Origin of the sequence: Kocuria sp. CPCC 205231 (assembly GCF_040980965.1) — a bacterium.
Classification (GTDB): domain Bacteria; phylum Actinomycetota; class Actinomycetes; order Actinomycetales; family Micrococcaceae; genus Kocuria; species Kocuria rosea.
Genome location: NZ_JAVKPP010000007.1, coordinates 113,456 through 226,290 on the forward strand (window position 1 = coordinate 113,456; position 112,835 = coordinate 226,290).

General features: G+C 72.1%; 107 protein-coding genes, 1 tRNA gene and 1 other RNA gene (2 of these 109 running past the window's edge). 26 read left to right on the plus strand and 83 right to left on the minus strand.

All coding sequences use genetic code 11. From position 1 onward, the window contains the following. The 8 genes from RF640_RS09270 to clpS form a co-directional block, all read right to left on the minus strand. Positions 1-135: the start of a 3'-5' exonuclease gene (locus RF640_RS09270; protein ID WP_020380579.1), read on the minus strand. The gene continues 513 nt to the left of window position 1, outside the view; only the first 135 of its 648 coding nucleotides appear in the window; the start codon lies at positions 133-135; its stop codon lies off the left edge, out of view. Positions 136-157: 22 nt separating this feature from the next. Further along, positions 158-1,030 (minus strand): phosphotransferase family protein, encoded by an 873-nt coding sequence (locus RF640_RS09275; protein ID WP_035928873.1) that lies wholly within the window; start codon positions 1,028-1,030, stop codon positions 158-160. A gap of 27 nt (positions 1,031-1,057) precedes the next feature. Then, complete coding sequence (rdgB, locus tag RF640_RS09280; protein WP_035928872.1) at positions 1,058-1,702, minus strand: RdgB/HAM1 family non-canonical purine NTP pyrophosphatase; 645 nt, start codon at positions 1,700-1,702, stop codon at positions 1,058-1,060. Next, complete coding sequence (gene rph, locus RF640_RS09285; protein ID WP_368827570.1) at positions 1,695-2,480, minus strand: ribonuclease PH; 786 nt, start codon at positions 2,478-2,480, stop codon at positions 1,695-1,697. Before rph ends, rdgB begins: the two co-directional genes overlap by 8 nt. Positions 2,481-2,536: 56 nt before the next feature. Further along, entirely contained in the window at positions 2,537-3,364 is an 828-nt protein-coding gene (locus RF640_RS09290) for an MBL fold metallo-hydrolase (protein WP_109243477.1), read from the minus strand. Between the two features lie 59 nt (positions 3,365-3,423). Next, entirely contained in the window at positions 3,424-4,368 is a 945-nt protein-coding gene (gene murI, locus RF640_RS09295; protein WP_035928866.1) for a glutamate racemase, read from the minus strand. Between the two features lie 115 nt (positions 4,369-4,483). Further along, a complete protein-coding gene (locus RF640_RS09300; protein ID WP_017833242.1) occupies positions 4,484-5,044 on the minus strand; it encodes a DUF2017 domain-containing protein in 561 nt (186 codons plus the stop codon). After that, positions 5,044-5,382, minus strand: coding sequence for an ATP-dependent Clp protease adapter ClpS (clpS, locus tag RF640_RS09305; RefSeq protein ID WP_017833243.1), 339 nt, complete (start codon positions 5,380-5,382; stop codon positions 5,044-5,046). Before clpS ends, RF640_RS09300 begins: the two co-directional genes overlap by 1 nt. Before the next feature lie 64 nt (positions 5,383-5,446). Between clpS and RF640_RS09310 the strand changes: the two genes are divergently transcribed. Both RF640_RS09310 and RF640_RS09315 read left to right on the plus strand, forming a co-directional pair. After that, entirely contained in the window at positions 5,447-6,787 is a 1,341-nt protein-coding gene (locus RF640_RS09310) for a nicotinate phosphoribosyltransferase (RefSeq protein WP_035928961.1), read from the plus strand. 112 nt (positions 6,788-6,899) lie between these two features. Then, positions 6,900-7,511 (plus strand): isochorismatase family protein, encoded by a 612-nt coding sequence (locus RF640_RS09315; protein WP_109222125.1) that lies wholly within the window; start codon positions 6,900-6,902, stop codon positions 7,509-7,511. 55 nt (positions 7,512-7,566) lie between these two features. Here the strand turns inward: RF640_RS09315 and RF640_RS09320 are convergent, their stop codons facing one another. The 6 genes from RF640_RS09320 to RF640_RS09345 all read right to left on the minus strand — a co-directional run bounded on the left by RF640_RS09320 (position 7,567) and on the right by RF640_RS09345 (position 14,089). Beyond that, a complete protein-coding gene (locus tag RF640_RS09320; RefSeq protein WP_017833246.1) occupies positions 7,567-9,369 on the minus strand; it encodes a DEAD/DEAH box helicase in 1,803 nt (600 codons plus the stop codon). 121 nt (positions 9,370-9,490) lie between these two features. Further along, the gene (locus tag RF640_RS09325) at positions 9,491-9,826 is read right to left on the minus strand and encodes a DUF3039 domain-containing protein (RefSeq protein ID WP_035928859.1); all 336 of its coding nucleotides are present in this window, start codon (positions 9,824-9,826) and stop codon (positions 9,491-9,493) included. A gap of 57 nt (positions 9,827-9,883) precedes the next feature. After that, positions 9,884-11,539 carry a hypothetical protein gene (locus RF640_RS09330; protein ID WP_277619388.1) on the minus strand — a complete coding sequence of 552 codons (1,656 nt, stop codon included), beginning with the start codon at positions 11,537-11,539 and terminating at the stop codon, positions 9,884-9,886. Continuing rightward, positions 11,521-12,378, minus strand: coding sequence for an ABC transporter ATP-binding protein (locus tag RF640_RS09335; protein ID WP_035928856.1), 858 nt, complete (start codon positions 12,376-12,378; stop codon positions 11,521-11,523). The genes RF640_RS09330 and RF640_RS09335 overlap by 19 nt, the downstream gene beginning before the upstream one ends. A 167-nt stretch (positions 12,379-12,545) precedes the next feature. After that, positions 12,546-13,508, minus strand: coding sequence for a tetratricopeptide repeat protein (locus RF640_RS09340; RefSeq protein WP_017833250.1), 963 nt, complete (start codon positions 13,506-13,508; stop codon positions 12,546-12,548). Between the two features lie 239 nt (positions 13,509-13,747). Continuing rightward, positions 13,748-14,089 (minus strand): ATP/GTP-binding protein, encoded by a 342-nt coding sequence (locus RF640_RS09345; RefSeq protein WP_368827576.1) that lies wholly within the window; start codon positions 14,087-14,089, stop codon positions 13,748-13,750. Positions 14,090-14,158: 69 nt separating this feature from the next. On the opposite strand from RF640_RS09345, the gene nucS reads away from it, so the two are divergent. Together nucS and RF640_RS09355 are read left to right on the plus strand one after the other, a co-directional pair. After that, positions 14,159-14,854, plus strand: coding sequence for an endonuclease NucS (gene nucS, locus RF640_RS09350; RefSeq protein WP_031282930.1), 696 nt, complete (start codon positions 14,159-14,161; stop codon positions 14,852-14,854). A gap of 324 nt (positions 14,855-15,178) precedes the next feature. Further along, positions 15,179-15,382 carry a cold-shock protein gene (locus RF640_RS09355; protein ID WP_017833253.1) on the plus strand — a complete coding sequence of 68 codons (204 nt, stop codon included), beginning with the start codon at positions 15,179-15,181 and terminating at the stop codon, positions 15,380-15,382. A gap of 75 nt (positions 15,383-15,457) precedes the next feature. On the opposite strand, the gene murA is transcribed toward RF640_RS09355, so the two are convergent. The 15 genes from murA to RF640_RS09430 all read right to left on the minus strand — a co-directional run bounded on the left by murA (position 15,458) and on the right by RF640_RS09430 (position 29,656). Then, positions 15,458-16,735 (minus strand): UDP-N-acetylglucosamine 1-carboxyvinyltransferase, encoded by a 1,278-nt coding sequence (gene murA / locus RF640_RS09360; RefSeq protein WP_017833254.1) that lies wholly within the window; start codon positions 16,733-16,735, stop codon positions 15,458-15,460. A gap of 128 nt (positions 16,736-16,863) precedes the next feature. Further along, on the minus strand, positions 16,864-17,139 hold the full coding sequence (locus RF640_RS09365) for a F0F1 ATP synthase subunit epsilon (protein ID WP_031282932.1): 276 nt from the start codon (positions 17,137-17,139) through the stop codon (positions 16,864-16,866). 2 nt (positions 17,140-17,141) lie between these two features. Then, a complete protein-coding gene (atpD, locus tag RF640_RS09370) occupies positions 17,142-18,608 on the minus strand; it encodes a F0F1 ATP synthase subunit beta (protein ID WP_017833256.1) in 1,467 nt (488 codons plus the stop codon). A gap of 55 nt (positions 18,609-18,663) precedes the next feature. After that, positions 18,664-19,575, minus strand: coding sequence for a F0F1 ATP synthase subunit gamma (locus RF640_RS09375; RefSeq protein ID WP_017833257.1), 912 nt, complete (start codon positions 19,573-19,575; stop codon positions 18,664-18,666). A gap of 60 nt (positions 19,576-19,635) precedes the next feature. After that, entirely contained in the window at positions 19,636-21,261 is a 1,626-nt protein-coding gene (atpA, locus tag RF640_RS09380) for a F0F1 ATP synthase subunit alpha (protein ID WP_017833258.1), read from the minus strand. 151 nt (positions 21,262-21,412) lie between these two features. After that, positions 21,413-22,225, minus strand: a complete 813-nt coding sequence (locus RF640_RS09385) for a F0F1 ATP synthase subunit delta (RefSeq protein ID WP_095651711.1) — start codon at positions 22,223-22,225, stop codon at positions 21,413-21,415. Then, positions 22,225-22,776 (minus strand): F0F1 ATP synthase subunit B, encoded by a 552-nt coding sequence (locus RF640_RS09390; RefSeq protein WP_031282934.1) that lies wholly within the window; start codon positions 22,774-22,776, stop codon positions 22,225-22,227. Before RF640_RS09390 ends, RF640_RS09385 begins: the two co-directional genes overlap by 1 nt. Before the next feature lie 47 nt (positions 22,777-22,823). Beyond that, positions 22,824-23,027, minus strand: a complete 204-nt coding sequence (atpE, locus tag RF640_RS09395) for an ATP synthase F0 subunit C (RefSeq protein WP_017833261.1) — start codon at positions 23,025-23,027, stop codon at positions 22,824-22,826. Between the two features lie 114 nt (positions 23,028-23,141). Continuing rightward, positions 23,142-23,936 (minus strand): F0F1 ATP synthase subunit A, encoded by a 795-nt coding sequence (gene atpB, locus RF640_RS09400; protein WP_017833262.1) that lies wholly within the window; start codon positions 23,934-23,936, stop codon positions 23,142-23,144. A gap of 33 nt (positions 23,937-23,969) precedes the next feature. Continuing rightward, on the minus strand, positions 23,970-24,359 hold the full coding sequence (locus RF640_RS09405; protein WP_017833263.1) for an AtpZ/AtpI family protein: 390 nt from the start codon (positions 24,357-24,359) through the stop codon (positions 23,970-23,972). Continuing rightward, positions 24,356-24,790: a hypothetical protein gene (locus RF640_RS09410; protein WP_017833264.1), complete on the minus strand. Its 435-nt coding sequence runs from the start codon at positions 24,788-24,790 to the stop codon at positions 24,356-24,358. The genes RF640_RS09405 and RF640_RS09410 overlap by 4 nt, the downstream gene beginning before the upstream one ends. Further along, complete coding sequence (locus RF640_RS09415; RefSeq protein ID WP_241975586.1) at positions 24,787-25,899, minus strand: glycosyltransferase family 4 protein; 1,113 nt, start codon at positions 25,897-25,899, stop codon at positions 24,787-24,789. The genes RF640_RS09410 and RF640_RS09415 overlap by 4 nt, the downstream gene beginning before the upstream one ends. Continuing rightward, positions 25,896-27,707 (minus strand): nucleoside-diphosphate sugar epimerase/dehydratase, encoded by a 1,812-nt coding sequence (locus RF640_RS09420; RefSeq protein WP_229588638.1) that lies wholly within the window; start codon positions 27,705-27,707, stop codon positions 25,896-25,898. The genes RF640_RS09415 and RF640_RS09420 overlap by 4 nt, the downstream gene beginning before the upstream one ends. A gap of 187 nt (positions 27,708-27,894) precedes the next feature. Further along, on the minus strand, positions 27,895-28,734 hold the full coding sequence (locus RF640_RS09425) for a glycosyltransferase (protein WP_368827581.1): 840 nt from the start codon (positions 28,732-28,734) through the stop codon (positions 27,895-27,897). 4 nt (positions 28,735-28,738) lie between these two features. Beyond that, entirely contained in the window at positions 28,739-29,656 is a 918-nt protein-coding gene (locus RF640_RS09430; RefSeq protein ID WP_368827583.1) for a glycosyltransferase, read from the minus strand. A gap of 253 nt (positions 29,657-29,909) precedes the next feature. Between RF640_RS09430 and RF640_RS09435 the strand changes: the two genes are divergently transcribed. Further along, entirely contained in the window at positions 29,910-30,881 is a 972-nt protein-coding gene (locus RF640_RS09435) for an NAD(P)-dependent oxidoreductase (RefSeq protein WP_031283606.1), read from the plus strand. 49 nt (positions 30,882-30,930) lie between these two features. On the opposite strand, the gene RF640_RS09440 is transcribed toward RF640_RS09435, so the two are convergent. The 9 genes from RF640_RS09440 to argS form a co-directional block, all read right to left on the minus strand. Next, positions 30,931-31,974 carry an L-threonylcarbamoyladenylate synthase gene (locus RF640_RS09440; RefSeq protein ID WP_306460802.1) on the minus strand — a complete coding sequence of 348 codons (1,044 nt, stop codon included), beginning with the start codon at positions 31,972-31,974 and terminating at the stop codon, positions 30,931-30,933. Next, positions 31,971-32,870: a peptide chain release factor N(5)-glutamine methyltransferase gene (gene prmC, locus RF640_RS09445; RefSeq protein WP_109222119.1), complete on the minus strand. Its 900-nt coding sequence runs from the start codon at positions 32,868-32,870 to the stop codon at positions 31,971-31,973. The genes RF640_RS09440 and prmC overlap by 4 nt, the downstream gene beginning before the upstream one ends. A gap of 14 nt (positions 32,871-32,884) precedes the next feature. Next, positions 32,885-33,967, minus strand: a complete 1,083-nt coding sequence (gene prfA, locus RF640_RS09450) for a peptide chain release factor 1 (RefSeq protein WP_095651910.1) — start codon at positions 33,965-33,967, stop codon at positions 32,885-32,887. A gap of 108 nt (positions 33,968-34,075) precedes the next feature. Then, positions 34,076-36,274 carry a transcription termination factor Rho gene (rho, locus tag RF640_RS09455; protein ID WP_368827588.1) on the minus strand — a complete coding sequence of 733 codons (2,199 nt, stop codon included), beginning with the start codon at positions 36,272-36,274 and terminating at the stop codon, positions 34,076-34,078. A gap of 325 nt (positions 36,275-36,599) precedes the next feature. Continuing rightward, positions 36,600-37,550: a homoserine kinase gene (gene thrB / locus RF640_RS09460; RefSeq protein ID WP_035927273.1), complete on the minus strand. Its 951-nt coding sequence runs from the start codon at positions 37,548-37,550 to the stop codon at positions 36,600-36,602. A gap of 6 nt (positions 37,551-37,556) precedes the next feature. Next, positions 37,557-38,666 carry a threonine synthase gene (gene thrC / locus RF640_RS09465; RefSeq protein WP_017834411.1) on the minus strand — a complete coding sequence of 370 codons (1,110 nt, stop codon included), beginning with the start codon at positions 38,664-38,666 and terminating at the stop codon, positions 37,557-37,559. Between the two features lie 122 nt (positions 38,667-38,788). After that, positions 38,789-40,111, minus strand: a complete 1,323-nt coding sequence (locus tag RF640_RS09470) for a homoserine dehydrogenase (protein WP_368827590.1) — start codon at positions 40,109-40,111, stop codon at positions 38,789-38,791. Continuing rightward, the gene (gene lysA / locus RF640_RS09475; RefSeq protein WP_095650604.1) at positions 40,112-41,560 is read right to left on the minus strand and encodes a diaminopimelate decarboxylase; all 1,449 of its coding nucleotides are present in this window, start codon (positions 41,558-41,560) and stop codon (positions 40,112-40,114) included. Positions 41,561-41,564: 4 nt separating this feature from the next. After that, the gene (argS, locus tag RF640_RS09480) at positions 41,565-43,235 is read right to left on the minus strand and encodes an arginine--tRNA ligase (protein ID WP_031283503.1); all 1,671 of its coding nucleotides are present in this window, start codon (positions 43,233-43,235) and stop codon (positions 41,565-41,567) included. 105 nt (positions 43,236-43,340) lie between these two features. Here argS and RF640_RS09485 point away from each other — a divergent pair. Further along, positions 43,341-43,416, plus strand: a tRNA-Arg gene (locus RF640_RS09485). A 61-nt stretch (positions 43,417-43,477) separates the two neighbouring features. Here the strand turns inward: RF640_RS09485 and RF640_RS09490 are convergent. The 5 genes from RF640_RS09490 to RF640_RS09510 all read right to left on the minus strand — a co-directional run bounded on the left by RF640_RS09490 (position 43,478) and on the right by RF640_RS09510 (position 48,353). Further along, complete coding sequence (locus RF640_RS09490; RefSeq protein WP_368827593.1) at positions 43,478-44,857, minus strand: APC family permease; 1,380 nt, start codon at positions 44,855-44,857, stop codon at positions 43,478-43,480. Between the two features lie 58 nt (positions 44,858-44,915). Further along, on the minus strand, positions 44,916-45,287 hold the full coding sequence (locus RF640_RS09495) for a hypothetical protein (protein WP_017834406.1): 372 nt from the start codon (positions 45,285-45,287) through the stop codon (positions 44,916-44,918). A gap of 140 nt (positions 45,288-45,427) precedes the next feature. After that, complete coding sequence (locus tag RF640_RS09500; RefSeq protein ID WP_017834405.1) at positions 45,428-46,255, minus strand: ABC transporter ATP-binding protein; 828 nt, start codon at positions 46,253-46,255, stop codon at positions 45,428-45,430. A 3-nt stretch (positions 46,256-46,258) separates the two neighbouring features. Next, on the minus strand, positions 46,259-47,197 hold the full coding sequence (locus RF640_RS09505; RefSeq protein WP_031283500.1) for an ABC transporter permease: 939 nt from the start codon (positions 47,195-47,197) through the stop codon (positions 46,259-46,261). A 151-nt stretch (positions 47,198-47,348) separates the two neighbouring features. Further along, positions 47,349-48,353, minus strand: a complete 1,005-nt coding sequence (locus RF640_RS09510) for an ABC transporter substrate-binding protein (RefSeq protein WP_368827596.1) — start codon at positions 48,351-48,353, stop codon at positions 47,349-47,351. A gap of 174 nt (positions 48,354-48,527) precedes the next feature. Here RF640_RS09510 and hrpA point away from each other — a divergent pair, with 174 nt between their 5' ends. Continuing rightward, positions 48,528-52,565 (plus strand): ATP-dependent RNA helicase HrpA, encoded by a 4,038-nt coding sequence (gene hrpA / locus RF640_RS09515; RefSeq protein ID WP_368827598.1) that lies wholly within the window; start codon positions 48,528-48,530, stop codon positions 52,563-52,565. A gap of 12 nt (positions 52,566-52,577) precedes the next feature. On the opposite strand, the gene RF640_RS09520 is transcribed toward hrpA, so the two are convergent. Together RF640_RS09520 and RF640_RS09525 are read right to left on the minus strand one after the other, a co-directional pair. Next, the gene (locus tag RF640_RS09520; protein WP_017834401.1) at positions 52,578-53,006 is read right to left on the minus strand and encodes an HIT family protein; all 429 of its coding nucleotides are present in this window, start codon (positions 53,004-53,006) and stop codon (positions 52,578-52,580) included. Positions 53,007-53,063: 57 nt separating this feature from the next. Then, positions 53,064-53,726 (minus strand): MBL fold metallo-hydrolase, encoded by a 663-nt coding sequence (locus RF640_RS09525; RefSeq protein ID WP_176337605.1) that lies wholly within the window; start codon positions 53,724-53,726, stop codon positions 53,064-53,066. Between the two features lie 113 nt (positions 53,727-53,839). Here RF640_RS09525 and RF640_RS09530 point away from each other — a divergent pair, with 113 nt between their 5' ends. Together RF640_RS09530 and RF640_RS09535 are read left to right on the plus strand one after the other, a co-directional pair. Further along, the gene (locus RF640_RS09530) at positions 53,840-54,271 is read left to right on the plus strand and encodes a Fur family transcriptional regulator (RefSeq protein WP_017834399.1); all 432 of its coding nucleotides are present in this window, start codon (positions 53,840-53,842) and stop codon (positions 54,269-54,271) included. Beyond that, positions 54,264-55,220 (plus strand): diacylglycerol kinase family protein, encoded by a 957-nt coding sequence (locus RF640_RS09535; protein WP_126346251.1) that lies wholly within the window; start codon positions 54,264-54,266, stop codon positions 55,218-55,220. The genes RF640_RS09530 and RF640_RS09535 overlap by 8 nt, the downstream gene beginning before the upstream one ends. Positions 55,221-55,293: 73 nt before the next feature. Here RF640_RS09535 and RF640_RS09540 read toward each other — a convergent pair whose 3' ends face one another. The 3 genes from RF640_RS09540 to RF640_RS09550 form a co-directional block, all read right to left on the minus strand. Continuing rightward, positions 55,294-56,376 carry a hemolysin family protein gene (locus tag RF640_RS09540; RefSeq protein WP_035927290.1) on the minus strand — a complete coding sequence of 361 codons (1,083 nt, stop codon included), beginning with the start codon at positions 56,374-56,376 and terminating at the stop codon, positions 55,294-55,296. Beyond that, positions 56,373-57,734 (minus strand): hemolysin family protein, encoded by a 1,362-nt coding sequence (locus RF640_RS09545; protein WP_017833671.1) that lies wholly within the window; start codon positions 57,732-57,734, stop codon positions 56,373-56,375. The genes RF640_RS09540 and RF640_RS09545 overlap by 4 nt, the downstream gene beginning before the upstream one ends. Before the next feature lie 194 nt (positions 57,735-57,928). Then, positions 57,929-59,386, minus strand: coding sequence for a GuaB1 family IMP dehydrogenase-related protein (locus tag RF640_RS09550; RefSeq protein WP_017833670.1), 1,458 nt, complete (start codon positions 59,384-59,386; stop codon positions 57,929-57,931). A gap of 271 nt (positions 59,387-59,657) precedes the next feature. On the opposite strand from RF640_RS09550, the gene RF640_RS09555 reads away from it, so the two are divergent. Together RF640_RS09555 and RF640_RS09560 are read left to right on the plus strand one after the other, a co-directional pair. Then, positions 59,658-63,503: a multifunctional oxoglutarate decarboxylase/oxoglutarate dehydrogenase thiamine pyrophosphate-binding subunit/dihydrolipoyllysine-residue succinyltransferase subunit gene (locus RF640_RS09555; protein WP_368827602.1), complete on the plus strand. Its 3,846-nt coding sequence runs from the start codon at positions 59,658-59,660 to the stop codon at positions 63,501-63,503. Positions 63,504-63,636: 133 nt separating this feature from the next. Next, a complete protein-coding gene (locus RF640_RS09560) occupies positions 63,637-64,236 on the plus strand; it encodes a GDSL-type esterase/lipase family protein (RefSeq protein ID WP_031283102.1) in 600 nt (199 codons plus the stop codon). Positions 64,237-64,561: 325 nt separating this feature from the next. Here the strand turns inward: RF640_RS09560 and rsrA are convergent, their stop codons facing one another. Both rsrA and RF640_RS09570 read right to left on the minus strand, forming a co-directional pair. Then, complete coding sequence (rsrA, locus tag RF640_RS09565; protein WP_017833667.1) at positions 64,562-64,828, minus strand: mycothiol system anti-sigma-R factor; 267 nt, start codon at positions 64,826-64,828, stop codon at positions 64,562-64,564. Between the two features lie 2 nt (positions 64,829-64,830). Continuing rightward, a complete protein-coding gene (locus RF640_RS09570) occupies positions 64,831-65,499 on the minus strand; it encodes a sigma-70 family RNA polymerase sigma factor (RefSeq protein ID WP_035927301.1) in 669 nt (222 codons plus the stop codon). A 309-nt stretch (positions 65,500-65,808) separates the two neighbouring features. On the opposite strand from RF640_RS09570, the gene RF640_RS09575 reads away from it, so the two are divergent. The 4 genes from RF640_RS09575 (at position 65,809) to hisN (ending at position 69,718) form a co-directional block, all read left to right on the plus strand. Beyond that, on the plus strand, positions 65,809-66,348 hold the full coding sequence (locus RF640_RS09575; RefSeq protein WP_368827605.1) for a DoxX family membrane protein: 540 nt from the start codon (positions 65,809-65,811) through the stop codon (positions 66,346-66,348). A 17-nt stretch (positions 66,349-66,365) separates the two neighbouring features. Beyond that, a complete protein-coding gene (gene aroA, locus RF640_RS09580; RefSeq protein ID WP_368827607.1) occupies positions 66,366-67,748 on the plus strand; it encodes a 3-phosphoshikimate 1-carboxyvinyltransferase in 1,383 nt (460 codons plus the stop codon). Continuing rightward, a complete protein-coding gene (locus RF640_RS09585; protein WP_368827609.1) occupies positions 67,738-68,847 on the plus strand; it encodes a ribosome small subunit-dependent GTPase A in 1,110 nt (369 codons plus the stop codon). The genes aroA and RF640_RS09585 overlap by 11 nt, the downstream gene beginning before the upstream one ends. Positions 68,848-68,920: 73 nt before the next feature. Beyond that, positions 68,921-69,718, plus strand: a complete 798-nt coding sequence (gene hisN / locus RF640_RS09590; protein ID WP_017833662.1) for a histidinol-phosphatase — start codon at positions 68,921-68,923, stop codon at positions 69,716-69,718. A gap of 71 nt (positions 69,719-69,789) precedes the next feature. Here the strand turns inward: hisN and RF640_RS09595 are convergent, their stop codons facing one another. From RF640_RS09595 to smpB, 3 genes are all read right to left on the minus strand, one after another. Continuing rightward, positions 69,790-70,587: a DUF4190 domain-containing protein gene (locus tag RF640_RS09595; RefSeq protein WP_052132952.1), complete on the minus strand. Its 798-nt coding sequence runs from the start codon at positions 70,585-70,587 to the stop codon at positions 69,790-69,792. A 162-nt stretch (positions 70,588-70,749) separates the two neighbouring features. Beyond that, positions 70,750-71,144, minus strand: a transfer-messenger RNA (tmRNA) gene (gene ssrA, locus RF640_RS09600). A gap of 87 nt (positions 71,145-71,231) precedes the next feature. After that, positions 71,232-71,708, minus strand: a complete 477-nt coding sequence (smpB, locus tag RF640_RS09605) for an SsrA-binding protein SmpB (RefSeq protein WP_017833660.1) — start codon at positions 71,706-71,708, stop codon at positions 71,232-71,234. A gap of 177 nt (positions 71,709-71,885) precedes the next feature. On the opposite strand from smpB, the gene RF640_RS09610 reads away from it, so the two are divergent. Next, complete coding sequence (locus RF640_RS09610; protein ID WP_368827613.1) at positions 71,886-73,121, plus strand: polysaccharide pyruvyl transferase family protein; 1,236 nt, start codon at positions 71,886-71,888, stop codon at positions 73,119-73,121. 77 nt (positions 73,122-73,198) lie between these two features. Here RF640_RS09610 and prfB read toward each other — a convergent pair whose 3' ends face one another. Further along, positions 73,199-74,320, minus strand: a complete 1,122-nt coding sequence (gene prfB, locus RF640_RS09615; RefSeq protein WP_017833658.1) for a peptide chain release factor 2 — start codon at positions 74,318-74,320, stop codon at positions 73,199-73,201. A gap of 88 nt (positions 74,321-74,408) precedes the next feature. Between prfB and RF640_RS09620 the strand changes: the two genes are divergently transcribed. Continuing rightward, positions 74,409-75,569: a glucose-1-phosphate adenylyltransferase family protein gene (locus RF640_RS09620; protein WP_109268042.1), complete on the plus strand. Its 1,161-nt coding sequence runs from the start codon at positions 74,409-74,411 to the stop codon at positions 75,567-75,569. A gap of 79 nt (positions 75,570-75,648) precedes the next feature. Here RF640_RS09620 and RF640_RS09625 read toward each other — a convergent pair whose 3' ends face one another. From RF640_RS09625 to RF640_RS09665, 9 genes are all read right to left on the minus strand, one after another. Beyond that, positions 75,649-76,872 (minus strand): glycerol dehydrogenase, encoded by a 1,224-nt coding sequence (locus RF640_RS09625; RefSeq protein WP_017833656.1) that lies wholly within the window; start codon positions 76,870-76,872, stop codon positions 75,649-75,651. A gap of 104 nt (positions 76,873-76,976) precedes the next feature. After that, positions 76,977-77,870: a LamG-like jellyroll fold domain-containing protein gene (locus RF640_RS09630; protein ID WP_031283094.1), complete on the minus strand. Its 894-nt coding sequence runs from the start codon at positions 77,868-77,870 to the stop codon at positions 76,977-76,979. Between the two features lie 354 nt (positions 77,871-78,224). Beyond that, on the minus strand, positions 78,225-78,734 hold the full coding sequence (locus RF640_RS09635) for a pilus assembly protein TadG-related protein (RefSeq protein WP_017833654.1): 510 nt from the start codon (positions 78,732-78,734) through the stop codon (positions 78,225-78,227). Beyond that, positions 78,731-79,156 carry a hypothetical protein gene (locus RF640_RS09640; RefSeq protein WP_237740443.1) on the minus strand — a complete coding sequence of 142 codons (426 nt, stop codon included), beginning with the start codon at positions 79,154-79,156 and terminating at the stop codon, positions 78,731-78,733. The genes RF640_RS09635 and RF640_RS09640 overlap by 4 nt, the downstream gene beginning before the upstream one ends. Positions 79,157-79,283: 127 nt before the next feature. Further along, entirely contained in the window at positions 79,284-79,691 is a 408-nt protein-coding gene (locus RF640_RS09645) for a TadE/TadG family type IV pilus assembly protein (RefSeq protein ID WP_052132955.1), read from the minus strand. Positions 79,692-79,693: 2 nt separating this feature from the next. Next, complete coding sequence (locus tag RF640_RS09650; RefSeq protein WP_368827618.1) at positions 79,694-79,918, minus strand: hypothetical protein; 225 nt, start codon at positions 79,916-79,918, stop codon at positions 79,694-79,696. 53 nt (positions 79,919-79,971) lie between these two features. Further along, positions 79,972-80,916, minus strand: coding sequence for a type II secretion system F family protein (locus RF640_RS09655; protein ID WP_017833650.1), 945 nt, complete (start codon positions 80,914-80,916; stop codon positions 79,972-79,974). Further along, a complete protein-coding gene (locus RF640_RS09660) occupies positions 80,913-81,770 on the minus strand; it encodes a type II secretion system F family protein (RefSeq protein WP_017833649.1) in 858 nt (285 codons plus the stop codon). The genes RF640_RS09655 and RF640_RS09660 overlap by 4 nt, the downstream gene beginning before the upstream one ends. Beyond that, on the minus strand, positions 81,767-82,771 hold the full coding sequence (locus RF640_RS09665; protein WP_368827620.1) for a CpaF family protein: 1,005 nt from the start codon (positions 82,769-82,771) through the stop codon (positions 81,767-81,769). Before RF640_RS09665 ends, RF640_RS09660 begins: the two co-directional genes overlap by 4 nt. Positions 82,772-83,896: 1,125 nt before the next feature. On the opposite strand from RF640_RS09665, the gene RF640_RS09670 reads away from it, so the two are divergent. Beyond that, positions 83,897-84,433 carry a hypothetical protein gene (locus RF640_RS09670; protein ID WP_368827622.1) on the plus strand — a complete coding sequence of 179 codons (537 nt, stop codon included), beginning with the start codon at positions 83,897-83,899 and terminating at the stop codon, positions 84,431-84,433. Between the two features lie 58 nt (positions 84,434-84,491). Here RF640_RS09670 and RF640_RS09675 read toward each other — a convergent pair whose 3' ends face one another. The 6 genes from RF640_RS09675 to RF640_RS09700 form a co-directional block, all read right to left on the minus strand. Further along, the gene (locus RF640_RS09675; protein WP_368827624.1) at positions 84,492-85,964 is read right to left on the minus strand and encodes a pentapeptide repeat-containing protein; all 1,473 of its coding nucleotides are present in this window, start codon (positions 85,962-85,964) and stop codon (positions 84,492-84,494) included. A gap of 208 nt (positions 85,965-86,172) precedes the next feature. Then, on the minus strand, positions 86,173-86,817 hold the full coding sequence (locus tag RF640_RS09680) for a hypothetical protein (protein WP_368827627.1): 645 nt from the start codon (positions 86,815-86,817) through the stop codon (positions 86,173-86,175). Positions 86,818-87,170: 353 nt separating this feature from the next. Continuing rightward, a complete protein-coding gene (locus RF640_RS09685; RefSeq protein ID WP_368827629.1) occupies positions 87,171-88,016 on the minus strand; it encodes a hypothetical protein in 846 nt (281 codons plus the stop codon). Positions 88,017-88,034: 18 nt separating this feature from the next. Continuing rightward, on the minus strand, positions 88,035-88,193 hold the full coding sequence (locus RF640_RS09690) for a hypothetical protein (RefSeq protein ID WP_368827631.1): 159 nt from the start codon (positions 88,191-88,193) through the stop codon (positions 88,035-88,037). 329 nt (positions 88,194-88,522) lie between these two features. Next, positions 88,523-89,710, minus strand: a complete 1,188-nt coding sequence (locus RF640_RS09695) for a DUF3631 domain-containing protein (RefSeq protein WP_368827633.1) — start codon at positions 89,708-89,710, stop codon at positions 88,523-88,525. A 586-nt stretch (positions 89,711-90,296) separates the two neighbouring features. Next, on the minus strand, positions 90,297-90,470 hold the full coding sequence (locus RF640_RS09700; protein WP_368827635.1) for a helix-turn-helix domain-containing protein: 174 nt from the start codon (positions 90,468-90,470) through the stop codon (positions 90,297-90,299). A gap of 121 nt (positions 90,471-90,591) precedes the next feature. Between RF640_RS09700 and RF640_RS09705 the strand changes: the two genes are divergently transcribed. After that, positions 90,592-91,068, plus strand: coding sequence for a helix-turn-helix domain-containing protein (locus tag RF640_RS09705; protein ID WP_368827637.1), 477 nt, complete (start codon positions 90,592-90,594; stop codon positions 91,066-91,068). A gap of 451 nt (positions 91,069-91,519) precedes the next feature. Continuing rightward, positions 91,520-92,161: a tyrosine-type recombinase/integrase gene (locus tag RF640_RS09710; RefSeq protein ID WP_368827665.1), complete on the plus strand. Its 642-nt coding sequence runs from the start codon at positions 91,520-91,522 to the stop codon at positions 92,159-92,161. Here the strand turns inward: RF640_RS09710 and RF640_RS09715 are convergent. Beyond that, positions 92,045-92,461: a hypothetical protein gene (locus tag RF640_RS09715; RefSeq protein WP_368827639.1), complete on the minus strand. Its 417-nt coding sequence runs from the start codon at positions 92,459-92,461 to the stop codon at positions 92,045-92,047. The two genes, RF640_RS09710 and RF640_RS09715, sit on opposite strands and share 117 nt — an antisense overlap. Positions 92,462-92,793: 332 nt before the next feature. Here RF640_RS09715 and RF640_RS09720 point away from each other — a divergent pair, with 332 nt between their 5' ends. Further along, positions 92,794-93,750: a glycerophosphodiester phosphodiesterase gene (locus tag RF640_RS09720; RefSeq protein WP_368827641.1), complete on the plus strand. Its 957-nt coding sequence runs from the start codon at positions 92,794-92,796 to the stop codon at positions 93,748-93,750. A 16-nt stretch (positions 93,751-93,766) separates the two neighbouring features. On the opposite strand, the gene RF640_RS09725 is transcribed toward RF640_RS09720, so the two are convergent. Further along, positions 93,767-94,183, minus strand: coding sequence for a DUF2304 domain-containing protein (locus RF640_RS09725; RefSeq protein ID WP_136341343.1), 417 nt, complete (start codon positions 94,181-94,183; stop codon positions 93,767-93,769). A 51-nt stretch (positions 94,184-94,234) separates the two neighbouring features. After that, positions 94,235-94,900, minus strand: a complete 666-nt coding sequence (locus RF640_RS09730; RefSeq protein ID WP_368827667.1) for a glycosyltransferase family 2 protein — start codon at positions 94,898-94,900, stop codon at positions 94,235-94,237. Positions 94,901-95,054: 154 nt separating this feature from the next. Here RF640_RS09730 and RF640_RS09735 point away from each other — a divergent pair, with 154 nt between their 5' ends. Next, complete coding sequence (locus tag RF640_RS09735; RefSeq protein ID WP_368827643.1) at positions 95,055-97,100, plus strand: DUF6541 family protein; 2,046 nt, start codon at positions 95,055-95,057, stop codon at positions 97,098-97,100. An 87-nt stretch (positions 97,101-97,187) separates the two neighbouring features. On the opposite strand, the gene RF640_RS09740 is transcribed toward RF640_RS09735, so the two are convergent. The 6 genes from RF640_RS09740 to RF640_RS09765 all read right to left on the minus strand — a co-directional run bounded on the left by RF640_RS09740 (position 97,188) and on the right by RF640_RS09765 (position 103,850). Next, entirely contained in the window at positions 97,188-97,904 is a 717-nt protein-coding gene (locus RF640_RS09740; protein WP_136341533.1) for an ABC transporter ATP-binding protein, read from the minus strand. 59 nt (positions 97,905-97,963) lie between these two features. Next, positions 97,964-98,824, minus strand: a complete 861-nt coding sequence (locus tag RF640_RS09745) for an ABC transporter permease (protein WP_136341530.1) — start codon at positions 98,822-98,824, stop codon at positions 97,964-97,966. Continuing rightward, positions 98,824-100,827 carry a glycosyltransferase gene (locus tag RF640_RS09750; RefSeq protein ID WP_242630472.1) on the minus strand — a complete coding sequence of 668 codons (2,004 nt, stop codon included), beginning with the start codon at positions 100,825-100,827 and terminating at the stop codon, positions 98,824-98,826. The genes RF640_RS09745 and RF640_RS09750 overlap by 1 nt, the downstream gene beginning before the upstream one ends. Next, positions 100,824-102,011 (minus strand): UDP-galactopyranose mutase, encoded by a 1,188-nt coding sequence (gene glf, locus RF640_RS09755; RefSeq protein ID WP_017833639.1) that lies wholly within the window; start codon positions 102,009-102,011, stop codon positions 100,824-100,826. Before glf ends, RF640_RS09750 begins: the two co-directional genes overlap by 4 nt. Positions 102,012-102,115: 104 nt before the next feature. Continuing rightward, positions 102,116-103,294, minus strand: coding sequence for a glycosyltransferase family 4 protein (locus RF640_RS09760; RefSeq protein WP_017833638.1), 1,179 nt, complete (start codon positions 103,292-103,294; stop codon positions 102,116-102,118). 157 nt (positions 103,295-103,451) lie between these two features. After that, on the minus strand, positions 103,452-103,850 hold the full coding sequence (locus tag RF640_RS09765; protein WP_017833637.1) for a hypothetical protein: 399 nt from the start codon (positions 103,848-103,850) through the stop codon (positions 103,452-103,454). A 312-nt stretch (positions 103,851-104,162) separates the two neighbouring features. Between RF640_RS09765 and RF640_RS09770 the strand changes: the two genes are divergently transcribed. After that, positions 104,163-104,411, plus strand: coding sequence for a WhiB family transcriptional regulator (locus RF640_RS09770; protein ID WP_017833636.1), 249 nt, complete (start codon positions 104,163-104,165; stop codon positions 104,409-104,411). 73 nt (positions 104,412-104,484) lie between these two features. On the opposite strand, the gene RF640_RS09775 is transcribed toward RF640_RS09770, so the two are convergent. From RF640_RS09775 to RF640_RS09785, 3 genes are read right to left on the minus strand one after another with little or no spacing between them, the layout of a single operon-like run. After that, on the minus strand, positions 104,485-106,038 hold the full coding sequence (locus tag RF640_RS09775) for a sensor histidine kinase (protein ID WP_229588145.1): 1,554 nt from the start codon (positions 106,036-106,038) through the stop codon (positions 104,485-104,487). A 50-nt stretch (positions 106,039-106,088) separates the two neighbouring features. Further along, the gene (locus tag RF640_RS09780) at positions 106,089-107,474 is read right to left on the minus strand and encodes a CpaE family protein (RefSeq protein ID WP_368827669.1); all 1,386 of its coding nucleotides are present in this window, start codon (positions 107,472-107,474) and stop codon (positions 106,089-106,091) included. Beyond that, complete coding sequence (locus RF640_RS09785) at positions 107,474-108,127, minus strand: SAF domain-containing protein (protein ID WP_017833633.1); 654 nt, start codon at positions 108,125-108,127, stop codon at positions 107,474-107,476. The genes RF640_RS09780 and RF640_RS09785 overlap by 1 nt, the downstream gene beginning before the upstream one ends. A gap of 240 nt (positions 108,128-108,367) precedes the next feature. On the opposite strand from RF640_RS09785, the gene RF640_RS09790 reads away from it, so the two are divergent. Beyond that, entirely contained in the window at positions 108,368-108,583 is a 216-nt protein-coding gene (locus RF640_RS09790) for a helix-turn-helix domain-containing protein (protein ID WP_017833632.1), read from the plus strand. Positions 108,584-108,610: 27 nt separating this feature from the next. Here RF640_RS09790 and RF640_RS09795 read toward each other — a convergent pair whose 3' ends face one another. Then, positions 108,611-109,174: a hypothetical protein gene (locus RF640_RS09795; RefSeq protein WP_017833631.1), complete on the minus strand. Its 564-nt coding sequence runs from the start codon at positions 109,172-109,174 to the stop codon at positions 108,611-108,613. A gap of 210 nt (positions 109,175-109,384) precedes the next feature. On the opposite strand from RF640_RS09795, the gene RF640_RS09800 reads away from it, so the two are divergent. Further along, entirely contained in the window at positions 109,385-110,203 is an 819-nt protein-coding gene (locus RF640_RS09800) for a LysM peptidoglycan-binding domain-containing protein (RefSeq protein ID WP_158279205.1), read from the plus strand. A gap of 64 nt (positions 110,204-110,267) precedes the next feature. Further along, a complete protein-coding gene (locus tag RF640_RS09805) occupies positions 110,268-110,789 on the plus strand; it encodes an Rv3235 family protein (protein ID WP_017833629.1) in 522 nt (173 codons plus the stop codon). 103 nt (positions 110,790-110,892) lie between these two features. Here the strand turns inward: RF640_RS09805 and secA are convergent, their stop codons facing one another. After that, positions 110,893-112,835 carry the 3' portion of a preprotein translocase subunit SecA gene (gene secA, locus RF640_RS09810; protein ID WP_109222181.1) on the minus strand. The gene runs 772 nt beyond the window's last position, so only the last 1,943 of its 2,715 coding nucleotides appear in the window; its start codon lies off the right edge, out of view; it ends in the stop codon at positions 110,893-110,895.

The following is a 112,835-nucleotide window of genomic DNA, read 5'->3' on the forward strand; positions in this document are numbered from 1 at the left end:
CCGCACGAGGCCCACGGCGCACGGCGAGCCGATGAAGCGGTTCGCGGTCTCGAAGTCGATGGCGGTGAAGGAGAGGGACGACGGATCCGCGGCGGGCCGGTCGGTGGTCGTGTCGGGGGAAGCGGGACGAGGCACCGGAACAGCCTACTGCGCTCGCTCAGGCGGAGACACCGCGCAGGTTGGTCTCGATCCAGTCGTCGGCCCGGGCGATGGACTGGTTGACCTGGGCGGTGTCGAGGTCGTGGTGCAGCGCGTAGGCGACCGCCTGCAGCGGGAACGTGCGCGCGTGCAGCCGGGCCCGCTCGTAGACGGTCTCCGAGACGGCGGCGCGCAGGGTGTCCCAGCCGTACCACAGCCCGAGGGACGCGGCGTCGTGCGCGGGGTCGGACAGACAGGCGTGGTCCCAGTCGATGATGCCCGTGAGCTCGTCCCCGTCACCGTCCCACAGCATGTTGTGCCCCATGAGGTCCCCGTGCACCAGGGTCGGCACCACGGTCGGCAGCGCCGCGAGCTCGGCGACGGCCCGCCGCGCGGCCTCCTGGTTGCGGGGCAGCAGCCGCGGGATGACCTCGTCGAGCAGCACGTGCCGCCGCCGGTGGCCGCCCCAGTGCTGGCCGGGACGGTCGAGGTACCGCGCGAAGCCGGAGGTGTCGACCTCGGCCAGCTCGGTCAGCACCCGGTGCAGCACGGCCGGGTCGCCGTGCCCGGGCGGGTGCGGGTGCCCGGGCAGCCACGTCAGGCCCACCCCGGTGTAGCCGTGGGAGACCACCACGCCGGTGAGCGGCCGCGGGGTCGCGAACGAGAAGCGGGGCAGCCTCCGCAGCACCTCCGTGCGGCGCTGGACGTGCTCGCAGACCGTGGCGTTCTTGGCGATCCGCACGGAGATCACGTGGCCCACGTTCACCACCACGTGGGCGGACCCGCCGGCGTGGACCTCCCACTGGCCGGGGTCGGCGCTCATGCCGGCTTCGCGCAGCACGGCCTCGACGGCGCCGGCGAACGGCAGGTGGTGGAGCTGCGACCAGGGCATGGTCAACTTCCTCGGTTCGGACGTGGGTCAGTCGGGGACGGCGGCGGGGTCGAGGGCGGTCAGCAGGTGCGGGAGCAGGGCCCGCATCGCGCGCCCGCGGTGGCTGATGGCGTTCTTCTCCGCGCGCGTGAGCTCGGCGCAGGTCCGGTCGGACCCGTCGGGGCGCAGCACGGGGTCGTAGCCGAAGCCGCCGTCCCCCACGGGCTCCCGCAGCAGGGCGCCGCGCAGCGTCCCGGTCTCCACGTGCTCGCGGCCGTCCGGGGTGACGAGCGCGGCGGCGCACACGAACTGCGCGCCGCGATGGGCGTCGGGGACGTCGGAGAGCTGGGCGAGCAGCAGCCGCAGGTTCGCGGCGTCGTCGCCGTGCCGGCCGGACCAGCGCGCGGAGAAGATCCCGGGGGCCCCGCCCAGCACGTCGACGGCCAGGCCGGAGTCGTCGGCCACGGCGATCAGCCCGGTCGCGGCGGTGGCGGCGCGGGCCTTGAGCAGGGCGTTGGCCTCGAAGGTGGTGCCGTCCTCGACGACGTCGGGGGCCCCGGCCGCGGCGGCGTCCACGACCAGCCGCTCGACGTCGGCTCCGGGCAGCGCGGGCGCGAGCAGGTCCCGCAGCTCGGCGAGCTTGCCCCGGTTGTGCGTGGCGAGCACCACCCGGGCGCCGTGGTGGTCACCCATCGCCGGCCTCGCGCAGGGTCTTGACCTGGATCTGGGTGAGCTGGGCGCAGCCGGCCAGCGCGAGGTCGAGCAGGGCGTCCAGCTCGGCGCGGTCGAAGGGGGCGCCCTCGGCGGTGCCCTGCACCTCCACGAAGTCGCCGGACCCGGTGACCACCACGTTCATGTCGGTCTCGGCCCGCACGTCCTCGACGTACGGGAGGTCCAGCATCGGCACGCCGTCGATGATGCCCACGGACACGGCGGCCACCGTGTCGGTGAGCGGCTGCGCGCGACGGGCGACGAGCCCCTCGGCCCGGGCCCACCCGATCGCCTCGGCGAGGGCCACGTAGGCGCCGGTGATGGCCGCGGTGCGGGTGCCGCCGTCGGCCTGGAGGACGTCGCAGTCGAGGACCACGGTGTTCTCGCCGAGGGCGGAGAGGTCGATGACCGAGCGCAGGGAGCGGCCGATGAGCCGGGAGATCTCGTGGGTGCGCCCGCCGATCTTGCCCTTCACGGACTCGCGGGCGGACCGGGTGGACGTGGCCCGCGGGAGCATCGCGTACTCGGCGGTCACCCAGCCGCGGCCCTCCCCCTTGAGCCAGCGCGGGACGCCCTCGGTCACGGACGCGGTGCACAGCACCCGGGTGCTGCCGAACTCGATGAGGGCGGAGCCCTCCGCCTGCTGGGACCAGCCGCGGGTGATCGTGATGGGTCGCAGCTCACCGGGCGAACGGCCGTCCGACCGGGTCACCCCCGAGGTCGAGAGGGCCGGTGCGGTCTGGTCGACGGGGGAATCCATGTGGTCCACCTTACCCCGCGGCACCGACCGCCCGGCCCGGCCGCCGGCGGCGGGGCTCACGGCCCGACGGCGGCCGCGGGACGGCCGCTCCCCCGCCGGACGATCCGGTAGGTGTAGGCGGGATCGGCCACCCCGATGGGTCCCGCGAAGACCTCCTGCGCCTCCTCCACGGCCCGCGTCGGGGAGTTCCACACCGGCAGGTGCGTCAGCAGCAGCTGGCGGGCCCCGGCGTCCCGGGCGGCCTCCGCCGCGCGCCGGCCGGTCAGGTGGATGCCGCGCAGCGCGTCGTCGCGGCCCTCGTGGTAGGCGGCCTCGCACAGGAAGACGTCGGCGTCCCGCGCGGCGCGCACGAGCCCCTCGCACGCGTCGGTGTCCCCCGAGTAGGCCAGGGTGCTGGGGCCCATGACGCCGTCGTAGTCGATGCGCAGGGCGTAGGGCTCGGGGGTGGGGTGCTCCACCCGGAAGGGCGTGATCGCGAACGGCCCCACCCGCACGGGCTCCTCCGGGACCCAGGTGTGGAAGTCGAACTCCCCGTGCATCCCGGGCTCCGTGGGGAGCCCGTGGGTGCTGCTGAGGTACTCGTGGAGGCCGGTGGGCGCCCACAGCGGGATCGGGGGTCGGCCCCAGCCGCGCGGGTCCCACTTGATGGCCACGTGCAGCCCGGCCAGGTCGATGCAGTGGTCGGGGTGCAGGTGGCTGACGAGCACGGCGTCGATGTCGTGCAGGTCGATGTGGCGCTGCAGCACCCCGAGGGCGCCGTTGCCCATGTCCAGCAGGATGCGCCAGGTCCGTCCCTCGGCGTCCTCACCGCTGACGAGGTAGCAGGAGGCCGGGGAGTTCGGCCCCGCGAAGGAGCCGGTGCATCCGATGATGGTGAGTTTCATGGGCGAGAGCCTTCCAGGAGGTGCCGGTGGGACGGCGGCCGCACCGGCCGCGGAGCTGCTCAGGGCGCGGACGGGCCCGCTCCCCCGATCATCTCCGGGGTGATCCGCGCGAGCGAGCCCGTGGGGTACTGCTCCGCCACGGAGCTGGTGTGCCGGACGCGGGCGACCTCCGGCCCCAGGAACCGCCGGGCGAGGACCTCGAAGGACGCGGCGTCCCCGGTGGCGAGGAACTCGTGCCGGGCGGGCCCGCCCGGCACCCCCGGCTCGCGCTCGAGCCCGTGGCTGACGAGCGCCCGGTAGACGTCCTTGGCGGTCTCCTCCGCGCTGGAAACCAGCGTGACGGCGTCGCCCATGACGTAGGAGATCACGCCGGTGAGCAGGGGGTAGTGGGTGCAGCCCAGCACCAGCGTGTCCACGTCGGCCTCGCGCAGCGGGTCCAGGTAGGCCTGGGCCGTGGCCAGCAGGCCGGGCCCCGTGGTGACGCCCGCCTCCACGTAGTCGACGAACGCGGGGCAGGCCACCGAGTCGATCCGCAGGTGGGGGGCGGCGGCGAACGTGTCGTCGTAGGCGCGGGAACCGACCGTCGCCTCCGTGCCGATGACGCCGATCCGGCCGTTGCGGGTCGAGGCGACCGCCCGGCGCACCGCCGGCTGGATGACCTCGACCACCGGGATCCCGTAGACCCGGGTGTAGCGCTCCCGGGCGTCGCGCAGCACCGCCGCGGACGCCGTGTTGCAGGCGATCACGAGCAGCTTGACGCCGGAGTCGACGAGCTCGTCCATGATCCGCAGGGCGTGCGCCCTGACCTCGGCGATCGGCAGCGGCCCGTAGGGCCCGTGGGCGGTGTCCCCCACGTACACGATCTCCTCGTGGGGCAGCTGGTCGATGATGGCGCGGGCCACGGTGAGACCGCCCACCCCGGAGTCGAACACGCCGATGGGTGAACCGGGGTTGGGGCGCCGGGCGGCCCGGCCGCCGGCCCCGAAGACGTCGTCATCCTGCATATCGTCAAGAGCGTAGTCCCGGGCGTGCCGCCGTCCCAAACCGCGCCGCGGCCGTGCCGCCGTGAGCCGCGTCACCCCCGGCCGGGGCGGGGGCCGCCCGGGGTGTCGTGCCCGGTCAGTCCCGGGGCAGGTCGTGGAGGAGGGCCTCCATGAGGGTCTCCTGCAACCACGAGACGAAGTTGTACAGGAGCGACATGTACGTCTCGACGTCCTCGATCGCGGACCAGTCGTCGTAGCGACCCACGCGCTCGGCGTCGGCCTCGCTGCGGATCCCGAGCCGGTCCGCCAGCACCAGCCGCACGTCGTTGAGGGCCTGCCCGAAGGCCTGCGCCTGGGCGGGGTCCAGCCGCACGGGCTGGGCCTCCAGCGCGAGGGCCGCCTGCTGCAGCACGCCGCGCTTGGTCTCCCGCAGCCCCCGCTCCGTGTACCGGCGGAACTCGGCGGCGCGCTCGGGGTCCAGGCTCCCGTCGGGCAGCAGCCGCCGCAGCGCGGAGTCGTCGGGGACGGTGGCGTCCCCGGACACGCCGAGCATCCGCTCGAGCGAGTCCTCCGAGGCCGGCTGCTCGGGGGCGAGCGCCTGGGCGACGTCCGCGAACAGCTTCTGGAGCAGCTCCTTCTCGGGCTCCTCGAAGCGGGCGGTGATGCCCCGGCGGGTGGACCGGAAGCCCTGCGCCATCAGTGGCCCCCCGCCTGCTCGAAGGTGGCCCACAGTCCGAAGCCGTGCATCGCCGCGGTGTGGGTCTCGGCCTCCTCGAGGGAGCCGCTGGCCACCACGGAGCGCCCGTGGTGGTGGACCTCCAGCATCAGGGAGCGGGCCTTCTCCTCCGGGTAGCCGAAGTAGGAGCGGAACACGTAGGTGACGTAGCTCATGAGGTTGACGGGGTCGTCCCACACGACCACGTTCCACGGGGTCTCGGTCTCAGTGGCCACGGACGTCGCGCCGGTGGGCCGGGTGCCGGTCTCCGGGGTGGCGGTGGCCGCGGGGCGGGCGGCGGCGGGAGTAGCGCAGTGCATGGTCCGTCCATCGTAGCGAGTGCCGGAGACGGGGCGCACCGGCGGCGTCGCTAGAGTGGTGCCCGTGAACCAGCGCAGCCACCGGTGGGCCCCGCCGCCCACGTCCCTGATGACCGACCACTACGAGCTGACCATGCTGCAGGCCGCCCTGCACGCCGGCACCGCGCAGCGGCGCAGCGTGTTCGAGGTCTTCGCCCGGCGGCTCCCCGCTGGGCGGCGCTACGGCGTGGTGGCGGGCACGGGGCGCCTCCTCGAGGGGCTCGGGAGCTTCCGCTTCGGCGACGAGCAGCTGCGCTTCCTGTCGGACACCGGCGTGGTCAACCGAGCCACCCTGGACTACCTCGCCGACTTCCGCTTCACCGGCTCGATCTCCGGCTACGCCGAGGGCGAGGCGTACTTCCCCTCGTCGCCGCTGCTCGTGGTCGAGGCCACCTTCGCCGAGGCGTGCGTGCTCGAGACGTACTTCCTGTCGGTGCTCAACTACGACAGCGCCGTGGCCTCGGCCGCCTCCCGCATGGTGGGTGCCGCGGCGGGGCGCCCGTGCATCGAGATGGGCTCCCGGCGCGCCCACGAGGAGGCCGCCGTCGCGGCCGCGCGGGCGGCGGTCATCGGCGGCTTCGACTCGACGTCGAACCTCGAGGCCGGGCACCGCTACGGGATCCGGACGGTCGGGACGGCCGCCCACTCCTTCACGCTCCTGCACGACACGGAGGAGGACGCCTTCCGCGCCCAGCTCCAGTCCATGGGCCGGGACACGACCCTGCTGGTCGACACCTACGACGTCGAGACCGCGGTGCGCAAGGCCGTGGAGCTCGCGGGTCCCGGTCTGGGCGGCGTGCGCCTGGACTCGGGCGACCTCGTGACCCAGGCCGCCTGGGTGCGCGGGCTCCTCGACGAGCTCGGCAACCCGGACACCCGCATCACCGTCACCTCGGACCTGGACGAGTACGCGATCGCGGCCCTGAACGCCGCGCCCGTCGACGCGTTCGGCGTGGGCACCCGAGTGGTCACCGGCTCCGGCGCGCCGACGTCGTCGATGGTCTACAAGCTGGTGGCCCGCGAGGACTCCTCCGGCGAGCTGCGGCCCGTGGCGAAGGCCGCGAAGGGCAAGGTGTCCGTGGGCGGGCGCAAGCACGCCCTGCGGCGCCGGGACGAGCGGGGCACGGCGACCCACGAGATGGTCGGCATCGGCCGGCTGCCCGACGACGACGGCGACGACCGGCCGCTGCTGGAGGACTTCGTCCGCCGCGGCGAGCTGCTGGACGGCTGGACGGGCCCGGAGGGGGTCCGCCGGGCCCGGGAGCGGCACGCGGCGTCCGTGGCGGAGCTGCCCCGCTCGGCCCGGCGGCTCAGCGAGGGCGACCCCGTGATCCCGACCGTCCTGGGGCCCGAGGCCCCGGCCTGAGCGCCCGTCCGGGCGGCGCGCGCCGGGCGGGATCCGCCCAGCGGCACCCGCCGGAGGAGCACCACCGGGCGAGAAGCACGAGCGTGAAGCACCGAACAGAGGGAGGAACACCATGAGGACCGCACTGATCGTCGTCGACGTGCAGAACGACTTCTGCGAGGGCGGCTCGCTGCCCGTCGCCGGAGGCGCGGCGGTGGCCGCCGCCGTGTCGGAGCACCTGGAGGACCACCACGGGGACTACGCGGCCGTCGCGGCCACCCAGGACTGGCACGTCGACCCCGGGGCGCACTTCTCCGACGAGCCGGACTACGTGGACTCCTGGCCCGTGCACTGCGTCGCCGAGTCCCGCGGGGCCCGCTCCCACCCGGACCTGGACACGGACTGGATCCAGGCGTGGTTCCGCAAGGGCGAGCACGACGCCGCCTACTCCGGCTTCGAGGGGCTGCTCGCCCCGGACGCGGACGTGCCGATGGGCGACGACGAGGACGTCGACGACGAGCCGGACGTGAGCCTCGACGACTGGCTGCGGGAGCACGAGATCGAGGCCGTGGACATCGTGGGCCTGGCGACCGACCACTGCGTGCGGGCGACCGCCCTGGACGCCGTCGAGGCCGGCTACGACACCCGGGTGCTGGTGGAGCTCACCGCGGGCGTCGCCGCGGAGTCCACGGAGCGCGCCCTGCGGGAGATGGCCGAGGCGGGGGTCGAGGTCGTCCGGTCCTGACCCGTGCCCGGCAGCGGACCGCCTCGTCCCGGGCGGTTCGCGTCCCGGGCGCGACTCACTTGCGCCCGATGAACCAGTCCTGCAGCTTCTTGACCCGCGCCTGGAGCTGCGCCTCGTTCGCCTGCGCCACCGCGGGTCCGCCGCACACCCGGCGCAGCTCGTTGTGGACCATGCCGTGCGGGGTGCCGGTGCGGGACGCCCAGGCCGAGACGTTCTTGGACAGGGTGGCGCGCAGCTCCTTGAGCCGCCGGTGGTCGGGCACCGCCGGCTGCTCCGGGGTGCGGGCGGCGCCGGGGCGCCGCCGGGCGTGCTGGGACTGCCGCTCCCGCAGCAGCGCCGAGACCTGGTCGGCCTCGAGCAGGCCCGGGATGCCGAGGAAGTCCGCCTCCTCCTCCGAGCCCACCGCCACGCCGCCGCCGAAGGCGCCGCCGTCGAAGAGGACCCCGTGGAAGGACGCGTCCGAGCCGATGGCCTCGAACCGGCCCTGGGCGAGGGCCGCGGACGCCTTCTCCTCCCGGTTGGCCTCCTCGAGCAGGTCGTCGTCCCAGCCCTCCTCGAGCGGGTCGGCCGGCAGGCCGGTCTCCTCCGCGGCGGGCTTGTCGAGGGCGTGGTCCCGCTCGGCCTCCATCTCGTTGGCGAGCTGCATCAGCGCCGGCACGGACGGCAGGAACACGGAGGCCGTCTCCCCGCGCTTGCGGGCGCGCACGAAGCGGCCGACCGCCTGGGCGAAGAACAGCGGCGTGGACGTGGACGTCGCGTAGACGCCCACGGCGAGCCGGGGGACGTCGACGCCCTCGGAGACCATCCGCACGGCCACCATCCAGCGGCTGTCCCCGACGGAGAACTCGTCGATCCGGTCCGAGGCGCCCTTGTCGTCGGAGAGGACCACGGTGGGGTTCTCTCCCGTGATCCGGCGCAGCTGCGCGGCGTAGGCCTTCGCGTCCTGGTGGTCGGTCGCGATGACCATCGCCCCGGCGTCCGGCACGGTGCGCCGCACCTCCGTGAGCCGCTGGTCCGCGGCCTGGAGCACCGACGGGATCCACTGCCCGTTCGGGTCGAGCGCCGTGCGCCACGCGTGGGCGGTGATGTCCTTCGTGAAGCCCTCGCCGAGCTCCGCGGCCATCTCCTCCCCCGCGCTGGTGCGCCAGCGCATCTGCCCCGAGTAGGCGAGGAAGATCACGGGCCGGACCACGTGGTCCTTGAGCGCGTCGCCGTAGCCGTAGGTGTAGTCGGCGCTCGAGCGGCGGATGCCGTCCCCGTCCTCCAGGTAGCGCACGAACGGGATCGGCGCGGTGTCCGAGCGGAAGGGGGTGCCGGTCAGGGCGAGCCGGCGGGCGGCGGGGTCGAAGGCCTCCTGGAGCCCGTCGCCCCACGTGAGGGAGTCCCCGGCGTGGTGGATCTCGTCCATGATCACCAGGGTCCGGCCCGCCTCGGTGCGGGCCCGGTGCAGGAGCGGCTTCATGGCCACCTGCGAGTAGGTCACGGCGGCGCCCAGGTAGTCCCGGCCGTGGGAGCCGTCCGCGTTCTTGAAGTTCGGGTCGATCGCCAGGCCCACGCGGGCGGCGGCGTCCGCCCACTGCCGCTTGAGGTGGTCCGTGGGCGTCACCACCGTGATCCGGTTGACGGTCCCGCGGTCGAAGAGCTCCTTGGCCACGCGCAGCGCGAAGGTCGTCTTGCCGGCCCCGGGGGTCGCGACGGCCATGTAGTCCCGGGGCTGTGCCTCGAAGTAGCGCTGCAGCGCCTCCGCCTGCCAGGCGCGCAGCTTGGGGGCCGTGCCCCACGCGGCGCGGTCCGGATAGGCCGGGGGGAGGTCGGCGGCGGCTGCGCCGAACAGGGAGAGCTGGTCGTCCTGGGACACTCTGGCGACGTCCTTTCGCTCGTGGTGCCGCGGCCTCGTGGCCGCGGTGGATGACGGGGGCGCGGCGGCGGGCCACGCAAAAGCGCCCGCCGGCGGCGGGCGCTTGCTCGGCCGGGGGTGCTCAGCCCTGGTCGTCGCCCTGGTCGTTCGGGGGGCGGAGTCCGTCGTAGATCTCCTTGCAGGTCGGGCACACCGGGAACCGCTGCGGGTCGCGGCCGGGGACCCAGACCTTGCCGCACAGGGCGATCACGGGCTCGCCGGAGAGGGCGGACTCCATGATCTTCTCCTTGCGCACGTAGTGCGCGAAGCGCTCATGGTCGCCCGGCTCCTGGAGCTCCCTGGTCTCCTCGCGCTCGATCGTCGAGGTGCCCCCGGCCGGCTGCGCCGGATCGGCACCGTACGGGGTGTCGTCCGGGCCGTTCGTCGGGGTGCCGGTGGTCGCCGCTGAGACATGCATGGGCGCCAGTTTACCCCGTCCCCGCCGACCCCCGTGCGCCGGGAGCGCCCGTCCCGCTCAGCGGAACTGGGCGACCTCCTGGAGCAGCTCGGGGGCCCGCCGGTCGTACCAGCGCCCGCCGAGGACGATCCCGCCCCAGCACAGCAGCGGGCCGAGCACCGCCCCGGCGGCCAGCCCCGCCCAGCCCCACACGGGGTCGCCGGTGAAGACCTGCACGAGGAGGGGGACGGCGGCCGGCAGCACGAGGACGAGGATCAGCCCCAGCGCCACGAACTGGACGAGGACGTTCAGGACGGTGAAGCCCTGCGGCGTCTTCAGCGGGGACGCGCCCGGCGGGGCCACGGGGTAGGTGTACCGGGCGGACATCACCGAGGACAGGCCCGCCCCGCCCAGCAGCGCCAGCAGCGCGGTGCCCGCGACCCCGGGCAGCAGCTGCCACCGGCCCTCGACCGCGAACGGCAGCAGCAGCCCGGCCGCCGTGAGCGGCACGGCGATCACGAGCAGCGCGAGCACCCGGCCCGCGCGGTCGTGGACGCCCCGCACACCGGTGAGGACGTGCAGGTGCAGGGCGGTGTTGTCGTAGGACACGTCGCCCGAGATCTGGTACGCGAGCAGCGCCGCGATCATCGGGCCCAGGGCGTAGAGGAGGACGCCGCCTCCCTCCGGGTCCCGGGAGAACCACATGAGCACGGCGAGGGCCGGGATGACGAGCAGACCGGCCGAGTAGCGGGGGTCCCTGACCCAGTAGACCAGGCACCGGGCCGCGACGGCCGCCCACGGGCGCCGGGGCGCGAGGTCGAGGAGCCCCGCGCCGGCGGCCCCCTCGCGGGGGGCCGCGGTCCGCCCGCCGGCCGTGCTGGTGAGGGCCCGCTCCTGCGCGACCCGCCAGACGAGGACGAGGACGACGACGGTCAGGACCGTGACGGCCAGCCGAGCGGCGGCGGAGCCCCACCGGCCGGCGGCGACGTCGGCCGGGACCGCCCAGACGGCTCCGACCGGTGTCCACGCGAGCACGCCGGCGTACTGCGGCAGCCGGTCCCACAGCCGCTCCAGCCCGCTCAGCAGGCCGGTGAGGATCGGGCCGAGCAGCACCAGGGCCACGAGCGCGGCCAGCGAGACCAGCTCCGTGAGGCGTCGGCGGCGGCCGAGACCGACGGCGAGGGCGGTGACGCAGCGGGATCCGGTGACCACGAGGGCCAGCGCGAGCGGCACGCACAGGAGGGCCGCGAGCAGCGCGGCCGCGGACGAGCGCCAGGAGCTCACCGTGGCGAGGAGCGCCACGACGGTGAGCGCACCCGGCACGCCGACGACCGCGCCGAGGGCCTGGCCCCACTGCACCTGGCCCACGGACAGGGGCAGGAGGGCGAGGCGGGCCGGGTCCAGCGTGGCGTCGGCCCGCGCCGCGAGGATGGGCAGCAGCCACCAGGCCAGCACGGCCGCCGACCCGGCCAGCACGAGCACGGTGCGCACCAGGGACAGGTCCTGACGGCCCAGCAGGAACAGCGCGACCACGGCCAGGCCCAGCAGGAACACGAAATAGGCGGCGCCCAGCACGGTCCCCACGAGCACCCAGGTGCTGCGGGTGAGGGTGTTGACGAGGATCCTCGCCTTGAGGCCCACGAGGCGCCCGGCCAGGGCGGCGGTGCCCGCCCGGGCGGGGGCGAGGCCCTCCGGGGCCGGGGCGAGCTCCGGGCTCACTCCGGGCGCAGCCACGGCAGGCCCTCCCCCGTCTCCCGGCGCCCGCCGACCAGTTCGACGAACCGGTCCTCGAGCGTGGCCCCGGCCCGGACCGCGTCGACCGTCCCGGCGGCCAGCACCCGGCCGCGGTCCATCACGGCGACGTGGTCGCACATCCGCTGCACGAGGTCCATGACGTGGCTGGAGACGACCACGGTCCCGCCGGCGGACACGAAGCCGTGCAGGATCTCGCGGATGTTCGCCGCCGAGACGGGGTCGACCGACTCGAACGGCTCGTCGAGGACGAGCAGGCTCGGGGCGTGGATGAGGGCGCCGGCCAGCGCGATCTTCTTGGTCATGCCGGCGGAGTAGTCCTGGACCTGGGTCCCGGCGTCGGCCGTGAGGTCCATGGCCCGCAGCAGGTCGTCGGTGCGCTCGGCCACGACGTCCCGGTCCATGCCGCGCAGCAGGCCGGCGTAGGTGACGAGCTGGCGTCCGGTGAGCCGGTCGAACAGGTGCAGTCCGTCCGGCAGCACGCCCATGAGCTGCTTGGCCCGCCGGGGCTCGGCCCAGACGTCGACACCGGCCACGCGGGCGCTGCCCGCCGTGGGGCGGAGGAGTCCGGTCGCCATGGACAGCATCGTGGTCTTGCCGGCGCCGTTGCGTCCCACGAGGCCGAAGAAGGAGCCGCGGGGGACGTCGAGGTCCACGCGGTCCACGGCGACCTTGGCCTCGGGGGTGCCGGGGCGGCCGAAGACCCGGACGAGCCCGCGCACGCTCAGCGCCGGCGGCCCGCCGGACGGGGGCGCCGGGGTGTCCGGCGCGGGGGCGCCGGTCCGTTCCGGGGCGGCCTGCGGGAGGTGCTGGTGGCTCATGCCCCCAGCGTAGGCAGGCGGGACCGGGCGCGCCTCCGGCGCGCGGCGGAGCCCGCCCCGCCGGCGCGCGGGATGCGCTCCACCGTGCGGCGGAGGACGCGCCCCGCGCGCCGGCGGACGGTGGCCGTGCGGGCGGGGCGGTCAGGGGGGGCGTCAGGGGCGGGGGCTCAGAACAGGGCGCGCATCAGGGCGCCCCGGGCGGTCACCGTGCGCGGGTCCTCGGCGCCCACCACGTCGAAGAGCTCGAGCAGGCGCAGCCGGACGGCGTCCCGCTCCTCCCCGGCGGTGCGCCGCACCAGGTCCAGCAGCCGGCGAAAGGCGTCCTCCACGTGGCCGCCCGAGACGTCGAGGTCGGCGACGGCCAGCTGCGCCGCCACGTCCTCCGGGGCGGCGGCGGCCTCGGCGCGGACCGTCGCGGCGTCCAGCGGCAGCACCCGCTGGAGCAGGTGCACCTGGGCGAGGGCGAGCTTCGCCTCCCGGTCCCCGGGGTTCTCGGCGATCGCCTTCCGGTAGGCGGCCTCGGCGGCGTCGACGTCCCCGGCCTCGAGGGCGTCCACGGCCTCCTGGTGCAGCGGGGGCAGGGGCTCCGGCTCGTCGTCGGGGCGGACGGGCTCCACGGTGCCCGTGATCCCGTTCTGCTCGGCGAGCGCGAGCAGCTCGTCCAGCAGCTGGGTCACCTGCTCGGCCGGGACCGTGGAGTTGAACAGCGGGACGGGCCGCCCGCCGAGCAGCGCCACCACGGTGGGCACGGACTGCGCCTGGAACATCTGCGCGATCTCGGGGACCGCCTCGGCGTCCACGGAGGCCAGCAGGAGCCGTCCCCGGTAGCGGTCCACGACCTGCTCCAGGGTGTCGGTGAACGCCACGGACTGCTCGCTGAAGCGGGCCCAGAGGGCGAAGACCACGGGGACCCGGGTGGAGAGCTCGGCGACCTCCTGGAAGTCCGCCGCCGTCACCTCCCGGCGGTACCCGCCCGGCCGGCCCTCCCCCGCGGGCTGCCCGCCCGGCCCGGCGGCGGGCACGGCGCCCAGGTCCACCGCGCCCCGCACCGACGACGGGAGCGGGGCCTCCTGCGGCGGCGGAGCGGTCTCGGCGGTGCGGCGGGGCTGCTGGTGCTGGAACTCGTTCACGGGGCGTCTCCTGAGGGCTCGTCGACGGGCACGGCGGTCCGCTGGGCCGTCGGTGTCGGGGCGGGATCGGTGGTCCGGTCCGCCGGGCCGGGGCCGCGGCCGGCGGCGGGACGGCGCCCGGCGGGCGCCGCGGGTCTTCCACGATTATCGGCCGCCGGGGGCGGCTCGGCCACCGGTGCGCCCGCGTGTCCGCTCCCGGCGTGACGCCGTGACGGCGGCCGCGCCGGGCGGGGCCGGGCTCAGCGGCGGGTGCGCCAGCAGCGCTCGTGCCAGTGGCGGCGGTCCTCGAAGGCGCTGCGCGCCCCCAGCAGGGAGTCCTGCTGCCAGACGACCAGGTGCGCGATCCCCGGCGGGATCGACCGGCCGCAGCCGGGGCAGGTGTAGGTCTTGACCGCGTTGGCGGGCCGGACGTGGCGGACCAGCCAGTCCCCGTCCGTCGAGCGCTCCACCGTGGGCGCCGGCTCCAGGACGCGTTCGACCGACCACGGCTCCTGGGCGGCGCCGCGCTGCCACTTGCTCGCGCGCGGGCCGCTGCCGGGGCCGCCGTGGCGGCGTCGGGAGGAGTGGTTGGAGCGTGGCACCGCGCCATCGTCTCACAGCGGGGGCCTCCGGGTCCGGGCCGGGTCCCGCGGAGCGCTAGGCTGGTCCGCGTGCGTCTTGTCATTGCCGATTGCTCCGTCGACTACGAAGGGCGTCTGCGCGCCCACCTGCCCGCCGCCCGGCGTCTTCTCCTCGTGAAGGCGGACGGTTCCGTGCTCGTCCACTCGGACGGCGGCAGCTACAAGCCCCTGAACTGGATGAGCCCGCCCGCCCGCCTGCACGTCGGCGAGCCGGAGGCCGAGCTCGCGGCCGAGGGCGTGCTGCAGACGTGGACCGTCCAGGCCGCCAAGAGCGATGACCGCCTCGTCATCCAGGTGTTCGAGATCCACGAGGACGTCTCCCACGAGCTGGGCACCGACCCCGGGCTGGTGAAGGACGGCGTCGAGGCGGACCTGCAGCGCCTGCTCGCCGAGCAGATCCACCGCCTGGGCTCGGGGCACACCCTGGTCCGGCGCGAGTACCCCACCGCGATCGGGCCCGTGGACATCCTGGCCCGCGACGCCGCCGGTGCCACCGTGGCGGTCGAGCTCAAGCGCCGCGGCGACATCGACGGCGTCGAGCAGCTCACCCGGTACCTCGAGCTGCTCAACCGGGACCCCCTCCTGGCGCCCGTGCGCGGGGTGTACGCCGCCCAGCTCATCCGGCCCCAGGCCCGGGTGCTCGCCGAGGACCGGGGCATCGCGTGCCTGACCCTCGACTACGACGAGATGCGCGGGCTCGACGACAGCGGCTCGCGCCTCTTCTGAGCCCACTCCTGCGGGCCCACCGGCGCGGGCCCGGGTCCGCGCCGGGCGCCGCCGGGGTCACGCGCTCGGCGAACAGCCCGCAACACGCGATGATCAGCAGGCGAACAACGTTGACCGCCCCCGGGGAGTGTGTGAAGCTGAACGTGTTCTTCGTTCCATGTTTTGCATGCTCGCAGAACGGGTAAGCGAGCGTGACGTTCGACCCTGGCCCTGGTCCTCCTCCTTCGGGAACGGAGACCGCGGCCCTCGGCTCATCTCGTGGTACCGCCCTTCCGTGCACGACCTGTGCACACGTTTCGCACCATCTCGCAAGGAGAGATCTTCATGGCCCAGGGCACCGTCAAGTGGTTCAACGCCGAAAAGGGCTTCGGCTTCATCACCCCCGACGACTCCGACTCGGACGTCTTCGTCCACTACTCGGAGATCCAGTCGGGCGGCTTCCGCACCCTCGAGGAGAACCAGCGCGTCGAGTTCGAGATCGGCCAGGGCCAGAAGGGCCCGCAGGCCACCGGCGTCACGCTCATCTGATCCGCTTCCCGCGCACCGGCTGAGCACGGAGCCCCGCACCCGTCCCGGGTGCGGGGCTCCGTCGTGCCGGCGTGCTCAGTACGCGGTGCCGACCAGGTGCCGTTCGACGGCGGCCCCCGCGGCCCCGAGCTGCTCGACGAAGTGCTCGTAGCCGCGGTCGACGTGCTGGACGCCGCTCACGTCGGTGGTGCCGACGGCGGCCATGCCCGCGATCACGAGGGCCGCGCCCGCCCGGATGTCCATGGCCTCCACCGGCGCCCCGGAGAGCACCGGCATCCCCGCCACCAGGGCGTGGTGGCCGTCGAGGCGCACGCTCGCGCCCAGCCGTTCGAGCTCGGCCGTGAAGCCCCAGCGGGCCTCGAAGACGTTCTCCGTGACCATGCCGGAGCCCTCGGCCACCGCGTTGAGGGCCACCACGAACGGTTGCAGATCGGTGGGGAAGCCCGGGTACGGCAGCGTGGACACGTTGATCGCCCGCGGCCGCCGCGGTCCGGCGACCACGAAGCGGCCCCCGTCCGTGTCCACGCGGCAGCCCGCGGAGCGCAGCTTGTCCAGCACCACGGTCAGGTGGCCGGGCTCTGCGCCCTCGATCTCCACCGTCCCCCCGGTCACGGCCGCGGCGAACGCCCAGGTGCCCGCGACGATCCGGTCGGGCACCGTCCGGTGCTCCACCGGGCGCAGGGACGCCACCCCGGCGACCGTCACGGTGCTCGTGCCGAGCCCCTCGATCCGGGCGCCCATCGCCTGCAGCATCCGCCCGATGTCCACGATCTCCGGCTCGCGGGCCGCGTTGTCGATGACGGTGGTGCCCTCGGCCAGCGTCCCCGCCATCATGAGGTTCTCCGTGGCGCCCACGGAGGGGTAGTCCAGGCGGAAGTGCGTCCCGCGCAGGCTGCGCGGCACGGACGCCACGAGATAGCCGCGCTCGATCTGCAGCACCGCGCCCATCGCCTCGAGGCCCGCCCGGTGCATGTCCAGGCCGCGGGAGCCGATGGCGTCCCCGCCGGGCAGGGCGACCTCGGCCACGTGGCACCGGGCGACCAGCGGACCGAGCACGGAGATCGACGCGCGCATCGCCCGCACCAGGTCGTAGTCCGCCTGGTGGTGCAGGACCGCCGGGACGTCGATGCGGACGGTCTTCTCGGCGCGCTCGTAGACCACCCCGCAGCCGAGCCGGCGCAGCAGCTCCGCCATGATCGTGACGTCGTGGATCTCGGGGACGTTCGTGATGGTCGACTCGCCCTCGGCCAGCAGGGTCGCCGCCATCAGCTTCAGCACGCTGTTCTTCGCGCCGGAGACGCGCAGGGTGCCGTTGACCGCGGTGGGTCCGTGCACGACGATCTTCTCTTCCATCCACTCTCCTGGGCGGTCTCGCCGGGGTCCCTGCGGGGCCCCGGGTACGGCCGCGGCCTCCGCACCGGTGGTGCGGAGGCCGCGATGTGCTGGGCGCGCGGGGCGGGGCCCCGCGCGGACGGGCGGGATCAGGCGGCGGCGGCGCCGGGCAGCTCCACGTTGTCCGCCACGATCGTCACCCGGTCGTTGTCGACGAACACGAAGCCGGCGTCGATCGTGCCCTCGAGCCGGGAGCCGTCCACGGGGTCCACCGCGAAGTCGCCGGGCTTGAGGATGCCGGCCACGGCCTCGTGGCCGGGCAGGATACCGATGTCGCCCTCGGACGTGCGGACCCGCACCATCCGGGCGGTGCCGGTCCACACGGCCTGCTCGAGGGAGACGATTTCGACGATCATCTCAGCCATGACTACTTGCCACCGGTCCGCTTCTTGATCTGCTCCCACTGCTGCATGACGTCGTCGAGACCGCCGACGTTGTAGAACGCCTGCTCCGGCACGTGGTCGAACTCGCCCTCGCAGATCTTCCCGAACGCCTCGATGGTCTCGGCGAGCGGGACCGTGGAGCCCTCGACACCGGTGAACTGCTTGGCGGTGTAGGTGTTCTGGGAGAGGAACTGCTCGATGCGGCGCGCGCGCGAGACGACGACCTTCTGCTCCTCGGAGAGCTCCTCGACGCCGAGGATCGCGATGATGTCCTGCAGCTCCTTGTTCTCCTGCAGGATCGACCGGACGCGGATCGCGACGTCGTAGTGCTCCTGGCCCACGATCTGCGGGTCGAGGATGCGCGAGGTCGAGGTCAGCGGGTCGATCGCCGGGTACAGACCGCGGGAGGCGATGTCACGGGAGAGCTCGGTGGTCGCGTCCAGGTGGGCGAACGTCGTGGCCGGGGCCGGGTCGGTGTAGTCGTCGGCGGGCACGTAGATCGCCTGCATCGAGGTGATCGAGTGGCCGCGGGTCGAGGTGATGCGCTCCTGGAGCACGCCCATCTCGTCCGCCAGCGTCGGCTGGTAGCCCACGGCGGAGGGGATGCGGCCCAGCAGGGTCGACACCTCCGAGCCGGCCTGGGTGAAGCGGAAGATGTTGTCGACGAAGAGCAGCACGTCCTGGTTCTGCACGTCGCGGAAGTACTCCGCCATCGTGAGCCCGGTCAGGGCCACGCGCAGACGCGTTCCCGGCGGCTCGTCCATCTGGCCGAACACGAGGGCGGTGTCCTTGAGGACGCCCGCCTCCTCCATCTCGACCCAGAGGTCGTTGCCCTCACGGGTGCGCTCGCCCACGCCGGCGAAGACCGAGGTGCCGCCGAAGTTGCGGGCCACACGCGTGATCATCTCCTGGATGAGCACGGTCTTGCCCACGCCGGCGCCGCCGAACAGGCCGATCTTGCCGCCCTTGATGTAGGGGGTCAGCAGGTCGATCGACTTGATGCCGGTCTCCATCATCTCCGTGGAGCCCTCGAGCTCCGCGAAGGACGGCGCCTTGCGGTGGATCGGCCAGCGCTCGGTGATCTCCAGGGAAGAGGTCTCGACGTCGAGGGCCTCACCGAGGACGTTGAAGATGTGGCCCTTGACCACGTCGCCCACGGGCACGGAGATCGGCTCGCCGGAGTCCTTGACCTCGGTGCCGCGCACCAGGCCGTCGGTCTGCTGCAGGGCGATCGCGCGGACCATGTTGTCGCCCAGGTGCTGGGCGGTCTCGAACGTGATCGTCCGCTTCTCGCCGTTGAGCTCGTACTGGGCGGTCAGGGCGTTGTAGATGCCGGGCACGGCGTGCTCGGGGAACTCGACGTCGACGACCGGCCCGATGACCCGGGCGATGCGTCCCGTGGCACCGCCCGAGACCGGCTGCCCGGCCTGTTCGCTGATGGTGGCAGTCATATCTCTCACTTCACTTGTTCGTGGTGGACACTTGCTGGATCGCCGGGACGGCCCGTCACAGGGCCTCGGCGCCGCTCACGATCTCGGTGAGCTCGGTGGTGATCTCGGCCTGGCGGGCGTTGTTCATCAGGCGCGTGTACTTCTTGATGAGGTCGTCGGCGTTGTCGCCGGCCGCCTTCATCGCCCGCTGCCGGGCCGCGAGCTCGCTGGTGGCTGCGTGCGCCAGGCTCGCGAAGAGTCGGGCGTCGATGTAGCGCGGCAGGACGGCGTCGAGGAACTCCTCGGGGTTCGGCTCGAACTCGAAGGTGCTGTCGGGCTCCTCCAGCTCCTCGAACTCCCGGGCGACCTCGTCGGTCAGCGCGTTGGCGTCCACGACCTCGAGCGGCAGCAGCCGGAGCACCCGGGGCTCCTGGACGACCATCGACTGGAACGACGTGTAGACGAGGTGGATCTCGTCGACGCCGCCGTCCTCGTACGCGGTCTCCAGGTCCTCGATCAGCACCTTGCGCAGCTCCCGCGCACGGTCCGGCCGGGCGTTGTCCGTGTCCCCGGTCCAGTTCCGCTCGTACGGACGGCTGCGGAAGTCGAAGTACGCCTGGGCCTTGCGGCCGATCAGGTAGACCTTGGTCTCCTTGCCCTCCCCGTGCAGCAGCTCCAGCAGGCCCTCGGCCTCCTTGAGCACGTTGGACGAGTAGGACCCGGCCAGACCGCGGTCCGAGGTCATGATCACCACGGCCGACCGGCGCACCTCGTCGGCCCTCGTGGTCAGGGCATGGGAGACGTTGTGCTGGGTGGCGACCTGTGAGACCGCCCGGGTCAGCGCGTTCGCGTAGGGACGCGCCGCCTGCAGACCCTGTCGGGACTTGTTGATGCGCGAGGTCGCGATCATCTCCATGGCCTTGAAGATCTTCTTCATGGACTTGGTCGACGCGATCTTGTTCCGGTAGACCCGAATCTGCGCTCCCATGTGACTTCCTTTCGTCACCGTGCCCGGTGCGCCGCCGCGGCGGCGCACCGGACCGACCGGTTACTTCCTGACGATCCGTTCCTGGTCGACCGCGGACGCGTCGAGGGGCTCGTGCTCCTCGTGGCCCGGCTCGATCCCGTGCTTGGTGCCCCGGAAGTCCCGCTTGACCTCGGCGACGGCCGTCTCCAGCGCGGCGACGGCGTCGTCCTCGAGCTTGCCGGAGCCGACGATGGAGTCCATCACGTTGGTGGTGCGGCGCACGTGCTCCAGCAGGGCCTGCTCGAAGTCGAGCACGTCGGCGACCTCCACCTCGTCGAGGTGGCCGTTGGTGCCGGCCCAGATGGACACGACCTGGTCCTCGACCGGGTACGGGGTGTACTGCTTCTGCTTCAGCAGCTCCATCAGCCGGGCGCCGCGGGTCAGCTGCTGCCGGGACGCGGGGTCCAGGTCGGAGGCGAACATCGCGAAGGCCTGCATCGAGCGGTAGGACGCCAGCTCGAGCTTCAGCGTGCCGGAGACCTTCTTCATGGCCTTGACCTGCGCGGCGCCGCCGACGCGGGACACCGAGATGCCCACGTCCACGGCCGGGCGCTGGTTGGCGTTGAACAGGTCCGACTGCAGGAAGATCTGGCCGTCGGTGATGGAGATGACGTTGGTGGGGATGAACGCCGAGACGTCGTTGGCCTTCGTCTCGATCATCGGCAGCCCGGTCATCGACCCGGCGCCCAGCTCGTCGGAGAGCTTGGCGCAGCGCTCGAGGAGGCGGGAGTGCAGGTAGAACACGTCGCCCGGGTAGGCCTCGCGTCCCGGCGGGCGGCGCAGCAGCAGCGAGACCGCACGGTAGGCCTCGGCCTGCTTGGACAGGTCGTCGAAGACGATGAGGACGTGCTTGCCGCCGTACATCCAGTGCTGGCCGATGGCCGAGCCGGCGTAGGGGGCGAGGTACTTGATGCCCGCGGCCTCGGAGGCGGGGGCCGCCACGATGGTCGTGTACTCCAGGGCCCCGTTGTCCTCGAGGGTCTGGCGCACGCCGGCGATGGTGGACGCCTTCTGGCCCACGGCCACGTAGATGCAGCGCACCTGCTTGTTGACGTCGCCGGACTCCCAGTTGGCGCGCTGGTTCAGGATGGCGTCCACGGCGATGGCCGTCTTGCCCGTCTGCCGGTCGCCGATGAGGAGCTGGCGCTGACCGCGGCCGATCGGGATCATCGCGTCGATGGCCTTGATGCCGGTCTGCAGGGGCTCGTGGACCGACTTGCGCATGGTCACGCCGGGCGCCTGGGTCTCGAGGGCGCGGCGGCCCTCGGCCTCGATGGGGCCGAGGTCGTCGATGGGCGTGCCCAGCGGGTCGACCACGCGGCCGAGGAAGGCGTCGCCCACGGGCACGGAGAGGACCTCCCCGGTCCGCTGGACCTCCTGGCCCTCCTCGATGCCGCGGAAGTCGCCGAGGATCACGACGCCGATGTCGCGGGTGTCGAGGTTCTGCGCGAGGCCGAGCACGCCGTTCTCGAAGCGCAGCAGCTCGTTGGCCATGACCGAGGGCAGGCCTTCGACCCGCGCGATGCCGTCGGAGGCGCTGCTGACGCGGCCGACCTCGGTTCGTTCTGCGGTGCCGGGCTCGTAGGACGCGGCGAATTCGCTCAGCGCGCTACGGACGTCGTCGGCATTGATGGTGACTTCGGACATGTCCTGTCCCTGCTCTCCTAGTTCGTGATCACTGCCGTCAGCGGTGACCGTGAGTCCAAATCTGTGGCGGAACGCTGCGCTGGTCCACCGGCTGCTGCCGTTCGGCCGGTGGGGCGCCCGCCCGCGGCGGCGGCGTGGGCGCCCCCGGCGCTCAGGCGCCGATCCGCTGGCGCAGCTCGTCGAGCCGGGCCGCGACGGAACCGTCGATGACCTCCTCGCCGACCTGCACCTTGAGCCCGCCGAGCAGCGCCGGATCGACGTCCACGGTGAGCTTGAGGTCCTTGCCGTACAGCGAGTTCAGCTGCTGCTGCAGCCGGCCGCGCTGGTCCTCGGTCAGCGGTCGCGACGTGGTCACGTGCGCGATCCACCGCTGCCGGCGGGCCGCCACCTCCTCCGCGAAGCGCTCGACCAGACGGCCGACCAGGGCTCCGCGCGGCGAGAGCACGGCCTGCTCCACGAGGAGCAGTGCCTCGTCCGAGGCGCCCGGGGTCAGCCGGTGCGCCAGTCGCGTCTTGGCCTCGACCCCGGCGCGCTGGTCGCTGAGGGCGCGCTGCAGCTCGTGCGAGCCGTCCAGCACCCCCTTGAACGCGATCAGCTGGTCCACGACCTGCTCGAGGCCCTGGAGTCCGGCGCGGTTCTCGGCGGACGCCGCGGTGAGGGACACCCCGGCGTGCTCGAGGGCGTCGGCGAACTCGCGGTCGTCGCTCCAGCGCCGACCGGCGAGGTGCGCGACGATCTCCACGGCGTCCGGGGAGACCTTGTCGGCGAAGATCCGGCGCACGACCTGCTCGCGCCGCGGCCCCTCGTAGGAGGGGTCGGCCAGCGCGCGCCGCAGGGCGCCGTTCTCGTCGAGGATGGCGAGCACGGCGAACAGCTCACGGGCGAGCGCGGGGCTGGCGGAGCCGGCCCAGCGCTCGACCTCACGAGCGCTCTGCTGGGTGAATTCGTTCGCTGCGTCTGCCATTACCGCGCCGCACCTGCGTTCCGCTCCTGCTCCTGCTCGAGGTCGGCGAGGAAACGGTCGACCACCCGGTTGGACCGGGCGTCGTCGTCGAGGGACTCGCCCACGATCTTCGCCGCGAGCGTGGTCGCCAGGGCGCCCACCTCGTTGCGCAGGGAGACCACGGCCGCCGAGCGCTCCGCCTCGATGGTGCGGTGGGCATTCTCGGTGATGCGCGCCGACTCGGCGTTCGCCCGGTCCTTGAAGTCCGCGAGGATCTTCTCCCCCTCGAGGCGGGCCTCCTCGCGGATCTTCTGAGCTTCCAGGCGCGCGCTCTCGAGCTGCTGGTTGTACTCGTCGCGGGCGGCGGCGGCCTCGGCCTGCGCGGCCTTCGCCTTGGCCAGGCCACCTTCGATGGCCTCGGTGCGCTCACGGTAGACCCGCTCGAACGCCGGCACGACGAACTTGACGACGAGGAAGAGCAGGATCAGGAACCCGATGCCGGTGATCAGCATTTCCCAGACGTTGGGGAAGAGGGGGTTCGCCCCTTCCTCGGCTGCCAGCAACAGTGTCATGTGCGCGATTCCTGTTCTCTCAGAAGGACGTGTACTTGGTCAGGCACTCAGGCGATGAACGCGAGCACGAAGCCCAGAATCGCGAGGGCCTCGACCACGGCGAAGCCGAAGAACAGCATCGGCTGGAGCACGCGCTGCGACTCGGGCTGGCGGGCGACGGACTGCATGTACGCGGCGAAGATCAGACCCACGCCGATGCCACCGCCGATGGCAGCCAGACCGTAACCAATAGCGCTGAGCGAACCAGTCATGAGGGGTATTTCCTTTCTAGGTGCCCGGGGGCCGGGCGTCGTAGCCGTGTCGGCTCTGAACATTTCGAGGATGGACTGCGGGGTCCGGCCGGGGCCGGGGCTGCTCCACCGGCGTCAGTGGCCCTCTTGCAGGGCACCCTGGACGTACACGGCGAAGAGGAGGGTGAAGATGTAGGCCTGGAGGACCTGGATCAGGATCTCCAGGAAGTAGATGAACACGCCGAGCACGGTCGAGCCCAGGGCGACGACGCTGATGGCGCTGGCCTGGGAGAGCAGGTAGCCCGTCATGGACGCCGCGACCATCAGGGCGAGGTGACCGGCGAACATGGTGGCGAACACACGCAGGGCGTGCGTGACCGGGCGGATGATCAGGTTCGAGAGGAACTCGATCGGGATGAGGAAGATGTAGAGCAGCTTCGGGACGTCCGGCGGCATGGTCATCTTGCCCATGAAGCCGCCGAGGCCGTGGCGCTTGATGCCCATGAAGACCCAGGTGACGTAGGCGATGCCGGCCAGGACGTAGGCGGAGCCCGCGTGGGAGAGGGTCGGCAGCTGCAGCACCGGGATGGAGCCGAACAGGTTGTTCACCAGGATGAAGAAGAAGAACGTGAACAGCAGCGGGACGTAGGGGCGGAACTCCTTCTCACCGATGATGTCCCGGCCGAGGTGGTTGCGCACGAACCCGTAGCCGCTCTCCGCGAGGTACTGCGACTTCGACGGGACGAGCGCGTTGCGGCGGATGGCCCACATGAAGAAGCCGGCGATCAGGACGACCGACAGGAGGATCAGCAGCGTCTGCTTGCCGAACTCGAAGGTGCCCAGCGCGAAGAACGGCGGCAGGTGCATCTCCTCGACGGTCGGGGCGGTGAATCCTCCGGTGGCGGGGAGCCTGATGAGGGCGGCGTTCAATGCGGGTCCTTTCTGCAGTGCTCTGGCCGGTGGTCACGGTCGGGGCGCCGAGTCCGGGCCGGACTGGTGCGGGTTGTGTGGATCTCGCCCATCGGAGGTCAGGCTGCGACGCAACCCCTCCTGCATGTGGAGGTACACGACGTAGATCCCGGAGGCGGCGCCGATGCACGCTCCCAGGACCACGATCCACCGGGTTCCCAGCACGCGATCCGCACCCCACCCTACCAAACTCCAGAACCCCATCCCGATCACCACGTAGAGGAGTGTCGTGAGACCTCCGGAGAGCCCTCCGCCCTCCACGAGCTCCCCCGCGGTGCGCAGTCCGGGGCGCTCCCCGGGCCCGTCCTGCGGGGCCCCGGGGCCCTCCTCCGGCGGGGGCGTTCCGTCCGGGCGGGCCGGGTCGTCGCGGTCATCCGCGCTCATGGTCGTCCGTGCTCATGGTCGTCCTGCTTCCTGTCGTCCGGGGTCCTGCCGTCGCGCGTGCCGTCGCCGGCGGGGCCGGGTGCGCCCGGGCCGTCCGGGTGCTCGGCCGCTGCCCGCCGCCGGGCCTCCAGCACCGGCTCCAGGGCGGTGCGGGTGCCGCGGGCGCCGGCGCGGGCCGCGAGCGCCAGCGAGACGACGAGCGCGGCCAGCACCCCGGCCGCGCCCCAGCCCGGGACCAGCCAGCCGGGGGCCGGCACGGTGAGCAGGACCCAGCCGAGCAGGAGCACCTTCAGCACGTACGTCGCGGCGAGCACGGGGGCGGCGACCGGCCCGTCCGTCCCGGCGGTGGCCCGCGCCACGAGCACGGTCACCAGGTGGCTCGCGGTGATCAGCCCCGCGCCGAGCAGGACGCTGAGCAGGGCCGCGCTCACGGGCGGGTCCCCGTCCGGGAGCGGACGCCCGCACGGCGCCCGAGCAGCGCGGGCAGCACCAGGTAGAGCGCGAGCACCGCCAGCACGAACGCGCCGGCCACGGCCGTGGCGCCGGGCCCCGTGCGCAGGCCCACGACCGAGGCGACGCTGACGAGGACGGTCGCGGCCGTGACGACGAGCGCGGAGCCCGTGTGGGACAGGCCCACGTCGGTGAGCTGCTGGTAGACGTGCTGGCGGTGCGGCCGGTACCAGGCCTCCCCCGCGCGGACGCGGCGGAGCAGGGTCACGGAGGTGTCGGCCACGTAGACCGCGAGCGGGGGCAGGAGGTACTCGACGTAGACGCCGGAGAGGAAGGCCGCGACCGCGATGCCGGCCAGCGAGCCGCCCAGCAGGTAGGAGCCCACGTCGCCGAGGAACACGGTGCCGCGGCCGAGGTTCCAGGGCAGGAACCCGGCGAAGCCGCCCGCCACGGCCAGGCCGGCGGCGATCATCCACGGCAGGTCGTTGGAGGCGCCGGCCCAGGCGTACAGCAGCCCCGCGGCGAGGCCGTGCAGCCCCGAGATGCCGTTGATCCCGTCCATGAAGTTGGCCATGTTCACGTAGGCGGCGATCGCGAGGGTGCCCACGGGCAGCCACCAGGCGGAGGTGCCGAGCACCGCGACCAGGACGGCCGTGGCGGCCAGGCCGATGCCCAGCTGCGCGGCCAGGCGCGCCCGCACGGACACGCCCCGGTAGTCCTCGGCCCAGCCGAGGGCGGCGAACAGCCCGGTCACGGCCAGGACCACGAGCGCGACGGAGCGGTCGACCTCGATCGCGCCGGTGAGCAGGGCGGAGCCGTAGGCGGCGAGCACGGCGAGGGCCACGGCCAGGCCCATGCCCCGCACGACCGTGCGGTGGTGGGAGGAGCGCTCGTTGGGGACGTCGAGCACGCCCCACCGGGCGAGCAGCGGCTTGACGGCCAGGGGCAGCAGGAGGCTGAGCACGAGGGCAGGGACACCGACCGTGAGGACGAGCTCCCCCAGCCGGCGCAGCTCCTCCGGGTCGGGGGCGGCGCCCGGGTCGGTGAGGTCGAGCCCGGCGGGGAGCAGCACGACCGGGGCCGGGCTCACGACGCCCGCCCCGAGGAGCTGCGCGGGCGCTGGACCGACGTGGGCGGCGGCTGCGTGGACGGTCTGACGACGGGGATCGTGCCCGTGTAGACCATGCCGCCGCGCACCTTCCAGGTGTGCCGGTCCAGCTGGGCGGGGTCGAGGCGGTCGGCGCGCGCGTGGGAGATCTTGGGGTGGAAGGGCCGCTCGTCCTTCTCGCCGAGGCCGATGAGGTCCTCGTGCAGCTTCTCCCCCGGGCGCAGCCCGGTGATCTCGATCTCGATGTCCTCGCGCCCGCTCATCACGCGCAGCCGCTCGGCGATGTCCATGATCCGCACGGGCTCGCCCATGTCCAGGATCAGCACCTCGCCGCCGCGGGCGATCGCCCCCGCCTGGATCACGAGCTGGCAGGCCTCCGGGATGGTCATGAAGTAGCGGGTGGCCTCCGCGTGCGTCACCGTGATCGGGCCGCCCTGCCGGATCTGCTCGGTGAAGAGGGGGAGCATCGAGCCCCGGGACCCGAAGACGTTGCCGAAGCGCACCGAGACGTACCGGCGCCCGGTGCGGTCCGCCATCCACGCGGTGAGCTTCTCGGCGACGCGCTTGGAGTGGCCCAGGGCCGTGGTGGGGTTGGCGGCCTTGTCGGTCGAGATGTTGACGAAGACCTCGACCTCCGCCTCCTCCGCGGCCTGCAGCACGTTGAGGGTGCCGACGACGTTGGTCTTCCACGCCTCGTCCGGGTACTGCTCGAGCAGGGACACGTGCTTGAGGGCGGCCGCGTGGAAGACCACCTGGGGGCGGCGGTCGCGGAAGATCGCCCCGACGGACTCCGGGTCGCGGATGTCGGCGAGGACGGTGTCGCGGCCGTCGAGCAGGCCGCGCCCCGTGATGGAGATCTGGGTGCCCTGCAGCGCGGACTCGTCGCGGTCCACCATGATCAGCTCGGCGGGCTCGAAGCCGACGAGCTGGCGGCACAGCTCGGAGCCGATGGAGCCGCCGGCGCCGGTCACCAGGACGCGGCGGCCCTTCACGTAGCCGGCGATCTCCTCGACGTCGATGTCGACGGGGCGGCGGCCGATGAGGTCCTCCATGCTGATGTCCCGGAAGTCCGCGCCCTGGTGCTTGGCGGTGAGCACCTCGCCGAGCGGGGGCATGGTCATGACCCGGATCCCGGTGCCGGCCACGGCGTCCGCGACCCGGTGCATGATCCGGGGGTCCGCGCCGGACATCGCCACGATCAGCACCGAGGCGCGGGTGCGGGCCATGACGTCGCGGAGGTCGTGCAGGGTGCCGAGCACGGGCACGGAGGAGATCCGCAGGTGCTTCTTGGCGGGGTCGTCGTCGAGCAGGGCCACGGGCAGGAACTCCGAGTGCGGGTCCTGCATCATCCGCTGGATGAGGAAGGTCCCGAGGTAGCCGGCGCCGTAGACCACCACGTGCTGGGCGGAGGCGCCCGGACGGGCGGAGGCCTCCTGGTACATCCGCTTGAGGTAGCGGAAGGCGGCCATGAACAGGCACGCGAAGGGGAACGCGATGAGGGCGGTGGAGCGCGGGATGCCGATGCTCGTGCCCACCACCAGGAGCAGCACCTGGACCACGGCCGTGACGATGAGGGTGACCACCACGAGGAGCTTGGCCTCGTCGAAGCTGCCGAAGGAGTACCGCCCCTTGTACAGGGCGAAGGAGAAGCCGACGACGAGCTGGGCGGCCACGGCCACGAGGGACACCAGCAGCAGCCCGGGGGCGCTGATGAACTGGAGCTCCATCTCGTAGCGCAGCACCAGGGCGAGCACGAGGGCCACGACCCAGGCCACGGAGTCCAGCAGCATCTGGATCCACAGCCACGCCACGGGCCTGTCCTGCGGGGCGCCGCGGGGCGGGAACCCCGCGGCGGGACCCCCGGGGGGCACCGCCGTGCCGGCGGTGCGCTCGGGCGAACCACTCATCGCAGAAGTTCCTTTCGTGGTCGGTGCCGGAGCCGGGGGGCCGGGCGGGGAGGGTGCCGGTGCGGGACGGTCAGGGGCGGGGTGCGCCGACCATGGCCCGGTAGGCCAGCTCCCGGAGCCGGGTGGGGACGAACCGGTAGCCGCCGCGCACCACCACGTTGCGCACCCATTGTAGGAACCCGACGTGGCCGATCCCGCGCAGGCGGGCCTGGAGGGCGAGCTCCGCGCGGAGCACGCGCCACCCGCCGCGCCGCTCGTAGGAGCCCGCCGAGACCCGGTAGCCGACCAGCGGTTCGGCCACGTTGCGCACGTCGGCGCCCGCGCGCAGCATCCGCACCCACAGCCAGTAGTCCTCGGCCAGGGGCACGTGCTCGTAGCCGCCGGCCGCCCGCACCGCCGAGCGCCGGAACACCACCGTCGGGTGGCTCACGGGGTTGCGGCGCCGGGAGACGGAGAGGATGTCCCGCTCCCCCACCGGTGCGCGGCGCAGGGCGATCGGGGTCCGCTCGTCGTCGCCGATCTCGTGCATCGACGAGCCCACCAGGTCGGCCCCGGCCTCGATCACGGGCAGCTGCACCGCGAAGCGGCGGGGGTAGGAGACGTCGTCGGCGTCGGCGCGGGCCACCACGTCGTGCCGGCACCGGTCCAGACCGGCGGTGAGCGCCGCGGTGAGGCCCTCGTTGCGCTCCAGGTCGACCCGCACCACGGGCACGGGGAGCTCGCGCACCAGGCGGTCCAGCTCGGCCTCCAGCGCCGCGGGGACGGGGCCGTCCCGCACGACGACGAGCTCGGCGGGCCGGCGCCGCTGCTCGACGGTGGCCGACTCGGCCGCCCGGCGCACCCGCTCCGCGGTGTCGGCGCCGTAGACGGGCATGAGCACGGAGAACTCGAGCGGGGGGTGCGGGCTCACGGGGTCACCGCGGCCCGCCGAAGCCGCGGCCGCGCATCCCGCCGGCGTAGCGGCTCGCCCAGGACGCGAGACCGCGCACGTCCCGCCGGCGGAGGTAGAAGAGGGGGTAGCCGACGAGGTCGGCCCCGAGCTGGACGACCCGCTTGTACCGCCACGTGGTCCAGCCCCGGTTGCGGAAGAAGTGCTCGCGCTTGAACTCCGTCCCGGGCACCACGACCTTGAGCCGGCCGGGGACCACGACGTGCTCCTCGTCCCAGCCCGGCGGGTGCGCCACGGCGGTGCGGGTGGTGGTGCCGAAGGGCAGCCCGGAGCGGCGCAGCCGCACCAGGAAGTCGACCTCGTCGCCGCGCAGGAAGAGCTTGAGGTCCGGCAGCCCGACCGTGAAGAAGACGTGCTCGGCCATCAGGGCGCCGTTGAAGAAGGTGGCGTAGCCGGGCAGGAAGCCGAGCGGCTCCAGGTCCGCCCGGGAGTGGGTCATCCGCCCCTCGAGGCGGTAGGAGAAGGCCAGCGCGCCGTGGTCCTGGGGTGCCACGACGAGCGGGGAGACGACCGACAGCTCCCGCCGCGCGGCCTCCTGCAGGAGGATCTCGAGGCAGTCGGGGCCCTCCGGGTGGGCGTCGTCGTCCATGAGCCACACCCGGTCGGCACCGGTGGCGAGCGCGGTCAGGATCGCGAGGGAGAACCCGCCGGCCCCGCCCAGGTTGGCGAGGGAGCGCACGAGCTCGAGCGCGAACCGGCCGCCGATCGCCTCCTCGAGCACCTCCCGCGGCAGCGCCTCGCGCCCCGCGTCGACGAGGCACAGGGAGGCGATGGGGACCGTCTGCTCCCGCAGCGCGGCGACGAGCGCGAGGACGTCCTCGTGCCGGTCCTGGGTCACGCAGGCCACCGCCACCGTGGGGGTGGGCGTGGGGTCGGACGGCATGCGGCTCCTCCAGGGGGTGACGGGCTGTGCGGTGACGGGCAGTGCGGTGACGGGCAGTGCGGGAACGGGTGCGGGGTCCGGCACGGTGCCGCGGGCGGGCGCCGGAACGTGCCGAGTCTAGCAAGCGGCGTCCGGACGGCCGGGCCGGCGGGCCGCGTCGCCCCGCCCCGGCGGTGGGCCGGTCTGTACGATGAGCGCAGGAATCCGGGCCCGGACGACGGCGACCGGAAGCGACCGGCAGAGAGGAAGCACCGTGACATCGACGACGTGGGCAGTCCTGGGAGCGACGGGGTTCGTGGGTTCCGCGACCGTGGCCCGGCTGCAGGCGGACGGCCAGACGGTGGTCCCGGTCTCCGCGCCGCGGCTGGGGTCCGGGGCGCGCACGGTCCACCACCTGCTCCAGCAGGCCGGCCGGCTCGAGTCCGTCATCGACTACCTCGCCGAGTCCTTCGCTGGTGCCCACGTGGTCGTCAACGCGGCGGGCCTGGCGGCCCCGGACCAGACGCACGAGGAGTCCCTCGTGGGGGCGAACGCGCTGCTGCCGGTGCTCGTGGCGCTCGCGGCGCGCCGCACGAGCGTGCGCCGGATCGTGCACGTCAGCTCCGCGGCCGTCCAGGGCGACGTCGACGTCCTCGACGAGACGCCCACGGTCCGGCCGTTCTCCCCCTACTCCTTCTCCAAGGCCCTGGGCGAGAGCGCGCTCCTGAAGCTGCGCCGCGACTGGGCGGGCGAGGACGGAGCACCCGCGATCACGGTGCTGCGCGCGACCTCGGTGCAGGGCTCCGGCCGGCGCACCACCGCGCGGCTGGCCCGCTTCGCGTCCTCGCCGCTGAGCTCGGTGGCCGGCGACGGCGGCGCGCCCACCCCGGTGACGTCCGTGCACGCCCTGGCCGAGTTCGTCTCCCGGGTCGGGCGCCACGGGGAGGCGCTGCCGCCGGTCGTGCTGCAGCCCTGGGAAGGCGCCACGACCGGCTCCATCCTGCGGGACGCGGGCCGCCGGGAGCCGCGCCACCTCCCCGTGCTGCTGTGCCGGCTCGTCGTGGACGCCGGGTTCGCGGTCTCGGCCCTGGCCGGGCACCGGTGGCACGGCGTGTTCCGCCGGCTCGAGGTCACCTGGTTCGGTCAGCGCCAGGTGCGCGGCTGGGCGGAGGAGCACGACGCGGTCCCCGAGCCGCGGATCAGCGAGGTCCTGCGCCAGGCGCACCTGGCCGCCGGCCGGGGCTGAGCCCCGCAGAGCTGCTCGGGGCCGCGCCGGGCCGCTCCCGGGACGGGCCTCAGGCCTCGCCGCTGCCCCGCGCCACGAGCCGGGCGGCCTCCTCGACCGGCAGCGGCCGCGGCTGCCCCGGCGCCCCGGGCCGCTGGACGCGCGTGCGGTCCTGGTCCACGGCCGGGCGAGCGCCCGCCGCGGAGCGCGCCACGAGCGCGGCGGCCAGTCCCTGCGCCGTCGCGGCCCGCGCCGGCCCGGGCGCCGGAGGCTGCCGGTCCGCGGGTGCGGCCGCGCCCGCCGGGTCGGCGGGCTCCGCCGCGGGCGGCACGGCCTCCGGATCGGGCTCGCTCACGGCGTGCGATCCCGAGGCCGCCGGGCGGCCGGCGCCGGGCTCCGCGGGTCCCGCACCCGGCGCGGGAGCGCTGTCGAGCTCCTCGTCGCCGTCCGCCGGCACCACCGAGGGCACCACCGAGCGCAGCCGGGCCAGGCTCACGGTGCCGTGGCGCACCAGCAGCGGGGTCTCCCCCGTGCAGTCCACGATCGTGGAGGGGACCGGGTCCCGGTCGGCGGGTCCGCCGACCGGCCGCGGGCCGCCGTCCAGGTAGAGCTCCACGGAGTCCCCGAGCATGTCCACCGCGGCCCCGGCAGTCGAGGCGGCCGGGTGGCCGGTGCGGTTGGCCGAGGACACGGCCAGCGGGCCGCTCTCGATGAGCAGCGCCTGGGCGAGCTCGTCGTCGGGCACCCGCAGGGCCACGGTCCCGTGGGTCTCCCCCAGGTCCCAGCCCAGCGAGGGGTGGGAGTGGAAGATCAGGGTCAGACCGCCGGGCCAGAAGGCCCGGGCCAGCGCGCGGGCGTCGTCGGACACCTCGTCGGCCAGGCCGTCGAGCACCCCGGCGTGGGCGATGAGCACGGGCGGGGGCATGGCCCGGGACCGGCCCTTGGCGGCGAGCAGGGTCGCGACGCCCCGGGCGGAGAACGCGTTGGCCCCGATCCCGTAGACGGTGTCGGTGGGCAGGACCACGCACGCGTCGGCCGCGAGGGCGCGCGCGGCGTGCTTGAGCCCGGCGGTGCGCTGGGCGATGCTGCTGCAGTCGTAGACGGTGGAGTTCACGGCGTCCATTCTCCCATTCCGGTCGTGCGGGCGCGGCCCTGGAGGGGCGTCCGGCCGGCCGTGGCCCGGTCCCGGCCCGTCAGGTCCTGGTGGCCCTCGACGTCCTCGAGGCCCGCGGCGCGGAAGGCGTGCGCCACGGCGCGGGCCTGCACCTCGGCGTGCTCCATGACGAAGAACCCCCCGGGGCGCAGCAGCCGCAGGGCCGAGGCCAGGGCCGCCCGCGGGAGCTCGAGCCCGTCCTCTCCGCCCCCGTACAGGGCGAGGTCGGGGTCGTGCTCCCGGGCCTCCGGCTCGCGCGGGACCGCGTCCGCGGGGATGTACGGCGGATTGGAGACCACCACGTCGCAGCGCCCCTCGAGCTCCGGGAACGCGGTGCGCAGGTCGCCCCGGACGAGCTCCGCGCGCGTCCCGCGCAGGTTCTCGGCCGCCCAGGCGTGGGCGGTCCCGGACAGCTCCACGGCGTGCACGCGGGCCTGCGGCACCTCGTGGGCCACCGAGGCGGCGATCGCCCCGGAGCCCGTGCCCAGGTCCACCACGTGCGGGCGGTGCACGCCCGCGGCCAGCTGCTCGCGCAGCTCGTCGACCACGGCCTGCACCACGGTCTCCGTCTCGGGCCGGGGCACGAACACCCCGGGCCCGACCGCCAGCGTCAGGTAGCGGAAGTGGGCGACGCCCGTGAGGTGCTGCAGCGGGATCCGGCGGGCACGCTCGGCCACGAGCTCCGCGTACCCCGCGGGCTCGTCCCCGCCGATGATGGCTCTCGCCTCGACCTCCCCCCGGGACAGCCCGGTGAGGTGGCCGGCGAGCAGCAGCGCGTCGGTGCGCGCGGAGTCGATCCCCGCCTCGGCGAGCACCTGCTCCGCCCAGCGCACCGCCTGGCCCAGTGACCTCGTCATCCCGGGGCCCCCGCTCAGCCGTCCTGCTGGCCGATGGCCTCGAGCTGGGCCTGCTCGTCCATCTCGATGGCCGAGCGCACGACCGGCTCGAGGTCCCCCGCCATGACGTGGTCGAGGTTGTACGCCTTGTACCCGGTGCGGTGGTCGTTGATCCGGTTCTCGGGGAAGTTGTAGGTGCGGATCCGCTCCGACCGGTCCATGGTCCGGACCTGGGAGCGGCGCTGCGCGGCGTTGTCCGCGTCGATCTGCTCCTGCTGGTGGGCCAGGATGCGGGCGCGCAGCACCCGCATCGCGGCCTCGCGGTTCTGCAGCTGCGACTTCTCGTTCTGCATCGCCACCACGATGCCGGTGGGCAGGTGGGTGATGCGGACCGCGGAGTCCGTGGTGTTCACGGACTGGCCGCCGGGCCCCGAGGAGCGGTAGACGTCGATCTTCAGGTCGTTCTGGCTGATCTCGACCTCCTCGGGCTCGTCGACCTCTGGGAAGACGAGCACCGCCGCGGCGGAGGTGTGGATCCGGCCCTGCGACTCGGTGACGGGCACGCGCTGGACGCGGTGCACCCCGCCCTCGTACTTCAGCCGCGCCCACACGCCCTCGGCGGGGTCCGTGGCGTTCGACTTGATCGCCACCTGCACGTCCTTGTAGCCGCCCAGGTCGGAGTCGTTGGTCGAGATGAACTCGGTCTTCCAGCCGCGGGACTCCGCGTACTTGAGGTACATGCGCAGCAGGTCCCCGGCGAAGAGCGCGGACTCGTCGCCGCCCTCCCCCGCCTTGACCTCGAGGATCACGTTGCGCCCGTCGTCGGGGTCGCGCGGGACGAGCAGCCGGCGCAGCTTCTCGCGGGCCGCCGCGAGCTGCTCCTCGAGGGCCGGGATCTCCTCCGCGAACTCGGGCTCCTCGGCGGCGAGCTCGCGCGCCGCCCCCAGGTCCTCCTCGAGGCGGTGCACCCGGTGGTGGGCCTCGACGATGCCGTTGAGCTCGGCGTAGCGGCGCCCGAGCTTGCGCGCCCTGCCCTGCTCCGCGTGCACGGCGGGGTCGGCGAGCTGGCGCTGCAGCTCGGCGTGCTCGTCGAGCAGGGACTGGATGGGATCCGGCATGGGGCGCTCCTTCGGAGGCGGCGGAGAGGGTCGGGCGGTGGTGGGCACGACGAAGCCGCCGCGGCCCCGTCCGGTCGAACCGGTCGGGGCCGCGGCGGCGGGGGCGTGCTAGCGGTCGCTCTCGGCGCGGGCCGACAGCGTGGTCTTCTGCACCTGGAGCAGGAACTCGGTGTTGGACTGGGTGTCCCGCAGCTTGTTCGTGAGCAGCTCGAGGGCCTGCTGCTGGTCGAGCCCGGAGAGGACGCGGCGCAGCTTCCACATGATCTTGATCTCGTCCGGGGAGAGGAGGTTCTCCTCGCGGCGGGTGCCCGAGGAGTTGACGTCCACGGCCGGGTAGATCCGCTTGTCCGCGAGCGAGCGGGACAGGCGCAGCTCCATGTTGCCGGTGCCCTTGAACTCCTCGAAGATGACCTCGTCCATCTTGGACCCGGTCTCCACGAGGGCGGTCGCGAGGATCGTGAGCGAGCCGCCGTTCTCGATGTTGCGGGCCGCCCCGAAGAACTTCTTCGGCGGGTACAGCGCCGCGGAGTCCACGCCGCCGGAGAGGATGCGGCCGGAGGCGGGGGCCGAGAGGTTGTAGGCACGGCCCAGGCGGGTCATGGAGTCCAGGAGGACCACCACGTCCATGCCCATCTCCACGAGCCGCTTGGCGCGCTCGATCGCGAGCTCGGCGACCGTGGTGTGGTCGTCCGCCGGGCGGTCGAAGGTCGAGGCGATGACCTCGCCCTTGACCGTGCGCTGCATGTCCGTGACCTCCTCGGGGCGCTCGTCGACGAGCACCATCATGAGGTGGACCTCGGGGTTGTTCGTGGTGATCGCGTTGGCGATCGCCTGCAGCATCAGCGTCTTGCCGGCCTTCGGCGGGGAGACGATCAGCCCGCGCTGGCCCTTGCCGATGGGGGCGACGAGGTCGACGACGCGGGGCCCGATCTTCTTGGGCTCCGTCTCGAGGCGCAGGCGCTCCTGCGGGTACAGCGGGATCAGCTTCCCGAAGTCCACGCGGTCCTTGTTCTCCTCGGTCTTCTTGCCGTTGACCGTGGTGAGCTGGACCAGCGCGTTGAACTTCTGCCGCGTGGCGTTCTGCTGCTCGCCGTCGCGGGGGGCGCGGATGGCGCCGACCACGGCGTCGCCCTTGCGCAGGTTGTGCTTCTTGACCTGGGCGAGGCTGACGTAGACGTCGTTCGGGCCGGGGAGGTAGCCGGAGGTGCGCACGAACGCGTAGTTGTCGAGCACGTCCAGGATGCCGGCGACGGGCAGCAGGACGTCGTCCTCGGTGAACTCCGTGTCGTCGACCTCGGGTCCGGTGCTGCGCCCGCGGCGGTTGCGCCGCTCGTTGCGCTCGGCGCGGTCGTTGCGGTCGCTGCGGTCCCGGTCGCGGTCGTTGCGGTTGCGGTTGCGGCGGCTGCGGCGGCTGCCGCCGTCGTCCTGGCGGTTGTCCTGACCCCGGTTGTCCTGACCGCCCTTGTCCTGCCGGTTGTCCTGGCCGCCCTTGTCCTGGCGGCTGTCCTGGCGGTTGTCCTGGCCCTTGCCGTCCTGGGACTTCCCGCCCTCGGACCGGCCGTCGCGCCGGCCGCGGCCGTCGCCCCGGTCCTGGCCACCCTTGTCCTGGCGGTTGTCCTGGCCCCGGTTGTCCTGGCCGCGGCTCCGGTCCTGCTTCGACTGGTCGTCGTCACGGCCCTCGGCGGAGGAGCGCGCCTCGTCGGTCTCCTGCCCGGAGTCCTGGCCCCCGTTGCCCTGGCCGTTGTCGTCGCGGTTGCGGTTGCGGCGGCTGCGGTTGCGGTTGCGGCCGCCCTCGCTCTCGGCGCCGGAGGAGTCCTCGGCGGGAGCGGGCTGGTCGGCCGGCTGCTGCTCGGTGGCGCCCTGCGCCGCGGTCTGCTGGGCGGCGTCCTGCTGCTCGGAGCCCTGCTGCGCGGGGACGGACACCACACCGGTGCTCGTGGCGCGGCGGGAGCGCGAGCGCCGCTGCGGCTGGCCGCCGTCGGCGCCCTGCGCGGCGGAGGAGTCCTCGCCGGTCGTGGCGGCGGCCGGGGCGGCGCCCTGGTCGGCGCCGCCGTCGGCGGTCTTCTCGACCGTCTGCGCGATCTTCTGCTCGACGGCCTGGTCCCGGTCGGCGACGGCGCCGCCGCGCTGGTGGGCGGCGATCGCGTCGACCAGCAGGCTCTTGCGCATCCGGCGGGCGCCGGTGATCCCGAGCTGGGAGGCGAGCGCCTGCAGCTGGGCCAGCTTGAGCGCGGACAGTCCCGCGTTCCGGGGGTCGCTGGTGGTGGTCTCTTCCGTACCCGTGGAAAGGTCGGTGGTCTCGGTCACGAAGTGTCCTTCTCCCTCGGTGGGGGGCCCATGGATCTCAGAGTCCAGGACCGTGGATGGTTCTCGGCGGGCCGCGATCGCGGGCCGCCTGCGGCGGGGCGCACTTCAGGGCGCGGCAGCCTGGGCGAACAAGGTGTCACCCGGAGATCATGGTGCGCTCCGGTCCGTGTCGGTGCGGGCCGGGGCGCCGACGGCATCGAAGAAGCCGGTGCCGGCGGGGGATCACCGGAGGATCTGAGGCGGTGGAGCCGAGGACCCCGGGGCATCCGACCGGGGCGCTGCCCCTCATGATGCCCGCTGTCCTCGCCGCGCCGGGCGCGGTCTCCTACCCCTGGATCTGCTGCGGGTGCCTCTCCAGCTTAGCACCCTGACCGTCGACGCGCAGACGGAGGACACGCCAGGAGACGGAATCGGCCCCGGGGGCGACGAGCTCCGCGAGGGCCTGCTCCGTCTCCTGCGCCTGGTCCCGGTCCGCGGCGAGGACCAGGACGGTCGGCCCGGCCCCGGAGATCATGGCCGGCAGCCCGCGGGCCCGCAGCGCGGCCATCAGCCGGGCGCTGGGGGGCATGGCTGAGGCCCGGTACGGCTGGTGCAGCCGGTCCTCGGTGGCGGGCAGCAGCAGCTCGGGTCGCCGCGTGAGGGCTTCGACGAGCAGGGCCGTCCGCCCGGCGTTGACCGCGGCGTCGTGGTGCGGGACGGTCGCGGGCAGCAGGGTGCGGGCGAGGCGGGTGGGGACCTCGAAGTCGGGGATCGCCACCACCGGCACGACGTCCTCGTGGACGGTCACGGGGGCGCTGCGGTAGCCGTCCGCGTCGGTCCACGAGATCACGAGCCCCCCGAAGAGGGAGGGGGCCACGTTGTCCGGATGGCCCTCCATCGCGGCGGCGACCTGGAGCAGTCGCCGGTCGTCGAGGGCGCGCTCCGCGGGCAGCAGCGCGTTCGCAGCGAGCACGCCGGCCACCACGGCCGAGGCGCTCGAGCCCATCCCGCGGCCGTGCGGGATCCGGTTGGTCGCCTCGAGCCGCAGCCCCGGCAGCTCCTCGACGCCCGCGGCCCGGAAGGCGGCCCGCATGGCGCGGACCACCAGGTGCTCCGCGGACCGGGGCACGGACGCGGAGCCCTCCCCGTGCAGCTCGAACTCCAGGCCGCCGCCGGTCACGGTGACGGCGAGGTCGTCGTAGTGGCCCAGGGCCAGGCCCAGGCTGTCGTAGCCCGGGCCCACGTTGCCGGTGGAGCCGGGGACGCTCACCGCCACCCGCTGGCCGATCTCGAACATCCGGGACTACTCCAGGCCCAGCGCGGCGGCGACGGCGACCACGTCGAAGGGCACGCGCGTGGGCTCGGCCAGCGAGGGGTCCTCCCGCTCGGCGGCCTTGATCGCCCACTGCGGGTCCTTGAGACCGTGGCCGGTCACGGTGATGACCACCGTCTGCCCCGTGGGGGCCTCCCCCGCGGCGTGCTTCTGGAGCAGGCCGGCCACGCCCGCGGCGGAGCCCGGCTCGACGAACACGCCCTCCTTGGCCGAGAGCCACCGGTGGGCGGTCAGGATCTCGTCGTCCGAGACGGAGCCGATGAGCCCGCCGGACTCGTCGCGGGCGGCGATCGCCGAGTCCCAGGAGGCGGGGTTGCCGATCCGGATGGCGGTCGCGATGGTCTCGGGCTCCGTGACGGGATGGCCGAGGACCAGCGGGGCCGCGCCCTCGGCCTGGAAGCCCCACATCACGGGCAGCTTCGTCGAGACGGCCGGCAGCTCCCCCGCCGTGGCGGAGGCGTAGGGCCGGGCGTACTCCTGGTAGCCCTTCCAGTACGCGGTGATGTTGCCGGCGTTGCCGACCGGCAGGATGTGCAGGTCCGGGGCGTCGCCGAGGGTGTCGACCACCTCGAACGCCCCGGTCTTCTGGCCCTCGATCCGGTACGGGTTCACGGAGTTGACGAGGAACACGGGGTAGGACTCGGAGAGCTTGCGGGCCACCTCGAGGCAGTTGTCGAAGTTGCCGTCCACCTGGATGATGTCCGCGCCGTGCGCCACGGCCTGCGAGAGCTTGCCCATGGCGATCCGCCCCTCCGGCACGAGCACCGCGCACGTGAGCCCGGCCTGCTTGGCGTAGGCCGCCGCGGAGGCGGAGGTGTTGCCGGTCGAGGCGCACACGACGGCCTCGGCGCCCTCCTCCTTGGCCTTCGTGATCGCCATGGTCATGCCCCGGTCCTTGAACGAGCCGGTCGGGTTCATGCCCTCGAACTTCAGCCAGACGGTGTTGCCGGTGAGCTCCGAGAGGGCGCGCGCCCGGATCAGCGGCGTACCGCCCTCCCCCATCGTGATGACCTCGGTGGAGCCGGAGACCGGCAGCCGGTCCCGGTACTCGTTGATGACGCCCTGCCAGACGTGTGCCATGTGCTGGATCTCTTCCTGTGGACTCGGTGGTGCGGGGGGTGCTCGTGCGGGGTGCTCGCGGGGGGCGTGCGGCGGCACCCCTCCGGGTGCGGTGCCGCCCGCAGGCGGCACCGCGGGGCGGATCAGTCGGCGTGCTCCACACGGATCACGCCGGCGACCTCCTCGACGAAGGGCAGCTCGCGCAGGGCGTCCACCGTGGCCACGAGGTCCTTGTTCGCGCCCCGGTGGGTCACGAGCCGGATCTCCGAGAGCTGCGGGTCGCCGTGCGGGTGGTCCGTCTGCTGCATCGTGAAGATCGACACGCCGTGGTCGGCGAAGACCTGGGCGATCCGCGCCAGGACGCCGAGCCGGTCCTGGACGGTCAGGGTGATCGAGAAGCTCGTGCGGACGTCGTCCATCGGCGCGGCGGCGAGCTGGGCGTGGGGGTCCGCGCCCTGGGCCGGGCCGCCGAGCACGAGCCGGCGCGCGGCCGAGACGAAGTCGCCCAGCACGGCCGAGGCGGTGGCGGCGCCGCCGGCGCCTGCGCCGTAGAACATGAGGGACCCGGCGTTCGCGGCCTCGACGAACACGGCGTTGTAGGCGCCGTGCACGCCGGCCAGCGGGTGCTCCCGCGGGATCATGGTCGGGGTGACCCGCAGGTTCACCCCGCCCGGGCAGCGCTCGCACACCGCCAGGAGCTTGATGACGTAGCCGGCCTCGCGGGCGGCGGCGACGTCCGCGGCGGTGACCCCGGTGATGCCGCGGCAGTACACGTCGTCGATGGTGAAGGTCGAGTGGAAGGCCAGGGACGCGAGGATCGCGGCCTTCGCCGCGGCGTCGTGGCCCTCCACGTCGGCGGTGGGGTCCGCCTCGGCGTAGCCGAGCTCCTGCGCCTCGGCGAGCGCGTCGTGGAACTGCGCGCCGGTGGTGTCCATCTGGTCGAGGATGTAGTTCGTGGTGCCGTTCATGATGCCCAGCACGCGGTCCACCCGGTCCCCCGCGAGGGAGTCCTGCATGGGGCGCACGATGGGGATCGCCCCGGCCACGGCGGCCTCGTAGGACAGGGGCACGCCGGCGGCGTCGGCCGCGTCCTGGAGCTGGCGGCCGTGCCGGGCGATGAGGGCCTTGTTGCCCGAGATCACCGGCTTGCCGGCGTGCAGGGCCCGCAGGATGCGGCTGCGGGCCGGCTCGATGCCGCCGGTCAGCTCGATGACCACGTCCGCGGCGTCGACGAGGGCCTCGGCGTCGGTCGTGAGCAGCTCCTCGGGCAGCTCGACGGTCCGCCGGGCGGCGAGGTCGCGCACGGCGATGCCGATGAGCTCCACGGGCGCGCCCACGCGGGCGGCGAACTCGGGGCCGTGGTCGAGCAGGGTCCGGGCCACCTCGGCGCCGACGTTGCCGGCACCGAGCAGGGCGACCTTCACGGCCGAGGGCGGGCGGGTGGTCTCAGGGGTCGAGGCGGTCAATCAGGCTCCCAGGTCGCGGGCGAACAGGTCTTCTTCGGTCTCGCCCCGCACGATGAGCCGGGCCTCCGGCCGGTCGCCGGCGGCGCGCACGGCGACGACCGGCGGGCGGGCGATCCAGTTGTAGTTGCTGGACAGGGCCCAGCAGTAGGCGCCGGTGGCGGGCACGGCCAGGACGTCCCCGGGGGCGAGGTCCTCGGGCAGGTAGACGTCCCGGACCACGATGTCCCCGGACTCGCAGTGCTTGCCCACCACCCGGGAGAGCACGGGGGCCCCCTCGGCGCGGCGGTTCGCGAGCACGGCCGTGTAGTCGGCCCCGTAGAGCACGGGCCGGGCGTTGTCGCTCATCCCGCCGTCCACGGAGACGTACCGGCGCTGCGCGCCGGACTCCGCGGTGACGGTCTTCAGGGTGCCCACGGTGTAGAGGGTGCACGCGGCCGGCCCGGAGATCGCGCGGCCGGGCTCGATGGACAGGTGCGGGACCGCCATCCGCAGGGACCGGGCCGTGGTGGCCACCTGGTCCGCGAGGGCCTCGGCGATCTCGCGGGCCGGGCGGGGGGTGTCGGCCTCGGTGTAGGCGATGCCGTAGCCGCCGCCGAGGTCGAGCTCCGGGAGGGTCAGGCCGAAGCGCTCGTCGGCGGCGGCCATGAAGGCGAGCACCCGCTCCGCGGCCATCCCGAAGCCGTCGGCGTCGAAGATCTGGGAGCCGATGTGGCAGTGGATCCCGCGCAGGTCGAGCTCGGGCTCCAGGACGCACGCGGCGACGGCCTGCATCGCGGGGCTGTCCCCCCCGCCCTCGGACGGGGCGAGGGACAGGCCGAACTTCTGGTCCTCGTGGGCGGTGGCGATGAACTCGTGCGTGGACGCGTGCACGCCGGGGGTGACCCGGATCAGGACGGGGGCGACGACGCCGAGGGTGCGCGCCAGGTGGGCCACGAGCTCGATCTCGGCGAGGGAGTCCACGACGATCCGGCCGAGGCCGTGGTCGAGGGCGCGGGTGATCTCGGCGGCGGACTTGTTGTTCCCGTGCAGGGCGATCCGGGCGGGCTCCATGCCGCCGCGCAGGGCGACGGCCAGCTCCCCGCCCGAGGCGGTGTCCACGTTGAGGCCCTCCTCGCGCAGCCAGCGCACCACCTCGGTGGTCAGGAAGGACTTGCCGGCGTAGTAGACGGAGACCTCGGCCCCGATCCGCGCGAACGCCTCGGTGAAGGCGGCGCGGAACTCGCGGGCGCGCGCCCGGAAGGTGTCCTCGGAGTAGACGTAGGAGGGAGTGCCGTAGCGCTCGGCGAGCTCCGGGACGGGGATCCCCGAGACGGCCAGCACGCCGTCCTCGCCGCGGCGGAACGCCTCGGGCCAGATGACGGGGTCGAGGGCGTCGAGGTCCTCGGGGACGCTGAGCCAGGCCGGTGCCAGGGGGGAGCCCCCGGTGCGGGTGGTCGGGTCGGCGGTCATGCGATCACATCCTCTCCGGCGCGGACACGCCGAGCACGCCCAGGCCGTTGGCCAGGACCTGGCGTGCGGCGTCGTTGAGCCACAGGCGGGTGCGGTGCAGGTCGGTGACCTCGTCCTCGCCCTGCGGCGCCACGCGGCACGCGTCGTACCAGCGGTGGTAGGTCCCGGCGAGCACCTCGAGGTGGCGCGCCACGCGGTGCGGCTCGCGGAACTCGGCGGCCTGGGCGAGCACCGACGGGTACTGGCCGAGGGCGGCCAGCAGCTCCCCCTCCATCGGGTGGTCGAGCAGCGAGGCGTCGAACACGGCCTCCCCCCGCTCGTCCGTGCGGGCGACCCCCGCCGCCTCGGCGTTGCGCCCCACCGCGCACGTGCGGGCGTGGGCGTACTGGACGTAGAACACCGGGTTCTCGTTGGAGCGCCGGGTCAGCAGGCCCAGGTCGATGTCGATGTTGGAGTCCACGGAGAAACGGGTCAGCGAGTACCGGGCGGCGTCGACGCCGACGGCCTCCACGAGGTCCTCCATGGTCACCACGTTGCCGGCGCGCTTGGACATCCGCACGGGCACCCCGTCCTTGACGAGGTTGACCATCTGGCCGATGAGGACCTCGACCCGGTCCGGGGCGTCGCCCAGGGCGGCGGCGGCGGCCTTGAGCCGGGCCACGTAGCCGTGGTGGTCGGCGCCGAGCATGTAGATGCACAGGTCCGCGCCGCGGTCCCGCTTGTCCTTGAAGTAGGCGATGTCCCCGGCGATGTAGGCGGCCTGGCCGTCGGACTTGATGACCACCCGGTCCTTGTCGTCGCCGTAGGCGCTCGAGCGCAGCCACCAGGCGCCGTCCGCGAAGTAGAGGGCGCCGGAGGTCTTGAGCTGCTCGAGGAGCTTCTCCACGGCGCCCTGGTCGAACAGGGACTGCTCGTGGAAGTACACGTCGAAGTCCACGCCGAAGTCGTGCAGCGAGGACTTGATCTCGGCGAACATCAGCTCGACGCCCGCGGCGCGGAACGCCTCCTGGGGGTCCCCGGAGTCGAGGACGCCGGGGTTCTCGGCGACGATGCGCGCGGCGATGTCGGTGATGTACTCCCCGCCGTAGCCGTCCTCGGGGGCGGGCTCGCCCTGGGCGCGGGCCAGCAGGGAGCGGGCGAAGCGGTCGATCTGCGCGCCGGCGTCGTTGAAGTAGTACTCGCGCACCACATCCGCGCCCTGCGCCTCGAGCACGCGGGCGAGGGAGTCGCCGACCGCGGCCCAGCGGGTGCCGCCCAGGTGGACGGGGCCGGTGGGGTTCGCGGAGACGAACTCCAGGTTGACGGACGTCCCGGCCAGCGACCGAGCCCGGCCGAAGGCCTCGCCCTGCTCCACGACGGTGCGGGCGATCTCCCCGGCGGCGGCGGCGTCCAGGGTGATGTTGAGGAAGCCCGGCCCGGCGACGTCCACGGCGGCCACGCCCGCGGTGCCCTGGAGGCGGTCACGGACCACGGCGGCGACGTCGCGCGGGGCGCGCCCCACCTTCTTGGCCAGCTGCATGGCGACGTTGGTCGCCCAGTCCCCGTGCTCCCGGTTCTTCGGTCGCTCGATCCGCACCTCCGGCAGCGGAGCGCCGTCGGCGAGGGCGAGGTCGCCCCGGGCCACGGCGTCCTGCAGGCATGCGGATACGGCGAGAGAAAGTTGTTCTGGAGTCACCGGACCAGTGTAACCGGGCGCCGTGGAGCGCCCGCGCCGGGTGGTCCACGAGCACCCCGCGAAACCTGCTAGTATCGTCGAGGTTCATCGCTGCGGCGGTGAAAGGCCCGCGTAGCTCAGGGGATAGAGCGTCTGCCTCCGGAGCAGAAGGCCGTAGGTTCGAATCCTACCGCGGGCACCACTCGGGACGAAGGCCCCGGACCACTCGGTCCGGGGCCTTCGTCGTGCCCGGTCCGGGCCGGTCAGCGGCGCTCCGCGGGTCGTCCGGTGCCGGCGCCCCGGCCCCTCGCCTCCTCGGCCCGCCGGTACCGGACAGGCTGCCCGCCGCGGACCCGGGCGACGGCGTAGAGCAGCACGCCCACGGCGAGGACGACCCCACCGCGTGCCCACACCCCGGCCTCCAGCTGGGTCAGCAGCACGAGGCAGGACAGGACGGCGAGCACCGGCAGGGGCGTCCAGGCGCGGAAGTGCCGGTGCTCGACCGCCTCCCGGCGCAGCACGAGGACGGCGACGTTCGTGCTGATGAAGACGATGAGCAGCAGCAGCACCACCGTCTCCGCCAGGACGGCCACCCCACCGGTGAGGGTCAGCGCCAGCGCGGCGAGGGTCGTGACGACGATGGCCACCCACGGGGTGCCGCGGCCCGGCAGGACCCGGCCCAGCACGGCGGGGAAGAGTCCCTGCACGGCCATGCCGTAGGTGAGACGGCTGGCCATGATCATGGTCAGCAGGGCCCCGTTGGCCACCGCGACCAGGGCGAGGAGGCTGAACAGCCAGCCGGGCACCGGGACCCCGGTGGCCGTCACCACGTCCAGCAGCGGGGCGCTCGAGGACTCCAGCCGGTCGGCCGGCAGGGCCACCGACGCCGCCGTGCCGACCAGCACGTACATCGCCCCGGCCACCAGGAGGGACCCGAACAGGGCCCGGGGGTAGACCCGCGACACGTCGCGGACCTCCTCGGCCATGTTGGCCGAGGTCTCGAAGCCCACGAAGGAGTAGTACGCGAGCAGTGCGGCGCCCAGCACGCCCAGCAGCGGGTCGACGTCCTCGCCGAAGCGCACCGCGCGCCCGACGTCGCCGCCCCCGCCGCCGCCGAGCATCACGGCGACGGCCACGACGACCAGGACCAGCCCCGAGACCTCGAGCGCCGTCATGACGACGTTGGCGCGCAGCGACTCCTTGATCCCGCGCGCGTTGAGCAGGGCGATGGCGACGAGGAACACGATGGCCCCGGCAGCCGGGGGCACGTCCACGAAGACCGCGAGATAGTCCCCGCTGAAGGCCAGGGCCAGCGCGGACGCGCTGACCACGCCGGCGGTGAGCATGCAGAAGCCCACGAGGTAGGGCACGATCGGGACGCGGAAGGCGCGGTGGGCGAAGACCGCCGCCCCGCCCGCCCGCGGGTACTTGGTGACGAGCTCGGCGTAGGACGCGGCCGTCAGCAGGGCCAGCAGCAGCGCCACGAGCATCGGTGCCCAGATGACGCCGCCCACCTCCCCCGCGATGATGCCCACGAGGGCGTAGACCCCGGCGCCGAGGACGTCTCCGAGGATGAACAGGAACAGGAGGGGCCCGGTGATGTGCTTCTTGAGGCCCGGACCGTCAGCAGGCTGATTGAGCATGGGACGAGTCTAGGCCGACCGCCCGGCGCAGGAGGCCGGGGTCCCGGTCGTGGGCCCGTCAGTCGCGGGCGCCGGGGTCCCGGCGCCCCGGGCCGCGGAACTCGTCCGGGTCGTAGGGGCGCACGGGCCCGTCGCCGAACTGTTCGTCGAGCAGCCGGTCCTCCTGGCTGGGCCCCTCCCCCGCCGAGCGGCGCCAGTTGAACCCGGCGATCGCCAGGGCCCCTCCGCCGAGCAGGGTCACGGCGCCCACCACGACGACCACCACCGCGCGCCCGCTCAGGCCCGTCCCGTCCTCCGCCGAGACGCGCGCCAGGTGGTGGATGGCCTCGGGCACGGTGAACGTGGAGACGAACAGGGCCACCACGCCCACGGCCAGCAGCCACCCCCCGGTGCGTCGGCGGGCGTGGTGCGGGTCGGGGGTCTGGCTCACGGGGCTGCTCTCCTGGCTGCTGGACGTGCTGCTGGGCTCGACCGGGCGGACCGCCCGGCGACGCGCGACGGGGCGGGCCGTGCCCGGCCCGCCCCGTCCTCGTCCGCGCCGGTCGTGGACCGGCGGCCGGTGCCGTCCGGTCAGGAACCGTCCTCGGTCTTGACGCTCTCGAACAGCGTAGCGTCGTCGAACGCCTCCTGCCCCGCCCCGGGCTGCAGCCGGCGGAACTGCTCGAGCAGGCCCGGCACCGTCATCGACTGCTTCTGCGCGGCGTCGAGCTCGAAGAGGATCCGGCCCTCGTGCATCATGATGAGCCGGTTGCCCAGGCGCAGGGCCTGGTCCATGTTGTGCGTGACCATCACCGTGGTGAGGTGCTGCTCGGCCACGATGTCCGCGGTGAGCCGGGACACGAGGTCCGCGCGCTGCGGGTCGAGGGCCGCCGTGTGCTCGTCGAGGAGCAGGATGCGCGGCTCGGAGAACGTCGCCATGAGCAGGGACAGCGCCTGCCGCTGGCCGCCGGAGAGCAGGCCCACCTTGGCGCCCAGCCGGTTCTCCAGGCCCAGCTCGAGGCTGGCCAGCTTGTCGCGGAAGAGCTGCCGGCGGGCGCTGGTGAGCCCCGGGGCGAGCCCGCGGGACTTGCCCCGCTGGTAGGCGATCGCCATGTTCTGCTCGACCGTCATGGTGGGCGAGGAGCCCTTCATGGGGTCCTGGAACACGCGGGACAGGTACCGGGCGCGCTTGTGCTCGGGCAGCCGGGTGACGTCGGTGTCGTCGACCCGCACCGTGCCGGTGTCCGGGATCAGGCTCCCCGAGATGGCGTTGAGGATCGTCGACTTGCCGGCGCCGTTGGAGCCGATGACGGTGAGGAAGTCGCCCTCCGCCAGGGTCAGCGAGACGCCGGCGAGGGCGCGCCGCTCGTTGACGGTCCCGGCGAAGAACGTCTTGTGGACGTTGTCGATGGTGAGCACGGCTCAGGCACCTGCCTTCGTGGTCGCGGGGGTGTCGGTGAGGTCGTCGACGAGCCGCGCCGCCTCGCTCGCCAGGTGCCGCTCCCTGCGGCGCCGGAAGAACTGCAGCTGGGGCACCACGAGCGCGGCCACCACGAGGACCGCGGAGATCAGCTTCATGTCGGACGGGTTGAGGCCCGCCTGCAGGGCCACGGTGATGACCAGACGGTAGACGACCGAGCCGAGGACGACGGCGAGGGTCGCCATCACCACCGTGCGCGAGCCGAAGAGCCCCTGGCCGAGGATCACGGAGGCGAGGCCGACGACGATGAGGCCGATGCCCATGCCGATGTCGGCGAAGCCCTGGTACTGGGCCACGAGGGACCCGGCGAGGCCCACGAGCCCGTTGGACAGGCACAGGCCCAGCATCTTCTGGTGGTCCGTGTTCACGCCGAAGGAGCGGATCATCTCCGGGTTGTCGCCGGTGGCCTGCATGGCGAGGCCGGCGTCCGTGTAGAGGAACCAGTCGAGGAGGACCTTGACCACGGCCACCCCGAGCAGGAACAGGGCGATGCCGATCCACGTCCCCTGCACGCCCATCTCGGCGAGCGGGGTGAAGACCGTGTCCTCGCGCAGCAGCGACAGGTTCGCGCGCCCGTCCATGACGCGCAGGTTGATGGAGTAGAGCGCGGTCATGGTGAGGATGCCCGCGAGCAGCCCGTTGATGTGGGCCTTGGTGTGGAGCAGGCCCGTGATGAGCCCGGCGAGCGCACCGGTCAGGAAACCGGCGGCGGTGGCGAGCCAGGGGCTGCCGCCGCCGAGGATGATCATCGCCGTGGTGGCGGCGCCCGTGGTGAAGGACTGGTCGACCGTCAGGTCGGGGAAGTCGAGCACCCGGAACGTGAGGTAGACGCCCAGCGCCATGACCGCGTAGAGCAGTCCGAGTTCGATACCGGCTATCACTTCTGCTGGATCCGTTCTGGTTGGTGGGAGACGGGGGCCGTCCGCCGATCGGGCGGGCGCGTCCTCCGTCGGAGGGGTGCCGCGGGGACGGGGGCCGGGCGGGCCGGCGTCCGGGGTCTCCGGACGCCGGCGCCGTCCCGGCCGCCCGGGACTACTCGATGACCTGGTCGGCGGAGTCCTGGAGCTCCTGGGGGACCTCCACGCCCATCCGCTCGGCGGCCTGCAGGTTGATGATCAGCTGCGTGTCCTCCTGGGACTCGACGGGCATGGAGACGGGGTCCCCGCCCTCCTTGAGGATGCGCACGGCCATCTCGCCGGTCTGGCGGCCGAGCTGCTCGTAGTCCAGGCCCTGGGTGATGAGGGCGCCGCGCTCCACGGAGTCGCCCTCGCCGGCGATGAGGGGGATCTTCTTGGACTCGGCGGCGGAGATCACGGCCTCGAGGCCGGAGACCACCTTGTTGTCGGTGGGCACGTAGATGGCGTCGGTGTCCAGGGACTCGGCGGCCTGGGCCACCTCGGAGGTGTTGGTCACCGACTTCTCGACGACCTCCAGCCCCTCCTCCGCGGCGGCCTCCTTCGCGAGGTCCACCTGGACCTGGGAGTTGGTCTCGCCCGAGCTGTAGATGATGCCCACGGACTCCGCCGCCGGGTCGAGCTGCTTGATCAGCGCGATCTGCTCGGCGACCGGGTTCATGTCGGTGGTACCGGTGACGTTGCCGCCGGGGCTCTCGAGGGAGTCGACCAGCCCGGCCTCGACCGGGTCGGTGACGGCCGTGAACAGCACCGGGCGGTCGGTGACCGACTGGGCCAGGCCCTGGGCGGACGGCGTCGCGATCGCCAGGACGAGGTCCGCGTCCGAGGACGCCATGTTGGAGGCGATGCTGGTGGAGGTGCCCTGGTCCCCGGAGGCGTTCTGGAGGTCGACGGTGAGGTTCTCCCCCTCCGTGTAGCCGCCCTCCTCGAGCGCGGCGAGGAAGCCCTCCCGGGCGGAGTCGAGCGAGGGGTGCTCCACGAACTGGCTGATCCCGACGGTGGCCTCCTCGGCGGCCTCGCCGCCGCCCCCGCCGCCGGCGGGCTCGGTGTCGGAGCCGCCGCAGGCCGTGAGCAGCAGGGCGGTGGAGGCGAGGGCCGCCGTCATCGGGAACAGTCGCTTCATGGTGGGTCCTTTCGGGAACGAGTGGTGTCAGCGATATTACCTTCCGTTCGGTCACAAAATGAGAGGCAGCTCACAAGTGGTGACATAACGGCTCCGACGGCGTGTCGGCGGTGCCCGATCGTCCACCGGGACCGGGCCCTCCGCGGCCCGCGTCCCCGGTAGGATCGGGAGGTCATGTCAGCATCCCTGAGCAGCCCCCGAACCATCGTCTACCCCGAGAACCTCCCGGTCTCCGCGCGCCGCGAGGACATCATGGGCGCGATCGCCGCGCACCAGGTGGTCGTGATCGCCGGCGAGACCGGGTCCGGCAAGACGACCCAGATCCCCAAGATGTGCCTCGAGCTCGGCCTGGGCGAGCGCGGCCTGATCGGCCACACCCAGCCGCGGCGGATCGCCGCGCGCTCGGTCGCGGAGCGGATCTCCTCGGAGCTCGGCGAGAAGATCGGCGGCACGGTCGGCTACCAGGTGCGCTTCACCTCCGAGGTGGGCGCGGACTCACGGGTCAAGCTGATGACGGACGGCATCCTGCTCGCCGAGATCCAGCACGACCGCCTGCTGCAGAAGTACTCGGCGATCATCATCGACGAGGCCCACGAGCGCTCCCTCAACATCGACTTCCTGCTGGGCTACCTCCGGCGGATCCTGCCCCGGCGCCCCGACCTCAAGGTGATCATCACCTCGGCCACGATCGACCCCGAGCGCTTCGCCCGGCACTTCGCTCCGGAGGAGACCGAGGGCGACGAGCCGGGACGGGCCCCCGTCATCGAGGTCTCGGGCCGCACGTACCCGGTGGAGATCCGCTGGCGCCCGCTGGCCCAGCCGCGCTCCGGGGACGGCGGCCAGGACGCCGAGGACGCCGGCGACGGGCTGGAGGACGAGGACCGGGACCCGATCGACGCCGTGTGCGACGCCGTCGAGGAGCTCTCCGCGGAGCCGCCCGGGGACATCCTGATCTTCTTCGCCGGCGAGCGGGAGATCCGCGACGCCCAGGAGGCGCTGCAGGGCACCCTGAAACGGGTCCGGGGCCTGGCCGACGCCGAGATCCTTCCCCTGTTCGGCCGGCTGTCCATGGCGGAGCAGCACCGGGTGTTCGCGCCGTCGGGCCGCCGCCGGATCGTGCTGGCCACCAACGTGGCGGAGACGTCGCTGACCGTCCCCGGCATCAAGTACGTGATCGACCCGGGCACGGCCCGCATCTCGCGCTACTCGGCGCGGACCAAGGTGCAGCGCCTCCCGATCGAGCGGATCTCCCAGGCCTCGGCGAACCAGCGGGCGGGGCGCTGCGGGCGCGTTTCGGACGGGATCTGCATCCGGCTGTACTCGGAGGAGGACTACCTCTCCCGCCCGGAGTTCACCGACCCCGAGATCCTGCGCACGTCCCTGGCGGCCGTGATCCTGCAGATGACCTCGGTGGGGGTCGTCAAGGAGCCCGGGGACATCGAGCGCTTCCCCTTCGTGGAGCCGCCGGAGTCCCGCGCCGTCAAGGACGGCGTGGCCCTGCTCCGGGAGCTGGGCGCCCTCAAGGAGCCGCGGGGCGCGTCCCCGCGGGGCGGGCGGGACGACGACGCCCGCGGCGGGCCCCTCACCCCGGTGGGCCGCCAGCTGGCGCAGCTGCCGGTGGACCCGCGGCTGGGCCGGATGATCGTGGAGGCGGACCGGCGGGGCTGCGCCCGGGAGGTCATGGTCCTCGCGGCGGCGCTGACCGTCCAGGACCCCCGCGAGCGCCCCCTGGAGAAGCGGCAGCAGGCGGACGAGCTGCACAAGCGGTTCTTCGACGAGAACTCCGACTTCACGAGCTGGCTGCTGCTGTGGCGCTACGTGCAGGAGCAGCAGGAGGAGCTCTCCTCGACGCAGTTCCGGAAGCTGTGCCGGCGGGAGCACCTGAACTTCCTGCGCATCCGGGAGTGGCAGGACCTCTACGCCCAGCTGCGCCAGATGGGCCAGCAGGTCGGCATCCGGGTCGGCAAGGGCCGCGAGGTGGACCCCTCCGGGAAGGAGCGGGAGATCCACGTCTCGCTGCTGGCGGGGCTGCTCAGCCACATCGGGCTCAAGGACGAGCGCAAGCGGGAGTACCAGGGCGCCCGCGGCTCGCGGTTCGCCGTCTTCCCGGGCTCCAACCTGTTCAAGAAGTCCCCCGACTGGGTCATGTCCGCCGAGCTGGTGGAGACCTCCCGGCTGTGGGCCCGCGTCAACGCCGCGATCGACCCGCTGTGGGCCGAGGAGCTGGCCCCGCACCTGGTCAAGCGCAGCGTCTCGGAGCCCCACTGGTCCCGCGCGCAGGGATCCGTGATGGCCTACGAGAAGGTCACCCTCTACGGCGTGCCCGTCGTGGCCCAGCGCCGGATCAACTTCTGGCGGGTGGACCCCGCCCTGGCGCGGGAGCTGTTCCTCCGCCACGCCCTCGTGGAGGGCGACTGGCAGACCCGGCACCGGTTCTGGGCGCGCAACCGCAAGCGCCTGGCCGAGGTCGAGGAGCTCGAGAACCGGCTGCGCCGCAAGGACCTGCGGATCGACGACGAGGCCCTGTTCGCGTTCTACGACGCCCGGATCCCCGAGTCCGTGGTCTCGGCACGGCACTTCGACGCGTGGTGGAAGAAGGCCCGCCAGCAGGACGAGCACCTCCTGGACCTGGACCCCGAGGACCTGATCGCCGAGGAGGCCGGCGGCTACGACGAGTCGCTCTACCCGCGCCAGTGGGTCCGGCGCACCCGGGACGGGGAGCTGGTGCTGGACCTCGCCTACGAGTTCGCCCCGGGCTCCGACCAGGCGGACGGCGTGACCGTGCGCGTGCCCGTGCTGTTCCTCAACCAGCTGGACCCCGAGCAGTTCCGGTGGCAGATCCCCGGGTTCCGCACCGAGCTCGTCACCGCGCTCATCAAGTCCCTGCCGAAGGCCGTGCGCCGCAACTTCGTGCCCGCCCCCGACGTCGCCCGCCAGGCGGTGGCGATGCTCGACGCCGACTTCGACCCCGCCGTCGACGCCCTCGAGCCGTCCCTGGAGCTGGTCCTGCGCCGGCTCAAGGGCCACGTGGTCCCGCCGGGCTCGTGGAACTGGGAGGCCGTCCCGGCCCACCTGCGGATGCGCTTCGAGGTGCGGGACCGCCGCAACCGGGTGCTGGGCGAGGGCGAGGACCTCGAGGCGCTCCGGTCGGAGCTGCACGACGAGATCCGTGCCGCCCTGGCCGAGTCCCTGGGCGCGGTGCCCGGCGCGGCCCCCGGCGCCCCGGCCGGCGGCCCCGCCCGGAACGGCCCGCGCGCCCCCGCGCCCCGGCCCCCGGACGCGGCGCCGGCCCCGCCGGCGCTCGAGCGCTCGGGGCTGACGGCGTGGCCCGAGGAGGACCTGCCGCGCAGCGTGGAGACGACGGTGGCGGGCCAGCGGATCACCGGGTGGCCGGCGCTCGTCCCCGAGCGTGCCCGGGCCGCGGGGAGCCGGCCCGCCGGCCGGGAGGCCACGGTGGCCGTGCGCATCCTGTCCTCCGCCGCCGAGCAGCGGGCCGCCCAGCGCCGCGGGGTGATCACGCTGCTGCAGCTGCGCATCCCCTCTCCCGAGCGGTACGTGCTGGAGCACCTCAACAACCGGGAGAAGCTGGTCTTCACGCAGAACCCGCACGGGTCGGTGACCGAGCTCATCGCGGACTGCACGGTCGCGGCCATCGACAAGCTCACGCCGCCCGAGCCCCCCTTCACCCAAGCGGAGTTCGACGCGCTGCACGAGCACGTGCGGGCCGAGCTCATCGACACCGTCTTCCAGGTCACCGCGCTCGTGGAGCAGGTGCTCTCCGGGGCCGCCCGGATCCGCAAGCAGCTCAAGCGGTCGTCCTCGCTCGCCGCGGTGAACTCGCTCAACGACGTCAAGGCCCAGCTCGAGCACCTCGTGCACCCGGGCTTCGTCGCCGCCACCGGCTACGACCAGCTCCAGCACCTGCCCCGCTACGTGCGGGCGATGGAGGTGCGGCTCGAGAAGCTCGCCGGCCACCTGCAGCGGGACACGGTCGGGATGCTCGCCGTGCAGAAGCTCGAGGACGACTACGACGCCGCGCTGGACGCCCTGCCGACGCACGCCCCGGTCCCGGACGAGCTGCGCCGGGTGGCCTGGATGATCGAGGAGCTGCGGGTCTCGCTGTTCGCCCAGGAGCTGGGCACCGCCCACACCGTCTCGGAGAAGCGGATCCGCAAGGCCCTCAAGGACGCCCTCGGGGCCGCCCGGGCCTGACCCGGCGGCCGGTCAGGCCTGCGGCACGGCGGACCCGTGCCCGGCCTCGACGAGGGCGGCCCGGATCCGCTCCGCGGCCTCGTCCATCCAGGCGGGGTCCGGGTCGCGGAGCACGTTGACGAACTGGAACTGCTCGACCGTCTCCGCCGGCCACACGTGCACGTGGGTGTGCGGGACCTCGAAGCCCTGGATCATCTGGCCCACCCGCGCCGGCCGCCAGACGGCGTCGATGGCCCGCCCGATGCGCTGAGAGACCACCATCAGGTGCGCCGCCAGGTCCTCCGGCAGGTCGACCCAGTGGTCGTGCTCCTCGCGCGGGACCACGAGCGTGTGGCCCTGCGCGAGCGGGTCGATCGACAGGAAGCCGACGCAGCGCTCGTCCTGCCAGACGAAACGGCCGGGGATCTCCCCCTCGATGATCTTCGTGAAGACGGTGCTCACAGGTGCTCCCTTTCGGTGGTGGGTCGGGTGCGGTCGGCGGGCCGGGCGGTCCCGCGGCTACAGGGCGACGCGCTCGCCGACGGCGAGGTGGCGGTACTCGGCCCCGTACTTGGCGGCGAACGAGGTGAGCTGGCCCTCGATCACGCCGAGGCCGTTGTCGGAGAGCAGGCCGTCGTGGATCTGGAAGACCCGCTCGGGGCGCACGGACACCACGAAGTCGACGACCTCCGCCAGCTTGTTCCACGGCGCGTGGATCGGCGCCAGCAGCACGGGGGCGGAGAGCCCGTGCGGGACCACCAGCGAGTCGCCGGGGTGGTAGACCGTGTCCTCGACCAGGTAGCCGATGTTGTCCACGGTGCGGATGAGCGTGTGGATCAGCGCGTGCTGGCCGCCGAACGTCCGCACGGTGAAGCCCTCGAGCTCCAGCACGGTCTCGGGCTCGGCGTCGTGGATCGCGTGGCCCTCCCCCAGGGCCTCCCGGAGCCCCGCGGCCACCGGGGCCGGGGCGTACACCTGCACCTCCGGGTGCGCCCGGAGGTGCGCGTGCACCGGCTCGGGGTCGAGGTGGTCCGGGTGCTCGTGCGTGACGAGCAGGACGTCGGCCCCGTCGAGGGCCTCCGCCAGCTCCTCCCGTCCGGAGAACTTGCCCGGGTCGATCACCAGGACCCTGCCCGCGTTCTCGAGCCGCACGCACGAGTGGGTGTACTTGATGAGCTCCATGGGCCCACCCTAACCCCGGGTCCTCCCGGGTCCCACCGGCCGGCGGGGCACGTTCCGCGCGGTCCTTGTTAAGCTGGTGCCCGGCCCGGGCACCAGCGACGAGAGGACGAGGCGTGAGCGTGAGAACCAGCGGGGGGAGCGCCGGGGAGGTCCGCAACACCCGGCAGCGCCGCGCCGTCGCGCGGGCGCTCGCGTCCTTGGAGGACTTCATCTCCACGCAGGACCTGCACGCCCTGCTGCGGGAGCGCGGCGACTCCGTCTCCCTGGCTACGACCTACCGGATCCTGCAGTCGATGTCCGAGCTCGGCGAGCTGGACGTCCTGCGCAGCGACGACGGCGAGGCGATCTACCGCCGCTGCGCCGCCGAGCACCACCACCATCACCTGGTGTGCCGCCGCTGCGGCGCCGCCGTGGAGCTCGAGGCCCCCGCGGTCGAGGAGTGGGCCGGGCGCACCGCCGCCGCCCACGGCTTCACCGAGGTGGACCACACGGTCGAGATCACCGGCCTGTGCGCCGCCTGCGCGGCGCGGCGGGCCGATGGCTGAGCCGGGCCCGTCCCGCGGCGTCTTCGTCCTGGCGGTCAACCCGTGCGCCGGCCGCGGCCGGGCCCTCGAGGACGCCCACCGGGCCGCGGAGCTCCTGCGGACCGGCGGTGACGAGGCCGTGGTGCTCTCCGCCGCGGACCTCGGCACCCTGGTGGGGCTGGTGCGCGACCGGCTGCGGGCGCACGCCCTCACCACCCGGGCGCTCGTGGTCGTGGGCGGGGACGGGATGGTGCAGGCCGGCCTCGGTGTGCTCGTGGAGCTCGCCGCGCAGGGCGTCGACGTCCCGCTGGGCGTGGTGCCGTGCGGGACCGGCAACGACCTGGCCCGCCACCTGCGCGTGCCGCTCCGGGACCCGGTGGCCGCGGCCGGGCGGATCCTGCGCCGGCTCGACGACCCCCGGGACCGCCGCCTCGACGTGGGCCGGGTGCGCTTCGCGGACGGCCGCACGTCCTGCTTCGCGACCGCCCTGTGCGCGGGCTTCGACGCCGTGGTCAACGAGCGGGCCAACCGGTGGCTGCGCCCGGCCGGCTCCTCCCGCTACCTGCTGGCCGTCCTGGTGGAGATCGCGCGGCTGCGCACCGTCCACTACCGGCTCGAGATCGAGGACGCCGGCGGCCGGCGCCGCACGGAGCGCCGGGACGGGGTCCTGCTGAACGTCGCCAACACGTCGTCGATCGGGGGCGGCCTGCGGATCGTGCCCGACGCCCGGGCGGACGACGGGCTGCTGGAGCTGTTCACCGTGGCGCCCCTGGGCCGGGCCCGGTTCCTGCTCCTGTTCCCCCGGCTGTTCTCGGGCCGCCACGTGGCGCTGGAGAGCGTGCGGATCGAACGGGTCCGCGCCGTGGCCGTGGACGCCCCGGACGTCACCGTCTACGCGGACGGGGAGCGCCTCGGCCCGCTGCCCGTGCGCGTGGACGTGCTCCCCGCGGCGGTCCGCGTCCTGGCCTGAGCCGGGGCCCGGTCGCGGCGCCGGGCGCCCGGCGCCGCCCGCCGCGGGAGTCCCCGCGGCGGGCGCCGGCCGTTCAGCGCGGCGGCTCCGAGGTGTCCACCCGGTCCCCGCGGCGCTGCCGCCGGTCCTGGGTGGTGTCCCGGATCTCGCCCACCAGCTCCTCGATGACGTCCTCGAGGAACAGCACGCCCAGGGTCTGCCCGCCGGCGTCGACCACGCGCGCCAGGTGCGAGCCCGTGCGCTGCATCGCCGCCAGCGCGTCGTCGATCTCGATGCCGGGACGCAGGTTAGCCAGCGAGCGCACCCGGGTCACCGGCACCGGCTCGTTGTAGCGGCTCTCCGGGATCGAGAGCACGTCCTTGATGTGCAGGTAGCCGTTGAGCTCGCCGTCGTCCTCCGTGAGGGCGAAGCGGGAGAAGCCCGTGCGGGCCACCGCCTTCTCGACGTCCGCCGCGGAGGCGTCCTCGGGCAGCGTGACGAGCTGGTGCAGCGGCACCATCACGTCGGCGGTGCGCTTGGACGAGAACTCGAGCGCGCCGGAGAGCAGGCCCGTCTGGTCCGCCACCGTGCCCTCCTTCGTGGACTCCGCCACGATGGACTGGAGCTCGTCCAGGGTGAAGGTCGAGGACACCTCGTCCTTCGGCTCGATGCCCATGAGCTTCAGGACGTGGTTCGCCGTCCAGTTCAGCGTGGCGATCACCGGCTTGACCATGCGGGAGACGAGCACGAGCGGGGGCGCCAGCAGCAGCACGGCGCGGTCCGCGGCGGACACCGACATGTTCTTCGGCACCATCTCGCCGAACACCACGTGCAGGAAGGTGACCACGAGCAGGGCCGTGAGGAACCCGCTGACGTCGGCGACCTCGGCCGGCACGCCCAGGTGGACCAGCGGGCCGGAGACGATGTGGTGCAGCGCCGGCTCGGAGATGTTGAGGATCAGCAGCGAGCACACGGTGATGCCCAGCTGGCAGCAGGCCAGCATGAGGGACACGTGCTCCATCGCGTACAGCGCGGTCCGGGCCCGCTTGTTGCCCTCCTCGGCCAGCGGCTCGATCTGGCTGCGCCGCGCGGACATGACGGCGAACTCGCCGCCCACGAAGAAGGCGTTGCCCGCCAGGAGCACCACGAGCCACGCGAGGCCTGCCCAGTCGCTCATCGTGCGTCCTCCTCTCGGGCGCCGCTCTCGCGGGCCCCTGCGGGGGCGTCCTCGGGCTCGGCCGGTGCGGGGACGAACCGGATGCGGTCCACGCGGCGCCCCTCCATCCGGGCGACCTCGAGCACGCCGCCCTGGACGGGGACCACGTCCCCGGGCTTCGGGACCTGCCCGAGCCGGTCCATCATGAACCCGCCCATGGTCTCGTAGGCGGGACCGTCCTCGATGTCGAGCTCGGTGATCTGCTCGGAGACCTCGTCGGGGCGCATCAGCCCGGGGAAGTACCACTCGCCCGCCGCGGACTGCAGGGCGCCGAGGCTGAGCCGGTCGTGCTCGTCGGAGACCTCCCCGACCACCTCCTCCACGAGGTCCTCGAGGGTCACGACGCCGGCGGTGCCGCCCCACTCGTCGACGACGACGGCCATCTGGAGCCCGCCGGAGCGCAGCTGCACGAGCAGGGAGTCGAGGTGGACGGTCTCGGGCACGCGCAGGACGTCCTCCATGATCGCCCCGCACTCGAGGGCGGCGCGGCGCTCCGACGGCACGGCCACGGCCTTCTTGACGTGGACCACCCCGCGGACGTCGTCCGGGGAGTCGTCCATCACGGGGAACCGGGAGTGCCCGGTGCGGGAGGCGACGGCCACGACGTCCGCGACGGACTCGTGGGAGTCGAGCATCTGCACGCGGATCCGGGGCGTCATGACGTCCGCGGCCGTGCGCTCGGCGAAGGTGAGGGTCTTCGCGACGAACGCGGCGGTGCCGGCGTCCAGGGTGCCCATCTTCGCGGAGCGGCGGACCATCGAGGACAGCTCCTCCGGTGAGCGCGCGCCCGAGAGCTCCTCCTTGGCCTCCATCCCGAACAGGTGCAGGACCCGGTTGGCCACGCCGTTGAGGGTGACGACGAACGGCTTGAACACCGCGGTGAACACGAGCTGGGGACGGGCGACCAGCCGCCCCACCCGGAACGCCTCCGCGATGGCCCAGTTCTTGGGCACGAGCTCGCCCAGCAGCATGGACAGCAGCGTGGAGATGAGCATCGACAGCGCCAGGGTCGCTCCCCCGGCGGCCGCCACGGACAGTCCGGTGAGCTCGGCGATCGGTTCCCGCAGGAAGGACTGGAGCGCCAGGTCCAGGGTGTAGCCGGTGAGCAGGGTGGTCAGCGTGATCCCCAGCTGGCAGCTGGAGAGCTGCGTGGACAGGGACTTGAGGCACTTCAGCAGCGGTTCCGCCGCGCGGTCGCCCTCGGCGATCGCCCGGCGCACCGTGGTCTGGTCGAGGGCCACGAGGGAGAACTCCACGGCCACGAAGAAGCCCGTGCCGAGGATGAGGAGCAGGCCCGCCGCCAGGAGCAGCCATTCCATCAGGAGCGGCCTCCCGCGGCGGCCCGCCGGGCGGGGACGGGGCGGTCGGCGGCCGGGCGGCCGGGGGCGGAGCGGGGGACGGTGGGCGAGCCGGCTCGGGGGCCGCGGCGGGGGGCGCCGCGGCCGGGCCGGCAACTACTGAACGAGTCCATGAGAGCTCCAGGGTACCGGAGCGGGAGCCCTCCGGCGCCGGTTCAGGACCAGCTGACGGGGCGCGCCCTGCCCTCCTCGTAGCCGGACGCGGACTGGATGCCGACCACGGCCCGGGCCGCGAACTGCTCGAGGGTCGTGGCGCCCGCGTAGGTCATGGAGCTGCGCACGCCCGCGGTGATCTGGTCCACGAGGTCCTCCACGCCGGGGCGCTCGGGGTCGAGGTACATCTTGGAGCTGGAGATGCCCTCCTCGAAGAGCCCCTTGCGGGCGCGGGCGAAGGCGCCCTCGCCGCGGGTGCGCTCGCGCACGGCGCGGGTCGAGGCCATGCCGAAGCTCTCCTTGTACATGCGGCCGTCGGCGTCCACGTTCAGCTCGCCCGGGCCCTCGTGGGTGCCGGCGAACCAGGAGCCCACCATGACCTGGCTGGCCCCCGCCGCCAGGGCGAGGGCGACGTCCCGGGGGTGCTTCACGCCGCCGTCCGCCCAGACGTGCCGGCCCAGCCCGGCGGCGGCCTCGGCGCACTCGAGCACGGCGGAGAACTGGGGCCGGCCCACGGCGGTCATCATCCGGGTGGTGCACATCGCACCGGGGCCCACGCCGACCTTCACGATGTCCGCGCCGGCGTCGACGAGGTCCTGGACGCCGTCGGCGGTGACCACGTTGCCCGCCACGACGGGCACGTCGGGGGCCGCCGCGCGGACCAGCTCGAGGGCCTCCACCATCTTGCGCTGGTGGCCGTGGGCGGTGTCCACCACGAGCACGTCCACGCCGGCGTCGAGCAGCGCCCGGGCCTTGCCCCGGACGTCCCCGTTGATGCCCACGGCGGCGCCCACCCGGAGCCGGCCCGCGCCGTCCAGGGCGGGGGTGTAGATCGTGGAGCGGACCGTGCCCTTGCGGGTCAGCACGCCCACCACCGTGTCGCCGTCGAGCACCGGCGCCACGTGGGCGCGGGTCTGCGCGAGCCGGTCGTAGGCGGCGGCGAGGACGTCGTCGCCGGACCCGGCCCGGACCTCCGCCAGGGTGAACACCGGGGCGTCGGTGCGCATGATCGAGCCGAGCTGGGTGAAGCGGTCCACCTCGGCGCAGTCGGCCGCGAGCACCACCCCGCGGTAGGCCCGCCCCGGACCGCACACCACCACGGCGCCGTGGGGCCGCTTGTGCATGATGCCCAGGGCGTCGTGGACGGTGTCCTCGTCCCCGAGGACCACGGGGGTCTCGAAGCGCGGCGAGCGCTCCTTGACCCAGGACGTGACGTCCGCGATGACGTCCAGCGGGATGTCCTGCGGCAGGATGCCCAGACCGCCGCGGCGGGCCAGCGTCTCGACCATCCGGCGCCCGGTCACGGCGGTCATGTTCGCGGCCACCAGCGGCACGGTGGCGCCCGTGCCGTCGCGCGGGGTGAGGTCGACGTCGAACCGGGAGGTGACCCGGGAGCTCGAGGGGACGAGGAAGACGTCGCTGTAGGTCAGGTCGGACGTGGGGGTGTTGAGAAATCGCACGCGCGCCAGTCTAGCCGGGGCCCGCGACACGCGCCCCGGGGCCGGGGGCGCGGACTAGCCATGCCGCCGCGCGGATCACTAGACTCGCCGGAGGTACGGCCGCGCCCGGTCGACGACCGTCCGGCAGGTTCCGGAGGCGGACGCCGCCGGCTGTCACGGGAGACGGCCGGCGAGGAACACCGGCGGCGGGTCCGGACGCTGCCGGGACCGACACTGTGGAGACCGGGCAGACGGCCTCCACGCGATCAACCATGGAAGAGGCGTATTCCCCGTGCCACATCAGCCACAGCACCCCATCCCTGAAGAATTCGCAGGTAACGAGTGGCTCGTCGACGAACTGTTCGAGAAGTACCGGACGGACAAGAACTCGGTGGACGAGAAGTGGTGGCCGATCTTCGAGTCGATGAGCGCGGACAGCAGCACCGCCCCGGAGCCGTCGGGCGCCGCGAAGGCCCCGGCGCCGAAGGCGGCCCCGGCAGCCGCCCCCGCGCAGCCCAAGGCCGCCGCCGCCCCCCAGCCGCCCGCCGCCCAGCGCACCGCCGCCCGCACCTCCCCCGCCCCGGCCGCGAAGCCCGCCACGGCGCCCGCGCCCACCAGGTCCGGTGCCAAGGCCGAGGGCCGGCCCGAGACCGACCAGGGTGAGACCGAGGCCTCCGACGCCAAGAGGCCCATCCCGGCCCAGCCCGCCCGCGCCCGCGCCACGGCCCCCAACCACGACGCGCCGGCCGAGGACAAGGTCGTCAAGCTGCGCGGGCCGGCGAAGGCCGTGGCCGCCAACATGGACGCGTCCCTCACCGTCCCCACCGCCACCACGGTCCGCGCCGTCCCGGCGAAGCTGCTGATCGACAACCGGATCGTGATCAACAGCCACCTCTCCCGCAACCGCGGCGGCAAGGTGTCCTTCACGCACCTGATCGGCTACGCCGTGATCAAGGCGCTGGCCAACTACCCCTCCCAGAACGTCGTCTACGACGAGCAGGACGGCAAGCCCGTGGCGGTGCACCCCGCCCACGTCAACTTCGGCATCGCCATCGACATCCCGAACAAGGACGGCTCCCGCAACCTCGTGGTGCCGAACATCAAGGGCGCCGAGGCCATGTCCTTCATGCAGTTCTGGAACGCGTACGAGGACGTCGTCCGCCGCGCGCGCGCCAACGAGCTGACCATGGAGGACTACCAGGGCACCACGGTGTCCCTGACCAACCCGGGCGGCATCGGCACCGTGCACTCCGTGCCGCGGCTGTCCAAGGGCCAGGCGTGCATCGTCGGCGTGGGCGCGCTCGACCACCCCGCCGAGTACCGGGGCTCCTCCCCCAAGACCATCGCGCGGCACGCGGTCTCGAAGATCATCACCCTGACCTCGACCTACGACCACCGCGTCATCCAGGGCGCGGGCTCCGGCGAGTTCCTGCGCCTCATCGAGTCCTACCTGCTGGGCGGGGACGACTTCTACGACGAGATCTTCGAGGCCCTGCGGATCCCCTACGAGCCCGTGCGCTGGGCCGTGGACAACCAGGTCAACCCGGAGATCCAGGTCAACAAGGTCGCCCGGATCCAGCAGCTCATCCACGCGTACCGGGTCCGCGGCCACCTCATGGCCGACACCAACCCGCTCGAGTACGTGATGCGCAAGCACCCGGACCTCGACATCCGCACCTACGGGCTGTCCCTGTGGGACCTGGAGCGCGAGTGGCCCACCGGCGGCTTCGGCGGCGCGGACGTGCTCAGCCTGCGCACCATCCTGGGCCGGCTGCGGGACGCCTACTGCCGCACCCTCGGCGTGGAGTACATGCACCTGCAGGAGCCGGAGGAGCGCGAGTGGTTCCAGGACCAGCTCGAGCACGGCTACCAGAAGCCCAGCCGCGAGGAGCAGTTCCGCATCCTGGGCCGGCTCAACGCCGCCGAGGCGTTCGAGACGTTCCTGCAGACCAAGTACGTGGGCCAGAAGCGCTTCTCCCTCGAGGGCGGCGAGTCCCTGATCCCGCTGCTGGACGAGATCATCTCCGACGCCGCCGACTCCGGGCTCGCGGGCGTCGGCATCGCCATGGCCCACCGCGGCCGGCTCAACGTGCTCACCAACATCGCCGGCAAGTCCTACGCCCAGGTCTTCCGCGAGTTCGAGGGCAGCCAGGACCCGCGCACCACCGAGGGCTCCGGCGACGTGAAGTACCACCTCGGCACGGAGGGCTCCTTCACCTCCGACAACGGCAACGAGACCCAGGTCTACCTCGCCGCGAACCCGTCCCACCTCGAGGCCGCCGACCCGGTCATCGAGGGCATCGCCCGGGCCAAGACGGACGTCCTGGGCGCCGGGCCCGAGGGCGACGGGACGTTCCCGGTGCTGCCGATCCAGGTGCACGGCGACGCGGCCTTCGCGGGCCAGGGCGTGGTGGCCGAGGTCCTGCAGATGGCGCTGCTGCCCGGCTACACCGTGGGCGGCACCGTCCACGTGGTCGTGAACAACCAGGTGGGCTTCACCACCGCGCCCGCCGCGGCCCGGTCCACCACCTACGCGACGGACATCGCCAAGGGACTCCAGGCGCCGATCTTCCACGTCAACGCCGACGACCCCGAGGCCGTCACGCACGTGGGCCAGATGGCGTTCGCGTACCGGCAGACGTTCCACAAGGACGTCATCATCGACCTCGTGTGCTACCGGCGCCGCGGCCACAACGAGGGCGACGACCCCTCGATGACCCAGCCGCTGATGTACAACCTCATCGAGGAGAAGCGCTCGACCCGCAAGATCTACACCGAGAACCTCGTGGGCCGCGGCGACATCACCCAGGAGGAGGCCGACCGGGCGCTGAAGGACTACCAGGAGCGCCTGGAGCGGGTCTTCGCCGAGACGCACGAGGCGCAGACGTCCTCCATCCCGCTGGTCACCGGGGACTCCGCCGCGATCTCGAACATCGAGCGGCCCTCCGCCCAGCAGGCGGACTCCGGGGTCTCGATCCCCCGCACCACGGCCATCTCGACCGAGGCCGCCCAGCGGATCGGCGCGGTGCACGTGGAGGTCCCCGAGGACTTCGCCGTGCACAAGAAGCTGCGCAAGCTCCTCGAGCGCCGCGAGGCGATGACCCGCGAGGGCGGCGTGGACTGGGGCATGGGCGAGCTCATGGCCTTCGGCTCCCTCATGATGGAGGGCATCCCGGTCCGGATGAGCGGCCAGGACGTCCGGCGCGGCACGTTCACTCAGCGCCACGCCGTGTTCTACGACTCCGGCACCGGCGCGGAGTGGACCCCGCTCAACCACCTCTCCGGGAACCAGGCTCAGCTGGCGATCTACAACTCGCTGCTGTCCGAGTACGGCGTGCTGGGCTTCGAGTACGGCTACTCCGTGGAGCGCCCGGACGCCCTGACCGTGTGGGAGGCGCAGTTCGGCGACTTCGTCAACGGCGCCCAGATCATCCTGGACGAGTTCGTCTCCTCCGCGGAGCAGAAGTGGGGCCAGCGCTCGTCGCTGGTCATGCTCCTGCCGCACGGCTTCGAGGGGCAGGGCCCGGACCACTCCTCGGCCCGGATCGAGCGCTTCCTGACGCTGTGCGCCGAGAAGAACATGGTCGTGGCCAACCCCTCGACGCCGTCGAACCACTTCCACCTGCTGCGCCGGCAGGCCTACAGCCGCCCGCGCAAGCCGCTGGTGGTGGCCACGCCGAAGCAGCTGCTGCGCCTCAAGGCGGCGGCCTCCCCGATCGAGGAGTTCACCTCCGGCGCGTTCCGCCCGGTGATCGGCGACCAGGCGGGGCTCGAGGCCGCCGAGGTCACCGACGTGGTGCTGGTCTCCGGCCGGCTCTACTACGACCTCGCCGCGGCCCGCGAGGAGCGCAAGGACCGGAGGACGGCGATCGTGCGCGTGGAGCAGCTGTACCCGCTGCCCCTCGCGGAGATCCGGGAGGAGCTCGGCAAGTACCCCGAGGCCCGCCTCACGTGGGCGCAGGACGAGCCCGCCAACCAGGGCGCCTGGCCGTTCATGGCGGTCAACCTCCTGCCGCAGCTCGACCGGCCGGTCCGGCTCGCCTCCCGCCCCGCGTCCGCGTCCCCGGCCAACGGCTCGGCCAAGCGCCACGCGGCCGAGCTCGAGACCCTGGTGCAGACGGCCTTCGAGCGCGACTGAGCCCGTCCCGGGAGGGCGGGGCCCGTGCCCCTGCCCTCCCGCACGTCCCCAGCGAGTCCGGCGCCGGCCCGTGCCCACGGGCCGGCGCCGCTCGTCCCCCCGACATCCCGCACCCCCGACCAGAAAGAACGACGTGGAGCAACGAAGGATCAGAATTGTCGCAGTCGGTGACGAGCTGCTGGCCGGCGAGGGCGACCCCCGGGGCCTCGGCTGGTTCGGGCGGGTCATGGCCCGGACCCCGCACCACGTGGCCCCCGTGTCCGCCTACAACCTGGCGGCGCCCGGCGAGGGCAGCGAGTCGCTCAACGAGCGCTGGTTCGAGGAGGCGGCCCGCCGCTTCTCCCCCGGCCACGACAACCGCCTGGTCATCGCGCCCTCCACCCTGGACATCGACCTGTCCATCACGAGCGCGCGCTCCCGGCTGAACATGGCCAACATCATCGACACCGCCTCCCAGCACAACGTGCGGGTCCTCGTGGTCGGCCCCCCGCCCACGATGGACGCCGAGCGCAACCGCCGGATCGCGGACCTCTCGGCCGCCTACGCGGACGTCACGACCCGGCGCAACCACGTCTACGTGGACACGTTCAACCCGCTGCAGCACCACGAGCAGTGGCGCAAGGACCTCGCGGCCAACCACGGACACCCCGGCCAGGCCGGCTACGGGCTGATGGCGTGGCTCGTGCTGCACCGCGGCTGGTACGACTGGCTGGACCTGCCCGAGCCCCGGTGAGCCCCGCCCGTCCCGCGTGTGAGAGAATGGCGGGCAGTGCCTCGTCCGGCCGCCGCTGACATCACCAGACCACGCGGGAACGGACGCCGACACCCACGATCCGCCGCGGGCGACCGCGGACAGACAGGAGGCTCGCATGAGCAAGCGCGGACGCAAGCGCAAGGACCGCCGCAAGGGCGGCGCCAACCACGGCAAGCGCCCCAACGCCTGAGGTCCTTCCCGGACCCCGGCGACGCCGTGACGGAAGGGCCCCGGACCGCTGACGCGGTCCGGGGCCCTTCCGTGTGCCCGGAGGTCCTGCCGTGCGGGAGCCGGGGCGCCGCGCTCAGGCGGCGGGCGGGTCCTGGCGCGCGCCGTGCAGCCGGGCGAGGATCGAGACCCGCAGGTCGGCGGGCGCGGTCTCCGCGCAGGACCGCCGGACCACGGAGCGGATCACGCACTCCAGGTCGTACTCGCGGGCGCACTCCGGGCACTCGAGGAGGTGGCCGTGGATCTCGTCGAGGTCGTCCGCCGGGAGCACCCCGTCGAGGTACTCGTAGATCAGGCGGATCCTCTCGTCCGTGCAGCATCCGAGGCTCTCGCAGTCGGCCATGTCTACTTGTCCTTTTCCTTCTTCTTGTCGCCGGTCACCCTGGACGTGTCGAAGCCGCGCTCGGCGGCGTAGTCGGCGAGCTTCTCGCGCAGCAGCTTCCGCCCGCGGTGCAGGCGGGACATCACCGTCCCGATCGGCGTGTCCATGATCTCGGAGATCTCCTTGTAGGCGAAGCCCTCCACGTCGGAGAAGTACACCGCCAGCCGGAACTCCTCGGGCAGCTCCTGCAGGGCGCGCTTGACGTCGCTGTCCGGCAGGTGGTCCAGCGCCTCCACCTCCGCGGAGCGCAGCCCCGAGGACGTGTGGGACTCGGCGCGGTGCAGCTGCCAGTCCTCGACGGTGTCGGTGTTCGCCTGCAGCGGCTCGCGCTGCCGCTTGCGGTAGAGGTTGATGTACGTGTTCGTGAGGATGCGGTACAGCCACGCCTTGAGGTTCGTGCCGGGCTTGTACTGGTGGAACGCGGAGAACGCCTTCGTGTAGGCCTCCTGCACGAGGTCCTCGGCGTCGGCCGGGTTGCGAGCCATGCGCAGGGCGGCGGCGTAGAGCTGGTCCACGTACTCCATGGCGTCCTGCTCGAAGCGCGCCTTCCGGTCCTCGGGGGACTCGGTCTCGACGTCGACGGGCGGCTCGGTGCGCTGGGGGGCGGCCCCCTGCTGGTTCTGCTCGTTCATCACGGACCAGTCTACGGGGACGCGCGCGCGGGCCGGGGCGGGCTCGAGAACGCTCGTGGGGGCGGTGATGACTGCTCCTCTCCCCCGCCGTGCGGGTCCCTCCGAAAACCTGTGCCGGTGACCTGCCCCGGACGGGGCGGCCGCTGTCCTGCACAACGGGTGTCACCGTCGCACCTATTCCCACCGCGCCCGGCCCGTGCTCGCCCCGGGCGCGGTCCCCGTGGCTAGGATGGGACGAGCGGCGCCGTCCGCCGATCCAGACCCGCCCGACACAGCCCCGCGGTACCGTCTGCCGCCGAGGAGGAACCCATGAGCATCGTCCGTCGCATCGCCCGCCCGCTGCTGGCCACCGGTTACGTCGCCAACGGGGTGGAGAGCTTCCGCAACTCGTCCCAGGCCGCCCAGCACCTCGCCCCGGCGATCTCCGCCGCCACGAAGGCCTTCCCCCAGGCCGGACCCGCGCTGCAGAACCACGCCGTGGTGGCCCAGAGCCTGGCCGCGGCGCAGCTCGGCGCCGCCGTGCTCTTCGGGCTGGGCAAGCTGCCCCGCCTCTCGGCCGGCGTGCTCGTCACCACCACCGCGCTCAACGCCTACGCCGACTACCGCGCCGCGGAGGCGAGCACCCCGGAGCAGAAGGCCGCCCGCCGCTCCACCGCCTTCAAGAACTCCTCCCTGGTGGGCGCCGTCATGCTCGCCGCCGTGGACACCGAGGGCAACCCGTCCCTGCTGTGGCGTGCCGAGCACCTCGCCGGGGACGTCCGCAAGAACGCCTCCAAGCTGGGCAAGGACACCCAGAAGCAGGTGGCCAAGGCCGAGAAGGCCCTCCAGCACGCCGTCAAGCAGGGCTAGGCCCCGGTCCCCCTGTCGTGATGCCGCCGGAGTCCTCCGCCCCCGCAGCCCGTCCCGACGCCGCGGAGCCGGCCCCGCAGCACGAGCTGTGGCCGGCTCCGTTCGTCGGGCCCCGTCCCGTCGTCGCCGAGCTGACGGTGCCGGGCTCGAAGTCCCTCACCAACCGGTACATGCTGCTCGCCGCCCTGGCGGACGGTCCGTGCCGGCTGCGCTCGCCCCTGCACTCCCGCGACTCGCGGCTGATGGTCGAGGCCCTGCGGGCCCTCGGGGCCCGCGTCGAGGAAGTGCCCGGGGACGGCGGCTTCGGCCCCGACCTGCTCGTCGAGCCCGCCCCCTGGGACGCCGCCGAACCGGTCACGGTCGAGTGCGGGCTGGCCGGGACCGTGATGCGCTTCGTGCCGCCGGTCGCCACCCTCGCACGGCGTCCCGTCACCTTCGACGGCGACCCGGGCGCCCGGGTGCGCCCCATGGGACCGGTGATCGACGCCCTGCGCGCGCTCGGCCTGCGGGTCGAGGACGACGGCCGGGGCCGGCTGCCCTTCACCGTGCACGGCACCGGCGGCGTGCGCGGCGGGGAGCTGGAGATCGACGCCACCGGCTCGAGCCAGTTCGTCTCGGCCCTGCTGCTCGCGGGTGCCCGGTTCGACGACGGGCTCGTGCTGCGCCACCGCAGCGCCGACGGCTCGGGGCGCGGTGTGCCGTCCATGCCGCACGTCGAGATGACCGTCGAGGTGCTGCGCGGCCTCGGCGTCTCCGTGGACGACTCCGTGCCCGACGAGTGGCGGGTCTCCCCCGGGCCGGTGCGGGCCTTCGACGTGACCATCGAGCAGGACCTCTCCAATGCCGGCCCCTTCCTGGCCGCGGCCGTGGTGACCGGCGGACGGGTCTCGGTGCCCCGCTGGCCCGACCGCACCACCCAGGGCGGCGACCACTGGAAGCACATCCTCCCGGCCTTCGGCGCGGCGGTGGAGCTCACGGACGGGACCTTCACCGTCACGGGACCGGACGCGGTGACCGGGGTCGACCTCGATCTCGGCGAGGCCGGGGAGCTCGCGCCCACCGTCGCGAGCGTGTGCGCGGTCGCCGGCACGCCCTCGCGGCTGCGCGGCATCGCCCACCTGCGCGGCCACGAGACCGACCGGCTCGCCGCGCTCGTCACGGAGATCAACCGGCTCGGCGGCGACGCCGAGGAGACCGCGGACGGGCTGCTGATCCGGCCGGCCCCCCTGCACGGCGGGACGTTCCACAGCTACGAGGACCACCGGATGGCCACCGCCGGCGCCGTGATCGGCCTCGTGGTCCCGGACGTCCGGGTCGAGAACATCGCGACCACCGCCAAGACCCTTCCCGAGTTCCCCCGGCTGTGGGCAGAGCTCACGGGCACGAGCCGTGACGCGTAGGGACTCCGTCCGGCGCGACTGGGACGAGTCGGACGTGCGCGTCCGTCCCAGCAAGACCGGCTCCCGCCCGCGCACCAAAGAGCGGCCGGCGCACGAGGACGCCGTCACCGGCCGCATCGTCACCGTGGACCGCGGCCGCTACACCGCGATCCTCGAGGAGGACACCCCCGGGGAGCGGCTGGTCGTGGCCGTGCGCGCCCGGGAGCTGCGCCGCCGGCCCGTGGTCGCGGGCGACCTCGTGGGTCTCGTCGGCGACGTCAGCGGCGCCCCGGACAGCCTGGCCCGCCTCGTGCGGATCGAGGAGCGCTCCACCGTCCTGCGCCGCAGCGCGGACGACACCGACCCGGTCGAGCGGGTCGTGGTGGCCAACGCCGACCAGCTCGTGGTCGTCGTTGCCGCCGCCAACCCCGAGCCCCGCACCGGGTTCATCGACCGCTCCCTCGTGGCCGCCTACGACGCCGGCATCGAACCGCTGCTGTGCATCACCAAGACCGACCTGCGGGACCCCGCCGAGCTGATCTCCCACTACACGGCGCTCGAGCTGCCCGTGCTCGTCTCGGGACCCGCCCGCGACGTCCCGGCCGACGACGACGGGACCACGCTGCCCCTCGACCCGGCGCTCGTCGAGGCCCTGCGCGAGCGTCTCGACGGCCACGTCTCGGTGCTGCTGGGCCACTCCGGCGTGGGCAAGTCCACCCTCGTCAACGCCCTTACGGGCGCCGACCGGGCCACGGGCGGGGTGAACGCCGTGACCGGACGGGGCCGGCACACGTCGTCGTCGGCCCTCGCCCTGAAGATCGAGGACGCCTCCCCCGGGTCCTGGATCATCGACACCCCCGGCATCCGCTCGTTCGGCCTGGCGCACGTGGACCACGACCGGATCGTGGAGTCCTTCGACGAGCTCGCCGAGGCGATCGCCGAGTGCCCCAAGGGCTGCCGGCACACGGGGACGTCCCCCGGCTGCGCCCTGGACGCCTGGGTGGCGCAGGGCCGCGCCGGGGAGGCGGGCGAGTCCCGGCTGGTCTCCCTGCGCCGGCTGCTCGGGGCCGGGGAGCGCCCCGGGGAGTCCGGCGAGGACAAGGAGCTCGGCGTCCAGTGAGCCGTCGGGCGGGGGGTGCCTCGCACCCCCGCCCGACCAGGCCCGGGACCGCGGTTCGGGGTAGGTTGGACCAATGCGCAGCCCCAGCAACTACACCGACGACCTCCGCCTCGCCCACATCCTGGCCGACGCCGTGGACCGCCTGACCATGCGCCGGTTCAAGGCCCAGGACCTCACGGTGGAGACCAAGCCCGACCTCACCCCCGTCACGGACGCCGACCGCGAGGCCGAGCAGCTCATCCGCACCCAGCTGGGGCGCGCGCGCAACCGGGACGCCGTGATCGGCGAGGAGTACGGCGCCACCGGCAGCGGCGCCCGGCAGTGGGTCGTGGACCCCATCGACGGCACCAAGAACTTCGTGCGCGGCGTGCCGGTGTGGGCCACCCTGATCGCCCTCGTCGACGAGGGCCGGCCGGTGGTCGGCGTGGTCTCCGCGCCGGCGCTCGGGCGCCGCTGGTGGGCGGCGGCCGGCACGGGCGCGTTCACCGGCAAGTCCCTGGCCAACGCCCAGCGGATCCACGTATCCCAGGTGGGGCGGCTGTCCGACGCCTCGCTGTCCTACTCCTCGCTCACGGGGTGGCGGGACCGCGGGGTGCGCGAGCGCTTCCTGGAGCTCACCGACGAGGTCTGGCGGACCCGGGCCTACGGCGACTTCTGGTCCTACTGCCTCCTCGCCGAGGGCGCCGTGGACATCGCCTGCGAGCCCGAGCTCAGCCTGCACGACATGGCCGCGCTGGTGCCCGTGGTCGAGGAGGCCGGCGGCCGGTTCACGTCCCTCGAGGGCGAGCCCGGGCCCTTCGGCGGCAACGCGCTGGCCACCAACGGCCTGCTGCACGACGAGGTGCTGGGGCTGCTCGCGACCGGCTCCTGAGCCGCCCGCGCGACGACGGGGGCCCGCACCGGCCGGTGCGGGCCCCCGTCGTCGTCGGTCTCCGGCCGGGGTCAGAGGTCCTGGCCGGTGAAGCCCATCTCCCGCTCGATGCACTGCTGGAACGCCGCCTGGTCATTGGAGAACTGCGAGCAGGCCTCCATGGCCGGCCCGAACTCCCCGAACAGCGCCCCGAAGAGCACCAGGAAGAGGATGCTCGCCAGGATCGCCAGGACGCTGAGCACGATGCCGATGATCGGCAGGGCCTTGGACGCGCCGGGCGTCCTGCCCAGCTTGCGCAGCGCCACGATGCCCAGTACCAGGCCCACGAGGCCCGGGACGATGCCGAGCACGAACCAGCACGTCAGCAGCGCCACGATGCCCAGCACCAGGGAGGCGATGCCCAGCCCCGTGCCGGCGGGCCGCGGGCTCGCGCCGTACTGGTTCATGTCGTACTGCCCCTGGTAGCCCTGCTGCCCCTGGTAGCCCGGGCCGCCGTACTGGCCCTGGTCGTACTGGCCCTGGCCCTGGTAACCCTGGCCACCGTACTGACCCTGGTCGTACTGGCCCTGGCGGTACTGGTCCTGGTAGCCCTGCTGCCCCTGGCCGTAGGAGTCCTGGCCCTGGTAGCCCTGGCCGCCGTACTGGCCCTGGCCGTACTGGCTCTGGTAGCCCTGCTGCCCCTGGCCGTACTGCGGTGTGGCGTACGGGTCGCCGGCGCCGCCCTGGCCGGAGCGCGGCGGCTCGTAGGAGGGTCCCGAAGGCGCTCCCTCGACGCGCTGACCGTACTCGGGCGGGTCGTGGCGACCGGAGCTCGACGACCCGCCGGCACCGGTGCCGCTCTGGTCTGGCGTGTTGTCGTTGTGGCTCATGGCGTTGCCCTTTCGGTCGTCTGCGGTACGCCACCAGCTTGTCACACGGCCCGCCGAGACGTGCCCCTTCCCGGGCGGCGGCACGGCGCCCACCCTGCCCCCGGAACGATCCGGGCACGAAAAAACCGGGGAGCGCCTCGCGGCGCTCCCCGGTCAGGGATCTCGTGGAGATGGGGGGAATTGAACCCCCGTCCGATGCAGCATTGTCAGGGCTTCTCCGGGTGCAGTCTGCGTGGCGTTTTCTCAGTCCCGGCCCTCGTGCAGACACGTGGCCGACGGACTCAGTCGCGAAAGTGTTCTCCAGACGCCCGCGACGAACGGCTGGAGCAGTGGCCTCCTGATTGATGCCAGACCCCGGGTCGAAGGCGAACCCGGGCTGACAGTCACCTAAGTAGTCTGGTTGCGCTTACGCCGCGAGGGCGAAGGCGTTCTGAGACTTGGCGACGTTGCTCTGAGAATTGGCAACTATTGTTTTACAGAGAGCGTTTACGAGATAACTCTGCGTCCTCGACCCGCTTCCCCTGTCTCAACTCACATCGTCGAAACCGATCATCCCCGTATTTTGTTGTCAAGCACCCCGCCGCAGCGGGACACACCATTCTACCGCGCGGTACCCGCCGACCGCAAGCATTCGCCCCGGACCCTCAGCCCAGGTTCTTGTAGCGCATGGCCCGCTGGGCCTCGCGGTTGTCCTGCTGCTCCCGCAGGGTCTGGCGCTTGTCGTACTCCCGCTTGCCCTTGGCCACGGCGATCTCGACCTTGGCCTTCTTCCCGTCCACGAAGTAGAGGGACAGCGGCACGATCGTGAAGCCGGACTCCCGCGTCTTCTGCTGGATCTTGTCCATCTCGCTGCGGTGCAGGAGCAGCTTGCGGCGGCGGCGGGCGGAGTGATTGGTCCACGACCCCTGCAGGTACTCGGGGATGTGGACGCCCTCGAGCCACAGCTCGCCGTCGGTGAACTGGCAGAACCCGTCCACGAGCGAGGCGCGCCCCATGCGCAGGGACTTCACCTCGGTGCCCATGAGCGCGAGACCCGCCTCGTAGGTGTCGAGGATGTGGTAGTCGTGCCGGGCCTTTTTGTTGTTGGCGACGACCTGGCGACCAGTGTCCTTCTTGGCCATGGGCCTCCTCCCTGGGGACGGTGCGGACGGGAACGTGCCGCGCACCGGGGCACGCGGCAGATCCTCCATCCTACGCCACGGCCCTCGCGCGGGACCACGGCCGGCACCCGGACCCGGCGGCGCCCCGCCCAGGAGCGTCGCCCCAGGTCACCCCGCCGCACCCGGTAGGCTGGGCGGATGCTGGAGCCAGTCCCCACCGAGCGCCCGCCCGCTGCGGACGTCCTGTACCTCGTCGGCACGAGCGGTCACCCGAACTTCGGCGACGAGTTCATCGCCGCCTCGTGGCTGCGCTTCCTCGCCCGCGCCCGGCCCGGCGCCGAGGTGTGGCTCGACTGCCCCCACCCGGGGCTGGCGTCCCACCTGTTCGACGGACTGCACCCGGGTCTGCGGACCACCGACACCCTGTGGCGGCTCGCCTTCGAGACGACCGGCATGGACCCGGCCGCGGCGGACGCCCACGTGGACCGGGTGGTGACGCACCTGGGGTCCCCGCGCTACGACCTCGGCCTGCTCGGCGCCCGGCGCGCGAGTTCCGTGCACTTCCTCGGGGGCGGGTACCTGAACTCCATCTGGCCGCACCACGCGCGCCTGCTCCGGGCGGCGCTGCGGCTGCGCCAGGTCTCCGGGGCGCGGCTGGCCGCCACCGGCCTGGGCCTGGCCCCCGCCACCGACGCCGAGGGCCTGCGCGCCGCGCTCGGCGCCTTCGACCACGCCACGGTCCGTGACGCGCCCAGCGCCCAGCTCGCCCGCGCCGACCGCGCCCCCGACGACGCCTTCCTCGGCCTGCCCGGCCTCGCGGGCTTCACCGGCGCGCCCGCCGAGGGGACGGACGACGGCGACGTGTGGGTGTGCCTGCAGAGCGACATGACCGAGCCCGGGATCCTCGACGGCGCCGTCGCCGCCGTGCGGGCCGCGCTGACGGGTCCGGCACTGGCGGGCCGGACCGTGCGCTACCTCGAGGCGATCCCCGGCGCGGACCGCGCGGCCTTCGACCGGCTCGCCGACCTCGTCCCCGAGGAGAACTTCGTGCCGTTCACGCGGCTCTGGCAGGAGGGCTTCCCGGCCCGGCCGGGTCAGACGTGGATCACCTCGCGGTTCCACTTCCACCTGCTCGCCGCCGCGTGCGGCGCGGAGGGCACCGCGCTGGAGGTCAGCCCCGACTACTACCGCGTCAAGCACCAGTCGCTGCTCGAGGCCGGCACGGGGTGGTCCGTCACGCCCACCGGCGGCACGGAGCCGTACGCGCCCGCCCGGTCGCACGCCTTCCCCGCCACGGCCGCGCGGCTGCACCGCACCAAGCTGCGGGAGGCGGAGGAGCTGTACCCGGCGGCAGCGGCCCCCGAGGACGACCCCGCCGGGACGGAGCCCCGCACCCGGCCGGGACGGACGGTGGCGCGCTTCCTGCGCCGCTGAGCGCCCGCCCTCCCAGGGCACCGGGCCCCGGCCGGTCGCGGGACCGGCCGGGGCCCGGTCAGGGGTCCCGCGGGAGCTCAGGCGTCGGCCGGGGCGTGGCGCTGGTCGGCGCGCCAGCGGATCCCGGCGTCGACGAAGCCGTCGATCGCGCCGTCGAAGATCGCGGAGGGGTTGCCCTCCTCGTGGTTGGTCCGCAGGTCCTTGACCATCTGGTACGGGTTCAGGACGTAGGAGCGCATCTGGTCGCCCCAGGACGCCTTGACGTCCCCGGCCAGCTCCTTCTTCTTGGCGCTCTCCTCCTCCTGGCGCTGCAGGAGCAGCCGCGACTGGAGCACGCGCAGCGCGGCGGCGCGGTTCTGGATCTGGGACTTCTCGTTCTGCATGGACACGACGATGCCCGTGGGGATGTGGGTCATCCGCACGGCGGAGTCCGTGGTGTTCACGGACTGCCCGCCGGGGCCCGAGGAGCGGAAGACGTCCACCTTGATCTCGGACTCGGGGATCTCGATCGAGTCGTCCTGCTCGATGAGCGGGATGACCTCCACCGCCGCGAACGAGGTCTGGCGCCGCCCCTGGTTGTCGAAGGGGGAGATGCGGACGAGCCGGTGGGTGCCGGCCTCGACGGACAGGGTGCCGAAGGCGTAGGGGGCCTTGACCTCGAAGGTCGCGGACTTCAGGCCCGCCTCCTCCGCGTAGGAGGTGTCCAGGACGGTGGTCGGGTAGCCGTGGCGCTCCGCCCAGCGCAGGTACATGCGCATGAGCATCTCGGCGAAGTCGGCGGCGTCCACGCCGCCGGCGCCGGAGCGGATGGTCACCACGGCCTCGCGCTCGTCGTACTCGCCCGAGAGCAGGGTCTGGACCTCCAGCCGGGAGAGCGCCTTCTTGACCGCGGCGAGCTCCTCCACGGCGAGCTCCAGGGTCTCCGCGTCGTCCTCCTCGGCGGCCAGCTGCACCATGACCTCGATGTCGTCGATGCGGCCGCCGAGCTTCTCGAGCCGCTCGAGGTCGGACTGCTTGTGGGAGAGCTTGGAGGTGATCTTCTGCGCCGCGGCCTGGTCGTCCCACAGGTCCGGGGCGGTCGCCTGCTGCGAGAGCTCGGCAATGTCCCGCTTGATGGCGTCGACGTCGCTCACGGCCTCGATGGACGCGAACGTGGAACGGAGGGCGGAGATCTCTGCCGGGAAGTCAAGGGAGGCCATGGAAGCCAAGATTATCCCATGGGGGCAAATCGCCCCGGCCCGGCCCGGCGCCCCTCTGGCAGGATGGTGCCGAGAGGAAGGAAGCACGATGCGCATCCCTCGCACGCTGGCCCTGGTCCTCGCCGGCGGGAAGGGCTCCCGGCTCGGCGCCCTGACCGAGAAGAAGGTCAAGCCCGCCCTGCCCGTGGCGGGCACCTACCGGCTCATCGACGTCGCCCTGTCCAACCTCGTGCACTCCCACCTCTCGGACGTGTGGGTCGTCGAGCAGTTCCTTCCGCACAGCCTCAACCAGCACCTGGCCAACGGGCGCCCCTGGGACCTCGACCGCACCCACGGCGGGCTCCAGGTCCTGCCCCCGTACCAGGGCACCGAGGGCGAGGGCTTCGCCGAGGGCAACGCGGACTCGCTCTACCGGCAGAAGGACCTGATCCGCGACTTCGCCCCGGACCTGGTCCTGGTGCTCAGCGCCGACCACCTGTACACGCTGAACTTCCTCGACGTGATCGACACCCACCTCGAGCGGGGCGCCGACCTGACCGTGGTCACCACGCTCGTCGACGAGGACCCCTCCCGCTACGGCGTGGTGCAGGCCGACGACGGCGGCCGCGTCACCGGCTTCGACTACAAGCCGGACGAGCCCCGGGGGCGGCTGGTCGCGGCCGAGATGTTCCTCTACGACGCGGAGAAGCTGCTGGAGGCCCTGGACCTCGTGCACGAGCAGGAGGGCGGGCTCGAGGACTACGGCAACGACCTGGTCCCGTGGTTCGTGGCGCACCGCAGGGTGGTGGAGCACCGCCTGGACGGGTACTGGATGGACCTGGGCACCCTGCAGTCCTACTGGACCGCCCACATGCAGATGCTCGACGGCGACGGCGTGGCCCTGGACGACCCCGGCTGGCCGATCCTCTCGGCCCAGCCGCAGCGGGTGCCCGCCCGGATCGCCGGCAGCGCCGAGCTGCGCGGGTCGATGGTCGCCGCGGGCGCGATGGTGCGCGGCGCCGTGGAGCACTCGGTGCTCGGCCCCGGCGTCGTCGTCGAGGAGGGCGCCACGGTGCGCAGCTCGGTGCTGCTGGACGGCGTCCGGGTGGGAGCCGGGGTGACCCTCGAGAACGTCCTCGCCGACACGGGAGCCGACATCTCCGCGGGTGCGCACGGCGCCGCGGGCGCCGTGACCCTGATCGACGGCACGGGCGCCGTGGCGGCCACCGAGGAGTTCGACCGCGGGGCGGTCCTGCCCCGCGGTCACTGAGCCCTCCGCGGACCGGTCCCGCCTGGGCGGGACCCGCCCGGGACGGGACCGCCCGGACGGATCGTGTCCGGGCGGGACGCTAGTGGGCGTGGCGGTAGGGCTGCGGCTCGGGCAGCCCGGCGCGGGCACGCACCCGCCGGCCGAGGCGCTCGATGGAGGTCAGCGCCGCGGCGACGTCGTCCGCCCGCACGGTGAAGGGCATGCTGTGGATGGTCTCGCTCTCCACGGTGGCGGCCCGCGCCACGGCCCGGATCTCCTCGGTGTCCTCCGCGCGCAGCCCGATCTCCGTGAGGGTGGTCGGGAGCCCGACCCGGGTGGTGAACTCGATGAAGTCCACGATTTCCGAGCTCGGGGCGCCCTCCAGCACGAGCTGGGTGATGGAGCCGATGTTGACCTTCTGCCCGTGGGCCAGGCCGTGGGTCTGCGGCGCCGCGGTCAGTCCGTTGTGGACGGCGTGGGCCGCCGCCAGTCCGCCGGACTCGAAGCCGAGCCCGGAGAGCAGGGTGTTGGCCTCGATGACCTTCTCCAGTGCCGGGGTCACGACGTGGTCCCGGGCGGCGTCCATCGCCACGAGGGCGTTGTCCCACAGGACGTCCCAGCTCAGCCGGGCCAGGGCGGTGCCCGTGAGGGTGGCCGTGCCCCCGGCCATGGTCAGCGACCCCGAGGCGGCGGTGGCCCTGGCCTCCAGCCAGGTGGCCAGGGCGTCGCCGACGCCCGCCGCCAGGAAGGTCGCCGGCGCGTTGGCCACCAGCTGGGAGTCGACGAGGACGAGGTCGGGGTTGCGGGGGAAGAACCGGTACTCCTCGAAGACGCCCTCGTCGGTGTAGACGACCGCCAGCGCCGAGGTCGGCGCGTCGGTGGAGGCGACGGTGGGGACGCTGACCCACCGGATCCCGGCGAGGAACCCCGAGGCCTTGACCGCGTCGATGGTGCTGCCGCCGCCCACGGCCACGGCCACGTCGGCCCCCGCCGCGCGGATGACCGCCGTGAGCCGGTCGATCTCCCCGGCCGAGGGGATGCCGTTGAAGGCCTCGCGCGTGGTCGCCATGCCGGCCCGCGCCAGGGACGCCTCCACGTCGTGGCCCACGAACCCCCAGACGACGTCGTCGGCCACCACCAGGGGTGTCTGCCCGACGGCGGCGAGATACTCTCCCAGGCAGGCGATGGCGCCCGGTCCCTGGACGTAGCGTCCTGGGCTGATGACGGAGCGGACGGGAGCGTCCATGGCCTTCTCCTTCGACGACGGGGCCGGCAGGTCGTTCCCCCCGCCGTCCGGGATGATCTCCCGGGTGCCCGCCAGCATAGGAACGTCCCCGCGGCCGGCACCAGGGACGTTCTCGCCGGCTGAGAAACCGGGGACGCGTCGCCGTCGCCTCCCGCCGTCCGGGCCGGGCCGCGCCCCGGTCCTCACCGCGTGGTCATCACCCGGTAGTGCTCCTCCACCTGCTTCCTGGGCAGCTCCTTGGTGTAGACCGCCACCTTGCCGACGGCCCCGTCGAAGAACGACCTCAGGTCCCGGGTGCCGACGCGGAACGGCGCGCTGCCGCGCCGGGGCACGACGACCGTGCCGTCGTGCTCCAGGTCGTCCTGGTCCATGCGCTGCCCGTTGCGGTAGATCTTCGTGTAGCCGTGCGGATAGTCCCCGCCCTTGTCCTTGGCGTTGATGACGAGCACGTAGTGGATCCACTCCCCCCTGCGCACCGGCACCTGGAAGTAGGACCCCGGCCCCTCCCCTCCGGAGGGGTTGAACGCGTAGCCGGAGATGCGGTTCGGCCGGTTCTCGGAGTTGCTCTTCGAGTACATCCGCGCGACGTACTCGTGGTTCCTCGGCGCGCCCTTGCCCATCCAGTGCACGTACCCCGAACCCTCCTGGGACCGGAAGTCCAGCGCGTCGGGGCGCATCCACGCCTCGACGGTGAGCACGCCGCGCGTGCCCGCGCTGACGGCGGCGGCATCGGGCACCTGGAGGTACTGACCGGTGCCGTCGAAGTCCGCGGCCGTGTCGCCGTTGGGCAGGGTCGCCCGCTTCGGCTTGCCGTGGTAGCTGCCGTGGAGCCTGCCCACCAGGTCCTTCTCCGTGCCCGCACCGGGGCTGCGCATGGCCCAGTACGCGGCGGGTCCGTCCTTCCGGACGGTGTCGTCGTAGGAGAGCGGGCGGGCCGCGCTCCGCAGGACGTCCCCGGGATCGTCCCGGGCGGCCGACGGCGGAAGCCCTGCGATGCCCAGCGCCAGCGCGAGCAGCAGCGTCAGCACGCCCTGCACCGGCGTGCTCCACCGTCCCCGCGCGCGAACAGTGCTCATGTCGAGACCTCGATGTGGTGTCGGACGGGACCGCCCGCACCGGTTGCTCCCGTGGTGCGCGTCCCGCTCACTGCGGTGCCGGCCGTGCGGCCGCACCGGACGTCGTCGCGACACCTCCTCCCCACCAGGACCGATGCACTCCCGAGGACCGGTCCGGAGGAACATCCCCTCGGCACCAGCGTGCGCCGCCGCGCCCGGGCGGTCAATGAGATCGCGCCGAACAGCACCCGAACGGTGACCATCTCCGTCGCCCGGTCCGGGGCCGGCCCTGACGTCTGCGAGCGCCGTGCCTCCCGCACCGGCCGAGCCGCCCCCGGAGCGGCCGCGCGGGTCAGCGGAACCGGGTGGGCCGCGTCATCGGCCCAGTCGCGCGCGGGCCTCGCTCGTGGCGGTGATCGGGATGCCGTCGGGCACCAGGAGGTTGACCACCGGCGGGTGCACGACGGCGGCCAGGGTCACCTCGGCGGTCCGCCCGTCCGGGCTCCCGGTGGGTGCGGCCAGGGCCAGGCCCGGCGTTCCCGCCCAGGCGCTGACGGTGTCGAGGTAGGCGGTCGCCGCCCCTGCCACGGCGTCGTCGTCCAGGACCGTGACGGGCGGGGCGCCGCCCGTCCCCGGCTCCAGCGCCACGAACGTGTCGGCCGCGGCGAGCGCGGCGTTGTCGGCCAGCACCTGCAGCTTGCGCTCCCCCACGTAGACCGCGGTGACCCCCATGACCACGACCGTGAGCAGGAGCAGCACGACCGCGAAGCCGATGACCAGGATCGTCACCTGCCCGTCGTCCCGGTCCTCGCCCCGGGCGTGGTCCCGGTTCTGGTCCCGGCTCCCGTCCCGGCGCGGGCCGGGTCCGGCGGTCCGCCCGCTCATCCGTAGCGGCCGATCACGACCGTGGCCGAGGACGTCAGCACGGCCACGTCCAGGTCGGTGAACCCGGGCACCAGCGGCAGCGGGACCTCCAGGGTGGCGTGCACCGTGGCCACCGCACCGGGCTCCGCGCACGCCCCGTCGGAGCACTCGAGGCGGAGCGCCAGCCGGTCGGGGGCGAAGCCCTGGTCCGCGGCCGCCAGCCGCGCCGCCGCGGTCAGCCCGGTGTCCGAGAGCGCACCGGGCTCGGCCCGGGCCAGCACCTGGGACGCCTGCTGCGCGGCGGCCACCACTCCGAAGGCCCCGGCCTGGACCTGGGCCACCGCGAGCACGAAGTAGACCACGGGGACGAGCAGCAGCGTGCCCAGCGCCACGAACTCCACGACCGCGCTGCCCTCGTCACCGCCCGCAGTCCTCCCGAGCACATCGGGCGGCCCGGCCGCACGGGCCGTCCCGGTCGCTCCGATCGCGCCGGTCGCTCCGGTCGAGGCGGGCGAGGCGGTCGAAGCAGCCGTAGCCGTCGATGCCGCTGCTCCGCTGGAGGCAGGAGCTTCAATCCCCGAGGACGGCATGGCCGCGCACCTCCAGGGAGTCGGGCGGACCGAACAGCGCCACCACGGGCAGGGGCGAGACCACCGTGATCTCCAGGGTCCGCAGCTCGCCCACCGCCGCGGTGGTCGCGACGACGTCCTGGGCGTACCGGGGGCCGAGGGCGCCGGAGACGATCCGGCGGGTCCGCTCGACCCCGTCCTCGGGCGACCGGTCGGCCAGGGTGCCGTACCGGGCGCCCGCCGCGGCGGCGTCGATCAGCGTGTTGCGTACGTGCAGGGCCAGGGCCAGCTGCAGCGTGGCCGCGAAGATCATCGCCACGAGGCCGGCCACCATCACGTACTCGACCACCGCACTGCCCCGGTCCGTCCCCGGGGGCCCAGCGCCTGGCCGGGCGCGCTCCTCGCCCATCCTCAGTTCTGGCTCACGCGCGCCATCGCGTCCTGGAAGAGCCCCTCCAGGGCCGGCTGCGCCACCAGCAGCAGACCGGCCACGAGCACCGCGGACATCAGGGTCAGCATCACCCAGCCGGGGACGTCCCCGCGGTCCGGATCATCGGCGGCGAGCCGCTCGCGCAGCGCGGCGAGGGTCAGGGCGAGGACGCCGAGCAGGGCGGCGAGCCGGTGGAGGTGGATCATGGGGTGTGTCCTTTCCTGGAAGGCTGCCGGTTCCCGGCCGCCCGGATGAGAGGTCAGAAGCCGAGCTCCAGCACGGCGATCCCGGGGAACACGGCGAACACGACCGTCAGCGGCAGCACGCAGAACACGAGGGGCACCATCATGGCGATCTCCTTGCGCCCGGCGGCCTCCATCAGCTCGCGCTTGTCGTTGTCCCGCACGTCCTGGGCCTGGGCCCGCAGCACGTCCGCCAGGGGCGTGCCGCGCTCGATGGCCACGACGATGCCGTCCACGAACCGCCCGATGGGCGCCACCGGGGTGCGCGCGGAGAAGTCCTGGAGGGCGTGCACGAGTCCGGCGCCGGACCGCGTCTGTGCGAGCACCGCGCGGAACTCCGCGGTGAGCTCTCCCTCCGCGACCCGGCACACCCGCTCGAGCGAACCCACCGCGCTCTCCCCCGCGCCCACCGACAGCGCCATCAGCTCGGCGACGGCGGGGAACTCGGCCAGCATCCGGGCCTCGCGGAGCCGGATCCGCCGGCTCAGCAGGTGCCCGCGCAGCAGGTGCCCGGCGGCCGTGGCCGCGCCCACGGCCAGCAGCACCCCGCCGGGACCCGTGCCCCAGCGCGCCTCGGCGGCCACGCCGAGCAGGACGCCGAGCAGCAGGCCCCCCGTCGCGCACAGGAGCTGCTCGGCGCGGAAGTCCGCCGCCGTGGTGCTGACGCCCGCCCGGACCAGGCGTCCCTCCAGGGCCGCCGACGGGGCGGCGTGCCGGAACACGCGGTGGGCCAGCCCGCGCACGACCGGGTCCAGCCCCGCTGCGGCCCGGCCGGGTGTCCGGGCGGAGCGGCGCCCGGGGCGGGCGAGCAGCGCCGACTCGACCTCCACTGAGCGCAGCTGCGGGGCGATCCGGGTCGCGAAGGACGGCCGGCCGGTGACCCGGGCGCCGGTGAGCACCAGCCACAGCCCGGCGGCGTGCACCAGGCCGAGGAGCACCAGCAGGGCGGGGGTAGCACTCACCGCAGCACCCGCTCGGGCTCGGGCAGGGCGCCGATCCGCAGCATGAGGCGGTAGGCGATCGTGGAGACGAGCAGCCCGCCGATCAGCACCAGGGCGCCGGCCGGGGTGTCGTAGGCCCGGATCGCGGCGGGCTGGGTGGCCATCAGCGCCAGCACGATCCACGGTGCGGCCACCGCCAGCCGGGCGGCGTTGACCGTCCAGGACTGCCGGGCCTCCAGCTCTCCGCGGGTGCGGGTGTTCTCCCGCAGGAACTCGGACAGCGTGCCGAGCAGCCGGCCGAGGTCGGTCCCGCCCACCTCCCGGGTCACCCGCAGGGCCTCGACGATGTTGTCGGCCACGGGGTCGGCCAGCCGGTCCTTGAGCAGGGTGAGCGCGCCCTGCAGCTGCCCCGAGGCGCGGTAGTCGGCGGCGAACCGGGCGAAGGCCGGGCGCACCGGCTCGGGTCCGCGGTACTGCAGCTGGATCAGCGCCTCGGGCAGGGACATCCCGGCCCGGATCGCCGAGCGCAGGTGGTCGACCACGTCGGGCCACACCTCGCGCAGGGCGGCCGCCCGGTGCCGGGCCCGGTGCTGGACCACCGCCAGGGGAACCCAACCGCCCAGGACGGCGGCGCACAGGCCGAGCACCGCCGCGCCGGTGACCGCGGCGACGAGCAGTCCGCTCAGCGTCCCGGCCGCGGCGCAGGCGGCCAGCAGTCCCGCCGGACCGACCCGGGCCAGGTCCGCGCGCAGCAGCAGCTCTCGCAGCCGGCCGGGCCGGCGCGGGCCGGCCGCGCGCGGCGCCTCCTCGGCCCAGCAGGACCACCAGAGCAGGAACACGCCCGCCCCCAGCAGCACGCCCAGCGCCGCGCTCACCGCGCTGCTCCGACCGGGCCGTCGTCCGCCAGCAGCTCGCTCACCCGGTGTCCGGCCCGCTCGAACTTCCACGCCGCCGGCGCCTCGGCGGCCACTGCCAGCAGGGCGCCGTCCGTCTCGGCGAAGACCGGGTACGTCTCGATCACGCCGTTCTCGACCCGGTTGCCGATCGCGAGGATCTCGCTCACCCGGCGGCGGCCGTGCCGGTCCCGGTGGCAGTGCACCACGAGGTCGAAGCACGAGGCCACCGTGGGCACCACGAACCCGGAGCTGATGTTCTCCCCCGCCAGCAGCGGCAGGGTGCAGATCTTGGTCACGGCGTCCCGGGCGGAGTTGGCGTGCAGGCTGCACATCCCCGGGAGTCCGCTGTTGAGCGCGATGAGCATGTCCAGGCTCTCCGCCTCCCGGACCTCCCCGACCACGAGCCGGTCCGGGCGCATCCGCAGCGCCTCCTTGACGAGCCGGCGCAGGGGGATCTCGCCCGTGCCCTCGAGATTGGGCTGACGGCACTGCATCCCCACGACGTCGCGCAGCGGGACCTGCAGCTCGAAGATCTCCTCGACCGTCACCACCCGCTCCCGGGGGCCGATCGAGGCGCACAGACAGTTCAGCAGCGTGGTCTTGCCCGCCTGTGTGGCGCCGGAGACGAGGATGTTGAGCCCGCTGGCCACGGCCGCGTCGAGGAAGCGCGCGGCGCGCGGCGGCAGCGCACCCAGCTCCACGAGGTCGTCCAGGCGCCGGGCCCGGGCCACGAACTTGCGGATGTTCACGGCCCAGTGCCGGCGCGTCACGTCCGGGATCACCACGTGCAGCCGGGACCCGTCCGGCAGCGCCGCGTCCACGAACGGGGAGGACAGGTCCAGGCGACGGCCCGAGGACTTGAGCATCCGCTCCACCAGGTTGCGGATCTGGGCCTCGGTCAGCACGAGGCTCGTCAGCTCCGACTCCCCGCCGCGGGCGGCGTAGACCTCCGCGGGGCCGTTGATCCAGGACGTCCCCATGATGGTTGCAGGACGTTGGAAGCTGCCGTACGCCGCGTAATTCCGGGGATTCCGTAGTTGTAGGTGATGGCGAGGCACAGGGCTCCTGCGGATATTCTGCGGACTCCGTGCGGACTGCGGTCGGACTCCGTGCAGACAGTCAATATCACTGCCAAGTAATTACTGGAGAGATCGATGGAGTGCCGGGCCCTACATGGACCATATGTCGCCCAAGCTGCGCGCACAGGCCGCCACTGCCAGCCGGCCATCCACTGAGACCGCGGTACCGGTCGCCGCGTGACCCAATACGGCCGCCTCCGTGGCGTGAGCCTTGACGCCAGCGCGCCTCTAAGCGCTCTCTAATGCGAGGGCAGGAACCCTCAGGGGCACAGCCCCGCTTGCAACCGAGCCCTGTGCTTGACATAGGAGACTCTCATGACTCAACCACCCGAACCTCCTTTTGTCCTGTTCCCTACAGCGGTAAACGGGCAGGGAGTCAGTCCACGACACACTAGACAAGTACAATCCGCCGATTTAGCAGAGTTTGCCTGTAACGTGCGACATGTTTATGGCCCAGAGTAAGAACTTATCCAAATTTCAAATGCTCGAACATTTGTGCCGATAAGTGCAAGCCAAAACAAGGAGGAGAAAATGTCAGATGACATTAGAATTGTTGGCCTCGATGGTAGGCCCGTTAGTAACCCGGAAATTCATCAGGATCTCGTCAATGCAATTCGTGATTCAGGCGACCCCAATCTCCTAGGGGACTGGGTTGCCCAGACTTACCCCAAGAGCGCGGAGGCAGTAAATCGCGCAGACGGCGGCAAGATCACACTTGACATTAGGGAGTACCTTGATGCGCTCGATGCGCGAGAACTAGCACGTAAAATTGCATACTTAAAACAGTAAATCGCAGTCGCTGCCACGCCCAATGAAGTACGTGAACTCATCTACGATGTGATATTTCCGCGGGGGTACCGCTCGGCTTCTTTGCCATTCTGGACCGTTGAGATACCTGCAGGAACCAGGCCGCTTTATCGAGTTCGTGCCCATATGAAAGACCCATCGGAGGTAAAAAATGTAGCGGACATTTGGGCCCGTCCGGACGGTGGTTCTGCGGGGCGGGTCAACCGAAAAGGACAACGCGTGCTTTATCTGGCATTGGCGACGGCACATCTGGCTATGGTTGAAGCCAAGGCAAACCCGGGCGATTACGTTGCCGTAAGCCAATTCATCGCAACTGAACCGCTCATTTTGGTTAACATTCGAGACATGGACTCCCCGGTCGGGCTTACCATAAAGCAAGAACGAAAGTTAAAAGCCATGCGGGATTTGTTCAATTGGATCTTCAACTATTCCGGTCATGATCCCGATAATCCTCGATACGAAGCCGCGCAGGTTGTTGCGCTTGATTATCGTTTGGTAATCCCTCCAGCAGTCGGATGGGGGTACCATTCCGCCTTGGTCGACAGTCCATGGGCCTTCAACGTAGCCATTGATGCCGACCGAGCAAAAAACTTACTACGTCTGGTCAATACGCAAGTCTTCTACTATGAGGGGGACCCAAATCCACGGTTGATACGACATTCATCGCTAATACCTGCCAAGAAGAACGTAGAGCCCAGCACGCCCCTAATCCCGAGTCTCCCTACGAAGTTTTTTTGGAATCCACCGCCTCGGTAAGAAGCAATTCCAATTTAATATAGAATGAATAAACCATTCACCATGCGATGCATTTTTATCACGAAGAAGAAAGCCCTAAGGACTCCCTTTGCCTAGAAATCACTTCCTTGATATTGAATCCCGCAGGCCATGTTGTCTTCTCGTCCCAGGATACAACATTGTATTTTTCAGGATCCCATACGTTTGTTGATACGAATATGGCTTCATCTACTTCAGGAGTTCCAAAATTTACGCCAGACAGGTCGGCCTGAGAAAAATTAGCCCCAGCCAGGTCGGCGCTCGACATATCAGTCAGTTGCAATTCGCTATCAGATATCCATCGACTTGCTATTTGTTTCATGCTTGCTCCCGTAAAGTCTGCGTTCACAAGTCCCGCCTTGCGGAAGTTACAGCCTCTCAAAGTAGCATTCGAAAAATTGGAACCACGAAGTTTGGCGTCTTGAAAGATTACTTGATTAATATTCATGCCAAAACAATTCAAATCAAATGCCTGGACGTCCGTTAGGTTTGCTTTCGACATGTCACATTGGGAGATATCCGCATTGGATAGTTTCGCCCCAGTCATGTCAGAGTTGGCGAAGTTTACGCCATGCAAGTCGACTTTAATTCGCTTAGACTCACTCAATGGAACCGGGTGTCTGACTTCAGCAAGAGGAATGTCGGTCCGCATGTCTGCCTTATGCAACTCCGCGCTAGAGAAGTTCGCATTCCTAAGGTTAGCTCCTGTAAACTTAACCCTCGTCATACTGGCGCTTGTAGCGTTTACATTCTGCAATTTCGCGCCGGAAAAGTCCACATCTTCGCAGTATGCTTTCGTTAGATTGGCGTTTTCCAGGGTCGCCGAAGGCATTTTCGCGTTCGCCAAATTCGCCCAGGCCAGAGTAGCTTCCGTGAGATCTGCCTCACGGAAGTTCACGTAGGCAAGAGTTGCCCTAAAAAAGCGAGCTTTGGCGAGATTGGAGCCCATGAAGTTGGCTCCTCCTAGATCGGCACCATTCAAATCAATTATGGAACTTGGCCAAAGCCATGCTGAGCTTTTGATCGTGTGGTCCCGAATCACGGAAATGGCTGCTGTTCTCACTTCTTTGTCACTGTTGTCCACTAGGGACGCCCGCAGATAAGCGCAAATTAGTTTAATGGACACATTTCGCTGGTCCTTGCGATCTGCTTCATGCCATTCATCGGCCAAGGCGGCCAGTGAATAGATACCCGCTAACCGAACAGGCTCGTTATTGCTTGCTAGTTGATCCGCAATCGTGGTAAATCTATCTTGGCGAGCCGACATGACTTCACGCTCGTGATCTCGAATGGCTTTCTCTCGTTCACGCTTGTCAGTTATTGCAGCCATTGACTCTGCGCTTCGACGAGATTTGGTGGCCGTAATGAAACCAACAATGATACCCAATGCGACAATTAGACCGCTAAATATTGTGGCCATGGGTTGCGTGAGTCCGGTGGCCTCACTGCCGGGATCCACCGGTGGTGCGGGCGGAGTGGAGCCCAGTGTCGACAGCGCAAGTTCCAGGAGCATACATACATCTTTACATATGTCGAGTTGCCACCTTGTCGTACCGCCATCGGTAAAGAAAGTGTGCGAATGCCGCCCGGCGTAGCGGGGTTAAGTGTTAGCAAGGACGTCATGATCGGCGATGTGCAACGACGCATATGCATCCGGACGAACGGTGCTGGCGCGTTGGGTCGGGTTGGGGCCACTCCTCCGCTCCCACTGTTAGTCGGGCTCAGTACTCGACGCATCCAGACTCGCCGGGCGCCTTATTGGTGGCGAACACGGTGCCGTCTGCTTCATTCACGTAGACGGAGAAAAGCTTCCCCCAGTCATCGCGGAACGCGCTTTTGAGGGCCTCGCAAACCTCCACTGCTTGCAGCGCAGGAGCCGAGCCGTCCAAGCCCCGGGGGTCCACCAAATTCGTATCGGCCTCCAGCCGCATCGTAGTCCCGTCGGCGCTGAACTCCTGGTCAACGTCCATGACGACGCCCTCAAACTGCCTGCCCCATTGGGTAGCGAGGAACTGGTCAGTGACGTCCCCATCAGCCGGGACAGGCTCGGCGGTGGGCTCAGGTTCGGCCGGGGGCTTTTCTGCCGGGGCGGAAGTCTCTACAGGGGCCGGCGACTCTGCCAGGGCTGAAGATTCCTTGGGGGTGGGCGACGCTGCCGGGGCTGAAGATTCCGGGGGCGCTGAGGGGGTCGACGTCGGCGTGGCCGTGGGCTGGGTGCCCTCTACGGCGTAGCCCAGGGCGATAAGGCCGCCGCAGCCGCCCAACAGCAGAACGGCGCTGACAGTCAGGCAACCCAACAGGCGGCGGCGCTTCTTGGGGAAAGCGGTTGGGCTGTCGGGGGGAACAGGGGGAACGCTGCTGGCCATGGAGACTTCTTTCTAACGGGGGTTCCTCCCCCCACGGTATTAGCGAAAGTGACCGACCGCCTATCGTGGCTATCAATGACTTCAGCGGGTCAGACCAGGGTGCCAACCCCGGGGAGAGAGACCGCTATGCCGTAGGGAGCGGGCCGAACCGGGGGGGTGGGGTCCTTCCCCCACCCCTAGACCAGTCGTGGCGCCTTGCCTTGCTGTTATGGACCTGGCCGGACGAGGGTTTCAACCAGCTCGCCTGCATGCCCGCTGGCCAATCTTTGAGGGCTGTGCGGCCGCTGTGGCAATCTGCGGCCGCACGCCCGTGACCCGGTCTAGTGGCTTAGCGCGCTGCGCTTATGTGTGCCCTATGACCGGTTGCTCACGGTTTCCCGGGCCAGGGCAGCAGTGATCTGTTCCAGTGTGTCCTGCTTCTGTCGCGTGCTGTTCAGACGCAGGCTGACGCCCTGGTAGTCGCCACGGGCCACGCTCAGGATTGCGAGGTCAAGGTCCTGCTTCCCATCCTCGGCGAGACGGCGCACAGCGCGCGTGGTCTCAAGCTGGTCCTCGTTCAGGACGACCCTCTGCTCCCCGATGCTCCTGGCAATCTGCTCCACGACGGCGCCCTCAATCGCCAGGATGGGCACCAGCCTGTTGAGGGAGCCGTAGCCGGTGCTGATCACAGTCGGGTGAATGCCGGCGAAGATACCGAGCCGGGCCAGCTCCCGTCGAGCAGTCGTCAGCGCGGCCCCAGCATCCCGCGCCACGGCCGCCTCAGGGTCAAGGGGGCGGGCGGGGTCCAGCTTGGCCGCGGCCTGGATCAACCCCCGGGCGGTCTTCTCGAAGGCACCCCGGAGGTCCCTGGCCGCCTCATCGGTCAGGCGGGGTCCACGTGCGGCCAGGGCCTCCCGGCTGCCACGTGTCCAGGTGCCGCGCAGCAGATCGAGGGCCTGAGCGTCGGCCAGACGTCCCCGGACACTGTCCAGCCATACGGCCGGGTCCTGGTCCGGGTTGTCATGAGCCTCAGTCACAAGCTGCCGGGCGAGAGCGGGGGCATCGGGAAGCTCCCGCAGAGCGTCCCCAATTACTTTCCCCGGAACGACGGGGGCCTCAAGGCCGGCGGAGAGATAGGCGGCAACCACGCCCTCGGGGACGCTATCGGGAAGCCGAGTCGCAGGATCGTAGTTCGGTCGCAGATTCATCTGGGTGGGCATGAAGAAGTTCCTTATCGTTCAGTTGTTATGGGAGGAGTTGAGGTAGGCCGCCAGGCTCAGGGCCTCGGGGGTCTCATGAGCGGGGACGAACCGCTCGGCGGCCCAAGCTCCGAAAAGCTCGGCACGCGAGGGGTCGGGGGTCCGGTCGTGGTGATCGGTGGGCAGGTGCTCAGACATAGTCAGGGCTTTCTGTGAGTGGGTTTCTGGCAAATCGTTGGTTAGGCGGCACAGCCGATGGGATTCGCTGTCGTTGCTCGGATGCACCGGATAGGAGCACGCGGGGCACCATCGGCCGGTGACCGGTACGGCGTGGCCGTCTTGGTCGGTATAGCGAGGCAGACCGCCCAGCGGGTCGTTGCTCATGCCGCCCCCTGGGCCTCTGCCAGGCAACGCTGGCACGGGACGTGGGGCGGACTACCGTGGCGGCAGTCCCCTCCCCCACCGGGGGCCTCGGTAACGTCGGTTACGGGAGTAACGCCGTAGGTCGGGGGCACATACCCCCTTTCCTACTGGTCGAGGGACACGGGGGCAGCGGTACTAGATGCCAGATGCCATCCGGCCGAGATGTTTGGCTGAAATGCGCCGTCACTGCCGTGACCGCTGTTACCGATATCCGGGAACAGGGGAGGGAGGTAACGCGCCCAGGCATCAGCGAAGTGCGCCCGGCGATAGCCCTTTGCCGTCGTGCCCCCGATCCGGATGGTGTTGTTGGTCGGGACCTCATACTTATTGACCATCTGGGCGAAGCCGCGGCTGTCGAGGGGCTCTCCCCTGATGGACGCCCATGGCGCGGTTTCCATGGCCCTCAACGCAGCCAGGAGCTCCATAGTGGTCATTGCCTCACGCCCTTCGAAAGCCGTCCGTACGTCCCCCAGCAGGCGCACGCCGAGCGTGATGGGCTTCGTCTTGGCCACGGCGACGAATTTGACGGCCGCGTCCCGTGCCGTGGAGGGCCAATGTCCACCCGCGGCGTCCGCGATGGCGAAAAGGGGCTCCCAGATGTCCGCATTCCGATCCTCGATCCCCTCGGGTAGGTCGGGCCAGTCATCCCTGACCTGGTCAAAGATCCGAGCCGTGGCCCGGGCCAAGCGGGCGTTGAGATACTGAGAGTCGGCCGCGTACCTACGGCGCCGGTAGGGCTGCAGGCTCTGGTCCGGGCGGCGCTTTTTCATCGGCACGATGATGGAGCGCGTCATCAGGGTGTCCGGCAGATTGCCGAGGCCGGCCAGAGCCACGGGGCAGAAGCTAGGCCAGTCCTCAGGGATCAGCTCGTTGCCGCGGGTGGTGACACGGCCAGCTGTGGCGCCCTTGCGGTAACCGGAGTTGAGCAGTCCGCGCAGGTCCTCGTTACCGTCGGCCTTCTTGCGGCTGAACACCGCGTCGGCCTCGTCCATGAGCAATGTAGGCAGGCCGTCCGGGTCGCTGATTTTGCGGAATACGTAGGCCACCGAGGCGTCGACCGTGAGTACCGCGCGCGGGACCAAGGCCTCGGTGATTTCCATGGCCCTGGACTTGCCCGATCCCGGTTCGGGAGAGAGGAACGCCAGCCGAGGCGTGTTCTCGAACGCGTCCACGATGTGCGCGTGCGCGATCCACAGTGCATGCACCGGGGCAGCCTCATCGGTCGGGTAGGCAATGAACCGCACAGCGAATGCCTGAACGTCGTCGAGTATCTGACCGAGGTCATCGCTCACGCGGTACCCCTCCCCTCAGTGCTCACCGGGCGGCCGGTCCAAAAGTCCACGGGGCCACCGGCATAGGTGCAATTTCTCGCGGCCCACTCCCCCGCCTGACGGCGGGCGTCGGTTACCCCGTCCGCCTCGCTGAGGGCGTGGGCAGTGTGGCGCCAGTCAGCGTCCTCAGCCGTCATCGCGTAGAACACCCGGGCGGCATGCTCCGCGCTGGCCGCATTGGTCTCGGTCTTATCTGCAGCACCCTGCCTGTAGCCAATGGGGACACCGTCGAGACGGCCGGCCTGGTAGTGCAGGAACGTGTGTTCAGTGAGTGCTGCATGGAGCTGCTCAGACAGTGTCTTGCTACAGTGATCGTGATGCATGAGGGGTCCTTCCTGATGCGTCGATTGGCTTTCGGCCCTCGGTGTTGCTGCACCGGGGGCCTTTGCTGTTTTTGGACATGACGAAATAGCGGGCGCGTGCCCGCTGCCGAACTGACCGCGATGGTCCGGCGCGGCTGGGATGTACGGACTCCCGGCTAGGTCCTATTTAGTTTTCAAACAGCATTTGCTGCGGCCGTAGCCAGGCAGGGTGACCCGTTGCCGGGTCAAGTAGTCGTGGTCTCCTCGGCTGTGAACTGCGCCTCGATGAACGCCTCCACGTCGGCGGCACGGAACATGCGCCGTCCCAGAATCTTGGCCGACTTGGGAGCGGTCCCCTTGTGGACCTGGTAGCGCAATGCGGCCGGCGTCTTGCGCAGCAGCTCGGCGGTCTCCTCCAACGTCAGCAGCCTATTGACCACGTTCCCTCGTCTCTCGAATATGCTGTTTATTCGTTGCAGGAATACCGTAGCTTTCTTCGGGACTGGTGTCAATCGCGTGGGGAATGTAGTGTTCCGTCGTATGGAGAATGAATCGTTTGAAGGACCATCAGCGGAACTTGCCAACATGGGGGAGAAGTATTTCGGTGCTCGAATCAGGGACCTGCGTAAGGAACGCGGATACAGCCAAGAAGCACTAGCACAAGGGCTGTCTATGACCGGGCGGTCTTTCAGCCAGTCGACAGTGGCGAAGATAGAGAACGGCACTAGGCCGACTTCGGTAGGTGAGTTACACCTGCTAGCTGCACTTCTCGATGTAGAGATCACCGACTTTTTTATGTCTGAAGAAGACGCCGCTGTGTACCGGCACCTGTCCGCACAGGCATCGAAGTGTGCCCGACTAGCCCAGGAGCTCGAAGAGCTTGCCAACCGTGAAGTGCAGGTACGGGCTGAGTTTGAGCTCGCCACAAAGAGGTACGAGGACATGCTGAACGGGCTGTCCCCGGCAGACCGGATGACGTTGGAAGGCAAACATGGCAAGCATCAAGAAACGCCCTAACGGCTCCTGGCGTGCCCGCTACCGCGACGGGGACGGCAAGGAACACGCTCGGCACTTCCCTCGGAAGATTGACGCGCAGCAGTGGCTGAATACTGTGACGGCATCCCAGGTACGTGGCGATTACGTTGACCCCAATGCTGGCCGCGTCACCTTCCGCGATTTCTACGGCTCCTGGGCGCCGCTCCAGCTTTGGGAGGCCGGCACTCGGGAGAACATGGACCTTGTCGTGAAGCAGGCGCCGTTCGCAGACGTCGAGCTCCGTCAGATCCGGCGATCCCATATGGAGGGATGGGTGCAGCAGATGGTTGGCCGTGAGCTGGCACCACGGACAATCCACACGCGGGTCAGTCATGCTCGATCGGTGTTTCGTGCTGCGGTCCGCGACCAGATCATTTCGAGAGACCCGTCAGACGGGGTCCGATTGCCCCGTGTCAGGGCCCGCGAGCATGCCATGGAGGTTCCGTCGGTTGAAGACGTCCGAGCTCTCCTGAAGTCCGCTGATCCTTCTTTCCGCGCCGCCGTCGGGCTCGGGGCGTTCGCTGGACTGCGGATCGGCGAGGCAAATGGAGTGCAACTGACCGACATCGACTTCTTGCGGCGAACCTTGCACGTCGAACGCCAGGTCCAGCGGCGCGCGCCAGGACCGGTCGAGGTTCGAGCCCCCAAGTACGGATCGGAGAGGACGATTCACCTCCCGGACGGCCTCCTTCAGATGCTGTCCACCCACCTTGAAGAGGTAGGTGTGTACGGCTCTGACGAGTGGCTGATACCGGGCAGGAACGATGGTCCCATGTGGCCGCGGTCCATGGATTACCAGTGGAATAAGACAAGGGACGCTGCGGGGCTGTCCACGAAATTCCATAGCCTGAGGCATTTCTACGCTTCCGGCCTCATTGCCGCAGGATGTGACGTCGTGACTGTTCAGCGCGCACTCGGGCACAGGTCCGCGTCGATCACGCTCAACGTCTACAGTCACCTATGGCGGTCCGCAGAGGACCGGACGCGCAAGGCTGCCCAAGGGCTCATGGATGAGGTCATGTCCGATCCTGCGGACTCCGTGCGGACTGCAGCACAGTTGCCCCGTGCGGACTAGGCGCAACATATCTAATGGTCCGTTGATCCAGATCTCCTCGATCCGCGGGTCGTCGAGCAGCGGCTGCAACGGGCCGAACCCGGCGACCAGGTCCAGCAGCACCCGCCGGGCGGCGTCCAGGTCCGCCAGGGCCGGCAGCACCCCGCGCGCCGAGCGCTGGTCGTAGTCGCGCACCGCGGCGTCCACCAGCTCCCGGGTCCGCTCCAGCTCGAGCACCGGGTCCAGCCCCCGGCGCCGGATCAGCTCCCGCACCTCGGCCTCGACCAGCCCGAGCGCGTCCTCGGAGAGCAGTGCCGTCATCCGTCCCCCTGCGCGTTCCCCGGCGCGGGATCCGCGCCGGCGGCGCTCCCCCCGGAGCGCATGCACAGGAACATAGGCCGATCCCATGTCGTCCCCACAACCCCCGTCCGGGCTCCTGTGGACAGCCGTCGCTGACCTGCGACGTTGTTCCCGTCCGGAAACACATGAAGTGTCACAGGATGCGGGCGCATGGAAACAGGTCGGCGAGGGCGACGTCCGAAGAGGGCGTGCAGGCCGGGCCGTAGGGTGGGCGGGCGAACACGCTCCCCACCGGGCGTCCGCGTCACGGCACTCCCGTGCCGCCCGCGCTGCCCCCGATCGCAAGGACCGCCGTGACCCATGTGACCACCGAGCAGGACGGCACACGCCCCGACGTCGCCGCTCGTCTCCGGGCGCTGCTCCGCGCGGGCGTCCCCTACGCCGGGAACCTGCTCACGAGCGCGGCCGGAGCGGCCCTCGGCCGGCACCTGGTGGCCCCGTCACCGGTCCCGAGGGCAGCCGTGCCCCGGGACTGGCCGGCCGTCTTCGCGCACCGGGGCGGCGCCGAGGTCGCCCCGGAGAACACCCTCGAGGCGTTCCGGGCCGCCGCGGCCGTCGGGGACGTGGTGCTGGAGCTCGACGTGCAGGCCTCCGCCGACGGCACGGCCGTGCTGATGCACGACCTCACGGTGGACCGCACCACGGACGGGACCGGCGCCGTCGCGCTGATGTCCGCCGCGGAGCTCCAGCGCCTGGACGCCGGGCACGCGTTCACCCTCGACGGCGGGACCTTCCCGTGGCGGGGGCGCGGGGTGCACGTCCCCACGCTCGCGGAGGTCTACGAGGCGTTCCCCGAGCACCCCGTGGCGATCGAGCTCAAGGGCAACCGTCCCGGCGCCGAGGAGATCGTCTGGCGGGCCGTCCGGGCGGCGGGTGCCCAGGAGCGCACGCTCGTCGCGACGAACCGCACGGCCTCGATCCGGCGGTTCCGGCAGGTCTCCGGCGGGGCGGTCCCCACGGCGGCGTCCCCCACGGAGTTCGCGGCCTTCCGGCTGCTGTGCCTGCTGGGCCTGCTGGGCCTGCACCAGCACCACACGCTCCCGTTCCAGGGCCTGCAGCCGCCGGACTCGCTCCTGGGCCTGCGCGTGCTCACGCCCGGACTCGTGCGCAGCGCCCAGCAGGCGGGTCTGCGGGTGGACGTCTGGACCATCGACCGGGAGGACGACATGCGCCGTCTGCTGGGGTGGGGGGTGGACGGCGTCATGACGGACCGGCCGGACCTGCTGTCCCGGGTGCTCCGGGAGGCCTGATCCGCGCCGGGGCCGGTCAGGCCGCGGGGCGCTGCGCCGGGGAGGTCTCGGCGAAGTCCCGCACCGAGGCGCGCTGGGCGTGCTCCGGGGCCGGGGCCCAGGGCCGCTCCGCCTCGGCGACGGCGATGTGCCGGGCCAGCCGGGTCACGTTGACCTCCTGCTGGCGGTTGCGCAGCGCGGAGGTGGCCTGGGTGATCATGAAGATCACCACGAAGCCGTACAGGACGAGGTCGGTGCCGCGTCCGATCCCGAAGAAGTGGGCCACGCCCGTGAGCAGGTCGGGGAAGAAGATGGACAGCGCCGCGAAGACGAAGAAGGCCAGGCCCACCACGCGTCGGATCGCCTGATGCTTCGCATTGGCCCCACCGCGGATCAGGACGAGCGCGCCATAGCCCACGGCGAGGACCAGCAGGATCTGCACGGCGTAGATCATCGGACAGGTCTTCCCTTCGAGAGTGCGGACCGAGTGCGGACCGGGTGCGGACTACTTGACGAACAGTTCGGCGAGGATGTTCACGCCGTTGAGCAACGACTGCCCCTTGGCCCTCGAGTAGTCCGTGTAGATGATCTCGACCGGATGCTCGACCCAGCGAGGCCGGATGTCGGCGAGCTGGTTGACGATCTCGGACGCGTGCGCCATGCGGTTCTGAGTCAGCCGGATCCGGGCCAACGTGCCCCGGTCGATGGCCCGCAGCCCATTGTGGGCGTCGGAGAGGTCCATGCCGGTGGACAGCTTCGAAAAGAATGCGGCGGTGCGCAGCACGACCCGCTTGAGCGCGGACACCTTGGTCCGACGGTCGAGGAAGCGGGAACCGAGGACAACCTCGGCCTCTCCCGTGCGGATCCGTTGCACCATGTCCCACGCGTCCACAGCACGGTGTTGGCCGTCGGAGTCGAACGTCACCACGCAGTCCATCCCGGGATCCTGCAGGGCGTACTCGAAGCCGGTCTGCAGCGCCGCGCCCTGCCCCAGGTTGATGGGGTGCTGGACGACGACGGCGCCGGCCTCGGCGCAGATGCGGGCCGAGTCGTCGGAGGATCCGTCGTCGACGCAGACGACATGCGGGAAGGTCCTCCGGAGCTCCTCCAGCACCTCTCCCACTACTGCTGCCTCGTTGTACACGGGCATGACGATCCACACGCGATTCACCACGACATTCTCGCACAGGTCGAGACCCGGCCCTCCGGGCGGCTCCCCTTCGGTAGGCTGGATAGGTCCGCGAGGGACATCCGGCATCCCCCGGCTCTACGACGACACCCTCGCCGGTCCCCCGCCCTGCCCCGTCCTCAGGAGTCCCCAGCCCATGTCCTGGCCCGCGTTCGCCGCACTCACTCTCTTGTGCATCATTGGGCTCGCCCTCCCAGGGATGCTCCTGACCTGGGCCCTAGGACTGCGCGGCACCGCCCGGTGGGCCTCGGTGTTCCCGTTCACGGTGGCCGGCGCCGGCGGCGGAGCCGTCATCGCGGACATCCTGTCGATACCGTTCACGCCCTTGACCTTTGCGCTGCTCGTGCTCGCGGCCACGTTCCTCCTGTGGCTCGCCAATCGCCTCGTCGTCCGTCGGGCCCGCCCGGCGAGCGCGGCCGTGCCGTCCGGCCAGGCACCGGAGAGCGCCGGATCGCATGCTGTGCGAGCAGCGCGGTCCACGCCGTGGTGGCCGATCGCCGCAGGCACCGCCATCGGGGCGGCGATCATCGGACGGGCCATGTACTGGATGCTCGGCGACCCTGAGAACTTCTCCCAGACCTACGACAACAACTTTCACCTCAATGCCATTCGGTACATCCTGGACAGCGGCAACGGGAACACGCTCACCATGGGCGGGCTGGGCGTCGTAGAATCACGTTTCTACCCCGCCGCATGGCACGATCTGGTCGCGCTCGTCGTGGCGACCACGGACCAGTCGATCCCCGTAGGCGTCAACGTGGTCAACATCGTGATCGCAGCGGTGGCGTGGCCGCTGGCCATCATCTACCTGTCCACCCGGCTCTTCGGCGACCGGCCGGCCGTGCACCTGTCCGCAGGGCTGCTCTCTGCCGCCGCCGCGGCCTTCCCGTACCACCTGCTCAACTTCGGGGTCCTCTACCCGAACATGCTTTCGATCATTCTCCTGCCGGTGCTGCTCGGATTGCTCATTGAGCTCATGGACTTCACGGCCGAGGCCGACGTCAACCCGCGTGGCCGCGTCGTCGTTGCCCTGCTGGCCAACGCGGGCGCCGTGGGGCTCGCCCATCCCTCGTCCTTGCTGCTCGCGATGGCCCTGGCCGTGCCGCTGCTCATCGCCGGTCTCGTGCGATCCGCCGTGCGGCGCAGGCACGACCTCCGCCCGGTGAACGCCCTGGCAACGCTGACAGCGCTGACCGCGCTGACGGTCGCCTACTGGTTCCTGCTGCGGACCTTGTGGTCGGCGGGCCGCTCGGGGACGGCGACAGCGAACGTCTGGCAGCCCTACCAGACCGGTGCCCAGGCCCTCGGTGAGGCCATGCACGGCGCCCCGCCCGGCGGGCCCGCCGCATGGGCCTTCGCGGCGCTCACCATGCTCGGCCTCGCGGCGTTGCTGCGCTCGGGGCGCTGGTGGTTCATGGTGCTGTGGGCGATCGGCCTGTGGCTGTTCGTCGTCTCCTCCTCCGAGCCCGACTTCGAGACCCGCTACGCGGTGGTGGGGATCTGGTACAACGACTTCAACCGGCTGTCGGCCATCATCGCCGCGCTGACCGTGCCCGTGGCAGTGGCCGGCGCGGTGGCCGCGTACGAGTGGTCCATCGGGCAGGCCGAAAACCTTTGGGGCACCGCACGAGTCCGCAGCGCCCGCGCCCGGACAGCTCACGGCTGGCCGGCCCTGGTTGCCGTGCCGGTGCTCTCACTGCTCGGCTTCCTGCCGACCCAGGGCGAGGCGATCTCCGCGGTCGTCGCCAACGGCTCCGCGGCCTACCGGCTCGACGACCGGTCCCCGTTGCTCGACACCGACGAGCTGGCACTGCTCCAGCGCCTGGACGAGACGGTTCCCGAGGACGCCGTCATCCTGGGCAACCCCTACACCGGTGCTGGATTGGCCTACGCGCTGTCGGGAAGGACCGTGCTGGACCCCCATCCGAGGCTCAACCGCTCGGCGGATGTCCAGCTCCTCAACGAGGCGCTGGACAAGATGACCTCCCGCCCCGATGTCTGTCGGACCGTTGAGCGCACGGGGGTGCGCTACGTCCTGGACTTCGGCGACCGCGAAGTGCACGGGCACCAGCACGCCTACGAGGGAATCGACGAGCTCGACCCGCTCAGTGGGTTCACGCTCGTCGACCAGACCGCCCCCGATGCCCGCCTGTTCGAGATCACCGGCTGCTCCGGCCCCTGACCCAGCCGGTGCACGGCGCGAGCTCCGACCCGGTCGGGTGGGCCCAGGCCGTGCCGTCAGGCCTCGTGCCTCTTGACGGAGGCGTCGTCAGCCACGTAACCGCGCCACGGCGTCCCTCACGGGTCCGTCCATGACCACGCGGCCCTTTTCCAGGAGCACGCCGCGCTCGCAGATCTGCTCGACCACCGGCAGGTCGTGGCTGACCACGACGAGGGTCTTGCCCTCCCGGGCGAGGGCACGGATCTTGTCCAGGCACTTGTGCTGGAAGGGCGCATCGCCAACAGCGAGAATCTCGTCGATGAGGAAGACGTCGGGGTCCGTGTGGATCGCCACGGCGAAGGCGAGGCGCAGGTACATCCCGGAAGAGTAGAACTTGACCTCAGTGTCGATGAACTCGCCGATCTCAGAGAACTCCACGATGGAGTCGAACTTTTCCTCGATCTCCTGCTCCGTCATCCCCAGGATGGAACCGTTGAGGTAGACATTGTCACGTCCGGTGAGGTCCGGGTGGAATCCCGCCCCCACCTCGATGAGCCCCGCCACGCGCCCCCGGGTGAGGACCTCACCCTCGTCGGGCAGCATGACCCCGGAAATCAGTTTGAGCAACGTGGACTTGCCCGAGCCGTTGAGCCCGAGTAACGCCACGGTCTCCCCCTCTTTGACGGAGAAGCTGACGTCGCTCAAGGCATGGAACTTCTCGGAGAGGTCGCCTTTGCGTCCCTTGACCAACCAAACGAAGGCCTCCTTGATGGACCGTGTATGCCGGAGCACGAACTGCTTGTCCACGTGCCGGGCGACGATCATCTCACGGAGCGTCGATTCCGTCTGGTGCTTGGCGCTGTGCGAGAGGTCGGACATCGTGCTCAGAGCTCCTGGGCGAAACGGCCCTCGAGCCTGCGGAACATGAAGTTCCCCAGAGCCAGGAGAGCGACCGAGATCAGCAGCGCCACGGGGGTCCACAGCGACAGCAGATGCGGGGGGATGGGGGCGGTGCCGGCCGTGGTGGGCAACCAGAAGGCATAGTGGAAGAGTTCGACGGCCACGGTGATGGGGTTCAGCATGTACAGGCGGAACAGTTCCTCCCCGAGCTCGGCGGGAACCATGGTCCATACATAGAGCACCGGGGACATCCAGGTGGCCATCATGGTCAGCAGGTCCACGATGTTCTCCGAGTCCCGGAAGAACACGTTGGCCGCCCCGAAAATCATGCCCAGTCCCGTGGAGAGGAGGACCATGATCACCACGGCCACGACCGCCGCGACCAACTGGACGACCTCGGGGTGCCAGCCCACGATGAAGCAGGCGAGCAGCAGCACCGCCAGCTGTGGGACGAAGTGAATCAACGCCACCCACACCGTCGAGGCGGAGAATAATTGACGCGGCAAGTAGATTTTCTTGATCAGCGCTCCGTTGGCCACCATGGCCCGCGCCCCGTTGCCGAACGCCTCACCGAAGAAGTTGATGAGGACGATGCCCGAGAACAGGTACACCGCGTAGTTCTCCATACCGCGCTGCAGCCCTAGGAACACGCCCAGCGCGAGATAGAAGACGAGGAACTGCACCCCTGGTCTGACGTACGACCAGAACAGCCCCAGCACAGAGCCTCGGTAGCGCACCTGGATTTCCTTGCGCACCAACAGTTTCAGAAGGAACCGGTGCCTCAGGACGTCCATCATTCCCAGGCCCTGCCCTGGGGCCTTCAGCTCCTCGGAGCTCGCCGTCATCAGCGCCGCACTTCCGATTCGGTGTGTCGTTCGAAACTTGCCCGCCAGGCGTCGAACGAGGTGATGCGAGGCAAGGCCTCGCGGTAGCGGGAGCGCAGCTGCGGCCACTCGCGCAGCAGTCGCCAATGGAGCCTCGCGGCCGCGCCCAGCTTCCGGCGCAGCTGCTCCGGATCTCGCTTGTACCAGGAGACACCGGTGCCCTCGGCGTTGGAGACCACTGCGGAGTCGTACTGGGACATCCTCCACCACTTGTTGTCCTGGTGGGCGATGTGCGCCTGGGGCTGATTCTCGTGCTCGGAAGGAACCGGGCGCACGAGCTGCTTCGCGAGCGTCTTCGCCGCCCACGGTGCGAGAGAACGGTAGGACGGCGCCCGGAAGCCCTTGCCGTGGCGCGGCGGCTTCGCCATCCTGGGCTGCGGGAAGGCTTCGACATCGGTCTCGAACTGGGCATCCGTGTACTCGGCGGCCAGTCCGCGAATCTGCTTGATGCGCAGGGGCTGGATGTCATGAAGCTGGTCGGGGCCGGCCAGGATGTCCTGCAACGCCATGATCCGACCGTGCTCGGTGTAGTACTGCATCGAGATCAGGTGCTTGACGTCCAGGTAACCGGACTCGCGGAGCAGGCGCCCACCGCGTTCATAGGGCGAGTGGAGCAACGCCGCGATCACCCGGTTACGCTCGTGGAAGTAGGCCTGCCATCCGACCAGGTCATCCTTGTCGATCCACGAGACGTGCCAGACAGCGGCACCCGGCAGCGACACGGTCGGGTATCCGGCCTCGGCGGCTCGCAACCCGTACTCGGCGTCGTCCCACTTGATGAACACCGGCAGTGACAATCCGATGTCACGGATGACCTGCGTGGGGATCAGGTCCATCCACCAACCGTTGTAGTCCACATCGACGCGACGGTGCAACCAGGGCGTGTTACGGAGACTGGATTGGGCCAGGTCGTGTCCCAGCACCTGCTCGGCGTGGGGCTGGTCGGGCTGGAAGCGGAACTTGTTGACTATCTCGCCGAAGGTGTGCAGCACGGTCCGGTTGTAGAGATCAAACATGTGCCCACCCACGATGGTGGGCTTGCGGCAGTAGTCGGCGAACGTGAGCAGTCGCAGCACGGACTCGGGCTCCATCACGACGTCGTCGTCCAACAGCAGGGCGTAGTCGCTGCCGTTCTGCACGGACTCGTATAGGCCGCGGGAGAAGCCGCCGGATCCGCCGAGGTTGGCCTGGTTGATGATCCGGAGCTTGCCCACCAGGCCTTCGGCGACTTCCTCGAAGTCCGCCTGTTCCTGGACCTTGTCCGTGCCCTGGTCGACGATCAGCAGCTCCGTGAGGTGCTGCAGGATCTCGGGGTTCTCCGCGATGAGTCGGGCGTTGTTGAGACAGAACGACGGTTTGTTCATCGTCGTGATCTGCATCGTCACCGTGCCGGGGGTCTTGCCGTTGTCCGGGCCCATCCAGTCCGCCCGGCGCATGAGCAGCTCGGAGGCGCCGGCCACCAGGTCGAACCAGTACCAGCCGCCGTCGCCGAAGGGTTTGAGGGAGAGGTCGAACTCTGCGGTTTCCTGACCGCTGATCCGGCGGCTATCCACACGCTGCAGCGCACCGCGGGCATTGGACTTGTAGACGATGATGGTGCCCTCGCCCTCCAGCTCGACCCTCAGGCGGATGCTGTCCACCGTGGTCCACCGACGCCAGTAGCTGGCGGGGAACGCATTGAAGTAGGTCGCGAACGAGACGCGGTTGCCCGCACGGATGACGGTGGAGCGTCTGTCGATGACGTCCTCGAGGTGGGTGTCGCCGATCCCGGCGGCGACGACGGTGGCCGGCGTCTTCTCGCGGTCGCCGCTTGTCGTGCCCGTCTTCACTCCGGCCACTGTCCCGGAGTCCAGGTACAGGGCGGCGGTGTCCGACTGACTGAGGGTGGGCAGGATCACCCGCTGCAGGGGCTTCAGCCGCGCTCGGGTGTCGTCCTGGGTGGTGTCCTGGGTCGTCGCGATCACGCGTCCACTCCCCCGCTCTCGATGGTGGCCCCGCCGGTGAAGTGGGGCTTGAGCTTGTTGTCGACCATGGACAGCGCGGCCCCGATGGCCATGTGCATGTCCAGGTACTTGTAGGTGCCGAGGCGGCCGCCGAACAGGACCTTGTCCTCGCCGCGGGCGAGGTCGCGGTACTTGAGCAGCTTCTCGCGGTCCACCGAGGTGTTGACCGGGTAGTACGGCTCGTCGCCCTTCTCCGCGAAGCGGGAGAACTCGCGCATGATCACCGTGGCGTCCGTGGTGTAGTCCCGCTGCGGGTAGAAGTGGCGGAACTCCAGGATCCGGGTGAAGGGGACGTCGGGGTCCGGGTAGTTGATCACCGGGGCGCCCTGGAAGTCCTCGATCGGCAGGACCTCCTGCTCCAGGTCGATGGTCCGCCACGAGAGGTCGCCCTCGGCGTAGTCGAAGTACCGGTCCACGGGGCCCGTGTAGACGACCGGGACCTGCCCGGAGACGGCGGAGCGGGAGTAGTCGTGGCCCTCGTCGAAGAAGTCGGTGTCCAGCCGGACGTCGATCTTGGGGTGGTCCGCCATGCGCTCGAGCCACGCGGTGTAGCCGTCCACCGGCAGGCCCTCGTACTTGTCGTTGAAGTACCGGTTGTCGTAGGTGTAGCGCACGGGGAGCCGGTTGATGATCGAGGCGGGCAGGTCCTTGGGGTCCGTCTGCCACTGCTTGCCCGTGTAGTGCTTGATGAACGCCTCGTAGAGCGGCCGGCCGATGAGCTGGATGCCCTTGTCGTTGAGGTTCTGCGGGTCCGTCCCCGCGAGCTCCCCGGCCTGCTCCTGGATCAGCGCCCGGGCCTCGGCCGGCGAGTACGCCGCGCGGAAGAACTGGTTGATCGTGCCGAGGTTGATCGGCATGGGGAAGACCTCGTCGTGGTGCCGGGTGTAGACCCGGTGCACGTAGTCCGTGAAGTCGGTGAACCGGTTCACGTAGTCCCAGACCCGCTCGTTGGAGGTGTGGAACAGGTGGGCGCCGTAGCGGTGCACCTCGATCCCGGTCTGGGGCTCGTTCTCCGTGTAGGCGTTGCCACCGATGTGGTGCCGCCGGTCGATGATGGCCACGTCGAGGCCCAGCTCGTTGGCGGCCCTCTCGGCCACGGTCAGGCCGAACAGGCCGGACCCTACGACGACGAGATCTGCGTTCACGGGCTAACTCCTGGGGTTGGTGTCCTGGTGGGCCCGGCCGGCGTCCGGCCGGTGAGGGGGCGGCACGGGCGCGCCGGGCGTGCGCTGCGTACCAAAGTACCTGATCAGTCGGGGAAGCCCTGGAGCAGCCACTCGGCGGCGAGGCGACCGGAGGCCGCCAGGGAGGCGTTCTCGGCCGCCCATGCGGCCCGGCGGCGGCGCTCCCGGTCGTTGTCCTCGGCCAGCGCCGGGTCGAGCCGGCGGTCGAGGGCGGCGATCATGGCCTCGGCCACCGCGTCGGCGTCGTGGTCGACGGCCGCGCCCAGGCCGTTGTCCTGCACGAGCTCGGCCGCGACCCCCGCCCCCGCGTAGACGACCGGCGTCCCGCACGCGGCGGCGGCGTAGATCTTGGTGGGCTTGGTGAAGTCGTAGCCGATGCCCGGGAGCACCGCGCCCAGGGCGGCGACGGCCCCCCGGGTCCACTCCGCGGTCTCGGCGGCGGGACGCAGCCCCTCGAAGAGCACGCTCCCCGGGGCGAGCCGCTCGGCGATCTCCTGGACGCGGTCGATGTCGGAGCCCCTGCCGAAGAAGCGCAGGCGGGCGTCGGGGTGGGCCTCGAGGACGCGGGGCATGGCGCGGACGAAGACGTCGGCGCCCTGCCACTCGGACATCGACCCGGCGTAGACGAAGTAGGGGGCGCCGGGCTCGGCCACCGGTCCGTCGGGGCGGAAGACGTCGGTGTCGATGCCGTTCTCCGCCACGAGCACCTTCTCCCAGGCCACGCCGGTGACGGACTGCAGCTCGCGGCCCATGGCCTCGGACACGGTGAGCACGCCCGCGGCCCGCCGGGCCGCGAGGGTCTCCATGACGCGCATGGCCCGCTTCACCGGCGCGGAGACCTCCATCTTCTCGGCGGCGGTGGTCCAGATGTCGGGGGCGTACCAGACGTAGGGACGGCCCCGCAGGAGCGAGGAGACGAGCACGGCCATCCCCGTGGTGGGGGGCGGTTCGCTGACCACGAGGTCGGCCGGGGTGGCCAGCAGCCGGAAGAGGACGGGGACGTCGAAGCTGAGGTACTGGACGATCCCGCGCACGTAGTCGAACCGGTCGCGCAGGACGGGCCACCGGCGCACGTCGTAGGGCTCCGGCTCGATGACGGACCCGGCGGGCGGGCGCGTGGTGAGGACCGTGACCTCCGCCCCCGCCTCGGTCAGGCCACGGGCCAGGGCCCGCAGCCGGAAGGACGCGGCGGCCGGCTCGGGGGCGAAGATGCGGCTGACGATGACGATGCGGCGGGGAGTCACGGGACCACCTGTTCGGAGCTGCTCGACGGGAGGGGACGGAACGGACGGGGGCCGGGCACGACGACGGCGGGCACGGGCGCTCCAACTGTACTGGTCCTGCCCGGCCGTCCCGGGCGGGCGCGCCCCGGGGCCGCGGGGACCGGCCGGGCGGACCCGCTCACCGGACGGTGCGGCTGGTCCACGCCAGCACGCCCGGTCGGAAGAGCAGGACGAGGACGAGGACGGCCGGCACCGCCGTCGCGAGCCCGGGCCCCCACTGCCCCGACCGGAGCAGGGGGTAGGCGAGCACCAGGAGGAAGAGCTGGACCACGAGCGCGGCCGCGCGGGGCCACCGGAAGCCGCGCCAGAGGCCCCGGCCCACGCGCAGCAGCCACAGGGCGCCCCCGGCGAAGACCGCCGCGAGGAAGACCGTTCCGCCCACGGTCAGGGGCTCCTCGAACAGGAGGGACCAGACCAGCCGCAGGGCGGCCCCGGCGAGGACCAGGGCCTCGAGCAGCACCACGCCGGTCAGGACCGCGACCGCGCGGGGCCGGGCGTCCCGGGAGGGGGTGGGCATGGGGTTCTCCTTCCGGCCGGGCGGCGGGCCCCGGCGCTCCCCGCCACCCTAGTCCGCCCGCCGCCGGCGCGGCCCGCCGTGCGGATCGTGCGGCGGCCCGCCCCGGGCGTCCTGTGAGCAACGCCTCACCGACCCGGCTGTGACGCGCCACCCAAAGCCCTTGTCCGCACCCCTCCGGCGTGGGAAGGTGGACGTCAGTTCTTCACAAGGCCCGTGCGAATGGGCCTTTTCTCTTGTCCCGGACGCGGCCGCCGCAGGATCCTTCTGCCCTGCCCCGACGGGACCCACCCTTGAAAGGAGCGATCGCTGACCATGGATTGGCGTAGTCGCGCAGCATGCCTGGAGAAGGATCCCGAGCTGTTCTTCCCCGTGGGCAACACCGGACCTGCTCTCCTGCAGATCGAGGAGGCGAAGGCCGTGTGCCGCAGCTGCCCGGTGATGGACACCTGTCTGCAGTGGGCCCTCGAGTCCGGCCAGGACGCGGGCGTCTGGGGCGGGATGAGCGAGGACGAGCGCCGCGCCCTCAAGCGCCGCGCCGCCCGCGCCCGCCGCGCCTCCTGAGCGCTCCGCTCGCACCGAGGACCGGGAACCCTGCGGGGTCCCGGTCCTCGCCGCTTCCCGGGCCCTCGCCGGATCAGTCGTCGAGGCGGGCGCACACCGTCACCTCGGTGCCCCCGCCCTGCCGCGGTTCCCAGCGGATCCAGCCCCCGAGCTCGCCCGCCACGAGGGTGCGCACGATCTGCATCCCGAGCCCCTCGCCGCCGCCCGCCCTGCGGAAGGCGCCGACCCCGGACTCCTCGATGACCACGTCGCCCATCCCGGCGCCGTCGTCGCTCACCACCACCTCGAGCAGCTGACCGGCGCCGTCCTCGTCCCGCACCCTGGACGCCTCCAGGGTGACCGTGCCGGTCCGCCCGGCGAGGCCGTGCTCGACCGCGTTCGTGACGAGCTCGTTGATCACGAGCGCCAGTGGGGTGGCCAGGCGGGTCGGCAGCTCCCCGAACTCCCCGATGATCCGCGTGTGCACCGTCTGCTCGGGCGCGGCCACCTCCGCCGCGAGCCGGAACTGCCGGGCGATGAGCTCGTCGAAGTCCACATTCTGCGTGAACCCCTGGGAGAGCGTCTCGTGCACCATCGCGATGGTCGCGACCCGGCGCATGGCCTGCTCCAGCCCGTGCCGCGCCTCGTCCGTGGTCATCCGCCGGGCCTGCAGGCGCAGCAGCGCGGAGACCGTCTGCAGGTTGTTCTTGACGCGGTGGTGGATCTCCCGCACGGTCGCGTCCTTCGAGACGAGCTCCAGGTCCCGGCGGCGCAGCTCGGTGACGTCCCGGCAGAGCAGCACCGCGCCGAGCCGTCCGGACCGGTCCCGCAGCGGGACGGAGCGGAAGTTCACGCTCACGCGCGCGCCCTCCACCTCGCTGCGCCACGCCGTCCGGCCGCTGAGCACGGGGGCGAGGGTCTCGTCCGAGTCCGCCCCCGGCACCAGCACGGGAGGCACGAGGTCCATGAGCCGCTCCCCGAGCAGCTCCCCGTCGATCCCCAGCCGGCGCAGCGCCGACTCCGCGTTGGGCGAGACGTAGGTCACGCGGTCCTCGGCGTCGAGCCGGATAGCGCCGTCCCCGACGCGCGGGGCGCCGCGGCGCGAGCCCGTCGGGGCGGAGAAGTCCGGCCACAGGCCCTCGTTGGCCATCCGCAGCAGCGCGTCGGCGGTCTCGCGGTAGACGATCTCCTGCCGGGAGACCACCTGACCCGGTGCCCGTCCGGCGTGCAGGGTCAGCAGGGCGAGCGTCCGCCCCTTGCGCACGAGCGGGACCACCTTGACCGGGCCGGAGGCGCCGGCCCCCTCCCCCGACGGGCGCACCCGCTCGATCCGCCGGCCGACCCAGGCGGCCCGCAGGGGCCCGCTCAGCTCGTCGGGCAGCAGCTCGCCCACCATGTCCTTGTGGAAGACCGTGGGACCCGTCGCCGGCCGCACGTGGGCGAGCACCCGGAACGAGCTGCCGGGGGCCGGCATGCCTCGCCCGTTGCCGCTGCCCGCGGCCGGGATGTAGTCGGCCGGGAAGCTGAGGATCAGATCGCCGAAGGCGAGGTCGGAGATGAGCTGCCAGTCCCCCACGAGCAGGTGGAGCCACTCGTAGTCCCCGGGCCCGAAGTCCTTGGTGTCCCTGAGCGGTTCCGTGAACGCCACGTCGCCTCCGGTGGTCGCAGGTGGGGAGGGGCCGGACGGCGCCCCCGCGATCAGCGCCGCAGCCAGGCCCCGATCCTGCCGCCCAGCCTAGTACCGCGCACGAGCGGGTCCTCGTCCGCCCCCGCCTCCCCGGGCTCGGCGAGCACCCGGCCGGCCAGCTCCCGGAGCGCGGCCCGCACGGAGGATCCCGCCGCGGTCTCCGCGAGGACGGCCCCGGCCAGCAGCGCCTCGTCGCAGGTCTCCGGGTCCCACGGCACGAACAGCTCGACCGACGGGGCGGAGCCGAACCGCGCCCACGCCTCCCGGACCCCCAGCTCGGGTGAGCGTCCCGCCGCCGAGCGGCGCAGCTTGTTGACGGCGACGACGAGCCGGGCCCCGGGCGCGGCCGCGGCGACGTCCGGCAGCGCCTTCAGCAGCCTCGGCACGCCGATGGTGTCCGCGGCGCCGACTGCCACCACCACGTCGGCGCGCTCCAGGACCGTGAGGGCCGCCGCGTGCCGGCGGGGAGCCATGGTGTCGACGGTGAGCTCCTCGTCGGCCTCCAGCGCGAAGCCGCAGTCCACCACCGTGGTGCCGAACTCCTGCACCGAGCGCTCCAGCACCGCCGCCACGGCGCTCGAGCGCAGCTCCGGCCAGCGGTCCTGACGGGTCAGCCCCGTGAGCACCCGGACGGTGCGCCCGGCGACGGCCACGTCGGCGGCCGTCCGCCGCAGGTTCGCCCCGTCCAGCCGCCCCTGGTCGGCGAGCCGGCACGCCTGGGCGAGACCCGCCGCCTCGTCCAGCATCCCGAGGGCCGCGGCCACCGAGGGTCCGTAGGTGTCCGCGTCGACGAGTGCGGTGTCCTGCCCCAGGAGCGCGAGCTCCGCGGCGAGGTTGACGGCCACCGTGGTCCGGCCCGGTGCTCCGGTGGGCCCCCACACCGCCACGATCCGCCCGGCGCCGCGGGGCGCCGGGGACTCGGCGCCGTCGCCGTCCTCCTCCTGCGGGTGCCCGCCGGCCGCGGGGGCGGGGGTGGGCGCGCCGGGCACGGCGGCGGTTCCGTCGGCGCGGCCCGCCGCGACGACGTCGGCGTAGCCCACCCCGCTCGGTGCGCCCGACGCGGCGGCGACGGCCTCCTCGACGAGGCGGGCGGCGTCCTCGGGGGCCGCCCGCTCCGGGACGACCACGGCGCCGAGACCGGCGAGGCGGCGGTGGTCGTGGCCCTCCAGCACCAGCAGCGCCGCGCCGCCGAGCCGGATCTGCTCGAGCAGGCTCGCCGTGAGGTCCTCGGCGCCCTCCGCCACGAGGGCGGCCCGGCCGAGTCCGGCGCGCGCCGCGGCCAGCAGCTCCGTGAGGTCGAGGCATCGGCGGACCACCGTGACCGGTCCGTGCAGCCGTTCGATGCCGTCGACGAGGGGCCAGGTGGAGACCCCCAGGGCCATGACCGGGAGGACCATCACCGGCCGCCCGCGGGATTCCACACGAGCGTGACGCGGGCGTCGTTGCCGAGCGCGTCCACGAGCTCCTCCATCGGGTCCTCCTCGACCAGGACGTGCACCACGGTGCCGCGGCCCGCGCCGAGGGCGGTCTGCTCCGTCTGCACGCCGGCGATCTCGGCCGCCGGGAGCAGCAGGCGGGCCGGCTCGTGGCCGCGGCCGGAGGGCTTCTGGGCGGCGACCCAGACGTCCACGCGCGTTCCCGCCCCGGCGTCCTGGGGCAGCGGATGGTCCACCGGGACGGCGACCGGCTTGCGGTCCAGCCGGTCCGCGGTGCCCAGCGCGGACCCTGGCAGCAGCTGGCCCGCCGGGATCCGCTGCGTCGCGACCGTGCCCGGCCCCGGTGCCGCGTCCGCAGGGACGTAGAGGTCCGCCGCGTCCTGCAGCCGGACGTCGACGGCCACCAGGTCCTCCCCGGTCACGTCCTGGCCGACCTCGATGTCCCGGGCGGCCGCCAGGTAGGGGTCCGTGCGGTTCGTGGCGGTGACCACGGCGGTCACCCCGGCGACGGAGAGCAGCACGAGCAGCAGCCCGGTGAGCAGCCTCGGGTCCCGCCAGGTCGGTCTCCGGAACCGGGCCGACGGGGCGTCCGTGCCCCTGACCGTGCCGCTCATCGGCGACCGCCTCTCTCGTTGCCCGCACGGCCGTGGGGACCGTGCTCGTGGCCCACATTCTGCCCGCGGCCGTGGTGCCCCGGGAACCGGTCGGTGCACAACTGGGGACAGGAGGCGCGCCCCGGCCACCCGTGCCCGCCCGGGGCGGGCGGTGGCGACGCCGCATGTGGACGGGGAGCCGTTGCGCCTCTTCGGTGGCAGACTGGAACGGGAGAGCAACCACGAGCAAGGAGGCGGAGGATGGCGCAGCAGCGCTTCCTGACCTTGGCGGACGTCGCCGAGATCCTCAACATCTCGGCGACGCAGGCGAGGGCTCTCGTGCGCAGCGGGGAGCTGCCCGCCATCCAGGTGGGCGGCCGCGGCCAGTGGCGCGTCGAGACCGCCAAGCTGGAGGAGTACATCGCCCGCGGCTACGAGCGGACGGCGGAGGCGGTGCGCTCGGGCGCGCTCGACTGATCCACCGGGACGCCGCCGCCGACCGTCTCACCCCGCCGTGAGCGAGGAGACGCAGACCAGCGCGGGGAACGGCACGGCGCGCAGCGCGGTCACGCTGCCCCGTCTGCGGTAGTCGTCGTCGGGGTGCAGGGCCAGGTCGAAGAAGTCCGCGCCCACCTGGTCGACCGTCCCCTCGAGCTCGCCCAGCGGTCCACCGCCGGCGAGCCGGATCCGCACCCCGGCCCTGGCCCGGGCCAGGGCGCGCAGCGCGTGCCCCAGGCCGAGCCGCAGGGCCAGCGGGTCGTCACCGGGCGCCCACCCCCGGCCGAGGGACTCCCACCACAGGACGGCTCCCAGCGGCACCAGGTGCTCGGTGCCCCGGTCCTCGAGGACGACCCAGCCGGCGCCCACCGTGCGCACCCGGCCCTCGAGCGGGACGGCACCGGTGAGCAGGGCCCGAACGGGTTCGCCCTGCCGGAGGCGCAGCCGGTCGGTCAGGCGCACCCGGGAGTACTCCGCGCGGGCCTGCTCCGCCGCCTCCTCCTCCACGCCCTGCTGGTGCGCGGAGGCCAGCTGCGCCTCCAGGTCCGCGAACAGCTGCTCCCAGCGCACTGCAGGGCCTCCCCTTCCGGCTCCCGGGCCGTCCGGTCGCGCAGGGCCTCAACGTAGGCGTCCGCCCTGCCCTCGTCAAGGAACGTCATGTCCACCGCGGGCCGCTGAGACCTTTACACCGGCACCCAGGGGGTGCTAGCAATGCTTCACGACGTCAAACAGCAACAAATGCTGTCAAACGACATGAAAGCTCACTTTCAGGGAGATCAGATGATCGGCACCCCAGGATCTGCGAGCACCGCGTCCGCTCCGCTGTGGTCTGTGCTCCTGGTGCCCGCCCTGGGTGCGGCCACCGCGGCCTGCGGCGCAGCCCTGGCCGGTGCGGGCGGCGTCCGCACCGGCGGGGGCCCGGACACCGGGGCGCTGATCGGGCTCGCGGCGGCCGTGCTCGGCTGCGCCGTGGTGGCGGCCTGGATCCTGGCCACCGCCCTGGCGGTGCTCGCGGTGCTGGCAGGTCACCACCGCTGGGAGCGCCTGGCCGGGATCTGCGGGCGGTGCTCCCCCGCCCTGCTGCGCCGCGCGGCGGCCACGGCACTGGGCCTGCAGCTGCTCGCGGCCCCGGCGGCGGTCGCCGTCGATGCACCCTCCCCGTTCTGGGGCGCCGGGGCGTCCGCGCAGGAGCCGGCCCCCGCCGCGGAGGGGACGACGTCCGCCCCGGAGGAGACGACCCCCGCCCCGGAGGCACCGGGCCCGGCGCCCGCCCCCGGTGCCGGACCCCGACCCGGCCCCGACCGCGAGCCCGTCCCGGGCGGGGAGTCCGCCCCCGCGCCGTCGACGGATCCGGATCCCTGCTTCCCGCAGACCGGCCCCTCGGTGGCGGAGCGCACAGTGGACGGCGCCGTCACGGTCGTGCGCGGGGACACTCTGTGGTCCCTGGCCGCCGCCCACCTGGGCCCGGAGGCCTCCGACCAGCAGGTCGCCCGTGCATGGCCCCGCTGGTACGAGCTGAACCGGCCGGTGCTCCCGGACGGACCGCACCGGCTCCTGCCGGGTCAGCGGCTCGTCGTGCCCGGCGCCGGGGGGCCCTGACCCGCCCCGGCTCCGCGGCACCCCACCATCGACCCACCGCAGCACCGTTCCCAGGAGGCCCGTCATGAACGCACCCACCGCCGGTTCCGACCCCGTTGCCCGTCCGCTCGCGCCCGAGCGCGGACGCCCGGCGGCCGGGCCCTCCGCCCGCCGGGGGCGCCCGGCGCCGCCCACGGCCCCCGGCGGCTACACGTGGGGCGCCACGCGTGTGCTGGGCCACGACGCCGAGGACGAGCTGGGCCGGGTGACGGCCCTGGCCCGTTCCATCGGCCAGGCGGCCGTGGAGGTGCTGGGCGGGAGCCGGCCGGCGGCACAGCTGGGCCGCTGGACCACCCCGGAGATCGTGGAGCGCTTCCAGCAGCGCGCCGACATGCTCCGGCTGCTCCAGGAGCAGTTCGAGGGCAAGGCCGCGCTGCAGGAGCTGCACCGGAACCCCCACGTGCGCAGGTGCCGGGTCTGCCGGGTGGGCCGCGGGGTCTACGAGGTGGCCCTGGTGGTGGTCGAGCCGAGGCGCAGCCGGGCCGTGGCCATGCGGGTGGAGCGGCTGGGGCGGGGCTGGAGCGTGACGCAGCTCGAGGTCGGCTGACCCCGCCTCCCCGCCCCGGCGCGTTCGACCCCGGCGGACCGAGTCCCCGGCAGGCTCAGCCCCCGGCGGACTCAGCCTGGGGAGGAACCTGTCCTCGGCGGGCTCAGCCCTCCGCGGACTCGGCGCTGGCGGCCCGGGCGCGGGCCCGGCGCCCGGCCCGGTTGGCGGACGCCGCGGCGGCGTCCGCGTCGTCCTCGCCGCGGCCCGCCGCGGTGGGCTCCGTGCGGGTCTGCGTGCCGCCGGTCTCAGCGGGCGCGGTGTACTGCAGGAAGCTGGGCTGGCGCGGGATCTGCAGGTCGACGGGCCCGCCGTCGGCGCCCACGCGCTGGCGGCGGATCTCCATCCGGTACAGGGTCGAGACCGTCTCCTCGCGGATCGCGCCCATCATCTCCTGGAACATCGCGTAGCCCTCGCGCTGGTACTCCACGAGCGGGTCGCGCTGGGCCATCGCCCGCAGGCCGATGCCCTCCTTGAGGTAGTCCATCTCGTAGAGGTGCTCGGGCCACTTGCGCCCGATGACCGACAGCAGCACGCGCCGCTCCAGGTTGCGCATGGCCTCCGCGCCCACCTCCTCCTCCCGCTGGTCGTAGACGAGGCGGGCGTCCGAGAGGATCTGCTCGCGCAGGAACTCCGCCGTGAGCCGCGTGCGGCCCCCGGCCTCCTCCACGACCTCGTCGACCGACAGGGTCACGGGGTAGATGGTGCGCAGGGACTCCCACAGGCCGTCGAGGTCCCAGTCCTCGGGGTGGCCGACCGCCGTGCGGTCCTGGACCGTGGAGGTGACCACCTCGTCGACGAACTGGACGATCTGCTCCTGGAGGTCGTCGCCCTCGAGGACCCGGCGGCGGTCGCGGTAGACCGCCTCGCGCTGGCGGTTGAGGACGTCGTCGTACTTGAGGACGTTCTTGCGCTGCTCGGCGTTGCGCCCCTCGACCTGGCTCTGCGCGGAGGCGATGGCGCGGGAGACGATCTTGTGCTCGAGCGCGGTGTCGTCCGGCGCCCCCGCCATGAGCCGCTGGGCGGCACCGGCGTTGAACAGCCGCATGAGGTCGTCCGCGAGGGAGAGGTAGAAGCGGGACTCGCCCGGGTCCCCCTGCCGCCCGGAGCGCCCGCGCAGCTGGTTGTCGATGCGCCGCGACTCGTGGCGCTCCGTGCCCAGGACGTAGAGACCGCCGACGTCGACCACCTCCTGGTGCTCGGCGCGGGTCTCCTCCTCGCAGCCGGCCACCACGTCCGGCCACACGCGCTCGTACTCCTCCGCGTCCCGCTGCGGGTCCAGGCCCTTCTCCCGCATCCGGTCCACGGCGTTGAACTCGGCGTTGCCGCCGAGCATGATGTCGGTGCCGCGGCCGGCCATGTTGGTGGCCACGGTCACCGCGCCCTTGCGGCCGGCCTGCGCGACGATCGCGGCCTCCCGGGCGTGGTTCTTCGCGTTGAGGACCTCGTGGCGGACGCCGCGCTGGGCGAGCAGCTTGGAGAGGTACTCGCTCTTCTCGACCGACACGGTGCCCACGAGGACCGGCTGGCCCTTCGCGTGCCGCTCCTCGATGTCCTTGACCACCGCGGCGAACTTCGCGACCTCGTTCTTGTAGACGAGGTCGGGGCGGTCGATGCGGACGAGGGGGCGGTGCGTCTCGATGGACACGACGCCCAGCCCGTAGGTGTTCATGAACTCCGCGGCCTCGGTCTCGGCGGTGCCGGTCATGCCCGCGAGCTTCTCGTAGAGGCGGAAGTAGTTCTGCAGGGTGACCGTGGCGAGGGTCTGGTTCTCCGCCTTGATCTCGACCCCCTCCTTCGCCTCGATGGCCTGGTGCATGCCCTCGTTGTAGCGTCGGCCGGCGAGGATGCGCCCGGTGTGCTCGTCGACGATCATGACCTCGCCCTTGAGCACCACGTAGTCCTTGTTGGCGCGGAAGAGCTCCTTCGCCTTGATGGCGTTGTTGAGGAAGCCGATGAGCGGGGTGTTCTGGGCCTCGTAGAGGTTGTCGATGCCGAGCCAGTCCTCGACCTTCTCGATCCCGGACTCGAGCACGCCGACGGTGCGCT

Bases quoted from the DNA above. Each gene is read 5' to 3' on its own strand.
- RF640_RS09275 (WP_035928873.1), bottom strand. From the start codon at position 1,030: ATGCCCTGGTCGCAGCTCCACCACCTGCCGTTCGCCGGCGCCGTCGAG.
- rdgB (WP_035928872.1), bottom strand. From the start codon at position 1,702: ATGGGTGACCACCACGGCGCCCGGGTGGTGCTCGCCACGCACAACCGG.
- rph (WP_368827570.1), bottom strand. From the start codon at position 2,480: ATGGATTCCCCCGTCGACCAGACCGCACCGGCCCTCTCGACCTCGGGG.
- RF640_RS09290 (WP_109243477.1), bottom strand. From the start codon at position 3,364: ATGAAACTCACCATCATCGGATGCACCGGCTCCTTCGCGGGGCCGAAC.
- murI (WP_035928866.1), bottom strand. From the start codon at position 4,368: ATGCAGGATGACGACGTCTTCGGGGCCGGCGGCCGGGCCGCCCGGCGC.
- RF640_RS09300 (WP_017833242.1), bottom strand. From the start codon at position 5,044: ATGGCGCAGGGCTTCCGGTCCACCCGCCGGGGCATCACCGCCCGCTTC.
- clpS (WP_017833243.1), bottom strand. From the start codon at position 5,382: ATGCACTGCGCTACTCCCGCCGCCGCCCGCCCCGCGGCCACCGCCACC.
- RF640_RS09315 (WP_109222125.1), top strand. From the start codon at position 6,900: ATGAGGACCGCACTGATCGTCGTCGACGTGCAGAACGACTTCTGCGAG.
- RF640_RS09325 (WP_035928859.1), bottom strand. From the start codon at position 9,826: ATGCATGTCTCAGCGGCGACCACCGGCACCCCGACGAACGGCCCGGAC.
- RF640_RS09335 (WP_035928856.1), bottom strand. From the start codon at position 12,378: ATGAGCCACCAGCACCTCCCGCAGGCCGCCCCGGAACGGACCGGCGCC.
- RF640_RS09355 (WP_017833253.1), top strand. From the start codon at position 15,179: ATGGCCCAGGGCACCGTCAAGTGGTTCAACGCCGAAAAGGGCTTCGGC.
- murA (WP_017833254.1), bottom strand. From the start codon at position 16,735: ATGGAAGAGAAGATCGTCGTGCACGGACCCACCGCGGTCAACGGCACC.
- RF640_RS09365 (WP_031282932.1), bottom strand. From the start codon at position 17,139: ATGGCTGAGATGATCGTCGAAATCGTCTCCCTCGAGCAGGCCGTGTGG.
- atpD (WP_017833256.1), bottom strand. From the start codon at position 18,608: ATGACTGCCACCATCAGCGAACAGGCCGGGCAGCCGGTCTCGGGCGGT.
- RF640_RS09375 (WP_017833257.1), bottom strand. From the start codon at position 19,575: ATGGGAGCGCAGATTCGGGTCTACCGGAACAAGATCGCGTCGACCAAG.
- atpA (WP_017833258.1), bottom strand. From the start codon at position 21,261: ATGTCCGAAGTCACCATCAATGCCGACGACGTCCGTAGCGCGCTGAGC.
- RF640_RS09385 (WP_095651711.1), bottom strand. From the start codon at position 22,225: ATGGCAGACGCAGCGAACGAATTCACCCAGCAGAGCGCTCGTGAGGTC.
- RF640_RS09390 (WP_031282934.1), bottom strand. From the start codon at position 22,776: ATGACACTGTTGCTGGCAGCCGAGGAAGGGGCGAACCCCCTCTTCCCC.
- atpE (WP_017833261.1), bottom strand. From the start codon at position 23,027: ATGACTGGTTCGCTCAGCGCTATTGGTTACGGTCTGGCTGCCATCGGC.
- RF640_RS09405 (WP_017833263.1), bottom strand. From the start codon at position 24,359: ATGAGCGCGGATGACCGCGACGACCCGGCCCGCCCGGACGGAACGCCC.
- RF640_RS09420 (WP_229588638.1), bottom strand. From the start codon at position 27,707: ATGCTGCTGGACTCCGTGGCCTGGGTCGTGGCCCTCGTGCTCGCCCTG.
- RF640_RS09430 (WP_368827583.1), bottom strand. From the start codon at position 29,656: ATGCCGTCCGACCCCACGCCCACCCCCACGGTGGCGGTGGCCTGCGTG.
- prmC (WP_109222119.1), bottom strand. From the start codon at position 32,870: ATGACGAGGTCACTGGGCCAGGCGGTGCGCTGGGCGGAGCAGGTGCTC.
- prfA (WP_095651910.1), bottom strand. From the start codon at position 33,967: ATGCCGGATCCCATCCAGTCCCTGCTCGACGAGCACGCCGAGCTGCAG.
- thrB (WP_035927273.1), bottom strand. From the start codon at position 37,550: ATGTTCGAGATCGGCCAGCGGGTGGCGGTGAGCGTCCCCGGCTCCACC.
- thrC (WP_017834411.1), bottom strand. From the start codon at position 38,666: ATGGCACACGTCTGGCAGGGCGTCATCAACGAGTACCGGGACCGGCTG.
- lysA (WP_095650604.1), bottom strand. From the start codon at position 41,560: ATGACCGCCGACCCGACCACCCGCACCGGGGGCTCCCCCCTGGCACCG.
- RF640_RS09490 (WP_368827593.1), bottom strand. From the start codon at position 44,857: ATGCTCAATCAGCCTGCTGACGGTCCGGGCCTCAAGAAGCACATCACC.
- RF640_RS09510 (WP_368827596.1), bottom strand. From the start codon at position 48,353: ATGAAGCGACTGTTCCCGATGACGGCGGCCCTCGCCTCCACCGCCCTG.
- hrpA (WP_368827598.1), top strand. From the start codon at position 48,528: ATGTCAGCATCCCTGAGCAGCCCCCGAACCATCGTCTACCCCGAGAAC.
- RF640_RS09525 (WP_176337605.1), bottom strand. From the start codon at position 53,726: ATGGAGCTCATCAAGTACACCCACTCGTGCGTGCGGCTCGAGAACGCG.
- RF640_RS09535 (WP_126346251.1), top strand. From the start codon at position 54,264: ATGGCTGAGCCGGGCCCGTCCCGCGGCGTCTTCGTCCTGGCGGTCAAC.
- RF640_RS09540 (WP_035927290.1), bottom strand. From the start codon at position 56,376: ATGAGCGACTGGGCAGGCCTCGCGTGGCTCGTGGTGCTCCTGGCGGGC.
- RF640_RS09545 (WP_017833671.1), bottom strand. From the start codon at position 57,734: ATGGAATGGCTGCTCCTGGCGGCGGGCCTGCTCCTCATCCTCGGCACG.
- rsrA (WP_017833667.1), bottom strand. From the start codon at position 64,828: ATGGCCGACTGCGAGAGCCTCGGATGCTGCACGGACGAGAGGATCCGC.
- RF640_RS09570 (WP_035927301.1), bottom strand. From the start codon at position 65,499: ATGAACGAGCAGAACCAGCAGGGGGCCGCCCCCCAGCGCACCGAGCCG.
- RF640_RS09575 (WP_368827605.1), top strand. From the start codon at position 65,809: ATGAGCATCGTCCGTCGCATCGCCCGCCCGCTGCTGGCCACCGGTTAC.
- hisN (WP_017833662.1), top strand. From the start codon at position 68,921: ATGCGCAGCCCCAGCAACTACACCGACGACCTCCGCCTCGCCCACATC.
- RF640_RS09595 (WP_052132952.1), bottom strand. From the start codon at position 70,587: ATGAGCCACAACGACAACACGCCAGACCAGAGCGGCACCGGTGCCGGC.
- smpB (WP_017833660.1), bottom strand. From the start codon at position 71,708: ATGGCCAAGAAGGACACTGGTCGCCAGGTCGTCGCCAACAACAAAAAG.
- RF640_RS09610 (WP_368827613.1), top strand. From the start codon at position 71,886: ATGCTGGAGCCAGTCCCCACCGAGCGCCCGCCCGCTGCGGACGTCCTG.
- prfB (WP_017833658.1), bottom strand. From the start codon at position 74,320: ATGGCCTCCCTTGACTTCCCGGCAGAGATCTCCGCCCTCCGTTCCACG.
- RF640_RS09620 (WP_109268042.1), top strand. From the start codon at position 74,409: ATGCGCATCCCTCGCACGCTGGCCCTGGTCCTCGCCGGCGGGAAGGGC.
- RF640_RS09625 (WP_017833656.1), bottom strand. From the start codon at position 76,872: ATGCTGGCGGGCACCCGGGAGATCATCCCGGACGGCGGGGGGAACGAC.
- RF640_RS09630 (WP_031283094.1), bottom strand. From the start codon at position 77,870: ATGAGCACTGTTCGCGCGCGGGGACGGTGGAGCACGCCGGTGCAGGGC.
- RF640_RS09635 (WP_017833654.1), bottom strand. From the start codon at position 78,734: ATGAGCGGGCGGACCGCCGGACCCGGCCCGCGCCGGGACGGGAGCCGG.
- RF640_RS09645 (WP_052132955.1), bottom strand. From the start codon at position 79,691: ATGGGCGAGGAGCGCGCCCGGCCAGGCGCTGGGCCCCCGGGGACGGAC.
- RF640_RS09650 (WP_368827618.1), bottom strand. From the start codon at position 79,918: ATGATCCACCTCCACCGGCTCGCCGCCCTGCTCGGCGTCCTCGCCCTG.
- RF640_RS09665 (WP_368827620.1), bottom strand. From the start codon at position 82,771: ATGGGGACGTCCTGGATCAACGGCCCCGCGGAGGTCTACGCCGCCCGC.
- RF640_RS09675 (WP_368827624.1), bottom strand. From the start codon at position 85,964: ATGCTCCTGGAACTTGCGCTGTCGACACTGGGCTCCACTCCGCCCGCA.
- RF640_RS09680 (WP_368827627.1), bottom strand. From the start codon at position 86,817: ATGGCCAGCAGCGTTCCCCCTGTTCCCCCCGACAGCCCAACCGCTTTC.
- RF640_RS09685 (WP_368827629.1), bottom strand. From the start codon at position 88,016: ATGCCCACCCAGATGAATCTGCGACCGAACTACGATCCTGCGACTCGG.
- RF640_RS09690 (WP_368827631.1), bottom strand. From the start codon at position 88,193: ATGTCTGAGCACCTGCCCACCGATCACCACGACCGGACCCCCGACCCC.
- RF640_RS09705 (WP_368827637.1), top strand. From the start codon at position 90,592: ATGGAGAATGAATCGTTTGAAGGACCATCAGCGGAACTTGCCAACATG.
- RF640_RS09710 (WP_368827665.1), top strand. From the start codon at position 91,520: ATGGAGGTTCCGTCGGTTGAAGACGTCCGAGCTCTCCTGAAGTCCGCT.
- RF640_RS09715 (WP_368827639.1), bottom strand. From the start codon at position 92,461: ATGACGGCACTGCTCTCCGAGGACGCGCTCGGGCTGGTCGAGGCCGAG.
- RF640_RS09725 (WP_136341343.1), bottom strand. From the start codon at position 94,183: ATGATCTACGCCGTGCAGATCCTGCTGGTCCTCGCCGTGGGCTATGGC.
- RF640_RS09735 (WP_368827643.1), top strand. From the start codon at position 95,055: ATGTCCTGGCCCGCGTTCGCCGCACTCACTCTCTTGTGCATCATTGGG.
- RF640_RS09740 (WP_136341533.1), bottom strand. From the start codon at position 97,904: ATGATCGTCGCCCGGCACGTGGACAAGCAGTTCGTGCTCCGGCATACA.
- RF640_RS09745 (WP_136341530.1), bottom strand. From the start codon at position 98,824: ATGACGGCGAGCTCCGAGGAGCTGAAGGCCCCAGGGCAGGGCCTGGGA.
- RF640_RS09765 (WP_017833637.1), bottom strand. From the start codon at position 103,850: ATGCCCACCCCCTCCCGGGACGCCCGGCCCCGCGCGGTCGCGGTCCTG.
- RF640_RS09770 (WP_017833636.1), top strand. From the start codon at position 104,163: ATGGATTGGCGTAGTCGCGCAGCATGCCTGGAGAAGGATCCCGAGCTG.
- RF640_RS09780 (WP_368827669.1), bottom strand. From the start codon at position 107,474: ATGGTCCTCCCGGTCATGGCCCTGGGGGTCTCCACCTGGCCCCTCGTC.
- RF640_RS09785 (WP_017833633.1), bottom strand. From the start codon at position 108,127: ATGAGCGGCACGGTCAGGGGCACGGACGCCCCGTCGGCCCGGTTCCGG.
- RF640_RS09790 (WP_017833632.1), top strand. From the start codon at position 108,368: ATGGCGCAGCAGCGCTTCCTGACCTTGGCGGACGTCGCCGAGATCCTC.
- RF640_RS09800 (WP_158279205.1), top strand. From the start codon at position 109,385: ATGATCGGCACCCCAGGATCTGCGAGCACCGCGTCCGCTCCGCTGTGG.
- RF640_RS09805 (WP_017833629.1), top strand. From the start codon at position 110,268: ATGAACGCACCCACCGCCGGTTCCGACCCCGTTGCCCGTCCGCTCGCG.